This window comes from Brucella sp. GW823-FHT04E01, from assembly GCF_058796175.1.
The window spans coordinates 846,032-956,040 of record NZ_JBXAIK010000004.1 but is presented as its reverse complement, the minus strand read 5'-3'; the positions used below and the strand labels follow the sequence as shown (position 1 = coordinate 956,040).

The following is a 110,009-nucleotide window of genomic DNA, read 5'->3' as shown; positions in this document are numbered from 1 at the left end:
CCATAGACCGCGTGCAGCGTACGCACGGCCAGTTCCGCATAAGGGCCGTCAATCAGGATCGAAATCTTGATTTCAGACGTTGTGATGGCGCGGATATTGATGCCCTTTTCGGCCAGTGCCTTGAAGGCTGTGGCGGCAACGCCTGCATGGCTGCGCATACCGATGCCGATCACCGAAATCTTGGCAAGGCCGGTTTCAGACTGGATATTGTCGAAGCCGATCTCGCCCTTGACCTTGTCCAGCACCTTCAGCGCCTTATCGACATCACCCGTCGGAATGGTGAAGGTCATGTCGGTCTTGGAGCCGTCTTCCGACACGTTCTGCACGATCATGTCGACATTGATGTGCTCTTCGGCGAGCGGCCCGAAAATGGCTGCCGAAACGCCCGGCCGGTCGGCCACGCGCCGCAGCGAAATCTGAGCTTCATCCTTCGCAAAGGCGATACCTGTGACGACCTGCTGTTCCACGATTTCATCCTCGTCGCAAATAAGGGTTCCGGGCGGGTTGATCGGATCACCCATGCCCGGCGCATCTGGGTCCGTAAAGCTCGAGCGCACGAAAGTGCGCACCTTGTGCACCATGGCAAGTTCGACCGAGCGCACCTGCAGAACCTTGGCACCAAGCGATGCCATTTCCAGCATTTCCTCGAAGGAAATCTTCGAAAGACGCTTCGCCTTCGGCTCTACGCGGGGGTCGGTGGTGTAGACGCCATCGACATCTGTATAAATATCGCAGCGATCGGCCTTCACACCGGCAGCGATGGCGACAGCAGAGGTGTCTGAACCGCCACGCCCAAGCGTTGCCACACGGTTGTCAGGGCCGATGCCCTGGAACCCGGCAACGACGGCAACCTGACCCATTTCCATACGGCGGATGATTTCCGAACCGTCGATGTCCTGAATACGGGCCGCGCCATGGGCGTTGTCGGTCTTGATCGGAATCTGCCAGCCCTGCCACGAACGCGCATCAACGCCTATGGATTGAAGCGCAATCGCCAGAAGGCCGCTCGTCACCTGCTCGCCGGAAGCGACGATGGTGTCATACTCGCGGGCATCATAGAAAGGCGAGCTTGCGCCGCATACTTTCGGCATGTTCTGCACCCAGCCGACCAGCTCGTTGGTCTTGCCGGACATGGCCGAAACGACAACAGCAACCTGATTGCCTGCCTCGACCTCGCGTTTGACGTGGCGCGCCACATTATAGATGCGTTCCAGATCAGCTACCGAAGTGCCGCCGAATTTCATCACGATGCGCGCCATTTAAGGTTACGTCCCGCTGTTTAGAAAAATTACACTCTCACCCGCCCAAACCTTATATTGTTGCGACAGGCAAACCCGGGGTCACATAGCTAAAATGCCGCGCTTCCGCAAGGCCGCGATTCGTATCGGGCCGCTTGAGAGCGAAATTGATTTGTTCCTTGACTTTGGAGTACTACCTTGAGAGCAGAACTGTACGCTTCCGCCGCTGGAGAATGAAATGACCGAGACCGCCCGCACCACTATCGACGCTTCGGAAATCGAGCATTTTTCGCGCATCGCCGCGGAATGGTGGAATCCTCAGGGCAAGTTCCGTCCCTTGCACAAGTTCAATCCGACGCGGCTTGCCTATATCAAGGAAAAGATCTGCGCCAAATTCAACCGTGATCCCAATGCGCCACGCCCCTTCGAGGGCCTGCGCCTGCTCGATATCGGCTGCGGCGGCGGGCTTCTCTGCGAGCCGATGGCGCGCCTCGGCGCGACCGTCATCGGGGCGGATGCTTCCACCACAAATATCGAAGTAGCGAAAATCCATGCTGCGCAAAGCGGCGTCGAGGTCGACTACCGCGCCACGACCGCAGAAGCGCTGGCTGAAGCTGGCGAGAAATTCGACGTGGTTTTGAATATGGAAGTGGTCGAGCATGTTTCAGACGTCGACCTGTTCATGTCCGCCACCAGCGAAATGGTAAAGCCCGACGGGCTGATGTTCGTCGCCACGATCAATCGCACGCTGAAAGCCTATGGTCTGGCGATCATCGGCGCGGAATATGTCCTGCGCTGGCTGCCGCGCGGCACGCATCAGTATGAAAAACTGGTTCGCCCGGAAGAACTGGAAGCTGCACTTGCGAAAGGCGGCCTGCGCCTCATCGACAAGCTTGGTGTGACCTATAATCCGCTGGCCGACAGCTGGAGCCGCTCCCGCGACACCGATGTGAACTATATGGTGCTTGCCGAACGGCCTGCCTGATCAAAGCACATCCTGAAAAGTGTGAAACGGTTTTCGGGATGTGCGTAAAATAGACAGTTAGAACGCCGATCTGATTCAATCCGATCGAAACGGTCAACCTCTTTGCGCGCGTGTTGTCATGACAACGCCTGCGCAGATGACCAGCGCGCCGATCCAGGTCAGCGGTGGATAATGTTCGCCGAGAAATAACGTCCCAGAAATAAGCCCCAGCGCCGCTGCGACATAACCGATCTGGCTGAGATAGACCGGCCCGCCAACCGCCTGTAGCCGGAAGAACAGGGCAAACATGCCCGCCGATGCAATCGACTGGGCCAATGCAGCCCATGGGGCGAATGCAAGTGTCTCGATCGGAAACTGACCGGTGAATATGAGTATCCCCGCAGAAAGCATCAGCGCCGATGCGAGGTGGCTTCCGGCAGCAAGTTCGGTCGGATCGGAGTTCTTCGGCCAGTCGAGCGTGCGATAGACATTGCCGATGGCGAGAAACACCGGAATGAGCAATGCCGCGGCGATCCACAATGGATCAGCAGGTTTTCCCACTTCGCCGCGCGTCATTGCCACCATCACTGCACCGATAAACCCGGCAGCGATACCGCCGATCCCCAGCGCATTGGGACGCCGCAACCCGAACCCCATAGACAGAACGAGCGTGATGACCGGCGACAGCGTGTACATGATGCCGGTAAACCCCGCGCCGAGGCGCGGAATGGCGGAAAGAATGAGGAGATTGGGCACGGCATAGGAGATAAGCGCGGTACAGATATAGTAACGCAGTCTTCCGCCTGAAAAGCCGATCTTCTTTCCCTGCAGAAGAAGAACGGCGAACAGAATGATTCCGGCACTCGCCGAGAACAAAAAGGTCCAGATGGCAGGCGGAATACCAGCCTGCGCAGCGATCTTGCCGAGTGGCAGGATGAGGCCCAGCAAGGTGCCGGTTGCGATCAGCAAAAAAGGCGCAGAATCCGTCAGTTTCATGCGCCTTGTCTCCTGTACGGCAATCAGTTCTTGTCTTCTGGAAATACCGGCAACGGCAGAACGTCGACACCGTCTTCGAGCAGCGAATGCACATCCTCGCGCGACGCTTCGCCGTAGATACCACGTGTTTCGGTCTCGCCGAAATGGATCTTCCGGGCTTCCTCGGCAAATTTGTCGCCGACATAATCCGCATTCTCGCGAACCTTGCGGCTCAATTCCCGCATTTCGTCCAATATCTGCTTTTGCGTATCGCCCAGCGCCATGGCAATCTTTTCCTTGCCACGGCTTGTCGAGACCGCCGGCGCCATCAGCGACTTCTGAACGACTTGCGAATTGCACACGGGGCAAGCGACAAGCTGCATTTCCGACTGACGGTCGAAATCAGCATTGTCGCGAAACCAGCCCTCGAATTCATGGCCCTGATCGCAATGAAGCGAAAAGCGGATCATGGAATTTACGCGTCCTCTTTCTGCTTCGCGGAAAAAGTCCGGACATCGAACTCCCGCGCATTCTTCAGGTTCGGTATCTTGCCGCGTGCAGCAGCACTTTCCGCCACGTCGATATCAGCCAGGATGATGCCCGGCTCGTCGTGATCGGCTTCGGCGAGAATCTTGCCCCATGGTGAGACGATGATCGAATGACCGTAGGTTTCGCGCCCGTCCTCATGCAGACCGCCCTGTGCGGCAGAGATCAGGAATGCACCATTTTCGATAGCACGCGCACGCTGCAAGATGTGCCAGTGGGCCTCTCCGGTCTGTTTCGTGAAGGCGGCCGGACCGGTAATCACATTGGCACCGGCGAGAGCCTGAGCGCGGAACAATTGCGGAAAGCGGATGTCGTAACAGACAGCCATGCCGAACTTTGCGAAAGGCAGGTCGACAACGACAGTTTCCTTGCCCGGAATACAGGCATCCGATTCGCGCCAGCTCTCACCATTGTCGAGATCGACATCGAACATATGGATTTTATCGTAGGTCGAGACCTTCTCGCCCGACGGTGCAAAGATCGCGCCGCGATTATAGGATCTTCCGTCATCGCCCTTGATCAGGGTCGAACCTATATGAAGGAATATACCGTGTTTCGAGGCGAGCTTCGCCGCAGCAGCCATGACAGGATCGTTGGCCTCATCGCGCAATGACTGTGCGAGCAATGGCCGGTCACGCTGCATGATCCCGGTCACTTCCGGCGTCTGCACATATTTCGCACCTTTGACCGCCGCTTCCGCGACCAGTTTTTCCATGGCTTCAATATTGCGGGCCACGTCTGTGCCAGACCGCATCTGGACGGCTGCTGCGCGGAACATGCTCATCGACCTCTCCCTGTCCGATCGAATTCTAAACCAGTGCGCCAGTCTTGAGCAGGCCATCCAGCTTGCCCTGATCTTCCAGCTCGAAAAGATCATCACATCCACCGACATGAACGGAGCCGACGAATATCTGCGGGAAGGTGTTACGGCCCGAACGCTGCTGCATTTCGGCGCGCAGTTCCGGCGATGCGCCTGCATCGATTTCATTATACGCAACGCCCTTGCGGGTCAGAAGATCCTTGGCCCGGGTGCAATAAGGGCAACCGACACGCGTGTAGATCGTTACATCAACCATCATAAACTCCAATCGTTTTGGCCACTATATAAGCGGCAAAGACGTTATCTGGAAGCCCCGACGCTTTTCACGAGCCTGTGTAGCCGGTTATCCGGCTCAATCCGGTAGAACGCGGCTGAACGTCAGTACATCCACGCTTTTCGCGCCACCACGCAGCAATGCCCGCGTTACCGCCTTGACCGTAGCGCCGGTCGTATAGACGTCATCGATGAGCAGAACCCGTCGCCCGCGCACATGAATCTCGTGTTCCTGCGGCACGCGGAACGCACCGTCCACATTGCGCTTTCGCTCCTTGATACCAAGGCCGATCTGCTGTTCGGTCCGACGCACACGCTTCACGCCTTGCGGCGCAAAGGGTTTCGATTCCAGTTTCGCCAGGGCACGGGCAAGTTCCGCCGACTGGTTGAAACGCCGCTGCCAGAACCGCCAGCGATGCAGAGGCACCGGAAGAATGACCTCGCATTCATCCAGTAATTCGCGACCCGCGCGTTGCATCCAGCGCGCCATCCACGGGGCCAGATCGGTCCGGTCGTGAAACTTGAGCGAAACCGCCATGCGCTGCGCTGCGCCCCGATGCAGGACGGCGGACCGGAGACGCCGGAAAGGTGGCGGATCGGCAATCGCCTCAGCACTCGTGAAGTTGTCGCCGAAATCATGGCTGAAAGGAATGCCCAGCACGGGGCAATAAGGCTTTTCTATAAAGCGTAGCTCCGGCCAGCATTTCGGACACAGCGTCCCCGGTTCGGATACATGCGCCCGGCAGCCGATACATGTCGGCGGAAACAACATGTCCGCAGAGGAGCGAAAAGCCCTGCCGGCAAACCGCCGAAGCCCTTCGCCCGCGCTGCGCAAAAAGGTTTGATGCGTTCTATCGTCATCCGCCATTGCATTCGCCCCCATTCGAATGCATCTATCCCCGCAACGATTGTACTGAACCTTGCTCGAAAGAGAAGACGGATTCCATGCCTGCGCCGACCGATGATAGCGCGATTTTCGATCGCGATCTCCTGCTCTCGTTTCGCCGTCGCGCCTTTGCGCGCGCCGAACCCGGCGCAGATTTCCTGTTGCAGCGCATTGCCGACGATCTCGCCGACCGCCTTGACGCTGTGGAGCGGCGTTTTCCCGTCGCCGTCGATCTCGCTGGCCATACCGGCGTAGCTGCAGCAGCCATCGCGCAGTCTGGCAAAGCCGACCTGATTGTCCGCATCGAACGCGACAGTGATTTCCTGCGAGGTCCTTTCCCGGCTATTGCCGGTGACGAGGAAATGCTGCCGCTGAAAGCTGGCAGCACCGATCTGATCGTGTCGCTAATGGCTCTTCACGCGACCAATGATACACCGGGTACGATGGTGCAGATCGCTCGCGCCCTAAAGCCGGACGGACTTTTTCTGGCGGCCCTTAGCGGCAGTGGAACACTCGGTGAATTGCGCGAAAGTCTTCTTCAGGCGGAAATCGAACTGACAGGCGGCGCCTCGCCGCGCATTTTCCCGTTCCCGGACGTGCGCGATGTGGGCGGCCTTCTGCAACGTGCAGGTTTCGCCCTGCCCGTAACCGACGTCGACAACATCACGGTGCGCTACGATTCGCTGTTCAATCTGATGGCCGATCTGCGCGCCATGGGCATGCAGAACATCCTGCGTGACCGTTCCCGCAAGCCGGTTTCGAAACGCCTTTTCCTGCGGGCCGCTGAAATCTATGCCGAGCGGTTCTCCGATCCGGATGGACGCATCCGCGCCACTTTCTCGGTCATCTGGCTATCAGGCTGGGCGCCGCATGAATCGCAGCAAAAACCATTGAAACCGGGCTCTGCAAAAGCATCGCTGGCAGAAGCGCTAAAAAAGGCTGCGAAAGACAGCTAACAGTCGCCGTGGTGGCTGCCGTTTGTCTCGATGATGCAGACGGAATTGGGGCTCGGCTGAAGCACGCTCTTGCGCACTGTATACGTCTGGCCTGTTGCATGCGGCTGGGCGCTGGCATCGCGCTTGATCGAGCCGGTCATGGTGCGGTCTATCCCGACCGGGAGCACTGACTGGGCTGCAACCTTGTTTGCCTGATCGTTGAGAACCGGCACAATGATGAGAGCCAGAGCGACAACGGCAGAGCCGAACAACAGCACAACGCGCAGGATTCCGCGACCAGCCTTCGTTAGCGGCTTGGCCGTATATTCGTTGTGATCAGCGCTAAAATAATTGTTGTCGAAACTCATGCTTCAAGACTCCGGGGCAGCTCCCAAACGAGAATGCCTCAACGGAGTGAATCATAGATTAACCAGCCAGTGGAATCGTAAGAAATTGCCAACCTTTTTCCACGGTTGTGGACAGGGGGCCGGTCTACAGCAGATCAAGCAGAAACGGGATCAGCGGTTCGTCGGCTGGCGGCATCGGATAGTCGCGCATATCCTTCGGACGAACCCATTTCAGCGCCTGCCCTTCGAGCCCCCGCGCGATACCTTCATAACGGCGGCAGACATAGAGCGGCATCAGCAGGTGGAAGTCATCATAGGTATGGCTCGCAAAAGTCAGCGGTGCAAGGCAGGCCGCTTTCGTCGTGATGCCGACTTCTTCCTGCAATTCGCGGATCAGCGTTTCTTCCGGCGTTTCGCCCGGTTCCACTTTGCCACCGGGAAACTCCCACAGCCCGGCCAGCTGCTTGCCTTCCGGGCGCTGCGTCAGCAGAACCCGGCCATCCGAATCCACCAGTGCGCAAGCAGCTACCAGAAGAATGCGGCGTCCCTTTACCTCGGTCATTTCTCGTTGCTCTCCCGATAGGCATAGCGATAGGCTTCCCGAAAGCCGAAGCTCTCGTAAAGAGCAAGTCCAGCAACGTTGTCCGCCTCGATCTGCAGCCATGCCGTCTTTGCACCGAGCTTTACGGCCCATTTGAGTGCAGAACCGACAATCGCATGTCCATGCCCCTTGCGCCTTGCGTCACGCAGGGTTCCGACATCGAATAGACCCGCCATCACGCCATCCTGTACGCAAAGCAGGTTGGATACGGCGCGTCCGCCCTCCTCCAGCACGAACATGCCCTTGTTCGGGCGAACGCTATTAAGAAGTTCGGAAAATCCGGGCCGCATATCTTCCGGTCTTTCATGGATGGAAAGCGAAGCATCCACGAAGCGCCCAATATCCTTCAGGGGTATCTGGTCGATGGCGTCCGACAAATCGAGTTCCTCGAGATTCGCCGTCATCACGATGGTTTCGTCCCGGCGCTTCCAGCCAAGCCCTTCGAGATAATCCTCAAGCTCGCGCGGTGCGAGCGGCGAAAGCCTGAAACAGGGAACACGGCCATAGGCACGAAAACGCTGCGCCGCCAGTTCCACACGTGTTGGAATATCGCGCGTGTCGCCGGGATCGAGCGGATTGATCGAGTTGAGACGCCGGGATGGATGCGCTGCAGTCATGCGTATCGCCCATGTGCCGTCATAGTGAACCGACGTGGCAGGCCAGGCACGGAAGCCGACGGCTTCAAGCTGGCGAACGATGGCAAGACTTGGGGTGCTGGGCTTTTCCATTACTTCGATCAACTTCTGTAATCGCCATTGATGGCGACATATTCCTTTGTGAGGTCGCAGGTCCAGACAGTTGCCTTGCCCTTGCCTAACCCCAGATCGACGCGAATGCGAATATCCTCGCCCTGCATATAGGTGGACGTCGCTGCTTCCGAATAGGCCGGATCGCGCTCGCCTTGATGCGCAACACGAATATCGCCGAACCAGATCGCGAGCAGGTCACGATCGGCAGGTTCACCAGCCTTGCCGACGGCCATGACCACGCGGCCCCAATTGGCATCTTCACCGGCAACAGCCGTCTTGACCAGCGGCGAATTGGCGATGGAAAGCGCGATCTTCTTGGCAGAAGCTGCAGATTTTGCACCCGTCACTTCCACTTCCACCATCTTGCGTGCGCCCTCACCGTCGCGCACGACCTGCAGCGCCAGCGATTTCAGGAGGCGGCCGAGCGCCTTCTTGAATTCGCCAAGGCGCTTGTCGGCAGGATCAGTGATTTCAGGTGCACCGCGCTCTGCCGCCGCACCAGTGGCGAACAGCATTAGCGTGTCCGATGTAGAAGTGTCGCTGTCTACCGTCACAGCATTGAAGGTCGAGCCAACGCCCTTGGAGAGCAGGCTCTGCAACACGTCAGCCTTGATCGGTGCATCAGTGACGACGAAGGAAAGCATTGTCGCCATATCCGGCGCGATCATGCCAGCACCCTTGGCGATACCGTTGATCGTGACCGGTACCTGACCGAGCAGCACCGTTTCGGTCGCAACCTTCGGATAGGTATCCGTGGTCATGATCGCCTTGGCGGCTTCGGTCCAGAAATCCTCGACCGCATCCTTGTTCATGTCGCCAAGCAGATGCGCGAACTTGCTTGCATCGAGCGGTTCGCCGATCACGCCCGTTGACGCCAGAAAGACATCCGTTGTGGCGCACCCGACCGCCTTGGCGGCAGCTTCAGCCGTTGCTTCCGTCGCTTCACGCCCCTTGACGCCGGTAAAGGCATTGGCGTTGCCGGAATTGACGACGACCGCGCGGGCCTTTCCGTACACGAGATTGCGGCGGCAAAAATCGACTGGCGCCGATGGACAGAGCGAACGTGTAAAGACACCTGCGGCTTCAGCCGGTCGGTCGAACACCATCAACATCACATCCGTTCGCCCCTTATACTTGATCCCGGCAGCAGCGGTGGCGATGCGCACGCCATGGACGACCGGCATTGTGGGGTAGTGTTTGGGAGCGAGCGGAGAAACAGACGCGGACATATGTGCCTCGATGGATGCGGTTTCGTAGAAACCCGAAAATCGTGATGCCCAGCAAACGGCGTTACGCGAATTTCGGATTCAAAATATGACGCGCGCATTGGAAAGGTTTGCGGTTTAAAATCAAGCGGGAAACGCAAGATCGGAATAAAAAACGCCCCGGCAAGCCGGGGCGTTGATATTTGAAACCAGTTTTTACTGCTGTGGAGCAGCTTCTTCCGGCGCGTCATCCTTGTCCGCACCTTCCTGCGCTGCGGCTGCATCCTTCATGGCTTTCTCGACAGCCGGATCCTTGTAGTCAATCTTCATGCCGTCACGCAGCTTCTTGACGGTTTCGACATAACGCTCGCGCATGATGATCGAACGGATCTGGTCCTTGACCTGATCGAATGCCGGTGGCTGCTTGGTGCGACGATCTTCGAGCTGGATCACATGGAAGCCAAACTGGGTCTGGACCGGCTCCTTGGTGTATTCACCCGGCTTGAGCGCAAAGGCGGCTTTTTCGAACTCCGGCACCATCTGGCCTTCGGCGAAGTAGCCGAGATCGCCACCATTGGCTGCAGTGCCGTCAGTTGAGCTCTCCTTGGCGAGGTCCTCGAACTTGGCGCCGCCTTCAAGCTTTTTGATGATGGCTTCGGCTTCTTCCTTGGTCTTCACGAGGATGTGACGAGCGCGCACTTCCACCTGCGGCGGCATGGCTGCGATTTCCTTGTCGTAGCGCGCACGTACATCATCATCGCTGATCTTATCGACAACGGCGTCCTTGAAATATTCGTTATGGAGCGCGCGTTCACGCAGGAATTCCATGCGATCCTTGAATTCCTGGGACTGATCGAGCTTTTCCTTTTCCGCTTCACCAGCCATTGCCTTGATGTCGATCAGGGCGGCAAGCGCAGCCAGACGGCGCTGCTCTGCAGGAAGGCGCGAGAACTGCGGATCGAGATCGCCTGCAGCCTGATCGACTTCACCGACTGTGATGTCGTTGCCGTTGACGGTCGCCAGAACCTTGGACGGATCTTCCTTTTCTGCAGGGGCTGCAGCCGGTGCGGCAGCAGGCTTTCCAGCATCCTGTGCGAATGCGGCGCCTGAGTAGCTTGCCAGCGCCACCGAGGCCGCCAGAGACATGCCGACGACAGCGAGAGCCTTGCGATAAGGGGCTTTCAGAATGGCTTTCATATGGAATTCTCTCCTTCGTGGCCGCTTACCGGCCCGATGAATGCGGCGGAATTTGGCCCGGATCTCCCCAATATTGCAACAAAGGAAAGGTTTTCCAGCCCACGATGTGGCGAATCCGAAATTCGCATCACTTTGGAACAGTGTTGCTAACGAATTTCGGATTCAAAGCCACACCAGCAATATATAGAATCGAGTGCGGTTTACAGATTTGAAGTTCATGAACGCAGATGCCATGCAAATGACAGGAACTTCAAATCCACCACACTGGAGCAACGTTGACATCGCCCGAAGCCCCTCTTATCTGTCCTTCGGCTTTACGTCCAGTAAGGGGCGGGGGAATTGCGCCGGAAATGCGCCGTAACGGGCAGCTTTCGCAGCGCAGTTTTCTTGCAATTGTTTCAATACGCGTGAATAAAGCATTCGACATTGCCGGAAGCGCTTCCGGCTGAACGGACAGGAAAGGACCAGTGATGGTCAGCTTTGGCGGTTTCGCCCGCAAGATATTCGGTTCATCCAATGACCGCCGCGTTAAAACCCTGCGCCAGCGGGCAAATCAAATTACTGCTATCGAGAAGAATTACGAAAATCTTACCGATGAGCAATTGCAGGCCAAGACCGCCGAATTTCGTGCGGCGCTGGCTGAAGGCAAGACGCTCGACTCTCTTCTGCCCGACGCTTTCGCTACGGCACGTGAAGCTGCGAAGCGCGTACTCGGTATGCGCCCGTTCGACGTGCAGCTGATCGGCGGCATGGTTCTGCACGAACGCGGCATCGCGGAAATGCGCACCGGTGAAGGCAAGACGCTGATGGCGACCCTACCGGTCTACCTCAATGCGCTTGAGGGCAAGGGCGTACACGTGGTGACGGTCAACGACTACCTCGCCACCCGCGACGCCGAAACCATGGGCAAGCTCTATAACTTCCTCGGCCTGACCGTCGGTGTCATCAAGCACGGTCTCGACGACGATGAGCGCCGTGCGGCCTATGCCTGCGACATCACCTACGGCACCAACAACGAGCTGGGCTTCGACTATCTGCGCGACAACATGAAATATGAGCGCGCCCAGATGGTGCAGCGCCCGCACAATTACGCCATCGTCGATGAAGTGGACTCGATCCTCATCGACGAAGCGCGCACGCCGCTCATCATTTCCGGCCCGCTGGAAGACCGTTCGGACTTCTACAATCTCATCGACACCTTCATTCCAGCCCTTGAGCCGGAAGATTTTGAAATCGACGAGAAACAGAAGACGGCAATCTTCACCGAAGTCGGCACAGAGAAGGTTGAGCAGCTTCTGGAAGCCGCAGGCCATCTCAAGGGTGAAAGCCTCTACGACATCGAGAATGTTGCGGTCGTGCACCACCTGAACAATGCGCTTCGCGCGCACAAGCTCTTTCAGCGCGACAAGGATTATATCGTCCGCAATGACGAAATCGTCATCATCGACGAATTCACCGGCCGCATGATGCCAGGCCGCCGTTATTCGGAAGGCCTGCACCAGGCGCTGGAAGCCAAGGAACATGTGACCATCCAGCCGGAAAATCAGACGCTGGCTTCGATCACCTTCCAGAACTACTTCCGCATGTACAACAAGCTGTCGGGCATGACCGGTACGGCTGCGACGGAAGCGGAAGAATTCGGCAATATTTATGGCCTCGAAGTGCTCGAGATTCCGACCAATCTGCCGGTCCAGCGCATCGACGAAGACGACGAAGTCTATCGTTCCGTCGAGGAAAAATACCGCGCCATCGTGCGCGATATCCGCGCCTCGCACGAGAAGGGCCAGCCGATCCTCGTCGGCACGACCTCGATCGAAAAATCAGAACAGCTGGCCGAACGCCTTCGCAAGGAAGGTATCAAGGAATTCCAGGTTCTGAACGCTCGCTACCACGAGCAGGAAGCCTATATCATCGCACAGGCCGGTGTGCCCGGAACCGTCACCATCGCCACCAACATGGCTGGTCGTGGTACCGACATTCAGCTTGGCGGCAACCTGGAAATGCGCGTTCGTCAGGAACTTTCCGATATACCGGAAGGTCCCGAGCGCGATGCCAAGATCGCGGAAATCAAGGCTGACATTGCACAGCTGAAGGAAAAGGCTCTGGCCGCAGGCGGACTTTACGTTCTCGCCACCGAGCGCCACGAAAGCCGTCGCATCGACAACCAGCTGCGCGGTCGTTCGGGCCGTCAGGGCGATCCGGGCCGTTCGAAGTTCTTCCTGTCGTTGCAGGACGATCTGATGCGCATTTTCGGTTCCGACCGCATGGACAGCATGCTGCAGAAGCTCGGCCTCAAGGAAGACGAAGCCATCGTCCATCCGTGGATCAACAAGGCGCTTGAAAAGGCGCAGAAGAAGGTCGAAGCCCGCAACTTCGAAATCCGCAAGAACCTTCTGAAATACGACGATGTCATGAACGATCAACGCAAGGTGATCTTCGAACAGCGTCTGGAAATGATGGACGAAGAGGACCTGACCGAGACCGTTGGCGAAATGCGCCATGAGGTCATCGAGGACATGGTCGCACTGCGCATCCCCAAGGACGCCTATGCGGAAAAGTGGGATATTGCCGGCCTCAAGGAAGACATCATCTCCAAGCTCAATCTCGACCTGCCGGTCGAGGATTGGGCCAAGGAAGAAGGCATCGCGGAAGAAGAGTTCGAGAACCGCATCAAGGAAGCCGCGGACAAGGCTGCTGCCGAGAAGGCCGAACGCTTCGGCCCGCAGATCATGACTTACGTTGAAAAGTCCGTGATCATGCAGTCGCTGGACAATCTCTGGCGTGAGCATCTGGTCAATCTCGACCATCTGCGTTCGGTCGTCGGTTTCCGCGGTTACGCTCAGCGCGATCCGCTGAACGAATACAAGACCGAAGCGTTCGAACTGTTCCAGTCGATGCTTGCCAACCTGCGCGAAGTCGTTATCTCGCAGCTGATGCGCGTCGAGATCGTTCGCGAAGCACCGCCGGAACCGGAACTGCCGCCGATGACCGGCCGTCATATCGACAGCACCACCGGCGAAAACGATTTCGACGAAGCGAGCTGGTCCGACCATCAGCATGACGAACGCAATGTGCCTGCTGCCGAACGCGATCCGGCCGACCCGCGCACATGGGGTAAGGTCAGCCGCAACGAGGCTTGCCCATGCGGCTCCGGCAAGAAGTACAAGCACTGCCACGGCGCTTTCGAGTGATGTGAGCCGAGCTCATCATCGCATCTATCGAACAAACCCCGGCAAGCCATTTGCCGGGGTTTGTGTTTTCTAGCACACGATGGACGTCGATATGCACCGCGAGCAGTTGTATGACTTGCTTTATTTTAGATACTTCAAATATAGATGCCGTTTAGAAAATACTCACCATTCCTTGAAGTCTTGCGACCTTCGGCAGATTAGACTTTTTCTTTTTCTCTTTATAAAGAACTCCTGTCTAAGGTTTTCATGCGCCTCATGACCAACAAAGCATAGGCGTGAAAGCCGGGTTATCCGGTGCTAAACAAGCAGGTCCCAAGAGGCGTGCAAAGACAGGGTTGGCAAACAGTGCGGTTTTCGGCAGCTGAAACGGCGAGCCGGTTTCTACCCGGCAGGATCGCAGCCACGCTTCGTCCCGTGACGGAGCGGCTGGATGCCGTGCTTACGGATAGCGGACCGCAGGCAAGCGCACAGCGCTCTTCCCTCGTCGCCTTTTCCGTGCGCGTTGCGAGCGCTGCTATTGCTCTCCTGTCTCAGGTTATTCTCGCCCGTTGGATGGGGGAATTCGAGTACGGCATCTTCGTCCTCGTCTGGCTGACCATGATAATTATCGGCGATCTGGCCTGTTTCGGACTGCACACCACGATTATCCGCTTCGTACCGGAATATATGCAGCGTCAGATGTTCGGCCTCGTGCGCGGGATCATCCGGACCGGACGCGTCTTCGCTTTTGCAGCCGCTACATTCATCGCGCTTCTGGGTGCGGGCCTGCTGCTCCTGCTCAAAGACCATGTCACAAGCTATTATCTCGTGCCGTTCATCCTCGGCTTCATCTGCCTGCCAATGATTACGCTCGGCAATATGCTGGATGGCATTGCGCGCTCGCGCACCTGGGTGATGATGGCACTGACGCCAAGCTATATCGTCCGCCCACTTCTGGTTCTCCTGTTCATGATCATCGCACATGAAGCGGGACTACCTTCCAGTGCAACTATCGCGCTGGCAGTATCGATTGCCGCAACGTGGCTGACCACCGTCGGACAATTTCTGACCGTCGACCGCTCACTGGAAAAAGATATTCCCGCCGCAACGCGTGACCAGCGTCTTGGCGAATGGATGAAAGTTGCCCTGCCGATTTTCCTCGTGGAAGGCTTTTTCTTCCTACTCATCAATGTCGATGTTCTGATGGTTGGCCACGCGCTCGACCCCGAGCATGTCGCGATCTATTTTGCGGCAACGAAGATCATGGCGCTCGCGCATTTCGTCTATTTCGCCGTGAAAGCCAGTGTCGCGCAGCGCTACTCGGACCTGCTGCACAGCGGTGATCGCGCCGAATTTGCAAGCTTCGCCGAAGCGTCCGTCCGCTGGACATTCTGGCCGACGCTGTTCCTCGGCGCAGTCATTCTGCTCACCGGCTATCCGCTCCTGCGGCTTTTCGGTCCGGCCTTCACAGCGGGCTATCCGCTTCTGTTCATCCTGATCATCGGGGTGATCGCACGTGCAAGCGTCGGCCCGGCGGAAAGCCTTCTCAACATGTCGGGAAAGCAGAATATCTGCGCGCTCCTTTATGCCGTGACACTTGCTGTCAACGTTATTCTCAATCTGGTCCTGATACCACGCTTCGGCCTGACAGGCGCCGCCATTTCGACAGCTATTGCCATGCTGATGGAAGCGGCACTTCTTTCGGCAGCCGTATCACGCACCTTGCACATAACCATGTTCATTCTCATTCCACGAGACCGTACCAAGACCTCGGAGGGGACTTTGTAATGGCCGCGAAACCTTTGCTTGAAGAATCGGCGGGCGGAAATGCAGCTCACATCGTTTCGGAACTCTCCGAGAGCGGTATGGCGCACGAAGCTGTCAAAAAGCTGGAGGAAAGCCTTCACAGCCGCGATATACCGCGCAAGCTGGCCATCTATGGCGCTGCCGCAGGCTTCGAACTGCGCGACGAACTCGATCACTTGAGCAACCGGACCGTCGAACCGAATGTGTTCTTCAATGCACGGTTTCTGGCGCCAGCCATGCCGCGCCTTGAGGATCGCGAAGTTCGCTTCATGGTCATGCGCGACGAAAACGAAATCCGTAGCCGCCTGCGCTTTGTCATGCCCTATACGATCGAACGTCCCGGCTTGCCGCTATCGACGCCTGTGATCCGTGCATGGTCGACACCATTCGGACCGCAGGGCACGCCACTGATCGATCACGATGACCCTGTCGGCGTGCTGGAAGACCTGTTCGACATTCTGGCGCGCAGGCATCTCAAATTGCCTGATGTGCTTGTGCTGCCGGAAATGCGGGCTAACGGCCCGGCGGCAAAACTGATCCGTTCTGTGGCGGTGGGCCGTCAATTGCCTTTGGTCGCCATAGAGCAGAAGGAGCGCCCCTTTCTCGAGAGCGATCTGGACGGCGACGCCTATATCAAGCAAGCAATCGGTGCACACCATCGCCGGGATTACAATCGCCTGTGGCGCAGGCTGGCCGAAAAGGGCGAGCTTGCCTATCGCGTCGCCCGCACGCCCGACGATGTGCGTCACGCGTTCGAACATTTCCTGACGCTGGAAGCGAGTGGCTGGAAAGGCAAACGCGGCACCGCCATGGCCGTCGACCGGTTTCGCGCGGCTTTCGCCCGCGAGGCAGTCAACAATCTTGCTGAACGCGACTGCGTGCGCGTGCACACGCTTGAGCTCGACGGACGGGTTATCGCCATTTTGATCGTATTTACGGTTTCAGGAGAAGCCTGGACCTGGAAAACAGCTTATGACGAAAGCCTGAACGCCTGGTCGCCCGGCGTACTTCTCATGATCGAAGTCGTGAAGAACCATCTGAACGATCCGAACATCAACCGCACAGATTCCTGCGCCGTCCCCGATCATCCGGTCATGATGCGGCTGTTCGACAAGCGCGAGACAATCGAAACGCTGGTGATTGGCCTCAACCCGTCCACGGATAAGCTCGTCCGTCAGGCTGCCTCGCAGATTCATCTTTATCAGCGAACCCGCAATCTGGCCCGCATTGTGCGCAATCGCATCCGCAGCTTCACTGAGAGGAAATAGGGGCGAGTTTAAGCGACCTTAAAAAAGCCCAGAAATCGCTGTCCTGAATCTCCGATGCTGGATTATCCGGCAAGAATGTTGCGATTGCAGTTTTGCGGAAGCCCTGCGAAGCTCCATCCTCAACAGCCACTTCGGAATTTTGAAGGTTCAGGAATGCGGTTTCCACGCCCGACTATCGCCAGCGGCACGCTTTGCGTCCTGACCGCATTTTATCTCCTCGCTTTCACCAATAGCTCCTTCTGGCAGCGGCTGATCGCCTACTTTTCCGACCATCCGCAAAAGCTGGTTGTTGGGGCAGCGGCCATCCTTCTCATCCATATCGCCGTGCTGATGGCCTTCTCGGCAAAATATGTCATCAAGCCTGTTCTCATTTTCGCAATATGGGTCGCCGCAGGTGGGTCCTATTTTACGGATACTTTCGGCACGATCATCGATCGCAATGTGGTCGAGGCGACGCTCACAACGACAAAGGCAGAGTCGGGTCATCTGATAACGACGGGCTTTCTGCTGCATATCCTGCTTTATGCCGTCGTTCCCACGCTTTTCATCCTCTGGGTCCGTGTGAAACACCGGCCTTTGCTGCAAAAGCTTCTGGTCAATACTGTCTCGATCATCGTCTGCCTGGCTGTCGCAATCGCACTTATCGGCTCCGATTACGGCAGCTTCTCCTCGATGTACCGCGAACACCGCTCCGACATCATGGAACGGCTGATGCCCGGCACACCACTCAAGAGCACCGTGCAATATATCGTGCGTGACCTGAATGACAGGCAGATCGTCATGCAGCCGCTCGGCCTCGATGCAAAACAAGTGCTGCCGCCGATTGCGTCGGGCAAGAAGCTCCTGACCGTCATCGTGGTGGGCGAAACGGCACGCGCCCAGAATTTCAGCCTTTACGGCTACCCGCGTGAGACCAATCCCGAACTGAAGCAGCAGGATATCGTTACCTTTCCAAACACAACAAGCTGCGGCACGGACACCTCCGTTTCCGTGCCATGTATGTTCTCGCCCTTTCCGCGCGAGGAATATTCGAGCTCCAAGTTCCATAGCTCGGAAAATCTGATGGACCTCCTTAATCATGCCGGCGTGCAGGTTGCGTGGTACGAGAATAATACCGGCAGCAAGAGCGTTTCGGACCGCATACCGACGGTCGACCTGCAGAATTCAAACGATGCGCAATATTGCGAAGGCGGCGAATGTCTCGACCAGATTCTGGTCGACCAGCTCCGTGACCACCTGAAGAACGTAAACGGCAACGCCACCATTGTCCTGCATATGACCGGCAGTCACGGACCGTCCTATTATCGGCGTTATCCGCCAGAATTCGCCAAGTTCAAGCCTGAGTGCCGCACGAGCGAATTTTCCGATTGCACGACGGACCAGATCGTCAATGCATACGACAATTCGATCCTCTATACCGATCACATATTGTCGGAGATCATCAACGTCCTGAAGGCAAGCGAAGACCGTTTTGCCCCCGCCATGATCTATATGTCCGACCATGGCGAATCGCTGGGCGAAGATGGTCTTTATCTGCATGCAGCACCCTATTTCATCGCGCCTGACGTCCAGACACACATCCCATTCGTCGCGTGGTTCTCGCCGGACTATGCGAACGCCACCAGGCTCGACACGGCTTGCGTCAAACAGGATGCTGCCGCCCCTTCTTCGCACGACAATCTGTTCCACACGGTCATCGGCATGATGGGCGTGAAAACGTCAGCCTATGATCAGGCGCTCGACCGCTTTGCCAACTGCCGGAAAGCCAATGTCGCAACGTCGAACTAGGACATTTGGCATCGCGCGCAGATAGCTGATTATATTAGCCAAACCAATAATTTGAGCCATCCGACAAAGCGTGGTACACTTTGCCTTGGGAGAGCGCATGGACAGGCGGAAGAGGAGGTCCGCACCGGTGCAATCCGGCACTTTGAACAAGTGTCCGAAGCCCGGATAATTATAAAAGCTTCCGTCTGGCTCAAACGCTATCGCGCCCTCCCGGGGAAGGAGATGCGCTATGGAATATTTTCACTATGTCAGCACGCTGGATTACGTCCTGCTGGGCTTCATCGCCTTGCTGGTTTTCTGGAATCTGGTTGAAGCGAACTTGCGCAGATAGATGACGGCGGCTTATCTCAAAGCCGCGCAACCACATAAAGCCTGCTGCGCCTGACACGATCAGGAACGGGCTTGTTGACTGGAACGCTGCCGTGACGATGAGCGGTTGATTGAATCACACGCCATTACTTCTTACCCTTTCAGCCGTCTGTCTGAAGAGGAGTGAAAGCTGCACTTTTGAGCAATTGACCTCGTTTCGTTTAGCCGGTATATCCCAACCCGCTGTCCCTTTGAACCATATCGAACTGCTTCGGCAGAAATGTGCGGGTGTGGTGGAACTGGTAGACGCGCCGGACTCAAAATCCGGTTCCGAAAGGAGTGTCGGTTCGATTCCGACCACCCGCACCATATTTTTTCAAAGAATCATTATTTTACAGCATTTTAAGTAGATAGTTATTTTCTCAGTCCCTACCTCAGCCCCTACTTTTTTACTCGGTTGAGTGGCGGCTTTTTACGGCTTCCGAAAATTCCGCTGTGCTGCTTCGCAGTTTCCTCGCGCGAATTGACTTCGGATAAATCGGGTGCGCTAGTCGTTCTCGGCCCTAATTGACATTACCTAAATAGGTTTTCGCTTGCGTATTGATAGGGGATTGATCGGTGAAGCCTCGCGTGCGCGCGCGTACTGGTCCGAGAAGACGACCAAGCGGAAAATGCTGCGAAGACCTAGATGAGGTTTTCTCGCACGAGAAATGACCCCACTTAAATCGGGGTTGCTTTTCCCGCAGTGACGCAGAAACAGCCCTGACCCTCAATGACAAAACCGACTTAACTGACAAAACCCTCTTGTCTGCGGTTTCGTCGGTTTTGTCAGCAAATTGATATTGCCTGCAAGCAAATGGCCGGGAAAGCCTCGACCAAATGATTAGCGTTCGGAAGTCGAGCGGACGGTGGGTGATAATCGTTCATCGGCCCATTTGTCCAAGTCGTCTTTGTGGTAGAGCGGGAACCGGCCTTGATATTGCATCGCGGGACCGCCGCCGACGCTTGCGAGCTTCTCCAATGTGGCATAGGCGATATCGATACCGTGTTTCGTGCGCAGATACTCCGGCACGTCTTTTCTGCGAAGGCGGGGGCGGTCAAACATATTCAGCAAATCCTAATGACTATCGATGCGAGAGGATTACCGAATTTATTTCGCGGTATGGCTCTTGCCTGTGAATGATCCACACCAATCGTCATGAACGCGAACGATTGGAAAGCTGCGTTCATCGGACTGATATTCGCCAAACCGCGCCACTGGCGGCTTCAGGCGGCATTCCCCGTATTCAACGTTTGATGATCCGATGAAATCGGAAGACGTGATGCTGCGATAGCAATAGCGGCAATCTTTGCAAGCGATGGTCATACCTGAGCGCTCCCGTCGAATGAAGTGGCTACGGCGGCGATATCGGCTATGTCTTCGCGGCCATCTACCACCTGCTGAAGCAAGATCAACGCTCGCGCCTTCTCACTTTGCGCATCGACAGGAGCGGTCTGCTTTGCAGCCTGCGCGATCCGACTTTCCAGATCAGAAAGCACCTCTGCAAGGCCATCAATAATCCGGCCCGCCGCATTAAGCTCGTCCTGTCCGGGCATTGAGTAGCGAGGCTGATTGATTAGCGCGGCAACGTAATCGCCCAATGAGACGACGCCTTGGTAAAGGTCCAGCATTTCCACCATGGACAAGCGCTTAATGTCCGTCCGAGAAGGAGAATAAGGAATGCGTTCGGTCGCTGGCGCTGAGATATTACGATATGCGACCGGAGAACCCATCACTGAGCGGCGTGGCTGGACGCAGGCCATATACTGACCGTCCATCCATTCATTGAGCGCGTCGGCCAATTCCGACGCCAAGCGGTTGACCTTCTCCACCGGCAATTCTTTCACGGTCATAGAAACGTTCTGTGTGTTCATGGCGGTTACCCTTGTCTGGCGACTGCGCAAAGGCTGGCTATCTTAGCCTCAAGCTCACGGCGACGGCATTCAATGTTGATCCGCCACGGCTTGTAGGAGAGCATTTCAATCTGCTCGCGAAGGGCTTCAATTTTGGCGAGGGCAGGATTGCTGGCGCGCATTGCTGCATCCTTAGCCCGCTTCCAAGCCAACATCAGGAGCCAATTGAAAGTGCTGCGCTGGAAGGTCGGGCGCTTGTTGTACGAGCGGCGGTAGCTGCCCCACGCTTCATTCATGATTGACGACAGATTGAACATTCGCTTGCCCTCTTTAATGTGTGCTGTTAGCATATAATTAATGCTTATTGCATATGCAGTCAACACATCATTAGTGCTATTAGCACACATTGAGGCAAGGCATGACACCGGAACAATTTCGAATGGCTAAGGCCGCATTAGGATTGAGCAACCCGGAATTGGCTGAGAAGACGGGATTGCATCGCAACACACTGAATAAACTCGACCAAGGCTCTGGAAAAGCGTCAACCATTCAACACGTAAAACTTGCCCTTGAAGCCGAAGGTGTTCAATTTCTGGATAGTGGGCAGGTAGCAAGTGGGGTGGGAGTAGCGTTGAAAAAATGAGCACAGAAACGGGCGGCGGCAACCCCACATCATTATCCAGTGAAGCTCGCTTTGCATTTTACAAAGAAGCGTACTTTGCAACAGCGGAACGACAGTTTCAGTATGGAAAATGGGTTCTTGCATCATTGCTTACCGTTCATGCCGGTTCGCTTTTGGCAATCTCTCAAGCAGGATCGAAGACTGGCGCTCTATATGCCGCTTGCGGACCATTGTTAATCTACGGAGTGGGTATATCACTAATCGCTGGTGGGATGGCTTGGTTTAACTTTACGGTTGCGATGAATGTCTATGCTTCGATCCTTGTTCACATAAGGGAGAACAAAGAATACAAGGTTTCTCGAAAGGTGCGCGTTACGATGGGTATAACGGTATGGGGAACGCCATTAATTGCGGCAATCGCACTAGGGCTTTTCTTTTTGGCTGCCGCCCGTGCAACTAATATTCTTCACCCTTAAGAGCAGAGTTAACACTTAAGGATATCGGAATGGAGGAAAGCTTTCTGGAGCATCTCATTGGAATGCCTGTAGCGACAAAAACGTTCGGTATTCAAACGCCTTCGGGATTATTGCTGAAGCTGCGCCACGACATGACGCGTCTTCATAATGCTCGGTCAAGCACTGGAAGCAGATATGCCGCCATAGATTGCGCTATTAGCGCGGTTCATTTGATCGACTGGCTTTTGCAAGCCGTCACTCAGAAACGGCACGTTGAACTGACCGGGAAGAACAAGAACGAGCACGGCGCTATTTCAGGATTTATCGAGAAACAAGCTGTCAAGCTGCATGGATTGGAGACTTGCAGATTACTGGCCAACACAATCAAGCATCGGGTATTGAATAAGGGGGATGACGAGTCATTCAAAACGTCACACTCCATTATCTTTGAGCCTCCCTTTCACGCAGACGCACCTGAAACATGGAATGGTGAAATTTCGCCACGATCATTCATCGTCCATATTGACGGTCGAAACGAGGATATTCACGCGCTACTTGACCAGCTTGAAAGAGAATGGCGAGTATTTTTGGCTGGAGAAGGATTTCTCGATGCTGAACTTTCGAAACAAGAAATTGATTACGAGCGCTTTGTAGAGTGACCATGCCTACTCACAACACGGTCATCACGCATCAATATGAAACCCCGCCGAAGCGGGGCTTCTTGGCTGAACTGGTTAGTGGGAAAGCCCGCTAATAAGAGCGTCAGCCTTAGCTTTTGCTCCATAATGCTTTTCACCACGGAAAACTTCACCCAAACGATGGGTGTTGGTTCCAAGATGTTGAGCAATGATGTTGTATTTCACACCTTGCATTTTCATGACGAATGCAGTGACGGCATCATCGAACGAAAGAGCCTTGCGTTCGATGACAACTGGATTGATTTTCACCCCAGTAATCGGGTGCAGTTCAAAGTCAGCCATGGTGCTGTCCTATTGTAAGGACTGCTTGACATATGGCTCTTTCGGCGTATTTTCCGAAGTGTTTAGGAGCATGTATCAAGCAATCGTTGGTTGAACATGATCGAATTGAAGGCCGGGAGTACCAATCCCGGTCTTTCAATCCAGTTGCAACGAATCATCATTACAACCCACTAACTATTTGTTAGGACTCGCATATCAGAGTCAATAGATAGAACGATGTCGTATGTTCTCTATTTGATCCTCTCTGCATTTTGCGCATCTTTCGCACGGATTAATAACCAAGCCCGAACCACTTTTTCCGGGAAATCTGCCGACTCACGCACCATGCAAATCTGTGGAAAACGTAAGCACTCAATCCAATTGATATGGACTGACATAGAAACTATATTGACAAGTGTGATTCTGACGCTAACGGCGAATCATCTGTTCGCGCAATGCTGATGAGTGGGGCATATTACAGAATATGAGGGCAAACATGTCGGCGGATTATGTCAGTCCAAAACCAAGCGGCCTTTCCAAACCAACAGTTGAGCGTATTGCTGAAGCAATTGCTGAAACGCTGGGATTTCGCCCAGGTGATAGTATGGAAGCAGTCGTAAGTAGGTTTGGCGGCAGGATTGTCGTTGGCACTAACGGCGACGATGACTTTGAGAGTGGTTCAATCGTTGCTCGCAGTATGAGCGATTTCACGATTTATATCTCTCAGTTCACGTCGCTCGTGCGCGATAGATTTACCATTGCTCACGAGTTAGGGCATCTTTTATTACACCTAGAGGAAGTACAGAAGAACGCTCCTAACGCTGTCATGCGCGCTACTCGCTGGGTCGATGAAAATAATCAAGAGCAGAAGCGAGCAGAGTGGGAAGCAAATTGGTTTGCGGCAGCTTTTCTGATGCCCGCTAAAGTCTTTTCTGAAATCTATCAGAAAGACGGCCCATCGACAGCCCAGAGAATTTTTGGCGTCTCCGAAAAAGCTGCTGAAATTCGCGCTAAGTCCATAGGTCTTTGATTTTCCATTGTTGGTGTAAATGCTTGAAGTCGAAGCGCCTGCCTACCGCATACGATTATTTCTTTCTGTAGACTTAACAGGTTCAACTGACTTCAAGTCCAAGAACAAGTCGACAGCTTGGCTCAAAGAATTTCAGAAATTTTACGGTGACTTTCCTAAAACATTCATCTCGATATACACGGAGGTATGCGAGAGCATTCCTCAGTTATCTCAGGAAGAAAAGGGATGTATGCCAAAGGTTTGGAAGACGATTGGCGACGAGATTCTTTTTGTCAATCGAATACACAGCCTCTGCCATGTCGGAGCGTGCGTTACAGCATTTGTAGAGGCGCTGAAACAATTTGGCGAGAAGCTACAGCAAACCTCTGAATTTAAGCTCAACACCAAGGGCAACGCATGGGTCGCGGCATTTCCGTCGCCAAATTGTAGCATCCGCTTGAGCATAGACGGTGGAATTGATCCAATTAACGGTGACGGCGAGATACCATCTGAATCGAGTGAGTGCGCTGTTGATGAGGACCCAAAGTCTTTCGACTTTCTTGGGAAGGGCATTGACGGCGGCTTCAGAATTGCTCGCAACTCGACAGTAAATGCTTTGACCGTTTCTCCGGGGCTGGCATATCTATTGTGCAAAGCTCACAGAAATGAAGATACAACTAGGTTTCAAACAAATCTTCATTTTGAAGAAATGCAGAGTTTTAAGGGAGTCGCGAATGGCGAACCCTACCCTATTATCATAATTGACACGACGCGTGATGCGAAGCGGAAAAGCCTCGTCGCCCAGCAACGCAAGCTGCTTAAATCGGCTTCAGACTTCAATAATGATGAGCTTATGCAGTACATTGAGGATTTTCTCGATTTCCATAAGATCGAAAAGCCGGTTTTGAAAATCCAATTCAGCCACAACGCTGAACCGCTTCCCAGCCACTACGAAGAATATTTGAATGAGTGGAATGCGCTAAAGGAACAAATAACCAAAACTCAAGACATGGAAGTAGCTTCAGCGGAGGCCAATGACATTGATAAGGTTATTGACGCCAACGAGCAGGAAGCCGCAGGAGATATAGTGACACGAGTTTCTGGTGTCGTTCGCACCGATCCTCAGTAGGGAAGGCAATGATGGCTTCATTGCGCGCGTTCCCGATCTGCCGGGCTGCATGAGCGACGGCGATACGCCTGAAGAAGCTGTGCGTAATGCCTATGACGCTATCGAAGCTTGGATTGAAGCTGCCGAAGACCATGGGCGCAAGGTTCCGCCTCCGGCAAGAAGCATCGAAAAAAGATGAAAAATAGTCGCGAAAAATAGGGGGACTTGTATATCCCCTCAAAAAAATTCCTCAAATTTCCGGCCTGTCATGCTCTCCAAAATGCCTACCGCCTTGTGAACACAACGAAAAATAGGATCGATAAAGCCGCCTTCTTTTTCAAGGTCCATTTGGTTGACCATCGTGGCAAGAAAGAACTGCGCATAAGTCAGTATGGCTAGGGCATCCTCTGGTGTTTCCCCATCGGCTTGAAATAAGCGGTCTATCGCTGCTTTTAGATCGGCGCTGGTCGTGCCCCCAGCTTCACGAGCAGCACGGGCGTAGTCCGCCAATTCCAATGCGACATCTGTAATATTTTCCTGCATCGTGTATCCTTGATTCAATTGAAAGTTATGACCATCTGGGCAAAGGGCAGTTCATGCGTAGAAACAAACACGGCGCTACGTTCAGTTCAGGGGAAAAAATCTGGGTAGCGGCAACTGTCGCAACCCTTGTTGTGTTTTGGTTTGTAGCTCTCAGTTAGATTGAGCCGCACTTTGAGAGCCAATAAGAGCCTCGATAACCCGCCTCCGAAGCTCGGAATTATTCGAAGGGTTTATAGGGACACCGTTGCGAACCAGAATTTCAGCAAGATCGGCAAAACGGTTAGTTTGCCGGGTGGCCGCTGCTCTGGCTCCATAGCCCGCCATTGCCGATCCGGTGGCAAGGGTGGCACCTAACATCGGCCCACCAGCCATAGTGCCGAGTATGCCGGGAGCGCCGACCGTTGACATGTACGAAACTGGCCCGGTCGGAGCCATGCGTCCGACATTGCGCAAAGCATTCGAAGTGGCGGTGCCTTGCGCGACCCGGCTGATTGCGGCCTGCTGATCCGGCGTCCAGCCGCGTTCCTGCCCTTTGATAATCCGCCGCTCAAGGTTTCGATATTCTGTGCGAAGTGCATTTTCATAACCGGATCCTGTGAACTGACCAGCGCGCGAACCGGCCAACTCCCGCAAGGTTTCAAGTTCTTCGCCGCGCATGGCACGTGCATATAGGGAACGGCCTTCAGCCAGTTGTGGAGCAAGCGGCGATGTGAAGTCATCGAACTGCTTGAGCATCAATGTGGAAATTCGACGCTCTGCATCATCCGAGCTTTTTGCAGCATCCGCGAGTACCTTGCGGGCAGTCTGCATCTGGGGGACGGACATATCGCCCTGCGCATAGTCCTCGACCATCCTGAGTGCTTCACGTGCTTTCGGGTAAGCCTCGGACACTCTGCCTGTTGGTGATATTAGCCCTTCACGTTCGGCAATGCCCTTCATGTCCGCCGCAAGTTGCTGCGTCTGGGCCTGATTTGCCATAACGCCCGAAGAATGGGCATCTTGGAATTTATCTGCGGCCTGCTGCTTAAGCTGTTCAACGGTCGGTACTGCCGCTTCAGCCGCCTTTCGTGCCTGACGGTTTGCAATTCCAGTAATAGCCGCACCTGTCCCGATCCCGCCGAGAAGCTCACCGGCGATTTCAGCGCCAGCATTGTTGGGGAAAAGCTGTTGAGCGGTCGCGCCGCCCATACCGCCACCCGCTGCGGTCGCCAGCCCTGCGGCTGCTTGTCCAGCAGTTTGAGCCGTAACAGCCAAGGGAACAGCGGCACCGCCGACAGATTGAGCCACACGGCGCGCAAACTGCTCTCCATGGTTCTGACTCTCTGGCGAAATCGCCAACCCCTGACGAAGCCCTGCCGATCCACCGAGCGGAGTTTCTGAGGCCTTCAAGTCGGTGCCGAAAACCGCATTCACGCCGCTGACGGCTGGTTTTACGAGAAAGTTGTTGACCAGATCGACCGGAGCGCCGAGCGCACCTGTTGCACCCTCGAGAAGACCAGAGAATACCTGAGAACCATAACCACCGCTTTCAGGGTTTTCCTGCTGTTGACGGCGAAGGCGTGCGGACGCAAGTGCTACGGCCTTCTTCTGGTCAAGTGTCATGCCATCCTGCGGAGCCACACCGATCTGAGACGCGATTTCATCAACCGTGGCGTTTTGTTTTTCGGGCGAAAGCTCCATGAAGTTGCGGTCCACTTTCACACGCTTACCGCCAATATTTAGCGTCATCCCGTCCTGTTGCTGGTATTTCTCCAAAGGATCGCGCTGACCGAGGCTTCCCTGTGTCGCTCCACCTTGATCAACGAGCGGCGCAATTTCCCACCAATTTTGACCTTGTTGCGCTGGTGTAGACCGTTGTTGCCGCTGTGTATCCAGGTGCTGCTGTAAAAATTTGATAGCGCCCTGCTCATCATTCGGGCCTTCGATAGAGTACACCTTGCCGTCAGGAGCTTGGATTTTGAATTTTGCCATTAGTAAAGCCCTCCGGTCTTGGAAACCCCGCCCATGAACAAGCGGCCAAGGTTCATCAAAGGATTGCTCCCCGGAGCGCTTGGATATTGGCTATTTTGCTGAACCCTTTGGGCAACGGCCTGCCCGAACTGTGCAATACCTTCGCCTAAATTTGTGGGCGGCGTGTATGGGGTAAAAGACCCTTGGAACGAGCCATTTTGCTGCGGGGCAAACGAAGACTGTGCAGGAGCGCTGTTGAACGATCCACTGCCAAGTGAACCAATATCGCGTCCGGCGCTAGCAATCCCGGCCTGTTCTGCTGAATTTGCGCGCCGGTTCATGACGTTCGCAACGATACCGTCACCAAGCGCACTGATGCCCTCGCCAATAGTGCGCGGCGCGCGAGACTGGCCAAGCATCGCCATAGCAACATCGCGCTTGCGTTTGACACTTTCGGGCGTGTCGGCAGTACCACCGCCGAAGATAAATGATTGCATCATCGAGCCTTCCTGTTTTCGCCTTCGCGATCCGACAGGACCGAAGTGCGGATTAAGTTCGACAGCGTTGTTCCGCTCTTGCGAGCAATTTCCTTCATGGCCTGCTTTTCGTCAGGCAAAACCCGAACACGGATAATGTTTGGCATCGCTATGTCTGCACGCATGGTAAACCTCATTTTGTGTCCACAAAATTAGCAACAGCTACGCGAAAAGCTGCGGGACTTGGCGGGCGGATCGAGAAGGCAAGGCGACAAAGCCGCCTCTCGCCTAGTCAATGCGCTCTATGTGGATTTTGCCGCCGTGGAGCCGGTAATACCGCATGCCCTCGGAAAATGCGGTTTCGTAGTCTCCGACATAATGGCTGCATCTGCCGCCGCCATGGGTCGCATAGGCGTGCCACAATGCCGGATCGGTATGAAGCTGCATTGCGGTCGAAGTGATAAACTGCTCAAGGGGCTGCGTTCGAACGTAGGAAGGCTTAACTTCCGCCATCGCTGCCCCCTTCCTTCAAAACCGCCCTTCCAAGATTATTGAAGGAAATGCGGCCAGCTTGTAGCAAGGCGTCTTCAGCCTGACCGGCGCGCGTTCCGCCCCATCCAAGAACCCGCATAGCCATTCCGTAGGACATTGGACCGTGAAGACGTAAGGCCTCGGCGTATAACTCCGCGTCTTCGGGCGTAGGTTTCGTGTCTGGTTTCCAGTCTGACAATTGTTCAGGCTGACGACGAAAGGGAATAACGGCAGCGCTGATCAAGACGGAAGGCGCTTTCTGCGAACCCGTTTTGTCAGTTAAGTCAGTTTTGTCATTGTGCGCAGGGGCAGAGCGAATAGGATCAAGCCATCTGGACATGAGCACACCCCACCCTTTCTTTGAACGAGCAAAAGCTATTCATTTTCTGCCTCTTGCCGCCGTTTGCGCACCATGGCTTCGATCGCTTCCTTGGCGCTCATGTTTCCCTGAAAAACTGCGGGCGCTTTAACGAGTGCTTTTTCATCCCTGAGAACCGCCGTTGGCGTTTTGTCGGTTAAGTCAGTTTTGTCGGCGGGGGTGTAAGTGGATTTCCGGCTATGAGGCACTTGATAAATTGCGGGGTTAACCGTGAATAACCGTGCTGGTCGCCCACCCTGTGGAGCGACAGGGCCGACGACAGGTCGCACAATGTCGGCTTCCTCCAAGACGCGTAGAGCCGGGTTCAAATCGTCAGCCGAGGAAATACCCTCACGGCCAGTTCTTATGACTTCACGGGTAGTAAACTGCGACCAGTCGTTTTCAATGATGAGGGCCACAAGACGGCGTGCCGAGCGTTCAGCCTTCGGCATAGAAGCATCCGCATAGGTGCGGCGCGCCATCGGTAGAAGGTATTCTTCAGCAAAATGAGCGGCCTTACGAAACGTTGCATCGGTAATCTGGGTTGGCTCGTCTGCCTCACCTGATGCCCATTCCATCATAGAGAACACGAGAGACAATCGCACTGTCAGACCCGGCAGCTTGCCGATGAAGGAGAGCAAAAGCCCTTCGGTGCCCTTTTCCCACTCACGCACAGCCTTCTGAAATTCTTCGAGCGTGCAACGCGCATCTTCACAGAAATGAACGAACCAAGGTCGGAGGCTTCCATCATCATCACGTGGCATCTTCAGTGAAAGAAGACGCTCTACAACATTCTCAATAAAGCTCTCGTCAAAAAGCACACTTGGCCGTTTCACAGGTGCGGGATTGGGCCAAACAGGCAGGAAGCGAGCTAGCAACCCATCGTCGTCAGTTTTTATGAGCAAGGATTGCAATCTGTCTGGCTGAATACCGCCGAGAACACCAATAGAAAGCCGGTCGATATAAACAGGTTCGCGCCCCATTCTTTCTACGGCATATCCTCGACCGCCGTAGGCTTCCAACCAGAACGGACGATCAGAACCGCCGCCTGAATAGCGGGACATGCCTTGAAGCCACCCAGCTAGTTCATCGCGCGCCAACAGCGTACCGCGAGGCTGAACGGAAACGATAACGCCGAGCTTTTCAACCGTGGTATCGTTTACGGACAGTCTGGGCATTACAGGCTGTGGGCCGGGATCGGCGCTATTCGGACGGGCCGGGGGTTCTTCGTTGTCCTTCACCGCCTTTTTTACGGTTTCTTTCCAAGCGGCCTCAGCGACCTTGGCAATCTCGGCCTTGCCCTGCCACTCGTCCATATCCATTCTTACGGTCGCCATCAATGTGCGCTCGACCTTCTTAAGAGGTGAGAGAACCGCATCTAGTCCGGGTGATTTATTCATGGACGGATTGCCAATAGCGACGGCCCATAAAATCGGAGGCTCCGCCCATCCAGACCACGGAGAAACCCAACGGTTGTTTCCAATGGTCGCCGCGCACACGGACAATGCTGCTGCCATAACGAAATCAGGCGGAGAAGCCTTCGCTTCGGCGGCTGTTTTAACCCATGATGACCAGCGTGCCGAAAACACATCATCCAGCGGTAGAACTGGCGGCTCTGGCCTTTCTACGCGAAGGAACCGGTAATCTGGTTCCGGCCATTCAGCCTTGAAGGGAATAGGTTCGGGCGCACTCATGCTGCTGCCCCTTTCATCATAAGAACATCATTCCAGTCCTGAGCGTCAGGGGCGGCGAGAAGGGAAACACGCCAGCCCAAAGCATCAGCGCGGGCAGCAAGCATGTGTCCAGCCTCGCGGCCCGCTGTATCGCCGTCAGTAGCAATAACCAGCGCGCCCGGATCATTCGGCAGACATAAGTTTTTCATGCCGCTGGTCGATAAAGCCGCCCAGACTGCCACAGAACCACGCACAAGGCCTGAGAGAAGCGACAGTCCCGTTTCTATGCCTTCACAAACAAACAGCGTTTCTGAGCCGCCAGAAAGGCGTACAGCCCCACCCGATACCGAACCGAGCATAGCCTTCGCCGGTTCAATCACGGCTTTCCCCTGACCGTCTGGGCGCAGATACGTTCGGTGAATGGCGACGCGTGGCGATCCCTCGACCAGCGCAACCAAAGCCGGAAAGCGCTGGTTGCCGGGATGATGGCATGCCGGATGGAAGCGAAGGGTTTCTGGAAGGGGGCATGTGATGGCACGAGAGCAAAGATAAGTTTCAGCTATCGTGCCGTGAATGGGAAAGGTTTCCTGCCAGCACGCCACGGCTTTGGCCTCTTTACGTTTCGCGGCTTCTTCCTCGGCCTGCCTGATCGCCTCATAGTCTTCAGCCGTAGGAGGGGAATAATCGCTGGCTCCATCGACAATGCCCAATCCTTTCAGGGCGTCCAGAATATCACTGAACCGGCAACCGGCATGGCAGCGCAAAAGAAGCTTGCCGTTTCTGCTGTCTGACACGCTGAGCGCCGGGGTATGGCTGTTTGCATGGGCAGGACAGAAGCACAGGCCATAATGACCATGCCAGTGGCCGCGAAGGCCAAGGGTGATGCGTTTTGCATCTCGCATGAAGAATTTCCTCTGGATTGCACCAAAGGACAGGAGGGGCTATTGTGAAAATGACATATCAAAAGCCCTTCGGCCCCGTCCTTTTCGGCGGGGTCGTTTTTATGCAGCGTGCCGCTTAGCTTTTGCGTTTTCGATTGCTGCGAGTATTTCCGACTGCGACCAGCGAGACAAACTTCCCATTTTGATCGGCTTTGGCAAGGTGCCGTCAGCAATCCGACGATAGAAGGTAGGAAGGCTCACTTGAAGGATTTTTGCACCTTCACGGGCAGTCAGGAGAGGATCATTGATTTGCATGTTTCAGCCTCGTTATTGATTGATATGGGCTGAAATTGCTAGACATGGCGGACCTATGAAACCGCGCCTAAATAAATAATTAAACGGGGGTTTATCGCCTGCCTCTACGCAGAATGCCCGCAACGGTTTCTACGCTGGCTCCATATTGAGTAGCCTTTTCCTCTATAATCTGGGCCTGCATTCCTCGTATCCGTAACCCTTTTTCTCGGCGCTCAAGCATTTCCGCCCGAACATCAGCAGCAGCCATCTGCGCAGGCGTTGGGGTGTCATCAAGATACGGTATACGATATTCCCTCGGCTTTCTTCCGGGGGGATTGATATAATCACCGTCTAGGAACTGGGCTAATAAAACCCGGTCCTTATATGAAATTTCGCAGTTTGGGTCTCGCAGGATCGCGGTTAAATAAGGAATACCCACACTGCCCCGGTTGACTGTCAACCAGAGAGCCTTTTCAAAATCGTCATCGCCTTGGGCCGCTGCCCATACCAGATCGGCCATGATTATGCTTTCGCCAGCTTCAATATCTGCCCACCTTGACCAGTGGCATGTTGCGACCAGCTTTCCAAAAGAACGCGCCGCTGCTCTAAGAAGTCAGTTCTGCGATAGGAGCGCTCGACCTTACTGCCGACCGTATGAGAGAGGACAGTTTCAGCAATGTCATGCGGCGTTGCCGTTGTTTCCGCAATCCAATCACGCAAGCTGGATCGAAACCCGTGAGGGCGATATTCCATTTCGGCCCGCTCCATGAATGCGGCCATCGTCATATCGCTGATGACGCCCTTGCGAATACTCGGAAAAAGATATCCGTCACGTGCATGGCGGCGCGCTTCTTCGATAACCTTCAAGGCTTCCTTCGAAAGTGGAACGCGGAAATCTGGCGTTTTTCCTTCCTCGCCCTTCATGGCTTCACCGGGGATAGTCCAGATATCACCCTCGATCTGGCTTTCATGAATGAAGCGTAAGGGCCTTGAGCGAACGCCTGTCAGGATAAGTAGGCGCATGGCAAGGTGTGTGACACTGCCGTCCTTCAATGATGCGTAGAAGGCTGGAACCTCCTGCCATGGCATAGCCGGGATATGCTTGACCGTGTGGCGCTGTTTACCGAGAAGTGCACGGGCTTTTTCCGTGGCCTGCAAATCTACGTCCAGACCGAGCGCAGCCGCGTGCCTCATGCAGATTGCGAGCCGACCGAGCGCCTTTTCTGCTGTCGAAGCTTTGGCGTGCCAGATCGGCGCTAGCGTGTCCCGAATATCATTCTGATGGATTTCTGCTACTGGCACCTTACCCAATTTCGGCAACACATGAAGTTCAAGCGGGCTGAACCAGCGCCCGTTTTCGCCGTCGCCCTTCAATTCTGCCTTCCGGCTTTCAAAAGCTGACTTCGCAATATCTTCCAACAAATGGAGATTGCGGGCAGCTTCACGTTTCAGGCGTTCGCGCTCATTGATAGGGTCGATATTCTGTCGAACCATACCGCGCCACTTCTCGGCATCTTCACGCGCTGCCTTCAATGAAACGATAGGATAGGAACCGAGGCCCATTTCTCGCTTGCGGCCATGAAGGGTGAATATAAAAATCCACTTTCCGGCGCTATCTGACTTCTTTTGCAGATAAAGCCCGGCCCCGTCGCAATATTTGCCCGGCCCCATCTTCGATACTGCTAATGCGCTCAATCGGTTCACGGCACCCATGCTTTTCACCCCTACCGCCGGATAAGGTAATAATGCCTATTATCAGCCCCTACCTCAGCCCCTATCGCGTGCTGCGCTTTGTTGACACTTAACGATATGGCTTGATATCGAACGTAACAAGAACAAGCTTGTCGTTCAATAGGTCTGATATACGGTGATATAAGTTGATTTACAATGTAATTTCAATTAGTTGCAGACCACCCGCACCATTCATCCCACCACAAATTTTCTTGTCACGCCGCTTCGAGCGCTTGCGCCAGATCGGCAATCAGATCGTCGGGATGCTCGATGCCGATGGAAAGTCGGATCGTTGATTCCAGCACACCGATACGCTCTCTTACATCGACGGGAACGCCCGAATGGGTCATCGCGGCGGGATGGCTTGCAAGCGATTCCGTACCGCCGAGACTGACAGCAAGCTTCAATATCTGAAGCGCATTCAGGAAGCGGAATGCCGCCGCCTGCCCGCCTTTGATATCGAAGGAGAAAGTCGACCCCGCACCACTGCACTGGCGTTTGAACAAAGCACCAACGTCCGAATTCTCATCCTCAAATGGGAGATAATGCAGTTTCTCCACTTTCGGATGATCGCGCAGGAATTCCGCAATTGCCTGCGCGTTGTTGTTGGCGCGTTCCATGCGAAGTCCGAGCGTTTCAAGCGAGCGACCCAGCATCCAGCATGAATGCGGGTCAAGCTGCGTACCGATCGCACCACGCAATGCCTTGACCTGCTTTACAACAGCCTTGGCACCCAGCACAGCCCCGGCAATCAGATCCGAGTGCCCGCCAACATATTTGGTCAGCGAATAGACCGAAAGATCAGCACCGTGGTCGAGAGGCTTCTGATAGATCGGCCCAAGCAGGGTATTATCGCAAGCAATGATCGGACGATGCCCCTGCTTTTGTTCAATCTTTTCCGCGACACGCCGGATGGCGGCAATATCGACAATGCTGTTGGTCGGGTTGGCAGGCGTCTCGATCAGAATCACCGAAACACGTCCCTTGCGAACAGCCTCGTCGGCTGCCTGTTCTATCGAGGCTTCGTGCACGCCATCGGCGAAAGCAACGGCTTCAACGCCGAAATTGAGAAACGTCTTTGCAAGGAGCGTTTCCGTGCCGCCATAGAGCGGTTGCGAATGCAAAATGACATCGCCCGGGCGTGCAAAAGCAAACAGCGTCGTGGCAATGGCCGACATGCCGGAAGAAAACAGCGCACAGCTCTCGGTGCCTTCATAGACCGCGAGGCGATCTTCAACGATCTCGCTGTTGGGATGGTTGAAACGGGAATAGACGAGACCAGCACCGACACCGGCAGGCGGTTCCTTGCGACCGGAAACGAAATCGAAGAAATCGCGTCCGTCTTCGGCAGTCTTGAAAACGAAAGTCGACGTCAGGAATACCGGTGGCTTGACCGCTCCTTCGGAAAGCTCCGGATCGTAGCCATAATTGAGCATCTGCGTTTCGGGATGAAGCGGATGATTGCCCAACATGGTCTTTGAAGGCCGTGGCGCAGTCATGAATACCTCCTTGAGAAAATCCTCCCGTCCGTATTCGGACAGGAGGAGCTTAACAGAGGTATTCAGGAATCTTCTTGCGTTGTTATGCCTTTTAGAGAAATCGCTGCGATGCCGGAAGAGGCGCGCATAGCCGTCGATTACTTGATGACCAGCACCGGCACGGTACTGAGCGACAACACCTCAGCTGCCTGACTTCCCAGCAATAATTTGTTCACGCCGCGACGGCCATGTGATGCGATGACGATCAGATCGGCATTCTTGGCATTCGCAGCCTCGACAATGCCCTGCGCCGGAGATTGATTTTCGACATGCACGGCCTCAGCACTGACGCCGATCTCCATTGCCTTGGCTTTGGCCTTCGACAGAATTTCGGTGGCCGCTTTGGTGATAGCCTCGCGATATTCCTGAAATGCCGCCGGGCTCGACGCCCATTCAGCCGCAACCACAATGCCATAGGATGGCAGAAGCTCGGTCACGGACACGAAAATAACCTTTGCGCCTGTTTCCTTGGCCAGCGCAACGCCTTGGTCGACGCCTTTCTCAGCGAGTTCCGATCCATCGGTTGCGATCAATATGTTCTTGTACATTCATGTTCTCCTGGCTGCCTGATACCCGATGATGCGCGCCTCCCCGTCGCAACGCATTGACGCGGATCAATCAAGCTTTACCCCAAGCTAATACGCTCCCTCCCAATTATGATGGAATTTACTTCCAATTTATTCAATTATAAAGAATAAATTTCTAAACTTGATGTGCCGGGCGCACGTACCCAACTATGCTTTTGCGCAGTTTCCTCTTAAACTTTGCGCGACAAATAGGGAGATCACGCCATGAACAAGCCCCTGAACGAACCACAAGCTGGTAAGACCGCAGGCCGTGGCCGCGTTTACGATTCCATCCTCGACACAATCGGCAATACACCGCTTGTGCGCATTGACAAGTTCGCCAAGGAAAAGGGCGTGGAAGCCAATCTTCTGGCCAAGCTGGAGTTCTTCAACCCTCTGGCCAGTGTGAAGGACCGTATCGGTCTGGCGCTGATCGAAGCTCTGGAACGCGACGGTCGCGCCGTGCCGGGCAAGACAGTCTTCGTCGAGCCGACTTCCGGCAATACCGGCATTGCCCTTGCCTTTGCCGCTGCGGCCAAGGGTTATCGCCTCGTTCTCACCATGCCGGAAACCATGTCGGTGGAACGCCGCAAGCTTTTGAAGCTTCTCGGTGCCGAACTGGTTCTGACCGAAGGCGCAAAAGGCATGAAGGGTGCTATTGCGGAAGCGGAAGCCATTGCGGAAGGCAACCCGAACGCAATCATTCCGCAGCAGTTCGAAAATCCGGCCAACCCGGAAATCCATCGCCTCACGACGGCTGAGGAAATCTGGAACGACACCAATGGGGAAGCAGATATCCTGATCTCCGGCATCGGCACCGGCGGCACGATTACCGGTGTCGGTCAGGTCATCAAGGGGCGCAAGCCGTCCTTCAAGGTGATCGCCGTGGAACCGAAGGATTCACCGGTACTTTCCGGTGGCGCACCCGGCCCGCACAAAATTCAGGGCATCGGCGCAGGCTTCGCCCCGAAGACGCTCGATACCAGCATCTATGATGAGGTCGTTCAGGTCTCCAACGAAGACGCTTTTGCCAATGCGCGCCTATTGGCCCGTCTCGAAGGCATTCCCGTCGGCATTTCTTCCGGCGCGGCTCTGACCGCCGCTGTTGAAATCGGCAAGCGCCCGGAAAACGCTGGCAAGAACATCGTCATCATCATTCCGTCCTTTGCCGAACGCTATCTTTCGACGGCTTTGTTTGAAGGTCTGGAATAATCCGCACTCACACGCGGTGGCCAAAAACAAAAGCCAGAGCGGTGAACCGTTCTGGCTTTACTTTTTTAAATGCCGGTCCGTTCGCCAAGCAAACGGAGGCTTTAAGCGCTCATATCAATGGTGCGTGCGTGCGGCGCAAGCCGGGCCTGGCCCGCGCATATAATGGCGCTCGGGCCTGTAGCTCGGTGCAACGAACTCGCGGATGACATTAACGCTGTCACGCAGCTGAACAAGAATGCTCATCGTCTTCACCTTCGTCAAAAAACATGCTGTTCGGAATGGATGCCCGTCCTGTCCCGACTAACCGGGCTCTGAAACGTTGTTCATTTCCGAACATCTTAATGAAAACTTTAACAATCAAAGATGAATAAGCTCTGAACCCTTATGGTTAAGGGTAAGTTAATGGTAAGGATGTTCAAGCTTTTCCACAGGCCGCGAATTGTCGCCACAATTAGAAAAGGCCGGTTTTAACCGGCCTTTCATGTTCAAAAGTTCAAGCGCCTTACCGCGTCGGAACCGGATGCTCACCACGATAATCGTAAAAGCCGCGACCCGTCTTGCGTCCCAGCCAGCCTGCTTCGACATATTTGACCAGAAGCGGGCACGGGCGATACTTGGAATCCGCCAGCCCGTCGTGCAGAACCTGCATGATGGAGAGGCAGGTATCGAGGCCAATGAAATCGGCGAGCTGTAGCGGCCCCATCGGGTGGTTGGCGCCTAGCTTCATGGCTGTATCGATAGCTTCGACGCTGCCGACCCCTTCATAAAGCGTGTAGATGGCCTCGTTGATCATCGGCAACAGAATGCGATTGACAATAAAGGCCGGAAAATCCTCGGCAACGGTTACCGTCTTGCCAAGCGCGGTCACGAAATCGTTCGACTTGCGGAAGGTTTCCTCATCCGTTGCGATGCCGCGCACCAGTTCGACAAGCTTCATCACAGGAACGGGATTCATGAAATGAATGCCGATAAAACGCTCTGGACGGTCGGTCGTGGATGCGAGACGTGTGATCGAGATCGACGACGTGTTGGTTGCGAGAATCGCTTCGGGGTTCAGAACCGTGCAAAGCTGCGCAAAAATCTTGCGCTTGACGGTTTCGTCTTCCGTTGCCGCTTCGATGGCTAGATCGACACCCGCCAGATCCTCCATGGAATTTGCCGGACGGATAAGCTTCATCGCCGCTGCGCGTTGGTCTTCCAGCAGTTTGCCTGAGGCAACCTGACGCGCCATGTTGCCATTGATGGTGGCGATGCCCTTTTCCAGCCGGTCCGCTGCCGCATCGTGAAGAAGCACATCGAACCCGGCCAGCGCGCATACATGAGCAATACCGCTGCCCATCTGTCCTGCGCCGACCACCCCTACCGTCTTGATTGCCACAGTCATAACTCCTTCATTCAGCCGCCCCACAACAGAGCCGAGGCCGAGAGCATATGCTCTAACTTTTGTTCTTACATATTACCCCCAGCAAAACCGCTTCGCACTTTTGCTGGAAATGCTCTGTCTTTGTCTTTTCGCATTGTCCAACGCAAAACCGCTTCGCACTTTTGCTGGAAATGCTTCACTATACCAATTCTGCCCGAGACGGATACAGCCCTCATTCAGAGAAAAGCAAAACAGCGCTTTCGTATCAGAAGGCTTTCCAAATGAAAAAGCGGCGGGACTAGCCCGCCGCTTTCTGATCGATTAAAGCGCTTTTTGCAGTTCCGGCAGGATCGTAAAGAGATCGCCGACGAGGCCGTAATCGGCCACCTGGAAGATCGGCGCTTCCTCGTCCTTGTTGATCGCCACGATCACGCGACTGTCCTTCATACCGGCCAGATGCTGGATCGCACCAGAGATTCCGACGGCGATGTAGAGATCCGGGGCAACCACCTTGCCGGTCTGGCCAACCTGCCAGTCGTTCGGCGCGTAGCCCGCATCGACTGCAGCACGGCTTGCGCCGACCGCTGCACCGAGCTTGTCGGCAACCGGCAGGATCACTTCCTGGAACTTTTCGGCAGAACCGAGCGCACGACCGCCGGAGATGATGATCTTGGCAGAGGTCAGTTCCGGACGGTCCGAATCCGACAATGCATTGCCGACGAAGCTCGACAGCGCCGGATCGGCTGCTGCATTGACGCTTTCAACTGCAGCCGAACCACCCTCAGCAGTCGCCTGGAACGAAGCCGTACGAACGGTGATGACCTTCTTGGCGTCTGTCGACTGCACCGTCTGGATCGCATTGCCCGCATAGATCGGACGCTTGAACGTATCAGCCGACACGACTTCCATGATTTCGGACAACTGCATCACATCGAGAAGCGCTGCAACGCGCGGCAGGATGTTCTTGGCCGAGGTCGTTGCCGGAGCAATGATCGTGTCGTAATTGCCTGCCAGTTCCACGATGAGAGCGGCCGTTGGCTCGGCCAGACGGTTTTCCAGTCCATCACTTTCAGCGAGCAGAACCTTACGCACACCCTTGAGCTTGGCGGCGGCATCGGCTGCAGCCTTCGCGCCCTTGCCTGCAACCAGAACATCCACGTCGCCGCCGATCTGGGCAGCTGCCGTCAGCGCCTTCGCCGTCTGGTCGGAAAGGGTTGCATTGTCATGTTCGGCAATAAGAAGAATAGCCATTTATATCGTCCCTTCCGATTTCTTTAGAGTACGCCGTCGGCCTTGAGCTTCTCGACCAGTTCAGAAACTGAACCGACCTTCACGCCAGCCTTGCGGCCACCCGGCTCTTCAGTCTTCAGGACCTTGAGACGCGGCGCAATGTCGGCGCCGAAATCGGCAGGCGACTTCTCGTCAAGCGGCTTCTTCTTGGCCTTCATGATGTTCGGCAGCGACGCATAGCGCGGCTGGTTCAAACGAAGATCGACCGTAACGATAGCCGGAAGCTTCACGTCGATGGTCTGGAGACCACCATCAACTTCGCGCGTTACCTTGGCCGAACCGTCGCCCAGTTCCACCTTCGAGGCGAACGTCGCCTGGCTCCAGTTGAGAAGGGCCGAAAGCATCTGGCCAGTCTGGTTGGAATCATCGTCGATTGCCTGCTTGCCGAGGAAGACGAGATCCGGCTTTTCCGCATCGACCACGCCCTTGAGAACCTTGGCAACGCCAAGCGGCTCAACCGTTTCGTCCGACTTCACCAGGATCGCACGATCGGCGCCCATGGCAAGTGCGGTACGCAGCGTTTCCTGTGCCTGTGCCGGGCCGACCGAAACCGCGACGATTTCCGTCACCTTGCCCGCTTCCTTCAGACGGATCGCTTCTTCAACCGCGATCTCATCGAAAGGGTTCATCGACATCTTGACGTTCGCAAGCTCAACGCCCGAACCGTCTCCCTTTACACGGATCTTTACGTTGTAATCGACAACCCGTTTCACTGCGACAAGGACTTTCATCCGCGATTACCTCTTCAATGACTCTTGCAGCACGACTATGCCGCCGTGAACTCCCACCCGCATGTCAAAATCCGACATGAAAGCGGCACCAGCGTAACTTGGGTTATGACGCAAATGCGCTGCCTATCCGCCGGGAACCGGCACGAAACCTAAAGACGGTTGACGTGCACGTCAATCAGGCACAGGCCGCTATATCGATTAAAATCAATTTATTCTGACAAGAGGTCATTCCAAAACCGAGCAACCCGACACCTCCCGTTTTCATGTCGTTTACAAGCGATGCGCCATGCTTTAGGTAACGCCTCGCAATCCGGTCGCAGCCTACCCGGTCAAAACAAGGAACCCTGACTTATGAAAACGCTCGTCGTCTGCTCCGGCGGACTCGATTCCGTTTCGCTTGCTTACAGAATAGCAACCGAACACCAACTCACCGCCCTCCTCTCCTTCGACTATGGCCAGCGTCACAAAAAGGAACTGGATTCGGCCAAAGCCTGCGCCGAAAGGCTCGGCGTTCCCCACCAGATCATCGATATCACCAACATCGGTGCCAGCCTGACCGGCTCCGCCCTCACTGACAATATCGATGTGCCGGACGGACACTATGCCGAAGAAACGATGAAGATCACCGTCGTTCCGAACCGCAATGCGATCATGCTGGCAATAGCATTCGGCGTAGCCGCTGCCCAAAAAGCCGAGGCGATAGCCCTTGCCGTCCATGGCGGCGATCACTTCATTTATCCCGACTGCCGCCCCGGTTTTATCGATGCTTTCCAGACGATGCAGAACCATGCATTGGACGGTTATGCAGACATAAAACTGCTCGCGCCTTATGTGCACGCATCCAAAGCCGACATCGTTATCGACGGCGCAAAATACGGTACGCCTTTTGCAGCGACCTGGTCCTGCTACAAGGGCGGTGAACATCACTGCGGACGCTGCGGCACCTGCGTCGAGCGACGCGAAGCCTTCCATCTCGCCGGCATCCAAGACCCGACCCTCTATGAAGATGCGGATTTCTGGCGCTCGGCAATCGAGAAGAGGAACGCCTGATGTTTCGCATTACCAAGGAATTTCATTTCTCCGCATCGCATCAACTGACTGGCCTCCCGGACGATCATCAATGCGCCCGCCTGCACGGCCACAATTATATTGTTGAGGTCGAGCTCTCGGCTGACGATCTTAACCAGCACGGCTTTGTCCGTGATTATCATGAGCTGGCACCGTTCAAGCGCTACATCGATGATTGTTTTGACCACCGCCATCTCAACGATGTTCTGGGCCACGACCAGAGCACGGCTGAAACCCTTGCCCGGCATTTTTTCGAATGGTGTTATGCGCGCTGGCCGGAAATTTCCGCCGTGCGGGTCAGTGAAACGCCCAAGACATGGGCCGAGTACAGACCGTGAAGCAAATACGCATCGCAGAGATTTTCGGCCCTACGATACAGGGCGAAGGTGTGCTGATCGGTGAGCCGACCGTCTTCGTGCGAGCCGGTGGCTGCGATTATCGCTGCGTCTGGTGCGACAGCCTGCACGCCGTCGAAAGCCGCTTTCGCCACGAGTGGAAGGCGATGAGTGTTGAAGCGATTTGGGGTGAAGTGACGACACTTTCCCGAAATAAGCCACTAACAGTGTCACTTTCGGGCGGCAATCCGGCCATTCAACCGCTGGGGCCCTTGATCGAGCACGGCAAGACCGAAGGCTATCGCTTTGCACTGGAAACCCAAGGATCGGTCGCGCAAGACTGGTTTTCCGCGCTCGACGCACTGGTACTGAGCCCAAAACCACCTTCAAGCGGCATGAGCTCCGATTTCGACGCGCTGGCGGCCTGTGTCGAGGCTGCAGGCACAACGCCGCGAACGGTGCTGAAATTCGTCATCTTTAACGATGCCGATTATGCCTTCGCGAAAGATGTAGCCAGTCAATATTCCGGTCTACCGGTCTATCTCCAGCCCGGCAATCACACACCGCCGCCGCCCGAAGCACATGATGCCGCAATCGATATCGACGGCATCATGCGGCGAATGGAATGGCTGGTCGAAAAGGTAATTGCGGATGGCTGGTACGAAGCGCACGTCCTGCCCCAGCTTCACGTGCTGATCTGGGGCAACAGACGTGGCGTCTGATTAGCGGTTGGCGCCGGGCACCCAGAGAACGTCCTGCGCGCCGTTATCGTTGACGGTTCGCGACGCCACGAACAGGAAATCGGAGAGGCGGTTCATATATTGCAAAGCCTCCGCCGAAACGACCTCTCCTTCGACGCGGGCAAGCGCAACCATCAGGCGCTCGGCCCGGCGTGAAACCGTGCGAGCGAGATGCAATGCAGCCGATGCCGCCGAACCGCCCGGAAGAATGAACGAACGCAGCGGCTGCAAATCGGTATTGAGGAGATCAATATCGGCTTCCACACGCGAAACCTGCGATGCGACGATGCGCAGCGGTTCATAGGCGAGCGGCTTGCCGTCATCCGGGGTTGAAAGATCCGCACCAAGGTCGAAAAGATCATTTTGGATACGACCCAGCATGGCATCGATTTGCGCATGAGGATTATCTTCGCCGCCGGTGTGAAGGCGCGCCATGCCAATGCAGGCATTGGTTTCATCCACCGTGCCATAGGCTTCGACGCGCAGGTCCGACTTCAGCCGCCGTGGTCCGCTGGCAAGTCCGGTCGTGCCCTTGTCGCCCGTGCGGGTATAGATCTTGTTGAGCTTGACCATATTTACTGGCCAGTTTTCTGGCGGGCAAAATAGATCGCACCAACGATCAGAACGATGGCAATGAACTGCAGGAAAACACGCAGCTGCATCATCTTGTTCGAGAAATTGCCGTCACCGCCGCGCATCATGTTGCGCAGACCGATGATCAGAACGACGGCCACAGCAAACATGGCCACCATTGCCGCGCCCTTGAACAGAACGTCCATTTTATTTCCTTCCCATGCGCACCGTCCCTGACCTCATGACTGGTCGGACAGCATCCGGTAGAGCCAGCGGGCAGGCATCAGACGTCGTGCCAGTGACCCAAGTTTCGCCGGTCTCGTCACCACATAATGCGGGCGGGGACGCGGCGCCTCCAATGCATGAAGCAGTACAGCATAGACGGCTTCCGGTCCAAGCTTGTTCTTGGATTTTGTACCGCCACCTTCCAGTTTCGCCATCTGGCGCTGGTAAAGCTCGCGATGCACCGAAGCTTCCATGTCGATATTGGCTCTAGCATGGCTGGCGGCGTTGTAAGTGAAGCGCGAAGCAATCGGGCCGGGTTCAATCAGCGACACATCGATACCGGAACCTTCCAGCTCCATGCGCTGCGCAAGCATCAGCCCTTCAAGCGCAAACTTTGACGCCACATAAGCACCGCGCCATTTCATCGGCACGAGACCGAGGATCGACGAGCAATGCACGATGCGCCCATGCCCTTGCCTGCGCATGACCGGAACCAAGCGTCGGGTAAGGTCGTGCCAACCGAAGAAATTGGCTTCGAACTGCTGGCGTAAGGCTTCGACCGGCAAGTCCTCTATCGCGCCGGGTTGAGCATAAGCACCATTATTGAACAGGGCATCGAGCTTGCCGTCCGTCTGGCGCAGCACCTCATCGGCTAAGACCGCGATCGACTGCGGCTCCGTATAGTCGAGATAATGGGCTTCCATTCCCTTTGCCTTGAGTGCCGCAATATCCGCATCCTTGCGGGCGGTCGCAAAGACGCGCCAGCCTTGACTGTGCAGTGCTTCGGCACAATAGGCACCGATACCGGAGGAACAGCCGGTGATAATGATATTACGCTGTCGGTTCTGACCGGTTTGTGCCGGAGCCATATGTTCGTTTCCCGCTGCCGTTTCGCCAAGCTTGCTTGATTCGGCTCCGGTTTAAAACGGGTCCCGCCCTTGCAATCCGCAGACCAATGCTAGATTTAAGGCCTTGAAACACCGGCTGAACACTATCGAATACCGACCAAGGCTTTGAGGGACAAATCTGCGGATGCGAAAAATCAGACGTTTTCTCCGTCAGATCACCTATGATGTCATCGGTCATTTCAGTTCGGACGATGGCTGGGCCTTCGCCAGCCATATTGCCCTTTCCGGCCTGATGGCATTGTTTCCGTTCCTCATCTTTGCCACCACGCTTGCAAGCTTTCTCGGCACCAAGGAATTCGCCGATACGGCGGTGCATGTCATCTTCGATATGTGGCCGTCGAACATCGCTGCCCCAATTGCCAACGAAGTGATGAACGTGCTGACCGTGCAGCGCAGCGGACTGCTAACGCTCAGTGTCATCGCAGCCGCCTATTTTGCCTCCAATGGCGTGGAGGCGCTGCGCATCGCGCTCAACCGAGCCTATCGCGTCAGCGACCAGCGCTCGATCATTTTCTGCCGCTTGCAAAGTCTGGGCTTCGTTCTCGTCGGCACTCTGAGCCTGATGGCAATCAGCTTTCTGCTGGTTCTGGCCCCGCTTGCCGTGCGTCTTGCCGAACAATGGTTTCCCGATATAGCGCCGTTCACAGGCACGATTGCCTTCTGGCGCTATACTGTGGCAGTGGGGGTTCTGGTTCTGGCACTGTTCATGGTGCATATCTGGCTTCCAGCCGGACGGCGCAGCCTCGGCGATATCCTGCCCGGCATATTGATCACGCTCATCGCCTGGCTTGCCGCCGCAATGGCCTTTGCAAAATATCTGGAAACTTTCGCCACCTATGTAACGACCTATGCGGGCCTCGCCTCCATCATGGTGGCGATCGTCTTTCTCTATATGCTGTCAGCAATTTTCATCATCGGTGCGGAAATAAACGCCGCGATCATGATTTTTCGCAAGCGCGAACAACAACCCGAGCTCATCGACGTAAAGTAGTCAGTGCAACGCCAAGCGTCGTCACCACCATACCTGCAATCTGGATTGCCGATAGCGTTTCACCAAAAATCAGATAGGCCATGATCGCGGCGGTGCCGGGCACCAGATAAAACAACGATGCGACTTTCGACATGGCGCCTTCGCGGATCATGACGAGAAGCGCCAGAATGGCACCGATAGAAATGGCGAGCGTCAGCCAGACCAGCGCAAAAATCAGCGATGGCGACCAGATCATGACGCGTGTTTCGAAAGCAAAGGCACAGATAGCAGTCAAAATGGCCGCAGCGATATATTGCACCGCCGTCCCGGCCTTGAGATCACCAGCCGTGCCGAACCGCTTCTGCCAGACTGTGCCAGTGCTGATCGCCACCACAGCCAAAAATGCCGCCGCCAGGCTTTTCGGATCGACACCGCTGCCAGCCGAAAACTTCGGCCATACCACCATGGCGACGCCGCAGAAACCGATCAGAAGCCCTGTCCATTGCCGCCCGCTCGCTCGTTCTCCCAGAAGAATGGCCGCAATCAGCGTGGTCAACATCGGCTGAAGGCCCGCCACCAGACCGGACATTCCCGCAGGCAGGCCGTGGTGAACGGCCCAGAACAAGGCGGAAAGATAAACGCCGTGGATGAGACAACCGGCAATCGCCGCATGAAGAAGCACATCGCCTTTCGGCCAGATACTCCGGCTCGCTAGCGCCCAAAGTGTCATGATGACAGCCGCGATGGAAAAACGCACCGCCATGAAAGTAAATGGTTCGGCATAAGGCATGGAAAGCCCGGCTCCGATAAAACCGGTGGCCCAAAGCAGGACAAACATGACGGGGAACAAACGGGCGGCCATGGCAGAACTCTCACTTTCGCGGCCCGCCTTATACCGCTTTGCGGCAAACGCCTATCGCATAAAACTGATCGCAGCGTTGAATTTGCCAAACAGCCGCCCGCATTTTATGAAGCGGCATGAACATTGAACCTGAAACCATCCGCATTCTCGTCGATGCTGACGCCTGCCCGGTGAAAGCTGAAATCTATCGCGTGGCGGAACGGCACAATCTGCCGGTCATGCTGGTGGCCAACAGTTTCATTGCCATTCCCCGCGATGCGGAGCGTGTCGAACGGGTTATCGTATCGGACAAGCTCGACGCCGCTGACGACTGGATTGCCGAGAATTCGCGACCGGGTGCAATCGTGATTACCGCCGACATTCCTTTGGCCAGCCGCTCGCTCGAAAAAGGCGCTTCGGTGATCGCACCGAACGGACGCGTTCACACCCAAAACACCATCGGCAACACGCTGGCGACGCGCAATCTGATGGATAGTTTGCGTTCCGCAGGCGAAGTTACAGGCGGACCCGCTCCATTTTCGCCCAAGGACCGCTCTGCATTCCTTTCCGCACTTGATCTTGCCATCGTCCGGCTAAAACGTGCGGGTTTCGTCTCAGGTTGATCGCATTGAGGCGGTCGCGACGCCAGCACCGATCAGCAATGTTCCGCCAGCCCGATTGAAAATGCGCAGCGCGCGTTCGCTTGAGAAGAAGCGGCGTGCGCGGGTTGCCAGAAGTGCATAGGCAAAGGCATTGAGAAAAGCGAGCACGAGGAACGTGCTTTCGAAAACCAGCATCTGGGTGAGGAAATCCCGGTGCGGGCTAAGAAACTGCGGAAGAAAAGCAACGAAAAAGGTGATGCTCTTCGGATTGAGCGCTGTCACGAGCCACGCATGAACCAGCATCCGCGCCGGATGCACCTTGTCGTGTCGGGCACTGGCATGAAGTGTTCCACCAGCGCGAAACAGTTTTATGCCGAGCCAGATCAGATAAGCGGCACCTGCCCATTTAACGGTGGTGAACACGGTTGCCGACGCTGCCAGCAGCGCACCCACGCCAAGCATGGAAAGCGTCATCGCGGTAAAGTCGCCAAGGGCGACACCGACAGCCATCGGGAAAGCCGCTTTCCAACCTTGACCCAAGGCATAGGAGACGACGAGCAAGACGGTCGGCCCCGGGATGACCAGAAGCACGATGGACGCGGCGGAAAATGCAAGCCAGACTTCAAGGCTCATGGGCGGCTCCCTCTCTTGAAAAGGGAGCAAGCCACTGATTTCGTCGTTTGTCGAGGCTAAAGATTCTTTGCCGCTTCGATGAGTTTAGCCGCTTCCGGGCTATCCCAAGGTGCTGGACCGTTCATGGATGCAATCTGGCAGCCGTCCTTGTCGACCAGCAGCGTCACCGGAAGGCCGAAGGCCAGATTCTTGCGCTTCAGTTCGTTGAAGCTCGACATGGAAGCGTCCCGGTGTAGCGTCAGATTCTTGATACCAATTTCGTTCAGAAAGCCCTTGGGCTTGTCATCCGAGCCGGTGTCGATGTTGATTGCGACGACCTCGAAATCGGCCCCGCCTTTTTCGGCCTCGAGCTTGTCGAGAGCGGGCATTTCCTCGCGGCATGGCGCGCACCACGTCGCCCAGAGATTGACCAGCAGTGTCTTGCCCTTAAAATCGCCGAGAGTCATCTGCTTGCCGTCCGGGCCTGTGAAAGCAATATGCGAGACGGAAATCGGCTTTTCAGCGGCACGCATCGCCGCCACGCCCCCGGTCGCAGCTGTATCAAGTGCCTTAAGCTTATCCGCTTTCAACACGCATTGCGCCGAAGCTTCATCGCTTTCCGCTGAAACATTCGTCGAAACATTCTGGGCAACCACATTGCCAGAAGGGCGCTCCATCACGTATACCGCCCCGATACCGGCAATGACACCGGCAAGGGCGGCAAGAAGGACGATCTTGCGATTTCCCGATTTCGCCTGCTGTTCGGAATTCGCCTTTTCGTTGTCTTCTGCCATGTCGCGTTACTTCTTTCCAATATTCCGCCAAACCGTCACTCGGGGCATATGAGCATGAGCGAACAAAAATCAAGCAACCAGATGTGGGGCGGCCGTTTTGCCTCAGGGCCCGATGCGATCATGGAAGAGATCAATGCATCGATCGGCTTCGACCGCAAGCTCTATGCGCAGGATATTCAAGGCTCGCTCGCCCATGCAGCCATGCTGGCAAAGACAGGCATTATTGCGGCAGAAGACCATCGACAAATCGAAGATGGTCTGAAAACCATCCTCAAGGAAATCGAGGACGGCAAGTTCACCTTCTCGCGCAAGCTCGAAGACATTCATATGAACATCGAGGCGCGGCTTGCCGATCTGATCGGCCCGTCCGCCGGACGGCTCCACACCGCCCGTTCGCGTAACGATCAGGTGGCCGTCGACTTTCGCCTCTGGGTGAAGCAGGAACTGGAAAAGACCGCCGCCGCCCTCAAGAATCTGATCGAAGCTTTTCTGGAACGCGCCGAAGAACATGCGGCGACGGTCATGCCGGGTTTCACCCATCTCCAGACCGCGCAGCCTGTCACTTTTGGTCATCATTGCATGGCCTATGTCGAAATGTTCGGTCGCGACCTGTCGCGCGTGCGTGACGCAATCGAACGTATGGACGAATCGCCTTTGGGTGCTGCAGCCCTTGCAGGCACCGGCTTCCCGATCGACCGCCACATGACCGCCAAAACGCTTGGCTTCCGCGAACCGACCCGCAATTCTCTCGATAGCGTTTCCGACCGCGACTATGCGCTGGAGTTTCTGTCGCTTGGCGCCATCTGCGCCGGTCATCTTTCGCGCCTTGCGGAAGAAATCGTCATCTGGTCGACGCCGCAATTCAATTTCGTGCGGCTGTCCGATGCCTTTTCCACCGGCTCGTCGATCATGCCGCAGAAGAAAAACCCGGACGCTGCGGAACTGGTCCGCGCCAAGACAGGCCGTATCAACGGTTCGCTGGTCGCGCTTCTGACCATCATGAAGGGCCTGCCGCTCGCCTATTCCAAGGACATGCAGGAAGACAAGGAACAGGTCTTCGATGCAGCTGAAAACCTGGAACTCGCCATCGCCGCCATGGCCGGCATGGTGCGCGACCTGACGATCAATGTAGCGTCAATGAAAAAGGCGGCCGGTTCAGGCTATTCCACTGCGACCGATCTCGCCGACTGGCTGGTGCGTGAACTGGGGCTGCCCTTCCGTGAGGCACATCACGTCACCGGTCGCGCAGTCGCTCTGGCTGAAAGCCGCAAGGTCGATCTGGCGAAGCTTTCACTTGAGGAACTGCAGTCGATTCATCCGGGCATCACGGATGCGATTTTCGGCTATCTGACGGTCGAGAAATCAGTGAAAAGCCGTCAGTCCTTCGGTGGCACGGCCCCGCAGGAGGTGCGTCGCCAGATTCGTTACTGGAAGAAGCGCATCACCAAGGCCTGATAATCGATCAACATGACGTCATGTGGAATCATCTGTCGAACTGATGATTCCACTTTCGGGCATTATGAGTTAGACCTAGAGCATGTCTTCCAAAAGTGGGAACCGGTTTTGGAAGACATGCGTAAAGACAAAACTTAGAGCAAGATCATATATTTCGGGAACCAAAGCTGATGACAGGCCGCTCCGCCATTTCTTCCGTGCTTCTGATCGCCGCGCTTGCGGCAACGCTCGCCGCTTGCGGTCGCAAGGGCCCGCTGGAGCCGCCGCCATCCGCCGTCGTGACGGACGAACAGGGCCACACCAAGCCGAAACCGAAGGAAGACAAGCCGATCATCCTCGACAAGCTGTTGTAAGTTTCTGCTGCAGGGCATTCCCGTGAACCATTTCGAACATCGCAACGGCGTTCTTCACGCCGAAAATGTCAGCCTGCCTGAAATCGCACAGGCCGTTGGCACCCCTTTTTACGTTTATTCCCGCGCGACCATCGAGCGTCATTTCCGCGTGTTCAGCGAAGCCTTCGCCGGCATGGAAACGCTCGTGACCTACGCGCTGAAGGCCAATTCGAACCTGGCCGTGCTGAAAACTCTGGCGAAGCTTGGTGCCGGCGCGGACACCGTTTCGGAAGGCGAAATCCGCCGGGCGCTTGCTGCAGGCATCCCGGCCAACAAGATCGTCTTTTCAGGCGTTGGCAAGACTCCACACGAAATGGACTTCGCGCTTGAAGCGGGCATCTATTGCTTCAATGTTGAATCCGAACCAGAGCTGGAAATTCTTTCCGCTCGCGCCGTCAAGGCAGGCAAGGTCGCATCCGTATCGCTGCGCATCAATCCCGATGTAGATGCGAAGACCCACGCCAAGATTTCAACTGGCAAATCTGAAAACAAGTTCGGCATTCCGCGCGTCAAGGCGCGTGAGGCCTATGCGCGCGCAGCGAGCCTGCCCGGTCTCGACGTGGTCGGCATCGATATGCATATCGGTAGCCAGATCATCGACCTCGAACCCTTCGACAATGCATTCGCCCTGATGGCGCAACTGGTCAAGGAACTGCAGGCCGACGGTCACAACATCCGCCACGTCGATGTTGGCGGGGGACTCGGCATTCCCTACCGCACAGACAATACACCTCCGCCGCTACCCGTCGCCTATGCAGAAATCGTCGCCAAGCACATCAAGCCGCTGGGCCTGAAAACGGTGTTCGAACCGGGCCGCCTGATCGTCGGCAATGCCGGGCTTCTGGTAACGGAAGTGATCTTCGTCAAGGAAGGCGACGCCAAGAACTTCGTCATCGTGGATGCGGCAATGAACGATTTGATTCGTCCGACGCTTTATGATGCGTTCCACGACATCAAGCCTGTCACTTTGCCGAAGGATGATGCGCCGCGTATTCGTGCCGATTTTGTCGGTCCGGTCTGCGAAACAGGCGACTATCTCGGCCTCGACCGGGAAGTGGCAAAGCCTGCTCCAGGCGATCTGATTGCCGTCTGCACGACGGGTGCATATGGCGCGGTGCTTTCCAGCACCTACAACAGCCGTCTGCTCATCCCCGAAGTGCTGGTCGACGGCGACCGTTATCATGTCGTGCGTGCGCGCCGTACCTATGAAGAACTGCTCGCGCTCGATTCCGTACCGGAATGGTTATAGGTCTCGCGACCATAATTATTCATGGCCCACATTTATCATGGCCCATAAATCTCGGGGCAAAGCCTCGCCTTTGCCATGATGCATGTTATCCTGTCAGCCGAACCGAAATCGGCTGACGCGAAAGACGAGACCTATGACTGCCCCTAAGGCGGCCCCGCAGACAGATAGCAGCAACGACAGGAAAAACCCGCCGCGTCATGCGCGGGATGTTTTTCTGCGGCTGTTTTCAGGCGATGGCGCCAGCCTGCGCCGTCTGCGTCTGCGTGCCTTTCTTTCGATCAGCTTCGAGCGGTTCTGGCCGCTGATCCTGCCGCTGATTCTTCTCGTCGGTCTGTTTGCCAGCCTGAGCTGGTTCGGCCTGTTCGGCATGATGCCCCGTTGGCTGCATATCGGCGTGCTGACGCTATTCGGTATTGCCACCCTCATTGCGCTTTATCTGCCGTTCCGGTTTCGCACCCCAGCAGAAAGCGACGTCACAAGTCGTATCGAGGCGATCAACGGTCTCGTTCACGAACCGCTTTCCGTCCAGACAGGCCATATGGCAACAGGCGAACACGATCCATTCGCTGTCGCCCTGTGGCGGGAACACCAGCGCCGCATGGCGGACCGGCTCAAGAACCTGCAATCCGGCCTGCCTTATACGCGTGTTCCCGAACACGATCCCTTCGGCATTCGTGCGGTGGTCGCCCTGCTCTTCATGACCGCCTTCGCCTACAGCCTCAGCCCAAACAGCGGGCGCATTGCCGATGCCTTTCATATCCGTCCAAGCAATGGAACCGCCGTTGCCCGCATCGATGCATGGGTAACGCCGCCGCGCTATACCGGCCGTGCTCCGGTCTTCCTGACCACGACGAACGACAGCGAACAGGCCGCAATCAATGTACCGCAAGGCAGCATTCTGTCGGTCCGCGTGATCGGTGGCGGTTCCGAACGCCTGACTGCGACCGATGCGAAGGGCGAGCGCCGCGACGTACAGCCGGTAAACGCGAAGGAAGACCAGAAGGAGCCTGCAGAACAGGCCGTCGTCGATGGAAGCCGCAACTTCCGCTACGATTTGCAGCAGGATGAAACCATAGCGCTTTCCGGCACCGATGCCCGCTGGAAATTTGTCGTCACGCCGGATAATCCGCCAACGATCCGCTTCACGAAAGAGCCGGGACACGCGCTGAATGGCACATTGCAACTTTCCTATCAGATCGAGGACGACTACGCGCCGGTAAAGGCCGAAGGTGAGATCATCCCGCTCAACAATGATGAGGATGAGGAAGCCGCACCACTCTACGATGCACCGGAACTGCCGCTTGCACTGCCGCGCCGCGGTGTGAAGGACGCCACGACGTCGAAAGACCTGACCGAGCATCCTTGGGCAGGTGAAAAAGTTGCGCTCACGCTGGTCGTAACCGACGCCGCCGGACAAACGGGCCGCAGCGAAACCAAGATCATCACTTTGCCCGAGCGCCCTTTCAGCAATCCACTTGCCCGCGCCGTTGCGGAACAGCGCCGTATCCTCGCGCTCGATGCGACGCAACGCGATCATGTGCTCGACATGCTGTCGGCAATCACGCTTCGCCCGGACGAAACCATCAAGAATGCAGCCCATTATCTGGGTCTGGTCACGATTGGTACACGTCTTCGTCTCGCCAGGAGCGATGACGCCTTGCGCGATGCAGCGGATTATATGTGGCAGGTGGCCCTTGGCATCGAAGATGGAAATCTGTCCGCCGCCGAAAAGCGCCTGCGGCAAGCACAGGAGGCCCTGAAAAACGCTCTCCAGAACGGCGCCTCACAAGAGGAGATCGAAAAGCTTTCGGCAGAGCTACGCAAGGCGATGCAGGATTTCCTGCGGGAATTCGCCCAGCGCCAGCAACAGAATCCCAATGCGCGCCAAGCCGCTCCCGATCCCAATGCGCGAATGCTGACGGAAAAAGACCTCCAGCGCATGATGGACCAGATCGAAAATCTCGCGCGTCAGGGCTCACGCGATCAGGCGGAAGAACTGCTGTCGCAATTGCAGAACCTGATGAACAATCTGCAGATGGGACAGATGCAACAGGGCCAGCAAGGTCAGGGGCAAGGTCAGCAGGGCCAACAAGGCCAGATGCAGCAGCGGATGAACAAGCTCGGCGAACTGATGCAACGCCAGCAAAAGACGATGAACGAAACCTTCGATCTCGATCAGAAGATGCAACGCCAATTCGGTGGCAGCGATGGTGAGGGCGAATTCGGCGACAACATGTTCCCGGGTGATGACGGTTCCATGGGCGGCGGACAGCCGGGCGGTGAAACCGAAAACGGCCAGAGCGAGAACGGTCAGGGCGGGAAAGGCGATGTGCCACCCGATATGGCGGAAACCATGCGCAAGCTGCAGCAGCAGCAAAAGGACCTTCAATCCGATCTGCAAAAACTGATGGACGATTTGAAAGGCATGGGTATTGAACCCGGCAAGGATTTTTCGGATGCCGGAAAATCAATGGGCAACGCCACTGATGCGTTGGGCCGCAGCGAAGGTGCCGAAGCAAGCGACCAGCAGGGCAGCGCACTCGATGCACTGCGTCGCGGCGGGCGCGACATGATGCAGAAAATGCAGCAAGCCATGGGCCAGCAAGGTCAGGGGCAAAGTGGCGCCAATGGCAGTCGGGGAAGGGACCCGCTTGGGCGCCAGCAAGGTACCGGCGACAGCGGCCTCAACGATGACGTCAAGATTCCAGGTGAAATCGATATTCAGCGCGCGCGTGAAATTCTCGATGAAATCCGCCGCAAACTTGGTAATGCGCTGACGCCGCAGATGGAAAAGGAATATCTGCAGCGCCTGCTGAAGTTCGATTGAGAAGCAGGCCGGAGCCTTAATCCATCACACGACCGACAAAGGGCAACTGGCGGAAGGCGTGCCCAACGTCCATGCCATAACCGACGACAAAATAGTCGGGGCATTCGAAAGCCACGAAATCGGCATCAAGATCGACTTTGCGGCGCACGCTCTTGTCGAGAAGAACAGCAATGCTGACGCTCCGCGCTCCGCGTTCCAGCATAAGTTCGCGAACGAATTTCAGTGTCTTTCCAGACTCCAGAATATCATCGATCAGCAGTACATCGCGGTCGCGAACATCGCTGTCGATATCGCGCAGAAGACGAACTTCGGCGCTTGTCGTGCCCTTGCCGTAGCTTGAAACCGTGATGAATTCGACATCGGGCTCCACGCCCGCATCATGCATTGCGCGGATGAGGTCGGCTGCAAAGATGAAGGAGCCCTTCAGGATCGAAATCGTCAGCAGGTTGTGGAACTTGCGTTCAGCAATGGCCTTGGCGAGCTCGAGATTGCGACCGGCAATCTCGTCCGGGCTAAAGAGAACTTCGATTGTCTTGCCACCGACTTCGGGCATCTGCTGCTTCTCCTGATCGTTCGCTTTCGCGCAGACTTTGGCGCGATCAAAGGCGCCGGAAAGGCACGCTCTATAGCATGGTTTGAGGAAATTGCACCCCACCAGATGAAGATGCTCCGGCTTCTCCATTTCCCAGCGTTAAGATTTCATATAGCGTGACATTCATGCATCCAGACATCATCGAACTGCGATCATTTTACGACACCACGCTGGGCCATCTCGCGGAACGCGCCATTCGCATGGCGCTTGCCGGCCTATGGGGTCACGTGCCGGGAGAGCGGCTTGTCGGCATGGGCTACAGCCTGCCCTATCTCGACCGCTTCAGCGCCGATACGGAGCGGACATTCGCCTTCATGCCTGCCGGTCAGGGAGCCGTCGCCTGGCCCTCAGTAGAGAAAACGGCAACAGCGCTTGTTTTCGATGAGGAACTGCCGCTACCCGATTCCTCGATCGATCGGGTGCTTATGGTGCATGCGCTGGAGTATGCGGAAAATCCGACAGAAACGCTGAAAGAGATGTGGCGCGTCCTCGCCCCCAATGGGCGGCTCGTCATCGTGGTGCCGAACCGGCGCGGTGTCTGGGCCCGCTTCGAGCATACACCCTTCGGCAGCGGGCGACCTTATAGCCGCACACAGCTGACGACCCTGCTGCGTGAAGCGAATTTCACCGTCAGTACGGTCAGCGACGCCTTGCATTTCCCACCCGCTACGCGCCGATGGATGATGCGGCCCTGTCTGGCGCTGGAAGGCATGGGGCGGAGGCTGTGGCCGGTCTTTTCAGGCGTTCTGGTGGTGGAAGCGCAGAAGCGTCTTTATCAGGGACTGCCTGTCGCACAGCGCTCCTCGCGCCGTGTCTTCGTTCCGGTTCTCGCACCTCAGGGAACGCCTGTCGGCGGATTGCGGAAAACACCGGCACGGACCAGCAAGACAGATCGAAAGAGTTAGGGCATTTGCGCATCATCGCCCGGGAAAACGTACAGTTGCTGCGGTCTGCAAGTATTACCGAACAAGGTTTTTCTCGACTTAGACGCAATGGCGGGATATGCCGCCATCGTAACTTTAACCCATCGTAACTTTAACATTGACCTTTTGGCGGAGCCAAAATCATGACCGATACGCAGAACCTTACCCGTCCCCAGCCCAAGGCAGGCCTGCTCGATATCGCAGCCTACGTACCCGGTAAGGAACATGTGGAAGGCGTTGCCAAGGTCTATAAGCTCTCCTCCAACGAAACGCCGATCGGGCCAAGCCCGCATGCGGTCGAAGCCTATCGACACGCAGGCGAGAAGCTGGAGCTTTATCCCGATGGGCAGGCCCTGGCGCTGCGTGAGGCAATTGCCGAAACGCAGGGGCTCAACATGGCCAACATCCTGTGCGGCAATGGTTCCGACGAACTGCTTGGCCTGATCTGCCAGACCTATCTTGCTCCGGGCGACGAAGCCATCATCACGGAGCACGGTTTTGCCGTCTACAAGATCCAGACGCTGGGTGCCGGCGCGACGCCGATCACGGTGAAGGAGAAGAACGAGCGTATCGACGTGGATGCCATTCTGGCTGGCCTGTCGCCGCGCACGAAGATCGTCTTCATCGCCAATCCGGCCAATCCAACCGGAACCTATCTGCCTTTCGAGGAAGTCCGCCGCCTTCATGCCGGATTGCCGAAGTATGTGCTTCTGGTTCTCGATGCGGCCTATGCAGAATATGTTCGTCGCAATGACTATGAATCGGGCCTCGAACTCGTTTCATCCAACGAGAATGTTGTCATGACGCGCACTTTTTCGAAAATCCACGGGCTTCCGGGTCTGCGTATTGGCTGGATGTATGCGCCTCTGCATGTGGTCGATGCCGTCAATCGCATCCGCGGGCCATTCAATATGAATTCAGCCGCCATTGCCGCCGGTGCTGCGGCCATCCGCGACCGCGCCCACGTCGAAAAATCGATCACCTACAACGACAAATGGCTTGGCTGGCTGACCGAAGAGTTCACCAGACTTGGTCTTCGGGTTACGCCGTCAGTCACGAACTTCCTGCTGATCCATTTTTCGGACAATGGCGCGCATTCCGCCGACAAGGCCGACGAGTGGCTCTCCAAGCGTGGCTATATACTGCGTCGCGTCGGCGGTTACGGGTTCCCCAATGCCTTGCGCATGACGGTCGGACCGGAGGAAGCCAATCGTGGCGTCGTCGCCGCCCTGACCGAATTTTTGAAGTAGAACAATGTCCACGATCCATTTCAACAAGATCGCCCTGATCGGCATCGGCCTTATCGGCTCATCGCTGGCGCGTGTCATTCGACGCGAAAAGCTCGCCGATCATATCGCCATCGCCACACGCAGCAGTGAAACACTGAAGCGGGCCGAGGAACTGGGTCTCGGTGACAGCTACACCACCGACAGTGCGGAGGCCGTCAAGGATGCCGATCTGATCATTGTATCTGTGCCGGTTGGCTCGTCAGGAACGGTTGCACGCCAGATCGCGGCAAACCTCAAGCCCGGTGCCATCGTCACCGATGTTGGCTCCACCAAGGCTTCCGTGATTGCGCAGATGCAACCGGAACTGCCGGACAATGTGCATTTCATTCCCGGTCATCCGCTGGCGGGTACAGAGTATTCCGGCCCCGATGCAGGCTTTGCAGAGCTTTTCACCAATCGCTGGTGCATTCTGACGCCCCTGCCCGACACGAGTGAAGCAGCTCTCGAAAAGCTGAGCGAGTTCTGGGTCGCCTGCGGCTCACGGCTTGATCGCATGGACCCGCAGCACCACGATCTGGTGCTGGCCATTGTCTCGCATCTGCCGCACATCATCGCCTACAATATCGTTGGCACAGCCAGTGATCTGGAACAGGTGACCAAGTCGGAAGTCATCAAATACTCGGCTTCCGGTTTCCGCGATTTCACACGACTGGCCGCATCCGATCCGACGATGTGGCGCGATGTATGCCTGCACAACAAGGATGCCATCCTCGAAATGCTCGGGCGTTTTTCGGAAGATCTCGCCTCGCTTCAGCGCTCGATCCGCTGGGGGGATGGTGAAGCGCTGTTCGACCTTTTCACGCGCACGCGCGCTGTCCGGCGCGGCATCATCGATGCAGGTCAGGAAGTGGATGCGCCTGATTTCGGCCGTCAGGCTGCAACGCGTACCAGCGAGCAAAAATAGGGCGCATATTGCGCTACAGCGCAGGCAACCGCCCGAGCGGAATAAATCCAGCGCTGACCTTACCCTTGCGAACGGCAATCTCCATCACGGGATTGCCGTTTTCATCTTTCGGCATGGCCGAGAGAGCAAACAAAACGGTAGCGATATTGCCACCCTGCTCGGGAAACACTGTCTGACCAGCCTGCGCCAGCGATTGCGGGTTGACCAGTGTCAGCTTCACATCGGCATTAATCAGCCCGTCAGCATCGACCGAAAACGGCCCGGCTACCGAAACCATCGCTCCATTGGGCATGGACAGGAAAGCCTGATTGACGGTACCGGAATGCCCGCGCAACCGTTCATGAAAAGGAGCATCGCCCTTTGCGAGCAACGTCGCGGCATCGGACACATCGATATCCGCCACACCGTCGATTTCAGGGCTGGTGGCTGTACCAATCGCTGCCTTGGCAAGTTTCAGACCGGCAAAGCGACCATTGACCTTCAATGTGTCACCCGAGGCGCTCATGCGGAAATCCATCTGCTCAAGCGTGCTGAGCGGCACTGTCGTGGTGGCTTCGGTGCGAAGACCGACAGCCACTTCACGCGCGGCGAGCTCAATCTCTGTCGGGAACGGACGTGCCAGCCGGGTGTTGGAGGTAAACTTGCTCCAGTTGACTTCCAGCGGTTCCAGCCCCGGAAATTCGATGAAGGCGGGTCCTGTCAGATCGTTCGAGAGGGAACGTGGCGCATAGACCGGGGAACCCGAGGTGAAGCGCCCTGCGCGGAACGCCATGCCTTCAGAAGGACGCTGCCAGGAAATGCTGTCGCAGACGACATTGACGCGCAACGGATAGCCGCCCATGCGCAAGTCTTCGCATTTCACGCCGACGCCCTGAGAGGCAAGCTTGGCCATGTCGGCCTTGGCTCGTGCCTCTAGCCTGTTTGCGATATAGAACCAGCCCGCTGTATAGCCAGCGATCAAGACAAGCAGAATGACAATGAGCGCGATGGGACGCTTTCTGGACTTCGATGCGTTCATTCCAGTATGCGCCATTTCAAAAAGCCTTACATTAATCAGACGGTTGTTTCGAAGAGCCTCGCTCCGGGGTCAGACTGAACATTCCAAACCCCGATATGTTTTGCTCCTCCCGACTGTTGGCCATATTATGGCAGGAATGTGCCTTGTGAAGCGATTGAGAAGAAAAATCGAGGGATATCCGTTGATTACCGGTGGAAATCGGCGTCCACTGATCCATTATGGACACCCTTCATGACCACAGCTCTCAATGACAGGCGAATGAACGATTTCTGGGTTTTCGGCTATGGCTCGCTGATGTGGCGACCGGGCTTTGCACATGTGGAGACCGTCCGGGCGCGTCTTTACGGCTACAGGCGCAGCCTGTGCATCTATTCGCATGTCCATCGCGGAACGCCGGACCAACCGGGTCTGGTCCTGGGCCTGGACACCGGTGGCTCATGTCTCGGCATCGCTTTTCGCGTGCCTGGTGACATGACTGGCGAAGTGATGACCTATCTGCGCGAACGTGAAATGTCGAACCAAGTCTATCACGAAAAGCATCTGCGCCTGCGCCTCGCTGACGGTCGCAATGTCGATGCGGTCACCTATGTCGCAGACCGGCACCACATTCAATATGCCGGATCGCTTTCACCTGAGAGTGCCGCAGCGATCGTCGCATCTGCTCACGGCGATTCCGGGGCCAATGTGGATTATGTCGCCAATACGCTCCAGCATCTGCGCAACATGCGGGTACGCGATCATTGGCTGGAACATGTCAACGATCTCATTCACCACACTATCCAACATCAAACGGGCGGTTCCAGCGCCTAGAAACACACACCGCGCGCCTCAAAAATACCGGCGTTCAATCGCTCGGCCCTTGTTCTTGCCCGATGCAACCGCTACATCTCGGCCAATTGCCAAGGAGGCCTCCATGATCGCATTGTTCCGCACCATTGATTTGGCGCTCGATATCTACACCTATATCATTATAGCGAGTGCCATCTTCTCGTGGCTCTATGCGTTCAATGTCGTCAATTCCGGCAACCGTTTCGTGGCTTCGATCGGTGAGTTTCTCTACAAGGTGACGGAACCCGTTCTGCGGCCGATCCGCAATATCTTACCCAATCTCGGCGGCATCGATATTTCACCGATCGTCCTGCTGCTGATCATCTTCTTCATCCGCCAGTTCATGTGGACGACGCTGCTGCCGCTTTTCCTGTAAGCGCATCACTCGCAAGCCTAAAAACAAAAGCGCCCGGACATTGCCGGGCGCTGTTGTTCTAGAGCATAATCCGACCGGAGTGAAACGAGGATCGATAAGATTAAGCTTAAGATAGAAAAAGTTAGAGCGCCGATCTGATCCAATCAGATCGGCGCTCTAAACGGATCGGGAAGCTGTTGCTTACTTGCCCTTGGCGCGTTCGATAGCTTCGACGATGAACTTGCGTGCGTAATCTTCGTCACCCCAGTCACCGATCTTGACCCACTTGCCGGGTTCCAGATCCTTGTAGTGTTCGAAGAAGTGCGCGATCTGCTTCAGAGTGATCTCCGGCATATCGGTATAGTCGTGAATCTTCTCATAGCGGCGCGTCAGGTGCGGCGACGGTACTGCAATGATCTTCTCGTCCTTGCCGGAATTGTCTTCCATGACCAGAACGCCGATCGGGCGAACATTGATCACGCAGCCGGGAACCAGCGGACGGGTGTTGCAGACGAGAACGTCAATCGGGTCACCGTCTTCCGAAAGCGTATGTGGCACGAAGCCGTAATTGCCCGGATAGGTCATTGGCGTATAGAGGAAGCGGTCGACGATGAGGGCGCCGGCCTTCTTGTCCATCTCGTACTTGATCGGCTGGCCGCCGACAGGCACTTCAATGATGACGTTGACGTCTTCAGGAGGATTGGAGCCGATGGAGATGGCATCAATATTCATGATGTGTCCTTTCGTGTCGGGCTCTGATAACGGGTTTCAAGGTTGCGCGCAAGAAAAACGAAAGTTCTAGAAAACGCGGCGAATTGTCGTTCCCGCAACGCAATTGAACGTGATCAGGCCGTTAACATGCTGTGAGGGTTAGGCGCCGAGTTCGTTCAGTCTTTGAACGGCAGTCGGTGGCATGGGTGGTGGATTGGGATCGCGGCTGGCGGCGACCAGAAATTCGTCGCAGGCCGTCTCGGTCGTTTCAATCAATCTTTTGAGAAATTCATCCTTCGGAAGACCTGCCGGAATTGGCGGCAGAATACGGGCGCGAATGGTTCCCGGATAACGCAGAAACTTGCGGCGTGGCCAGTAGAGGCCTGCATTGTGCGCAATAGGCAAAACCGGCAGATTGAGCGCTTCGTAAAGATGGACGATGCCATATTTATAGTGCGGTGGAGCACCTGGCGCCCGACGCGTACCTTCTGGATAGATAAGAATCTGGCGGCCTTCCGCAATCGCCTTTTCCGCGCCCTTGGTGATGGAATGCAGTGCCTTGACGCGAGAACCGCGATCGACCGGGATCATCTGCATTTTCGCGATATACCAGCCAAAAAGCGGAATGCGCATCAATTCCCGCTTCAGGATCAGCACGGGATCGTCAAGATAGGGCAGGAAAGCATAGGTATCCCAGGCAGACTGGTGCTTTGGCGCACAGATATAAGCGCCCTCAGGAATGTTCTCCAATCCTTCAACCACATAGTCGGTGCCGACAATATGCTTCTGGAGCCAGAGATTGACCCGTGCCCACAGCTTCGGCACAATCCAGGCCTTCTTGCGGGGCAGAAGAAAATAGAAAGGCGTATAGACGATCATCTGAACCAGTGTGCAGATATAAAACGCCGCATTGAACAAGATTGAGCGCAGATAGAGAAGCATCAGTCGGTGGAGACCCTGGCTAAAGCATTTTCGTTCCCGACTTCCGGTAAACGATCACGCACGAATTCTGGACTTTCTGCAGAAAGTGACGGCATCGATATATCAGGAAGAACGGCCATTTCCATCAGGAAATCGTAATCCGGCAGCAAGATCAATTCTCGGTCGTTACACCCTGATTGGTCTGCGTTCCGAACAGTTCGGTCGTACCCACACGGACAGCGGCGCCAAGATATTTCACATATTCGATAAAGAGCACGCGCAATGTGTCGCCTTCGGAAACCCAGCTATGTTCGCGGCGGTCCCCGTTCACGACCGGATAGGGAATGAATTCCACATCCTTCATGCGATAGGACATTTCCAGCGTGCTGCGCGGAATATGGTAGTTGTTGGTGACCAGGATCACGCGACGATAGTTGTTGGTACGAATCCAGCGTTCGCTTTCGGTCGCGTTGCCAATGGTGTTGAGTGCCGACCGGTCGAGATCGACACAGCAATCGAAGAGACTCTGGTCGGCATGGGTCGCACGCTGCAGTGCCTTTTCATTGGTCGCCGGATGAACACCACTGATCAGAAGCCGCTTTCCTCGCTTGTCCTTCAGAAGATCAACCGCAGCCTGAATTCTGGACTGGCCACCGGTGAGAACGATGATGGCATCGGCAGGCTCATCGATAGCCGGCGGCTGCATGCTGGTGACCTTTTCACCGAACGCGACGAAGCCGACGAGAAACGCCAGAAGAATAACAAACAAAACGATGGAAACGGGCTGGAGACGTCTGAACATGCGCATCATGACAGACCATAGGAAATTGCCGGAGGCAAGTGCAAGAGATTGCAGGTGAGCGCCATTCCGGCTGCGGCGCCAGACCACATCTCCTGAAGAAAACCCGTTTGCTGTCTGCCTCTGTGCCACTGCATCGTCACTCGACCGGTGCCCGCCCGATAGCGCTTGCGGGATTCGCGTACCATCTCTTCTTCCATCATAGCCAGCATTGCGGCGAGAAGTCGGAGAAGCAGACGAAAATCTTGTCTTGAAAGCGTCTGTATCGGAAAAGGTCTTCATTCGGAGCGCACTCCCGGACCGTCCATGGTTGCAAGCTGGCGGATCACCGTCAGGCGGCTGGTCAGCATGGTCAGGAAACTGACCAGAATAATGATGACGGCAGCGCCGATATAGCCATCGCGCCCGATGGCGAAATTACCGAACATGGCGGCAGCCTGATCGCCTTCAGGTGTCGCCATATGGCTCGACGCCCACCAGGAAAACATCAGGAAGACCAGCATTGCCGCCGCGCCACCGCACAGCGCGCCTTTCAGTGCTGTGCGGAAGAAGTGCCATTCAAACTCGCGCGCCACGAATTTCGATTCCGCGCCGATGAAATGCAGAACCTCGATAATATGGCCATTGCCGGACATCGCACCGCGCGTGGCAAAGATAACAGTTAGAACGGTCGCAGCGATCACAAGCGAGAGAACGCCTGTGCCGACGAACACCGTCGTATGCGCCATGGAGACGAGACGGTCGACCCAGGTGCGGTGATCATCGAAAGTCGCAGCCGGAATGGCGCGGGTGATTTCAGTCCGCATGGTTTCGAAATCAGGTGGCGCATTTTCATCGATCGTAACGACGACAAGACGCGGCACAGGCAATTCATCGATGTTAAGGCCACTGCCGAGCCATGGTTCGAGCAACCGGGCGGTCGCATCCTTGTCGATGATGCTGGTGCCTTTCACACCGGCAAAACCACGCGCGATTTCGCTGGCCTGAGCCAACGCCTTTTCCATATCCTGCCCGTCGACAGGCCGGATCTGGATCGTGGCTTCGCGAGCTATCTGGCTCTGCCAGGCAGCGGCCGAGGCGCGAACGAGCGTCACGCCGCCCATCGTCAGGCATGCCAGAAAGGTCATGATCGCGATCACGATGACAAGTGCGGTTCCCGTTACGCTGCCATCAGGAACGATGGGACTCGGTCCCTGACGCTTCCGGCGTTTGCCGATACGAACGAGCAGCATGTCCTTGAGGTCTTCGAAACGGGCCCGGATGTCATCCAGTATACGTCGCCAGGCGTTCTTTGCATCAATCATAGATGTCGAGCCGCCCATGTTCGAGGATCATGCGTCGCGCATCCACCTGCTCCATCAGGGAAAGGTCGTGGGTCGCGATAATCACAGCCGTGCCCGAACGGTTCAGCTCGGTGAAAAGGCGCAGCAGACGCTTCGCAAGCGGCGGGTCGACATTGCCGGTCGGTTCGTCGGCCAGAAGAAGTTCCGGCTGATCAATGAGCGCGCGCGCAATCGCTGCGCGCTGCTTCTCACCGCCTGAAAGAACCGGCGGCAGCACATTCATGCGGTCGCCGAGCCCGACCCAATGGAGAAGTTCCTCCACCTCATGACGATAGGTTGCCTCTTCCTTTCCGCGCACGCGCAGTGGAAGTGCCACATTCTCATAGGTGGTCATATGGTCGAGCAGGCGGAAATCCTGGAACACGATGCCGATACGACGGCGCAGAAGCGGAATTTCCGCATGATTGAGCCGCGCAACATCCTTGCCGAAAATATTGATAAGACCGCGCGTCGGCTTCAGGGCCATGAAAAGAAGGCGCATGAGCGACGTCTTTCCTGCCCCGGAAGGGCCGGTCAAAAACTGGAATGAACGCGGCGGAATATGGAAACTGACATCGCGCAGGATCTCAGGACCCATTCCATATCGCAGGCCGACATTCTCGAAACGTATCACCGGGCTGTTTCTCTTCAATTGTCCGCACGCTGAACGACGCACGGATGACATCGATATCAAATCGACCTTTATCCTCTATGGTTAATGTTGCGTTAATTCCGCTCGAACGAGCCTTAAAAAATGCGTGACCGAGGCTGCGGCCATGAAGCATTAACCATTATGAGCCAGTGTGTGGCACCGGTCGAAGGGGCGAAAAACGCAAAGGAAGATGACGGCATGATGGCGAAACAACCATCGACAGCGCAGATGTCGCGCGCGCCTTCGTGCGAAAACCATCGCACGACACGGTTTGCTTCCGATGCCGGACTGATTGAAGACGCCGAATTCGAAACCATCGTTCCGGGGTCATCACCCCGGAAATTCCTCTCGTACGGCATTCCGCAGAAGCCGCTCGCCCCACGCAAGCTGATGTCCGAAACAAGTCTTCCCAGCGGATGGCCGGGATTCGGATATTGGGTTTTCGTCGCTCTTTGCGCGACAACCGCTTTCTGGATGGCGGGCGGATATACACTGCTTGCCGGCAAACCTCTTTCCGGCGGGCAGCCAACCTTGCCGCTCATTTCGGCACTTCAGCTTACTGATCTCAAAACCAGCGTCGGAATGCATGACAAGGGCAAGATTCTGAGTGTCGGCGGCCGCATCCGGAACACCACATCCGAAGAACGCGCCACGCCGCCGCTGATCGTCATGATCACCTATAGCGACGGCAGCAAACGCGAACGCCGTCTGGCTCCTGGTGAAGCAATGCTGAAACCGGGTGCATATATCGACTTCGAAACGATGCTTCCGGCGCTGCGCGGCACCATCGAGAAAGTCGATGTGCGATTGGCCACCCCGGCCTAGCAAGGCCGATCCAAAAAACGAGCCTGGCGCCTCCGGCTACTGCCAGCAACCGAGATTACGCCCTTTGAGATTATGCGCATCGATATCGACCACAAGGCGCGGGTCTTCGCGTAAAAGAACCAGCGTCGTGCGCTGTTTGAGATCGATCTTCTGCCAGCCCGCGCATTCGGTTGGCATTGGCGTGCTGTCGATCTTCACCTTTTCCGTCCACGCAGTTGCCGTGCAGCCGGATAGCGCCGCAACAATCGGAACGACCCTAACGGCATTTAGAACAAGCCTTTGTGTTTTCGTCCCACGATGAGTGTTCAAGGCTGACAACTCCAATCTGCCCCGCGAAATCCCTGCCAATCGATCTTGCATTGGCCGGCGTCGCCCGTTCGACATCTGCGCTTATAACGTGCCGCCGCCCTTCTCCGCAATATAGCTGAGCGGGATCGACAGCTTTTAAAAAAGCCCAGCCGACCAACTCTTACTATCCATCAAAACCCAATTTAGAAGAGATATAAAAGCAAACACGAATATACGAAGAATAGCTTTTTCGTTTACTGAAATGACGGGAAAAATCCACAGAGAACAAAAGCCTCCAATCAAGTTAAACATGATTGTCCGAAGAAAAAGACGATTATATGCTTCTTGCTAAATGATTCGCATATGGCATTTTTCACTACACCAACCCTGGGGATTTCCATGCTGAACAAATTGTCGGCTGAATTTTTCGGAACATTCTGGCTTGTTTTCGGGGGCTGCGGCAGCGCAATCCTCGCCGCAGCCTTCCCTGAACTGGGCATCGGCTTTCTCGGCGTTGCTCTCGCCTTCGGTTTGACTGTCCTGACCATGGCTTATGCTGTGGGCGGCATTTCCGGCGGCCATTTCAACCCGGCTGTCTCCTTGGGCCTCATGGTGGCTGGTCGTCTTCCAGCCAAGGACCTGATCCCTTACTGGGTTGCACAGGTTCTGGGCGCCATTGCCGCCGCCGCAGTTCTCTTCCTTATCGCCTCGGGCAAAGAAGGCTTCTCCGCCGGTGGCCTCGCTTCCAACGGCTATGGTGAACTTTCACCGGGCGGCTACAGCATGATGGCGGGCCTGCTCATCGAGGTTATCCTGACGGCCTTCTTCCTTATCATCATTCTGGGCTCCACCTCGTCGCTGGCTCCAGCTGGTTTTGCCCCGATTGCCATCGGTCTCGGTCTCACCCTGATCCATTTGATTTCGATCCCGGTCACCAATACGTCGGTAAATCCGGCCCGCTCGACCGGTGTTGCTCTCTTCGCCGATACGGCAGCACTCAGCCAGCTCTGGCTGTTCTGGGTTGCGCCACTCGTCGGCGCGGCTATCGGCGCGATCATCTGGAAAGGCCTGCTCGGCAAGGATTGATCCAGAACGACAACAATGAAAGGCCGGTTCATTCCGGCCTTTCTTGCTTTCAGGGCTCTTTTGCAATCGTCTCGAACAGAGCCGCACAAAAAATGGTTCCGATCATGGGAAGGATGCTGTAAGTAACATCTATCTTCTTGTTGTAACGCATTATCCGACGCAAAGCTGCTACGCACTTTTGCTGGAAATGCTCCAGATGTTATGAGCAATGTCCCCCTCTACCGATGCTTCTTCTGCGGATCGTTACGCAGCTTTCCGGCACTCTGCCTTCAAAAAATACTGGGGCGCCCGTTTCCTGAGCGCATTTGCGGTGCAAATCGTGAGTGTGTCAGTGGGCTGGCAGATTTATGACCTCACCCGCGACGCCTTCAATCTGGGCATGGTCGGACTGGTGCAATTTCTACCGGCCCTGTTGCTGGTTCTGGTAACCGGTGCTGCTGCCGACCGCTTCGGCAGACGCTTCATCATGGGCTTGTCACTTATCCTGGAAAGCGTGGTGACCGCACTGCTGCTCGGTCTGACGCTCGCCGGTCTGTTCGAGCCCCTGACGGTCTTTGCCTCACTCACACTTTTCGGCGTTGCGCGCGCATTTCTCGGACCCTCCTCAGCATCGCTGGTCGTCAATCTCGTGCCGACCGAGGATTTCGCCAACGCCGTTTCGTGGAATTCATCTGCATGGCAGGTGGCAACAATCGTGGGACCTGTCGCAGGTGGTCTGCTCTATGGCATTTCGCCGGTTGCAGCCTATTCCGTCGCCACGCTGTTCCTGCTGATCGGCTCCGTGCTGATCTTTTCCATTCCAAAGCCCAAACAGCACACGCTTGCCGAGCAGCGCTCGCTGACAAGCATGCTCGCTGGCTTCCGCTACATCTGGAAGGAAAAGATCGTCCTTGGCGCCATCTCGCTCGACCTCTTTGCCGTTCTCCTTGGTGGAACGGTGGCGCTGCTGCCGATTTACGCACGCGACATCCTCGATCTCGGTCCGTGGGGTCTCGGCCTGCTGCGATCCGCTCCCGGTATCGGCGCCGTTCTTACCGCCGTCTGGCTGGCCGGACACCCGATCCGCGACCATGCAGGTCGCGTGATGTTCGTCTTCGTCGGCCTGTTCGGTCTGTTCAATATTATCTTCGGGGTCTCGACCCTGACATGGCTGTCGGTCATTGCTCTGGCACTTGCAGGTGCGGCTGACATGATCAGCGTCTATATCCGTGAAACGCTTATGCAGCTTTGGACACCCGATCACGTGCGCGGTCGTGTCAATGCCGTCAACATGGTCTTTGTCGGTGCATCGAATGAACTGGGCGAGTTTCGCGCCGGCCTGATGGCTGCGGCCATCGGCGCTGTTCCCGCTGTCGTCATCGGTGGATTGGGATCAATCGCCGTTGCTGTTGCCTGGGCGGCAATGTTCCCGCAATTGCGCAAGGCCCGTCACCTGCAGGGACGGACTTGATCTCTCAAATCAGAGATGATCAGGAGGCGGACGTGCTACGATTCGCCTTGTCCATGCGATCCTGAATGGCATTCCTGTCGTCCTGCCGGATGCCGACGAGTTCGGCCACGCGCCACATTACGTCGGCCTCGACTTCGCTCACCTTGCCGTCGGCGTAGACCATTTCCCACATCAGTCCGATCAGGTCTAGGCGAGCCTGATAATCGAGCTGCCGCTTCAGAACCGAAGTGAAATCCGAAAGGTCAATCGCTTCCTGATCGGCTTTTTCCGCTGCCTGGATGAGTTGTTTCAGACTGTCGCCTTTAAGGCCATATTTCTGTGACAGCATCGAAGAAAGCTTCTTACGCTCGCTTTCCCGCGTTTCGCCGTCGGCATCCATGATGTGATAAAGCAAAGCGGCGGCGGCCAGTCGTGGATCATCATTGGAAAATTTTTCGCTCCGGTCACGAAAACCGCCGGCCGGGAGTTCTTTTAAAAAATCCAGAAGACGATCGAACATTCACCCTCGCTGCCATGTTTGCGACTTGCCAGCCGTTACGGCGATTCCGGCATCTTTGTTAGCAACATCGAAGGTAACGAGCTGAATGCGCCACGCAAGACGGTAAACAGTCTTGCGCAACCGTTTACCGTCCAAGAGATGGGCTGCGTTGTTTTTCGGCAACGATTTCTCGGAAGCCTGATCAGAAAAGCCTCAATCCACTCTGGGCTTTTTGTGAAGATTTGTTTTCGTCAACACCCGGATCGTCCACCACCAGATGCGCGCGACGCGGCTCGTCTTCCCTATCGTCATCAGTCGCGACCACATTTGGGACAGGCGACTTCACCTCCTCGACCTTCTTTACCGAAGGGGCTGGCGATACCTTGACCGGCTCGGCGGCGGGCACGATGACTTCAGCTTCCTCAACATCGCGAACAGGCGACTTTCTCTCCACGACGGCTGATGCATCCACTACGCCAGCCTTGTCTTTCGGCTCTGCAAGAACCAGCGGATTGCCCGACTTTGCTTCCACCGGGCCTTTGATTTCAGGTTTTTCCGCTTCAATGGCTGGAGCAAGTTCCACGACGGGAACCTTCCACTCGAAGCTGTTGAGGCGTCCCGTAACCGGCGATACAGGCGACCATTGTTCTGAAACATAACCGTCGGCGGTCCAAGCGGGATCACGCGGCGCTTTGACGGCTCGCGCCAGCCATTCACGAACCTTACCCTGATCGCCCGTTTCAGCTTCTTCAATATCGGCCAGCAACAGATAGGCGCTTTCGCGCGGCGAAGCACGCAGAACCTGCTCGGCACTGTCACGGGCAAGGCGATAATCACCCGCCTCATAGGCAGCGCGCGCCAGCGCAAGACTGCCCTCGGCATTGTTGGATCGCAGCGATACGAGATGCTTTGCACGCTTCAATCGATCCTGTGCCGTATCGCCGGATCGTGCATAGACATAGGTTGAGGCAATGTCAGGATGCGGAAACCGCTTCCAGGCCGCTTCCAGAATTTTCGAACCTTTTCGCATATCGCCATCGGAAAAAAGCGCACGCGCGGCAACCACGGCAGCAGGCACCAGATCGGGTGTCAGCTTGTTTGCCTCCAGCGCCAGCGCCTTTGCCTGCGCATGATCAACATCGGCGACTGCCATCGCCTTGGCGGTCAAAAGTGCGGCGCGTTCTTTCTTCACCACATCCTTGCTATGGGCGAGTGCCTGTTTGCGTGCATCGACAAGCTTCAGCGCCGCATCCCAGTCGCCCTCGGCACAAAGCTGGCCCATCATGGCTGACGAGGCCCATTCAAGCTGCGGCGCTTGGCTCGCGGCTTCGGCGGCATAATGGCGTGCGGCATCGAGAGCGCCAACGCGCTGGGCTTCGATGTAAAGCCCGCGCAAACCGAGCAACCGTGTCTCGGGATCATCCACCATCGCTTCGAAGCCTTTGCGGGCATCTTCCGTGCGCCCTTCCAGCATAGCGGTCTGCGCTTCGAGAAGCTTTATCAGCGGCTCCTGATCGGAACTCAGCAATTTGCCGGCCTGCTTGGTCATGCGGCGCGCTGCTTCCGCATCGCCGGCCCCGGCTGCAATCAATCCGGTTGAAAGCGACTGATAACCACGATCACGCTTGCGCGCACGAAAATGCCTGCGCAGCGTGTAAGGTGACTGGATGATGCTCTTGACCAGCCACCACAGGATCAGGATGGCCGCGACGATGGCAACGATCCCCGCAACAGCGGTTATCAGCGGTACATTGTAATGATTGCCCGCAAAAGTGACATCAAGTTCACCCGGACGGTCCGCAAGCCAGGCAAAGCCGAAACCAAGCGCGGCAACGACGACGAAATAGAACAGGACACGCAGCATCGGCCCGCCTCCTACTGACCGGAAGAGGCCGGAGCCTCGCCGGTTTCACCCATAGACGACTTGGGTTTCAAGCTGTCGGCAACGAGGCGCTGCACCAGTGCATCAGCGTCACGCCGCGCCCGAATCTGATCAGCGAATTCCTGCGAGGTAGCCTTGGCATCAGCAGGCAACTGTTCCCATTCGCTGAGAGCACGCTCCAGATCACCCGCCTGCAAGGCGGCCTCCATTCGGGCCGTGATCGGTCCGGCACCAGTGCCGGTGACATTGCCCGCAACCGGGCGCACGCTTACCAGTCCTCTGGCGCTGGCGACAAGCTGATCCCAAATTCCGGCATCGGCAGGCAGCTTGTTTTCCGTCGCGACGATCCGGTTCGCAACAGCACCGAACCACGCATTCAGGTCGGCAACGGTCGGAACGCCCTTGTCAGCGTGGGCGCGCAGCTGTTCGATGGATGCCTCGTCCGGTGCAACCGAAGCGTAAGTGTCCAGTTCCGCCTTGAAAGAACCACCACGATCAATCGCCGTTTTCAGCGCATTGGCCGCTATAAGCGCCGTCGCATCGGGCTGGCGTGAAGCCTGGGTGACCTTCTCCTGCAAGGAGGTCAGTTTCGATTCGAGCGATGAAATCGTGCCGCTGTTTCCCGAAACTCCGGCTGTCGCCTCATCCGCCCGGCTCTGTGTCGCTGAAAGCTTGCTTTCCAGCGCGTCCAACCGCTCGGTCAGAGCAGTGGTATCGACTGCCGCGTCCTGCTCAGCCTCTTTCGGCAAGGCGGCAAATTGCTGCTGAAGATCGGCGAAGGAACCTGCCACCGCCTCTGCCTTGATCTCGGCTGCCTGAACATTCTTTTCCAGAGCCGCAAGCTGCGCGCGGCTTGTATCGTCAAGCGGCGCCGGCGTCGGATTGGTCCGCAAGTCGGCGATCTGCTGTTCCATATGCGCAAGCTGTTCCGCTGTCACTCTCGCGCCCGGAGAGGGGATAACATTGCCCCATTGCAGCGCCAGCAAACCGCCAAGCCCGATTACACCACCAGCAATACCGGCCAGAAGATGCGACGCGCCCGCACCGCTCTTTTGAGCAGTCTGCTGGGTTTCCGGTTTCACGCCCGAGGTAAAAGGTGGTTTGGTATAAGTCGAACTTTCCGGCGTTTCCGTCTTCACGGTCTTTTCGGCAGTCGTCGCTTCGGGTTTGGGTGATACAGGCTTCGGGGTTTCAGATTTTGAGAAATTTCCCACCGGCTCCGCATCTGGCGTCGCCTTCGCCGGTTCGTCAACCCGCTTCACATCCGATGGATCAAGATTGATTGTCACAGGATTACGGGCCGATTTGGAGTGTCGCGGAGTGCCGGGTTTCGCCATGGATCCTCTCGTAAATGCCGATTGGTTGCCTCAAACTCTAACAGATAAAATCGCCAGATGAAGGAAGGTTGCGCCGAAATGAGTCAAAGTTTGGCAAACAGCCGGAAAAGTCCGCCTTCATCCGGATGGTCTGCGACAAGCGCATTTGCCCGCCAGAGCGACGGCAACCGGTCGGCCACACGGGCAGAAATGCATAAAAACCGCGTTTTCTCGTCAAAAGGCGGCGCGATTTCATGCATCGCTTCGACGAAGCTCGTCGCGGCAACGCCGGAATAGAGCATGACCGCGACAAAAGGCGCGCCGTCAAGCACATTCCGAAGTGCTGACGCAGAATAAGGAATTGTCTCCGTGTCATAGACATCGGCAACATGCATATCGAGTTTGGCGGCCTGTATCTCGTCCTCGAACACCGGTTGGCGCACCCGTCCGGCGAGATAAAGAACACGGGATTGTTCGGGAAGATCGCGCCGCATCGTCGCTGCAAGACGAACCGCATCACCGCCCCCGTCGATCACATGACCGAACCCGGCCTTCTGCGCTGCCTGCGCTGTTCCCTGTCCCACAGCAAAGAGCGGCAGGCCAAGAAACGGCTTCAGCCGTTCCGTGTCGATATGGTGAAAGGCATTGGCGCTCGTCACTGTCAAAGCCGCAAACGGGCCATCGGGCAGAGCAAAGGAAAGCGCAACGGTTCGGCTCAGTGGAAGGAGAACCGGCTCATAGCCTCTCGACGCCAGTTTGGCGGCAGTCTCGGAGCCAGCCGGCTGTGGCCGCATCACCAGAACGCGACCAAGAGATGCGATTTGTGCTGGCCCCGCCAAATCTACTCCCAGCCCTCGAAGAATTGGGGACCAGCCTTCGCGCGCAGATGCTCCGCGGCTTCTTTGCCAAGAACGGCGGCATTTGATGCCGGACCTTCCGTCCTTATCTCGTGCGCTTCAGACCCGTCCGGCTTCAAAATCATGCCGTGAAAGGAAACCGTATCGCCGTTCACGGTTGCAAGACCGGCAATCGGCGTGCGGCAGGAACCGTCAAGGGCAGCCAGAAATGCCCGTTCGCAGGCAAGTGCAATACCAGTCTCGCGATGCGCAAGGGGCGCCAGCAGCGTGTCGATACGCGTATCGCCGATACGGGTCTCGATGCCGATGGCACCTTGTCCCGGCGCAGGCGGGAAGCTTTCCGGATCGGCCAGGTCTGTAATGACATCGCCTAGCCCCAGACGCCGCAACCCCGCACAGGCGAGAAACGTCCCGTCGACTTCTCCGGCTTCCAGTTTGCGAAGGCGAGTATCGACATTGCCGCGGAAAATCACCACTTGAATGTCGGGACGAAGACGGCGGATCAAAGCCTGACGACGCAATGATGACGATCCAACAGTTGCACCCTGCGGCAGATCGATAAGGCGGGAGGCCGTACGACCGATAAAGGCATCGCGCGGATCTTCGCGCTCAAGGAAAACAGAAAGATGCAGACCATCGGGCAGAACCGTCGGCATATCCTTGGTCGAATGGACCGCAAGATCGATTCGACCATCCGTCAGCGCCTGCTCGATCTCTTCGGTAAAAAGCCCCTTGCCGCCGATCTCGGAAAGCGCGCGATCCTGAATACGGTCGCCCGCCGTCGACATGGGAATGATTTCAATGGCTTCTTCCGGCAGACCATGTGCCTCCATAAGGCGGCGACGCGTCTCGTAAGCCTGGGCGAGAGCAAGCTTGCTGCCCCGCGTGCCTATCTTCAACGTGCCATTCTTTAAGGATGCTGTTTGCATATTGCGTCGTCCATGGTACCGGATTTTTTCAATGAATTATGAGACAGGCAGGGTCTAACCGCAAATGCGCATTCTTGGAATAGAAACAAGTTGCGACGAAACAGCCGCCGCAATCGTCGAACGTGACGATCAAGGTGAAGGACGGATTCTGTCCAATGTGGTTTTGAGCCAGATCGCCGAGCACGAACCCTATGGCGGTGTGGTGCCGGAGATTGCCGCACGCGCCCATGTCGAAGCGCTGGACCGGCTGGTTGCGCGCGCGCTCGAAGATGCCGACATGAAGCTTGCCGATGTCGATGCGGTGGCCGCCACGGCAGGACCGGGGCTGATCGGCGGACTGATCGTCGGGCTGATGACCGCCAAGGCACTGGCCATGGCGGCACAGAAGCCGTTTTATGCCGTCAACCATCTGGAAGGCCATGCATTGACGGCGCGTCTGACCGACAGCCTGCCGTTTCCTTATCTGTTGCTGCTCGTTTCCGGCGGTCATACGCAGATGGTGCTGATACGCGGTATTGGCGACTACGAACGCCTCGGCACCACTATTGACGACGCGCTGGGCGAAGCCTTCGACAAAACGGCAAAGCTTTTGGGTCTGCCTTATCCGGGCGGTCCGGCAGTCGAACGTATGGCGCTTCAGGGCAATCCGAAGCGATTCGCCCTGCCGCGACCGCTGAAGGGCGAAGCACGGCTCGATTTTTCCTTTTCCGGTCTCAAGACGGCAGTGCGCCAGACGGCAACAGAACTGGTTCCATTGTCGGTGCAGGACGTGGCCGATATTTGCGCCTCTTTCCAGACTGCAGTCGCCGACACGCTGTCCGACCGGGTGGGCCGGTCACTTGAACGTTTCAGAAACGAATTTCCCGATTGCGAAACACCGGCGCTTGTCGTTGCGGGCGGGGTCGCGGCCAACAAGACCTTGCGCGCCGCGCTCGAAACTCTTTGCGCCCGGCACGGTTTCAGCTTCATCGCTCCGCCGCTCGATCTATGCACCGACAATGCTGCAATGATTGCCTGGGCCGGTGCCGAACGGGCCGCAACGGAAGCTCCTGATTCGCTCGATCTTGCACCGCGCTCGCGCTGGCCGCTTGACGAGAAGTCGGCTCCGCTGATCGGAACCGGACGACGTGGAGCCAAGGCATGAGCGAAAAGACTAGCAAGATTGCTATTCTGGGTGGTGGTGCCTGGGGCACGGCCCTTGCGGCTATGGCATGCAGCCGCGGCCATGATACATGGCTTTATGCCCGCGACGAGGCGATGGTCGAAGCCATCAACCGGACACACCGCAATCCGCGCTATCTGGGCGAGATCGACCTTCCCGGCGCTATAAATGCAAGCACGGACGTGGCTGCTGCCGCCGAACATGCGGATGCCGTTCTGGCCGTCATTCCCGCGCAGGCCATGCGCGCCGGGCTTTCGCAGTTGAGCAGTCTTATTCCGCAAACCGCACCCGTCGTGCTCTGCGCGAAAGGGATCGAACGCAGCACCGGACGGCTGATGTCGGAAATCGTAGCCGAAGTTCTGCCGAACCATCGGATCGCAGCGCTATCCGGTCCGAGTTTTGCAACAGACGTCGCCAGAGGGCTTCCGACCGCTGTGACGGTTGCCTGCGAGGAAGCAGCAATTGCCGATCGGCTCGCAGCACTTCTGTCCGGTCCAGCCTTCCGATGCTATTCGACAACCGATCTAAAAGGGGTCGAAATCGGCGGTGCCCTGAAGAATGTCCTCGCTATTGCCGCCGGTGCTGCCGTCGGGCGCGGGTTCGGCGCAAGCGCACAGGCTGCTCTCGTCACGCGCGGGTTTGCGGAACTCCGCCGCATCGGTCAGGCCATGGGTGCCAGACCCGAAACCATCATGGGGCTTTCCGGTCTCGGCGATCTGATGCTGACCTGCTCTTCGTCACAGTCACGCAATTACTCCTACGGGCTGGCACTCGGACGCGGCGAGGATCTGACCAATCGCCCGCTTGCCGAAGGCGTAGCGACCGCACCGATTGCCGCCGAACTATGCCGCAAACATGCTATCTCCGCACCCATCATCGATGCGACGGGAGCACTGCTTGACGGCACCATCACCATTGACGAAGCCGTGACGGCTCTGCTCAACCGACCACTCAAAACCGAGGACTAGAGCGTGATCCCGAAGGTGGGAACCGGTTTTCGGACAAGATCATGCTCGAACGGAAAGGATAATTGACAATGCTTTTTGCTCTTCTGTGCAACGACAAGCCGGACCATCTGCAAGTGCGCCTCGATACGCGCCCTGCACATCTCGACTATCTCAAGGGTCTTGGTGACGGGCTGAAGTTCGCAGGCCCCTTCCTCGGTGAAGACGGCAAGCCAAACGGCAGTCTGGTCGTTGTCGAAGCTGCCGACAAGGCCGCAGCAGAAAAGATCGCTGCCAACGATCCTTACGCACTGGCAGGCCTGTTTCAGAACGTAACCGTGCGTCCGTGGAATTGGGCGATCAACAATCCCGCCAACGCTTGAGGCTCATGACTGATGGCTTACTGGCTGTTCAAATCCGAACCGTTCAAATGGTCATGGGAAATGCAGAAAGCCCGTGGCGAAAAAGGCGAGCAATGGGACGGTGTGCGCAATTATCTGGCGCGCAACAACATGCGTGCCATGAAACTGGGCGACAAAGGCTTCTTCTATCATTCCAACGAAGGGCTGGAAGTCGTCGGCATCGTCGAGGTCTGTGCGCTGGCGCATCATGACAGTACGACGGACGATCCGCGCTGGGAATGCGTGGATATCAGAGCTGTGCGCGACATGCCGAAGCCGGTAACGCTGAAAGATGTGAAAGCCAATCCGAAGCTAGAGAAGATGGCGCTCGTCACCTCGATGCGTCTTTCGGTGCAGCCAGTGACGGAAGATGAATGGATCGAAGTCTGCCGCATGGGCGGACTGGACGCAAAGAGCGCTTTGGCATGAGCATGTCTGCATCCCCAAACCGGTTCCCGCTTTAGGGAGACATGCTCTGATGCTCGATCCGGCACATAAAAGCGCGCGTGATTTCATTCTGGCCAATACCAGCCTGCAAGCGCCGCCGCACGTGCCGGAAATTCGTCTGCATCTGGCCGATGAAGCGCACGACCTCTGGCACAAGACCGAGGAAGAGCTTGCTACAATCGGCCTGCCACCGCCCTTCTGGGCTTTCGCCTGGGCTGGTGGTCAGGGTGTGGCACGCTATATCCTTGATCATCCAGAAACGGTGAAAGACAAGACGGTACTCGATTTTGCATCCGGTTCCGGCCTTGTCGCCATTGCCGCCATGCAGGCAGGGGCATCAAGCGTGCTGGCATCGGACATCGATCCCTTCGCGCTTCCCGCCATCGAGATCAATGCATCGGCCAATGGAGTGTCGGTTGCTCCCTCTCTGGATGACCTCATCGGCAATGACGGTGGTTGGGATGTGATCCTGGCAGGCGATGTCTTTTATGAAAAGCCGCTCGCCGAGCGGCTCATTCCCTGGTTTGCAAAACTTGCCGAACGTGGCGCCCGTATCGTCGTCGGCGATCCGGGACGCGCCTATCTCCCGAAAGACCGGCTGCAACAACTTGCCGTCTATACCGTGCCTGTTACCCGCGCCCTTGAAGACGCTGAAGTGAAGCGAACGACCGTCTGGGCGTTTATTTAAGCAAATTTCTTCGCACCCGCCACACACACGACGACCACCGCTGCCGTCGCAACCATACCCATACTGACGGGTTCCCCCGCAATACCGGCAGCCAGCATAAGGCCAAAGAAAGGCTGGAGAAGCTGTAACTGGCCGACAGTGGCGGCACCGCCCTGCGCAAGGCCGCGATACCAGAAGAAGAAGCCGATCAGCATCGAAAACAGCGAGACATAGCCGAGGCTTATCCAGGCTGGCGTGCCGATGCCTGCCCATGTCTCCGGACGCGTCAAGACACTCAGCGGCAGCATGACCGGCAGCGAGAACACCAGCGCCCAGCAGATAACCTGCCAGCCGCCGAGCCTGCGCGAAAGCTGCGCGCCTTCGGCATAGCCCAGACCGCAGACGATAACGGCAGCGAGCATCAGCACGTCACCCAGAAGCGTGGACTGGCTTCCCTGCCCATAGGCATAGGAAGCGACAATGAGGCTTCCAACCACTGAAAACAGCCAGAACATCGGGCGCGGATGCTCACCACCGCGCAGGACAGCGAAGATTGCCGTGGCGAGCGGCAGCAGTCCGATAAAGACAATCGCATGGGCAGATGTCATGTGCTGAAGGGCAAGCCCCGTCAGAAGCGGGAAACCGACGACCACGCCAAGCGCCACCACAATCAACGAGATGGCATCGTTCCGGCGGGGAAAAGGTTCCCGAAACGCCAGCAGAAGCGCCATGCCAAGCAGTCCAGCGATAGACGCTCGCGCCATTGTCAGAAACGTCGGATCGATATCGATCACCGCCAGCCGCGTTGCCGGCAGCGAGCCGGAAAAAATCAATACGCCCCAAAACCCGTTGACCCATCCGGCGGTCTTATTCCCAACATTCTCACGCATAGTGTCTTTTCGACTTTCTCTAAAATCGTATAAGGATTCGTGAGACAATGCCGTGGAACTGCCCGAATAATCAGAGACAGTTTCGGGACAATTCTGGCAAACTGTACTGGTACAAGGGATAGTACAGATGATTTCGACGGGCCTTCTGCGCAGCCTCGAAGCTGTAGAAGCCGCTTACGCAAGCGGAGAAATCGAGCGTGGCGATGAAAACGCCACCGCCGACAGGACCCCGCTCGTTGAAAAGGTGATGGGCATTATTCGCGGACGCATTACGGCGATGAGCCTTGCGCCGGGTGCACGACTACCTTCCATCCGTCGCCTCGCCGAAGCGATGAATGTCTCGAAATCCACTGTCGTCGAAGCCTATGACAGGCTGGTGGCGGAAGGCATAATCCAGTCGCGCCGCGGTGCCGGTTTCTATGTTTCGGAGCGCGCTCGCCAGCCATTTTCGCTGGCCACCAACACACCGCACAAGGAACGCCAGATCGATCCTTTCTGGGTCATGCGACAGTCACTTGAGGCAGACGACACTGCACTTAAACCGGGGTGCGGATGGCTACCCGACACGTGGCTTCCACAGGAAGCGATCCGCCGGGCGATGCGCGCGGTTGCTCGCGACGAGGGGAGCGATATTGCCACCTATGGCGAACCGCTCGGGTTCCGCCCCCTGCGCCAGCACCTTGCTCACCGACTCGGTGAACAAGGCATCGACGTTTCGAGCGGAGAAATATTGCTGGCCGATTCCGGCACGCAGGCCATCGACCTGATCTGCCGTTATCTGTTGCAACCGGGCGATACGGTTCTGGTCGATGATCCCTGCTACTTCAACTTTCAGGCCGTGCTTCTGACACACCGTGTAAAACTGGTCGGGGTGCCCTATACCCATACCGGCCCGGACCTCGAAGCCTTTGCGAGAGCAGCCAGCGAACACGCTCCGAAACTCTATATATCCAATGCCGGATTGCATAACCCGACCGGCGGTTCGATGACGCCAGCCACGGCCCACCGGCTGCTGAAGCTCGCCGAAGCGCATGGCGTCACGCTGGTCGAAGACAATATCTTCGGCGACTTCCACCCCTCGCCTACCCCGCTTCTTGCCGAACTGGACGGGTTCGACCGCGTCCTGCATGTTGGCAGTTTCTCCAAGACGCTGTCCGCCGCAGCCCGCGTCGGCTATATCGCCGGACGTCGCGACTGGATCGACGGGCTGACCGACCTGAAGCTCGCCACCAGCTTCGGGGGCAATGTGTTGTCGCAACAGATTGTGCATGCGCTCTTGACCGATGGTGCCTATCGCCGCCACGTGGACAGCCTGCGCGCCAAACTGGCCGATGCGATGACACTCATCGCCAGCCGCCTGAAGGCAGAGGGCCTCACGCTGTGGACCGAGCCGCAAGGCGGCATGTTTCTATGGGCCGAATTGCCCGCTGGGCTGGACTCCGGCCAGATTGCGCGGCATGCTCTGGACAAAGGCGTCGTGCTTGCGCCCGGCAACGTCTTCAGTCCGTCACATACGGCCAGCCGTTTCCTGCGCTTCAACGTTGCGCAATCGCTGGAGCCATACGTTTTCGCTGTGCTGCGCGATGCGATGAGAGACGCGCGCACCAAAACCGACAGCTGAAAAACTCCCTCAACATTAGCACTCCCGTATCGAAAACAATTTCAAGCAAAAGAGACACAGTCATCCGGACGGCTGCGGTTATACTCCTGCGACATGTCTTTGGAGGAGACATCGCGCATTTCTTCGTCAGTTCGGTGTCGAAAGACATGCCGTCATGACGATCCAGCGCAGGGAGAACGGAGAGAGCAGGCTGGCGATATATTCGCGCCTGCTGGGAGGGAGTAGCATTGAATACGCACCAGTCCGGGGCGGATACGCTTTCGCGTCCCGAAGATGAAAAACTATCTGTCGCTGCCAATCTGGCATATGGTTTTCAGCATGTGCTGACCATGTATGGGGGCATCGTGGCAGTTCCGCTGATCATCGGTCAGGCGGCTGGTCTCAGCCCAACCGAAATCGGCCTCTTGATCACCGCATCGCTTTTTGCCGGTGGCGTTGCCACCGTCCTGCAAACCGTCGGCATACCTTTTTTCGGCTGCCAGCTGCCTCTGGTCCAGGGCGTCTCTTTTTCGGGCGTCGCCACCATGGTAGCCATCGTCACATCGAGCCAGACCGGTGAAGCCGGCTTGCAGGTCGTGCTGGGGGCCGTCATTGCGGCAGCCGTCATCGGCCTTATCATCACGCCAATATTCTCACGCATCACGCGTTTCTTTCCGCCGCTCGTCACCGGTATCGTCATCACCACCATCGGCCTGACGCTGATGCCTGTTGCGGCGCGCTGGGCAATGGGCGGAGACAGCAACAGCCCCGAATTCGGCAGCATGGCCAATATCGGGCTTGCAGGCCTCACACTGGTCATCGTGCTCATTCTCAGCAAGATGGGCAATGCCACGATTTCGCGACTTTCGATCCTGCTCGCGATGGTCATCGGAACCTTTATCGCCTGGGCGCTCGGCATGACCGATTTTTCGCGGGTGAGCGAAGGTTCAATGGTGGCGCTGCCGGAAATCTTCCACTTCGGCATGCCGGTATTCAGCCTCGCCGCAACGCTCTCTATGTTCATTGTGATCATGGTCACGCTCGTCGAGACTTCTGCCGATATTCTGGCGGTCGGTGAAATCCTCGGTACGAAAGTGGATTCGCGACGTCTCGCCAACGGCCTGCGCGCGGATATGCTTTCAAGCATCCTGTCGCCGGTTGTCGGTTCCTTTACGCAAAGCGCCTTCGCACAGAATGTCGGCCTTGTCGCTGTGACAGGCGTGAAGAGCCGTTATGTCGTGGCAACTGGCGGGCTGATCCTTATCACCCTCGGCCTCCTGCCGGTGATGGGTCGGGTGATCGCCTGCGTTCCTCCGGCAGTTCTGGGTGGAGCGGGTATCGTCCTGTTCGGCACGGTGGCTGCAAGCGGCATCCGCACACTCGCCAAAGTGGACTACGAGAACAATATCAATCTCATCATCGTGGCAACCTCGATCGGCTTCGGTATGATCCCGATCGCCGCACCCCAGTTCTATCATAACTTTCCAACCTGGTTCGAAACCATCTTCCACTCCGGCATCAGCTCGGCAGCGTTGATGGCCATTGCGCTCAACCTGATGTTCAATGAAATCAAATTGGGCAACAGCAACCAGATGTCAGTTTTCGCGGAAGGTACGGAACGCATCATCCGCCATCACAACATCTCGGAGCTGCATGACGGAGATTATTTCCTGAACGGCAAGCTCTACGATGCCAAAGGCAATGAAGTCAGGGTCGTCGCTGCTGCCGCCGCACACTGAGACGATTATCTCAGGACACGGATCATGGTTCGGTCCGTCAGATGAGGCAGGAGGCGCGCCATGTCGGCGCGCCTCAATGCTATGCAGCCTTCTGTGGGCGTATAGCCGGGTCGGGCAAGGTGAAAGAAGATTGCACTGCCGCATCCGCGACGGCGTGGCGCAATATTCCAGTCCATGACAATGCAGACATCATAAAGATCATCACGCCGCCACATATCCTCGTGGCTTGCCGCATAAGGCAGCCTTACCGGGCGGTTGTAATTGGCGTCAGACGATGCATCGCACCAGCCATCCAGACGGCGGATGCGCCCGAGCGGCAACCGCGATGACGGCAGCACACCCTTGTCGCCGCGGCGGTATCCATAGAGCAGCCGCATGGTCGCCAGAGGCGTTGCTCCGTCACCTTCGCGCTTGAAAGCGCTGATTCCCCCCTTGCCAAGAGCGCATTCCAGCACCAGATTGCCGGCAACAAGCAAACCGCGAGTCTTGTGGCCCGGTTTGGCCCGCACATCGATAATGCCAATTCCTCGGCTAATTTCGTATCTGGCCAAGCCCCCGCCTCCGTGTCATGCATGTTTCAAACCGTTGTCGGCGAGAGCAAAAATCTCTTTCGCGTTTCGCCGCTTCAACTTGTCTCCATTAAATGTCATAAAACACCAAGAGCCATTTAAATCAAAGAGTAACGAGGACAGGCATGACAGGCCGTACGATACTGATTGTGGACGATGACGAAGATCTCCGTTCTATCCTCGTCGAACAGCTGGAGCTGTGCGAAGAATTCCAGATTTTGCAGGAAGACAATGCCACCAAGGGCATCCAGACTGCACGAAACGGCATTGTAGACCTCCTGATCATGGATGTCGGGCTGCCGGATATGGATGGACGTGAAGCCGTAAAATTGCTGCGCAAGGGCGGTTTCAAGGCGCCGATCATCATGCTCACCGGCCACGATACGGAATCGGATACGATTCTCGGCCTCGAATCGGGCGCCAATGATTACGTCACCAAGCCGTTCAAATTCGCGGTGCTTCTGGCGCGCGTGCGCGCGCAGCTGCGTCAGCACGAGCAGAGCGAGGACGCGACCTTCATCGTCGGCCCTTATACGTTCAAGCCCGGCCAGAAACTCCTCATCGACGAGAAGGGCAGCAAGATTCGCCTCACCGAAAAGGAAGCGGCGATCATCAAGTATCTCTATCGTGCCGGCGACAAGGTTATCGGCCGCGATGTGCTTCTTGAAGAAGTATGGGGTTATAATTCAGGTGTGACCACGCATACGCTGGAAACCCACGTCTATCGTCTGCGCCAGAAAATCGAAAAAGATCCGTCCAATGCGGCGCTTCTGGTCACAGAAAGCGGGGGATACAAGCTTGTCCCATGATGGACAGCGCCCGATGCAGGTGTATTGACGACCCATGGCGCTTGATGACGATATTCGCATTCTCGGCACGGTAGGCCTGTTCGAGTCTTTTACGCCCGAACAGTTGCGGTTGCTTGCCTTCGGTGCGGAACGTCTCGTTCTCAGGGCCGGGCGTGAGCTTTTCCGTGAAGGGCAAAGTGCCGACTGCGCCTATATCGTCGTATCGGGCAATATCACCCTGTTTCATGAACAAGACGAAGGGCGGATTGCGATCCGCCCTGTCGGCCCTGGCGCCATGATTGGCGAAATGGCGTTGATCGCGCAGACCTCGCGTCTTACCGGTGCCGTCGCCGAAGCGGAAACCGAGGTTATCCGCATCAGCCGCGCAATCTTCCGCCGCATTCTGGAAGAATATCCCGAAGTGGCGGCGGCACTCCATGCGCATGTCAGTCGCAATCTGCTGGAACTGATCGGCGAAATCGAAAAAGTCGCACCGCGCCTGAATGGCGATTGACCCTTTTCAGAGTTCAATCACCCTTTCCATTCCGATGGCATTGAGAAAAGCCTGATCGTGGCTCACGATGATCAATGCTCCCTCATAGGCATTGAGAGCGGTTTCCAGTGCCTCGATGGAATCCAGGTCGAGATGATTGGTCGGTTCATCAAGGATCAAAAGTTCGGGAAGCTCTGTTCCACCCAGAACGCAGGCAAGTGCCGCCCGCAACAATTCGCCTCCACTGAGACTGCTGGCAAGCCGTGAAGCCCCCTCGCCGCGAAACGAAAAACGCGCCAGTGCTGCACGGGCATCATTGTCGTTCGACCCCGGATTGAGATGCCGATAATTTTCATAAAGGGTCTGGCCGCGATCCATCAGGCTCATCTGCTGGTCAAACATCACCATGCGCTCCGGGCGCATGACGGTTCCGGCCAAAGGTTGAAGCTCCCCCGTAATCAGCCGCAACAGGCTGGTCTTGCCTGCGCCATTCGGCCCTGCGACAACCACACGCTCGGCTCCCACGATCTTCAATGACAGGTCGCGGATCACCGGGTAGTCGGCTTGCGGCCCGCCCGAGACACTTTGCATATCGAGCATGACGCGACCGGAAGGCGGAACCGCACCAGCCACATTGAAATGCATCGGCCTTACTCGCTCGACTTTTGCTTCCGCCTCCTGCAACTGCTCGTTGGCCCGGCTAGACTGGCGTTCCGCCAGTGCATCGCCCCGGCCTTTCGATTGCTGCGCACGGTCCTCCCGGGCATCGAGCAGCATTTTGCTCATCCCTGCATCGGCGCGTGATTTGCGACCGCGCGCATCGCTGCGCGCCTGTCTTTCGGCTGCAGCCTGTGCCTTGCGCTCCACCTGCTTGACTTCACGCCGTGCCGTTACGAGATCGCGCACCGCCGTCGCGCGCTCTTCGGTCTTTTTTGCGTGATAGAAGTCCCAGTTGCCGCCATAGAGCCGAAGCCCGTCCGGAGATAATTCTGCTATCGCATCCATGGACTGCAACAGTTCGCGGTCATGGCTGACTACCACGGCTGCGCCGCGCCAGGCGGTCAGCAAATCGACAACTGCCAAACGACCGGCACGATCAAGATTATTTGTCGGCTCGTCCAAGAGAATGAGATCAGGCTGGCGAAATATGAGGGCTGCAAGCGCCGCGCGCGTCTGCTGACCTCCACTCAAGGTCGACAGGAGTATCTCGGAAGCCATATCAGGCAATCCAAGCCGCTGCAGCGCGTCGGTAAAGCGCTGCGGCAGAAGCCAGTCGGCCTCACTAAGATCGCTGTCACTGGCCAAGCCCTGTTCGACACGGGCCAAAATGTCGAAGTCTGTGCGCGCATCGAAAAGATCAGCCAGCGTCTCGGAACCATCGCCGCCGACGTTCTGCCGCAAAACACCGATGGTCCCGTTCACCGTCACATTTCCGCTTGTCGGAAGCAGCGCGCCATTCATCACATGCAACAGCGTCGATTTACCCACACCATTGCGCCCGACCAGACCGATGCGGCCCTCGGCTATGCTGAAATTAATGGATTCGAAGAGAGTACGGCCATCAGCCGTAACGCAGGAAACATCCTGAAGTGTAAGAAGAGCAGACATCGCGAACCATGGAAACGTTGAAAACACTGGTCATTTGAAACAGTGCAATCCGATCCATCGTTCTTCTCTCCTCTTCTAAACCGGCTCTTATATAGGCCTTACGATCCGATCAATCCAGATCGAATGTCGCAATGACTGGCACATGGTCCGATGGGCGGTCCCAACCGCGCGCATCGCGAAGGATTTGCAGACCCTGCATATGCCCTTCAAGATCGGCAGAACCCCAGACGTGATCCAGCCTGCGGCCACGATCCGATTCGGCCCAATCCTTGGCGCGATAGCTCCACCAGGTGAAGATTTTCTGGTCCGCCGGAATAAGCTGTCGCATCAGGTCGCTCCAGCCACCCTTCACACGCAAATCTTCCAGCGTTTCGGTTTCTATCGGCGTATGGCTGACGATCTTGAGCAACTGCTTGTGCGACCAGACGTCGTTTTCGAGCGGAGCAATGTTGAGATCACCAACGAGAACGGAAGAATGTCCGTCTTTCCGGTCGGCGACGATAGCGCGCATTTCTTCCAGAAAAGCCAGCTTATGCGCGAATTTCGGATTGATTACCGGGTCCGGCTCATCACCGCCCGCAGGAACGTAAAAGTTATGAATACGGAGCTTCTTACCGCCCGCCTCGACGACAGCGCTCAAATGGCGGCAATCGCCCATGTCGCAGAAACCGATCTTTTCCACGCCCGTCAGAGGACGCCGCGATATCGTAGCAACGCCGTGGTAGCCCTTCTGACCGCTGATCGCGATGTGCTCATAGCCAAGAGCCCGGAACCCTTTCGACGGAAACAGATTATCGGGGCACTTCGTTTCCTGAAGGCACAGAACATCCGGCTGATAATCGCGCAGAAACTGTTCGACCAGCGGCATACGCAGACGAACGGAATTGATGTTCCAAGTAGCAACGGAAAAGGCCATGAAGATAGGACTCGCAGCAACGAAAAAGATGCTGCGAACCTAATCATTTATCCGGCAAATGCAAACGGCTTGCCTATCACAAACTGACGATTACTGACCTTTGCGCTTCATTGCGATGCGCTGATAGTCGATCTTGAACATATCGTCGGTGAAACGCACGCCGCTGCGCACGTTGAAGATCATGACAGTGGTATCAAGCTTCTGGGCATCGGTGATGGTCCACTGCTTCAGCTCGTAGGATTTAGGGTCGAACATCATGGTGATTTTCGAATCGCCAAAGATCGACTTGTCGCCCAGGACCAGCGTGGTCATGTCCGGCTCCTGCTTCACATTCTGAAGACGGCCACCACCCAGATCAATCCGATCTGCCAGCAGAAGCTTCAAGGGCGTCTTCGAAAGCGGATAGAGATCCCAGGTATCGAGCTTGCGATTATTGATGACAACCGATTCGCCATCCGAAATCACCCGGATTGGAGAATTATTGTAGTTGAAGCGAATCTTGCCCGGACGCTCGATATAGAAAGTGCCGCCCGTCTGTTCGCCCTTCGGGCCGAACTGTACGAACTCGCCGGTCATTGTACGTACCGATGAAAAATGATCGGCGATCTGCTGTGCCGCCGCACCGCCGCCTGCCCCCTGCGCCATCGCGGCGACGGGAGCGAGAACCAGCGACGTCATGCCAAGCCCAAGCGCTCCCATTCCCAGCACGGCGGCAAGGCGACCAGCTTTCGCGAAGGCGGAGAAACGGGAGAACATCATCGACAAACTTTCTCTTTTCATCATTCTGTTTAACTACACCGCCAGTTGGGCGCGAGTATGGCCATCAGAAATCATCGTCGCCAGTGGGAACCAAAATTTCACGCTTGCCCGCATGGTTGGCCGGACCGACAATGCCCTCCTCTTCCATGCGTTCGATGATTGAGGCAGCCCGATTATAACCAATACCGAGACGGCGCTGGATGTAGGAAGTCGAAGCCTTCTTGTCACGCAGCACCACGGCCACGGCCTGATCGTAAGGATCGTCGGAATCCTCCAGATTGCCGGTTCCAGCCGGACCGCTGCCACCTTCGTCGTCTTCGTCATCCTCGGTGATGGCATCGAGATATTCCGGCACGCCCTGAAGCTTCAGATGCTGCACGATGCGCTCCACCTCGTCGTCACCGACGAAAGGCCCGTGCACGCGCTGGATGCGGCCACCGCCAGCCATGAAGAGCATATCACCCTGACCGAGAAGCTGCTCGGCGCCCTGCTCGCCCAGAATGGTTCGGCTATCGATCTTCGACGTCACCTGGAATGAAATGCGGGTCGGGAAGTTGGCCTTGATCGTTCCGGTGATGACATCCACTGACGGGCGCTGGGTGGCCATGATGACATGAATACCCGCCGCACGCGCCATCTGCGCCAGACGCTGCACTGCACCTTCGATATCCTTGCCGGCAACCATCATCAGGTCGGCCATTTCGTCGATAATCACGACGATATATGGCATCGGCTCCAGATCGAGCTCCTCCGTCTCGTAAATCGCCTCGCCGGTATTGCGGTCAAAGCCGGTCTGGACCGTACGTGCAATCGGCTCACCCTTTTTCTGCGCAAGGCCGACGCGCTGATTAAAGCCGTCAATATTGCGCACGCCGACCTTCGACATCTTGCGATAACGGTCTTCCATTTCGCGCACGGTCCATTTGAGCGCGACCACGGCTTTCTTGGGATCGGTTACGACAGGCGTCAGCAGATGCGGAATGCCGTCATAGACCGAGAGTTCCAGCATCTTCGGATCGATCATGATCAGGCGGCATTCCTGCGGTGTCATGCGATAAAGCAAGGACAGGATCATGGTGTTGATCGCCACCGACTTACCCGAACCGGTCGTACCGGCGACGAGAACGTGCGGCATCTTCGCGATATCGGCGATCACCGGCTCGCCATTGATGGTCTTGCCGAGCGCAAGCGCGAGTTTCGCCTTCGACTGTTCGAAGTCGCGACTTGCCAGCATCTCGCGCAGATAAACCATCTCGCGCTTCGGGTTCGGCAGTTCGATGCCAATGGCGTTACGGCCGGGAATGACGGCCACGCGTGCTGCAATCGCGCTCATCGAGCGGGCGATATCGTCGGCAAGACCGATGACGCGCGAGGACTTGATTCCCGGTGCGGGCTCCAGTTCGTAAAGTGTCACCACCGGACCAGGCTTCACATTGATGATTTCACCACGCACGCCGAAATCTTCCAGCACACCTTCCAACAGACGGGCGTTCTGTTCCAGCGCATCCTTGGAAAGCGCGGGATCGCGCTGGACGAGCTTCGGTTCGGCAAGGAAATGCAGCGATGGCATTTCAAACACGCCGTTGTCCTTGAGGAAGGACGGCTGCGCCTCGCGCTGGGCGCGGGCACCGGGTTTCGGCGACGGAGCGGCCTGTTCCACGCGAGCCTTTCGGCTACGCGGCGGCGGCGCATCGTGCCATTCCTGACCGGCGAGCGGCGCATCATCATCCATATCGTCCATATCGAAAGGCGGTTCGTCATCGGCAGCCGCTGGCGCCCCGAATCCGGGTTCGCGGCGCGGCGCATTGCGTGTTTCGGCGTTGCGGCGCACAACGCGCATATCGTCGAAATCTTCCGCGCGCGGGCGACGACGGCCAAGCCCCGTCAGGCGCTTGAAGTTCGCGGTCGTGGTCAGTACCAGATGGGTGAGCGCGCCCATAAGCTGGAAACCACCACCGGCTGATGTTTCATCGTCCTCGTCATCTGCTGCGAAATCATCCTCCTCCGCGCCACGGCGGCCCGAGGGCTGTGCAGGATTGACGATCCCCACACCGCGCCCAATGATACCGCTGGCGAAAAGGCAGAGCCAGAAGGCCGGTACGGCGAGGATAAGCGCAATGCCTGAAGCGATCGCGCCTTGCGGGAAACTGCCAAGGAAAAGACCCGGGAACTTCAGGATCATGTCGCCGAAGACGCCACCGAGACCAATCGGCATCGGCCAGCTTTCCGGCACGGCGAAGCAGCTGGCGATGGCTGCAAACAGGAGTGCAGCGCCGAGCCACGCGAAACTGCGCTTGGCTACGCGGCCAATGCCGCCGCGTGTCATCATCAGCAGCGACCAGACGGCGAGCGGAAGCAGAGCGGGAACACTCGCCAGACCGAAAAACTGCATGGCAATATCGGAGAACACTGCGCCCGGATAACCCAGCGCATTCGTTACCGGATTGTCGGTCGCATGGCTGAAGCTCGGATCGGCAACATTCCATGTCGCCAATGCGCCGACCGCCATGCCGGTGAGCGCCAGAAGCCCCAATCCGAACAGGATATAGAACTGCCTGCGGAAGAGATTGGCCAGTTTCAGCCTGTCTTCCGTAATCCGCTCGTCACGCAGCGGGTATGAGGGCGAATATCCTTGCCGCATATAGCCTGTCCCGAACCGAAAATATTTGCTGGCCCCTGAGCGGAAATGCTCCGGGCACATTGAATCGGTCCGATCCTAGTCGCGAGATGGTTAATTCCTCATTAACCATGCATCAGGCCGCAGATAAATCCTGTCGACAAAATGAAAAAGGCGCAGTTTTCCGCGCCTTTTTCCTCTTGAGACAATCCCGCTCTATTGAACGGATTCGCCGTGCAAAGCGATGTCGAGGCCTTCGATCTCGGCCTGTTTGCTGGGGCGCAGACCCATGACAGCCTTGACCACGTAAAGAATGATCGCGGTGGCGATCGCCGTATAGACAATCGTGATGGCAGCACCGAAGAACTGCTTGCCGATGGTTGCACCTTCGCTGGCCGGGTTGATCGCCGCATCGGCGAAGAGACCGGTCAGCACCGCACCGACGAAGCCGCCGACACCATGGACGCCGAACGCATCGAGCGAATCGTCATAACCGAGAGCATGCTTGATCTTTACGGCCGCCACATAGCAGACCGCACCAGCCACGATGCCGATGATGAGCGCACCCATGGGGTTGACGAAACCGGCGGCAGGCGTAACGGCAACAAGGCCGGCAACGGCGCCTGAAATGATACCGAGCACGCTCGGCTTGCCTGCAATCGCCCATTCCACAAACATCCAGGCCAGAGCTGCACCAGCAGTCGCAACCTGCGTATTGAGCATGGCGACGCCAGCAAGTGCATTGGCACCGACAGCGGACCCGGCATTGAAGCCGAACCAGCCAACCCACAGAAGGGCAGCACCAATGACCGACAGCACGAGATTGTGCGGCGCCATATTGGTGTGGCCGTAACCATCGCGCTTGCCGATGATGAGAGCCGCAACCAGACCGGCCACACCGGCATTGATATGGACGACCGTGCCGCCAGCAAAATCAAGCACGCCATCCGACGCCATGAAGCCGCCGCCCCAGACCCAATGCGCGACCGGGATATAGACGATGAACAGCCAGAGGGTCAGGAAGACAAGCATGGAGGAAAACTTCATGCGTTCGGCAAACGAACCGGCGATAAGTGCGGGCGTGATCACCGCAAAAGTCATCTGGAAGGTGATGAACACATATTCGGGGATCGTTCCCGTCAGCGATTCCATCGTGACGCCGGAGAAAAAGGCCTTGGAAAGACCGCCAATATAAGAGTTGAGCGATCCACCATCGGTAAAGGCCAGCGAATAGCCTGCAACCATCCACAGAATGGACATGAGACAAGTAATGGCGAAGCTCTGCATCACCGTGGAGAGCACGTTCTTCTTGCGCACCATGCCGCCATAGAACAGAGCGAGACCCGGTATAGTCATCATCAACACAAGCGCGGTTGAAGTCAGCATCCACGCCGTATCGCCCGTATCGAGGGTTGGTGTCGGTGCGGCGTCCTGTGCCAATGCCGTCCCGGCCATGGCGACGAGCGCAGGCAGGGTAGCCAGAAGGGCCGTTTGCTTGTTTCTTCCTGTTATGAGCATCGAATTTCTCCGTCGAAGGGCGGCTTCAAACGCGGCTGCGCTGGAAAGACCGGTTCAAACAGAGAGAAACAAAAATCGTGCCAGTTGGCCCTGGCTGGCAAATTAACTGCAAATTTTCTGATATTCGGTGCGCCGGATGCGGAAATTCCGGGCCATGGAAGAGGTGGTGCCGCTACGATTTCGAATCGAATGACGCCGTAAGTGATTCATTCGATTCGGTTTTTGCACCACGAGCATTCTACTAATCAGCAGCGAAATGCCTTATTTTTAATCGACTGATTGATGTGCGATTAAAAAATAATCAATTCTTTTTGTCATGGACGCGGATCAACCCTTCCTGCGCGACCGATGCGATCAGCACGCCATCGCGTGTATAAAGCGCACCCCGGTTGAAACCGCGCGCGCCGGAGGCGCTGGGGGTGTCCTGCGTATAGAGCAACCAGTCATCCAGCCTGCATGGACGATGAAACCACATGGCATGATCGAGGCTTGCAACCTGCAGATCACGGTCGAAAATGGTGCGGCCATGCGGATGCAGGGACGTATCGAGCAGCGTCATATCGGAGAGATAGGCGAGAATGGCGGCCTGCAATGCCCGGTCATCCGGCACGATACCGCGCGCTCTGACCCAGACATGCTGGACAGGCTCAAGCTTCTCGCGCGAGAAATAATGGGTCAGCGAGACAGGCTTGATTTCGATAGGTCGCTCCCGCTCCCAGTATTTGCGCACATTGGGCGGCGCCATATGGAGATATTGCTCCTTGATGTCGCGATCGCCGACAAGCTGCTCAGGCATCGGTAGTCCTTCCGGCATGGGAAGCTGGTGATCGAGCCCACCCTCATCCACCTGAAACGAAGCCGAAAGGGAAAAAATGGCCTTGCCATGCTGCTTTGCCAGAACGCGCCGTGTGCTGAAGCTCGATCCGTCGCGGATGCGGTCCACCTCATAGACAATCGGGATCGCTGGATCGCCGGGCCGCACGAAATAGGCATGCAGGGAGTGGACATGTCGCTCGGGCTCAACCGTGCGCTGCGCTGCGATCAGCGCCTGCCCGATCACCTGCCCGCCGAAAACCCGCTGCCAGCCGACCTGTGGACTGTTGCCGCGGAACAGATCCACCTCAAGAGTTTCCAGATCGAGGATGGAAAGAAGCTCACGCATTGCGTCAGTTTGAGCCTCAGCGGACTTTTCTTGATCGGTCATGGACAGCCTGTCTCCTGCAACCATATATATGCTTTGGGTTCTTGTTTGAGCCGGAGCATTGGAACCTGTCAAGAACCGTGCGGGAGAAGCTGTATCGGCAGAGGCCCGGATACCTCGCTTCGGCAGTTCGCGTTCCGACATGCACCGCGGCAAAATATCGGGTTTCTTGGACAACGATATATGCCAAAACACCGCTAGAGCGGTTCCAGTCAAACCAGAATCGTGGAACCGCACTATCTCTTTGTTTCTAAGCATTTGCCTGGCGCAAAACCGCTTCGCACTTTTGCTGGAAATGCTATCGTGAGATAGATTCTCGAAAGGAAATGACTATGGCCGCCCGGAAGAAGCAGGAAGCAGCACGCAGTAACGATGTGGTGATTGCAGGCGGCGGCTATGTCGGGCTCGTCACGGCAGTTGCGATCAAATCGGCGGCACCGCATCTTTCTGTCACCGTGATCGACGGTGCACCGGCTGGTGCCTGGAAGAACGACCCGCGCGCTTCCTCGATTGCCGCGGCTGCATCACGTATGCTTGACCAGCTCGGCTGCTGGCAGGAAATCCTTCCCGAAGCCCAGCCCATCACGGAAATGGTCATCACCGATTCGCGCACTTCCGATCCGGTGCGCCCGGTTTTTCTCACTTTCGAAGGTGAAGTCGAACCCGGCGAACCTTTTGCCCATATGGTGGAAAACCGTGTCCTTAACACCGCCCTCCATAATAAGGCCGAAGCGCTCGGAATTGTCTTCCTTGAAGCCACCAGTGTTGAGAATTTCAACACTCTCCCTGAAGGAGTAACCGTCACCCTCTCCAATGGGGATACGCTTGAAACGCGCCTGCTGATCGCCGCAGATGGTGCGCGCTCCCGCCTGCGTGATCTTGCTGGCATCAAGACCGTCAACTGGGATTACGGCCAGTCCGGCATCGTGTGCAATGTCGCCCATGAACTGCCGCATGGCGGCCGGGCTGATGAGCATTTTCTTCCAGCCGGTCCATTTGCGATCCTTCCGTTGAAGGGTAATCGCAGCTCACTGGTCTGGACCGAGCGCACATCGGATGCCGAACGCCTCATTCGCGAAGACGACTTCGTATTCGAGGCTGAACTGGAACAGCGCTTCGGGCATCGTCTCGGCGTCCTGCATGTCGAAGGCCCGCGCCGCGCCTTCCCGCTCGGCCTGACGCTGGCACGTGAATTCGTGAAGCCACGTTTGGTGCTGGTGGGCGATGCGGCGCACCGTATCCATCCCATTGCCGGTCAGGGCCTCAATCTTGGCTTCCGGGATGCCGCCGCAATTGCCGAAGTCGTGGTCGAAACGGATCGCCTCGGCCTCGACATCGGTTCATTTGCCGCTCTGGAGCGTTATCAGTCCTGGCGTCGCTTCGATACCGTGCAGATGGGTGTGACGACGGACATCCTGACCAAGCTTTTCTCCAACGACAACCCGGCCATCCGCTCTATCCGCGATATTGGTCTGGGGCTCGTAGACCGGGTACCGGCGTTGAAATCCTTCTTCATCAAGCAGGCCGCCGGTCTTTCAGGCGATACGCCGCGCTTGCTGAAGGGACAGGCTATCTGAATTCTCGCCAAGTTCTGGTTGATTGCTGGAAGCCGTGGTCAAGCGCCCTATATCGGTAGCGGAAATCCCAACTGAGAGGAGAGCTTCCCATGGACAGAAAAGCAACCGCCGTCTGGCAAGGCACGCTGAAGGAAGGCAAAGGCACCCTCAACACGCAAAGCGGTGCACTGAAAGACCTGCCTTACGATTTCAAAGCTCGTTTTCAGGACGAAAGCGGTCGCTCCGGCACCAATCCGGAAGAACTTCTGGGTGCTGCTCACGCAGGCTGCTTTGCCATGCAGCTTTCCGCACTCCTGACGGAACACGGAACACCACCGGAAAAGCTGGAAGCAACTGCGGCAGTCACTGTCGGCCCCGCAGCTGGCGGTGGCTTTGAGATCAGCCGCAGCGCGCTCACGCTCAATGCCTCTATTCCCGGCATTTCGGTCGAGGATTTCGAAGCGCTCGCCAACAAGGCCAAGCAGTCCTGCCCTCTCTCGAAAGCACTGGGCGCCATTGAAGTTACGCTGGACGCAAAGCTGGTCTGAAAAATTCCAAGACGCGGAAATGATGAGCGGGCGCAAGCCCGCTTTTCTATTCGGGCAGGTGGCAAACAGCCTCGATATTATGCCCATCCGGGTCCGTCACGAAAGCAGCGTAGTAATCAGGATGGTAATCGGCACGCAAGCCGGGTTTGCCGTTGTCGGCCCCCCCGGCAGCAATTGCCGCTTCATAAAAGCGGTCAACCTCGGAGCGGGTTCCAGCCGAAAAAGCCACATGAAGCACGCCATCGAGCTTCGCGCCCTTCTGCTTGCCGATCCAGAATTCCGGCTTGCCATTGCGGCCATACCCTACCCAGTCGCCGAACTCCATGGCGCGGCTTATGCCAAGGGGGGCGAGTGCCGCATCATAGAATGCTCGCGACTTGGACATGCTGGAAATGTTGAAACCAATATGATCGAGCATGATTGCCCTGTCTCCGATGGATCTATTCTCCAATGAGATATCGGCGCAGCTACAAAGATCAAGCCTTCTGCGATGGCAACCAGAGCTCTGATCAAGAAAAAGGGGAAGGTTTGCACCTTCCCCCTTCTCAAATTCCAGATCAGTCACGCTACTAGACGCGGCGTTCGACCATCATCTTCTTGATATCGGCACAAGAGACGTGGAGGCCACAGGCCGACAGGGACTGCGGATAAAAGCGATTGCCGCGATTACACGCGGCGCTCGACCATCATCTTCTTGATTTCGGCAATCGCCTTGGCAGGGTTCAAGCCCTTCGGGCAGGTCTGCGCACAATTCATGATCGTGTGGCAGCGATAGAGCCGGAACGGGTCTTCGAGATTGTCGAGGCGTTCGCCCTTGGCTTCGTCGCGGCTATCGATCAGCCAGCGATAAGCTTGCAGCAGCACGGCAGGACCGAGATATCGGTCGCCGTTCCACCAGTAGCTCGGGCACGAGGTCGAGCAGCAGGCGCACAGAATGCACTCGTAGAGACCGTCGAGCTTCTGACGGTCCTCATGGCTCTGCAGCCATTCCTTCTGCGGCTCCGGCGAAACCGTCTTGAGCCATGGCTCGATGGAACGATGCTGGGCGTAGAAATTGGTGAGGTCCGGCACAAGATCCTTCACCACCGGCATATGCGGCAGCGGGTAAACCTTGATGGCACCCTTGATGTCGTCCATGCCCTTGGTGCAGGCAAGCGTGTTTGCGCCGTCGATATTCATGGCGCAGGAACCGCAAATGCCTTCACGGCACGAACGGCGCAGCGTCAGGGTCGGGTCGATCTTGTTCTTGATATAGAGCAGACCGTCCAGAACCATCGGACCGCAATCGTCGCGATCGACATAATAGGTGTCGATGCTCGGATTGGCGTCGTCGTCCGGCGACCAGCGATAGATACGGAATTCGGTAACCCGCTTCGCACCGTCGGGGCGCGGCCAGGTCTTGCCCTCTTGCGGGCGCGAATTCTTGGGAAGTGCGAGTTCAACCATTGCTCTTTCCCTTGATTAGTAAACGCGCTTCTTCGGCGCAATCTTGGCGAGGCTGATGCCGCCTTCCTCTTCCGTCGTCAACGGATCGAGGTGGACAGGACGGTAGTCAAGCTTGACCTTGCCATCCGGCGACAGCCAGGACAGGGTGTGCTTGCGCCACACGGCATCGTTGCGATCCGGGAAATCCTCATGCGCATGGGCACCGCGGCTTTCCTGGCGCGCTTCGGCGGAAACAACCGTCGTCAGCGCATTCGCCATCAGGTTTTCCAGCTCAAGCGTTTCGACGAGATCGGAGTTCCAGATCATCGAACGGTCGGTAACCTTGATGTCCGGCAGTTCATGCCAGAGCTTTTCCATGCGCTCGACGCCTTGCTTGAGCGATTCCGACGTACGGAATACGGCGGCATCTTCCTGCATGGTACGCTGCATCTTCTCGCGCAGTTCTGCGGTCGGCTGGGAGCCGTTGGCAAAACGCAGACGATCGAAGCGCTCCATGATCTTGTCGCAGGCGGTAACGTCGAGGTCCGGAATCTTCGACTTGCGATCGATGACCTGCCCGGCGCGGATTGCAGCCGCACGGCCAAACACGACCAGATCGATCAGCGAGTTGGAGCCGAGACGGTTTGCGCCGTGCACCGAAGCGCAGCCCGCTTCGCCGACAGCCATCAGGCCCGGCTGTACGCGGTCTGGATCAGCCTCGGTCGGGTTCAACACTTCGCCCCAGTAATTGGTCGGAATGCCACCCATATTGTAGTGAACCGTCGGGAGAACCGGGATCGGTTCCTTGGTCACATCGACGCCTGCGAAAATCTTGGCCGATTCCGAAATACCCGGCAGGCGTTCATGCAGAACAGCCGGATCGAGATGGTCAAGATGCAGGAAGATGTGATCCTTGGCCTTGCCGACGCCACGGCCAGCACGGATTTCCATGGTCATGCAGCGCGAGACAACATCACGCGAGGCAAGATCCTTGGCCGATGGCGCATAACGCTCCATGAAGCGCTCGCCTTCGGAATTGACCAGATAACCGCCTTCACCGCGCGCGCCTTCAGTAATCAGGCAGCCAGCGCCATAGATGCCAGTTGGATGGAACTGTACGAATTCCATGTCCTGCAGTGGCAGGCCGGCACGTGCAACCATGCCGCCACCATCGCCGGTGCAGGTATGAGCAGAGGTTGCCGAGAAATAGGCACGGCCATAACCGCCCGTCGCCAGAACCACCATCTTGGCCGAGAAGCGATGGATCGTGCCGTCATCAAGGTTCCACGCCACGACGCCGGTGCAGACACCGTCGGTCATGATGAGATCGAGCGCGAAATATTCGATGAAGAACTGCGCGTTGTTCTTGAGCGACTGGCCGTAGAGCGTATGCAGGATCGCGTGGCCGGTACGGTCGGCAGCAGCACAGGTGCGCTGGACCGGAGGGCCGTCGCCGAAATTCTGCATGTGACCGCCGAACGGGCGCTGATAGATCTTGCCTTCTTCCGTACGCGAGAAAGGCACACCGTAGTGTTCCAGTTCGTAGACGGCGGCAGGCGCTTCACGCGCCAGATATTCCATCGCATCGGTGTCGCCGAGCCAGTCCGATCCCTTGACGGTATCGTACATGTGCCACTGCCAGCTGTCCGGGCCCATATTCTTGAGCGAAGCGGCGATGCCACCCTGCGCTGCGACCGTATGCGAACGGGTCGGGAAAACCTTGGTGATGCAAGCCGTCTTCAGGCCTTGCTCGGCCATGCCGAGCGTTGCGCGTAAGCCCGCGCCGCCAGCTCCGACCACCACCACGTCGAACTTGTGATCGACATAGGTATATTTGCTTGCCACGGCAGCATCGGCCGCGTTGTTTACTGCACTAGCCATCGGGCTATCAACCTCCGAAGCTCAGCTTGAGAATCGCAAAAATGCAGGCAAAGCCGACCACCGCTGTAAAGAAGGTGTTCAACATCACCAGCACGACCTTCATGCCTTCGCCATGCACATAATCTTCGATAATGACCTGCATACCCAGGCGCATGTGATAAACGCCAGTCAGAACGAACAGCGCCATCACGATTGCCGTGAAGGGATGCGACAGGGCAGCCCGGACTTCCGCATAGCTTGCGCCATTGAGCGAAATGACCAGACCGATGAAAAACATGACCAGCGGCACAAGAGCGGCGGCGCTCAAGCGCTGATACCAGAAATGACCGGTGCCTTCCTTGGCTGATCCCAGACCCCGAACCTTGCCGAGCGGGGTGCGCATATCATTGTTCATACCGTTCATGAAACCAGCTCTCCCTAGCGCACCGAATAGGCAACGACCCAGACGAGGATCGTGGCGATGACGGAGAAAACGACGGTCGCCCAGGCGATCTTCGAAGCTGTGTGCTTTTCAAGACCAGCGCCCGTATCCCAGATCAGGTGACGAACGCCACCGGCCAGATGGTGCAGAAGCGCCCAGGTATAGCCGAACAGGATCAGGCGACCGATCCAGGACGAGAACAATGCGTTGACGAAATTGAAGCACTCTTCGCTGACCGCAGCCGAAATCAGCCAGGCTGCCAGCAACAGGGTGCCGAAGTAAAGTGCGCCGCCCGTGATGCGATGGACGATGGACATCGTCATCGTAATGACCGGCTTGTAGATGGACAGGTGCGGCGACAAAGGACGCTGGCGCGTTACAGTCGGTTGTGTCATGGCTCTGTAGGCTTCCCTGACGTTTCTCTCCGGCCACACCCCGCTGACGAAGATCAGCGAAGCAGCCAGGTTGCGGGTTCTCCCGAACCCCAGTTCGACGTCGTCCAAAGCACAGGGAACCGGACTTTACGATCCCGCGCCGGTACGACCCAATAAAATATGGCTGGACCGTGGCGTACGGCCCTATGTGGCGCTTTCTACTGCGCTTTTACCATCACGTCAAAGAAGCTTTTTCACGAAAAGACTAACAATTGGTCGCACCTGGGCGACACATTCGCGTGATTGCGGCATTCAAACGATTGAAGACCGCAATCGGCAAAAACATGTGTAATTTCATCAACTTTTGGGAAATCGATCAACTGCCGAATCGAATCACATAGCTCGACCAGTCCGCAGCCGTAGCAATCTGTTCATAGAGCTTGCGCCCGTCTTCCGGCACGCGCGGCGCATTAAGCACCAGCTTGGACCAGCTGCGCTCTTCCGCCTTGTCGGCAAGCACGTCGATCAGCGCCTTGGCTATGCCCTTTCCGCGATGATCGTGATGCACATAAATATGGTCCACCTGCCCTGCACGCAGACCCGTCACGGGTTCGGGCAAATCGTAGAAGATCACGAAGCCGACCAGATTTCCGTCGACCCTGGCCCCCAGAGTTTCAGCGGCGCGATCCTGAAGCAGGTGTTCGGCATAAAAATCATCGGGGCGGCGTGGCGCGCCGCGCTTCAGCGCCTGCGCATAGCTTGCCAGCAGCGGCGCGAATTCATGGGCATCACGCAGATGGAGGAGCGCAATATCGACGGCATGATCTTTGGTCATTGGACGTTCCTTGGCGTTTCCAGCTCTTCCGCCTGCGACCTGCGAAGCAGTAGCGCACGAGAAGACCGGTTCGATTTTAGCCAGCACGGATGACAAAGGTAAAGAAAGAGTTAAGATAGTCCTCATTCTCTTTGGGATCATGCACGATGAGGCTCGATCAACGATGGCAAACTGCAAACGGCTGATACTTGGTCTGGTTGTCGTCGGCGCCCTTGCGCTGACCGGTCCCGCGCTTGCCGAAGAAGCGATGCGCTCCGTCGATGCGTCGGGAAATCTTGTCGTCCAGATGCCGGATAATGGCGCCAAGATCATCCGGGTCGGCGCGGCGCAGAAGCCAGTTTTGCCTTCGCCGCAACGCATGAAGGTGATTACCGCGTCGCGGGATCGCACGGTTGCCTATATCGTCGCCAAGCCCAACAGCAATTGCGAGAGCGCAGTCGTGCTGCACGGACGCTCTTTCATGTATGGGATCGACCGCGGGGAAACGCCGGTCCTCGACCATGCAGGCTGCGGCTATCAATAGGATTCGTTCAACGCCCGGCCTTTGAGCGGAATTCCACCACGTTTTCGTCCACCAATATCGGCAGAGCGCTGCGGACGCAGTTGCGCCCGCCCTTCTTCGCTTCATAAAGCGCCCCGTCGGCCCGCTTGTAGAGATCGGAAAACACATCGTCGAATTCCATTTCCGCGATACCGAAGCTCACGGTGAATTCAATCCCGCCGTTCCTGCCCGGAATATGGATATCGCGACAGACAAGCCGGGTCTTGTCCGCAAATCTCCATGCGGACTGGATCGTATTGCCCGGCAGAATGATCGCGAATTCCTCGCCGCCAATACGCGCGGCAATCCCACCCTTGGCATTGGCTGCCTTGCGCAATTCGGCGGAGAAAGCGGCGATGACGCGATCTCCCAGCGCATGACCATGTGTATCGTTGATTGCCTTGAAGTGGTCGATGTCGCACAGAACAAGCGACAGAGCCTGCCGCATGCGTTTCGACTTTTCAATTGCAGCCTCGGCGCGAAACTCAAAACCGCGCCGATTGAGCAACGTCGATAGCTGGTCCGTTTCCGAGCGGATCAGCATATTGGCGATCAGCTCCCGCATCAGGCTCAAGAGCAGAAGCAGCCCGCCTGCGACGGAAAGAGCAGCACCGATTGACTGCGAGAACATTGCATAGGTCGTATCGATATAATCAGCCGGTTCAGCACCCGCGCCTCCCGACAGCACGGCGATGACCGGCTTGAACAGGAAGTGGACGGCACTGATACCAAACAGCATCGCCATCAAGGTATCGATACCGTTGCGTTCCACCCGCAGGATCAGCCACACTGCCAGAAGGAGTACGAGGAAATAGGGCGCCTGATAAAGCAGCATGCCGATCATCTGGCTGCGGGCAATGTCATATATGCTGTAGACCGCGGCGAGAGATGCAATGGTCAGCAGACCGAGCGCAATCCACGGCACCGGTCGGGCATACATCCGCGCCAGACCGACGACCAGACAGGACAATGTCAGGTAATAGGTCGAAAAGGCGAGCATATAGCCGAGGCGGGGATTGGGAATGGAAGGCATGGCAAGCTCTGTCAGGAAATAGAGCATTGCGAAAATAAAGCCGAAGGCGAAGACAGGCGCGGCCGCATTATCCCGCGCATAAACGGCAATGCCGAGAAATGCGAAAGCAAACAGACCGGAAACGGTCATGTTGATCAGGAGGATAAAGTCGGCTCCATTCATCGATGCTCTTCCCCGTGCTGGCTGTCAAAGGCTCCCAGACGCCAGCCACCCCATTCCTCCTTACAATCAAAGCGTGAAAAAGCTGCTAATATACAGCCAAAGAAAAACCGCCGGGATGAACCGGCGGTTTGATCTTTCCAGAAGCGCTTCAAAAACGCTTCGTCAGGTGTGAAACCTCAGTTCCACTCGCGAATGTCGACGAAATGTCCGGCAATTGCCGCAGCGGCAGCCATGGCTGGTGACACGAGATGCGTGCGGCCCTTAAAGCCCTGACGTCCTTCGAAGTTACGGTTCGAGGTCGAAGCGCAACGTTCGCCCGGCTTCAGGCGGTCGTCGTTCATGGCCAGGCACATGGAGCAACCCGGCTCGCGCCAGTCAAAACCGGCTTCGATGAAGATCTTGTCCAGACCTTCAGCTTCCGCCTGTTCCTTCACGAGACCCGAGCCCGGCACGATCATGGCATTGACGCCAGCCGCAACCTTCTTGCCAGCGGCCATGCGTGCCGCATCGCGCAGATCTTCGATACGACCATTGGTGCAGGAACCAATGAAGACGCGATCGATCTTGATGTCGGTCATCTTGGTGCCCGGCTTCAGGCCCATATAGTCCAGAGCACGCCACTTGGATGCACGCTTGGTTTCGTCCTTGATCTCGTCCGGGTTCGGAACGATGTCGGTGACGAAGACCACGTCTTCCGGTGAGGAACCCCAGGAAACGACCGGCGAAATCTTAGCGGCATCCAGTTCGACGATCTTGTCGAAATGTGCACCCTCATCCGAATGCAGCGTCTTCCAGTACGAAATCGCCTGTTCCAGCGCTTCGCCCTTCGGCGCGCGCGGCTTGTCCTGCACATAGGCAAAGGTCGTTTCGTCCGGTGCGATCAGACCAGCGCGTGCGCCGCCTTCAATCGACATGTTGCAGACGGTCATGCGACCTTCCATTGACAGCGAGCGAATGGCGCTGCCTGCATATTCGATCACATAACCGGTGCCGCCCGCCGTGCCGATTTCGCCGATGATGGCAAGCGTGATGTCCTTGGCGGTGACGCCGGGAGCCAGTTCGCCCTCGACACGCACCAGCATGTTCTTGGCTTTCTTCTGGATCAGCGTCTGGGTAGCCAGAACGTGTTCCACCTCGGAGGTGCCAATACCATGCGCCAGCGAACCGAAAGCGCCATGCGTGGAGGTGTGGCTATCGCCGCAGACGATGGTCATGCCCGGCAGGGTGAAGCCCTGTTCCGGTCCGACGATGTGCACGACACCCTGACGGCGATCACGCTCGGAATAATATTCAACGTTGAAATCCGCAGCATTCTTGGCCAGAGCTTCGACCTGAATGCGGCTTTCCTCGTTCTTGATACCGTTGATGCGGTCCGGTGAGGTCGGAACATTGTGATCGACCACGGCCAGCGTCTTTTCAGGATGACGCACCTTGCGGCCAGCCATGCGCAGGCCTTCAAAAGCCTGCGGACTCGTCACTTCGTGCACAAGATGGCGATCAATATAAAGGAGGCAGGTTCCGTCTTCCTGCTGATCCACTACATGGTCGTCCCAGATCTTGTCGTAAAGTGTACGCGGCGCGCTCATTGCGAGAGGTCCTTTGAATAGTTCTTAACTTTGGCTGTCATATGCACCCGCCATCACGGTTCGTCAAGAAACTGAAACCGCAACAGGGTGTCGCAGTAACAATCTTGCGAGATATGGGCGGAATTATGCAATATGTTACGCAGCCCGTCGCATTTGGCAAATAAAAAAGGCGACCCGAGGCCGCCTTTTTCAAACAGATTGCTGTGAAACTTATTCAGCAGCAGCCTTGGCGGCTTCGGCCTTGGCAGCGGCAGCCTTGTCGGCTTCGCGCTCGGCCTTGGTACGGTTGTCTTTCTTTTCAGCAATACGGGCAGCCTTACCGGTAAGGCCACGCAGGTAGTAAAGCTTCGCGCGACGAACCTTGCCGCGGCGAACGAGTTCAACGCCTTCGACGATCGGCGAGTAAACCGGGAATACGCGCTCTACGCCTTCGCCGTAAGAAATCTTGCGAACGGTGAAGTTTTCGTTGAGGCCAGCGCCGGAACGGGCAATGCAAACGCCTTCATAGGCCTGCACGCGGGTACGCGTACCTTCGGTAACGCGAACCTGAACGCGAACCGTGTCGCCCGGCTGGAAATCTGGAAGCTTGCGCTTTTCTTCGATCTTTGCTGCCTGTTCGGCTTCAAGCTGACGAATGATATCGGTCATCGTCTCTCTCCTTCTTGAATTCTTCTCAAACAGTCAGAGCGCTCTGCACTTGCCGCCAAGCAATCCTTGGCCCTGCGACTATGCCCTCAATTTCAGGCAGGAGCGGTACACCATTTATTGGTTTAGGACGTTTCGGGCTTTGCCCGAACGAGATATTACAATGTCGGTACTAGCCCGAACTCGCGCGGCAATACACCATTGCCGCCAATGAATCAATATCAGGACAAGAAAATCGCCTCAGATACGACCCAGATGCGTGTCCTTGAAACCGGTTCCATATTTGAGACCGAAGCCAAGCGCGCGGTCGACGCCGATATGCACGGCCCAGATCAGTGCCATAGCGATGCAGATCTGCCAGTTCATCGCCCAGCCCAGAACTGCGAGAAGCACAATGCCGATCCAGCTATGGGCGATATTATAGACCACGGCGCCGGTGCGCGGCCCCTTCATATAGCCGAAGAAAGACAGATCGGGCGCCAGAATGAGCAGGGCGAAAAGCCACCAGCTTGCACCGCTGACCCAATAGGCTCCCAGCGCCAGCAGCGCGAGGGAAAGACTTTCGAGCCGCTGGATCAGGTTCATTTGCGTTTGCCCTCGCTATAGGCTTCCCAAAGATCGGGACGCCGTTCCTTCGTGATCCGTTCGGCCTGCTCATGCCGCCATTTATCGATTGCGCCATGATTGCCGGAGGTCAGGATTTCGGGAATGGGCCTATCTTCCCAAACCTGCGGACGGGTATAATGCGGATGTTCGAGCAGCCCGGTTTCAAAACTTTCCGTCTCTCCGGATTCGCGATTGCCCATCACACCCGGCAAAAGCCGCACGATTGCATCAAGCAAAACGATTGCCGCGGTTTCTCCACCCGACAGGATGTAATCGCCGATCGATACTTCCTCGAGATTGCGCGCCTCGATGACGCGCTCGTCCACACCCTCGAAGCGGCCACAAAGAATGATCGCGCCCGGTCCGTCGGCCAGTTCGCGCACGCGCTTCTGCGTTAGCGGCTTTCCGCGCGGGCTCATCAGCAGCGTCGGACGGCGACCGTCGGCAACCGAATCCAGCGCGCGGGCGATCACATCCGGCTTCATCACCATGCCAGCGCCACCACCGGATGGCGTGTCATCGACCATACGATGCTTGCCTTCCGCAAAATCGCGAATCTGCACCGCATCAAGCTGCCATTTGGCCTCGCTGAGTGCCTTACCTGCAAGCGAAGTGCCAAGGGGACCGGGAAACATTTCCGGATAAAGCGTCAGCACCGATGCATGAAAGAAGCCCGGCTCATCATCGACCCTTGAAACGTCGGTCATGACTTCTTCGGCTTTTTCTTTTCGTTCTGCGGGCGTTCATCCTCATCGTCGGCGATCAGTCCAGCGGCATAGGGCTCGACCAGCAGCGTGCCCTTGTCCAGATCGATTTCCGGTACGGCTGCCTCCGTGAAAGGAATAAGCATCGGGCGCTTGCCCTTTTCGCTGAGCTCGATGAGGTCGCCGCCACCGAAATCGAACAGGGCGCTCACCACGCCATAGGTCTTGCCTTCGGCATCCACCGCCAGCAAGCCGATCAGGTCGGTCTGGAAGAACTCATCTTCGTCCAGTTCGTCGTCCGGCAGCTGCGAACGATCAATGAAAAGTTCGGTCCCGTTCAGCGCTTCGGCGGCATTACGATCATTGATGCCCTTGAAGCGCACGACCACAACCGTCTTTGCAGGACGAGCTTCCAGAACCTCGTAACTCTTGCCCTGTTCGTCATAGAGCAGGCCGTATTCGGCAATTGCCAGCGGGTCGCCGGTAAAGGTCTTTACTCTCACTTCGCCACGCGTGCCATGGGCGGCACCAATGACGGCAAGCTGGATCGGGTTTTCTGGACGTGGCATTGCCAACCTTGTTTCTGCTGCTCGAATAGAACTATTTTTCGTTCAATAACCCTTTCGTCAGCGCAATTCACCTCAATTCGTAAGAATAGTGCTTTTCGTCCCACGAACAACCAGCCGGTAACCTATCGCTGGCAGACTGTCCGTCCATCCAGAATGAACGACCGGCTTGATTATGACAACGAACAGCGAATTTCTGATCCCTGCCCGCGCCGACCTCGCAGCGGCGCGTGAAGAATGGTTGAAGACGCTGAAGGATGCGCGCCGCCTGTCGGAAAACACACTCGAAGCCTATGAGCGCGACACGCGGCAGTTCCTCAATTTTCTGACTGGGCATCTGGGCGAACCGCCATCGCTGAAAGATGTTGGCAATCTACGGATCGCCGACCTGCGTTCGTTTCTGGCCAGCCGTCGCAATGAAGGCGTCGGTGCCCGCACGCTGGGCCGCGGGCTTGCCGGTGTGCGCTCGCTTTTACGCCATCTGGAAAAACGCGGCCTGGCCAATGCGGCAGGCGCAAGCGCCATGCGTGCGCCGCGCCAGCCGAAATCACTGCCGAAACCATTGACCGCCGAAGACGCCCGGCGCGTGGTTGCAGCCGATGGGCAAATGGCGGAGGAGCCATGGATTGCCGCGCGCAACGCAGCCGTCCTGACCTTGCTCTACGGTTGCGGCCTGCGCATTTCGGAAGCGCTCGGCCTGATGGGTGATGCGCTGTCTGACAGCACTGCCCGTTCGATCACCATTACGGGCAAGGGCAGCAAAGCGCGCCTCGTCCCGCTTCTGCCCATCGTGCATCGCGCCATTGCACAATATCGAACGCTTTGTCCGTTCGACCTTTCCGCCGACAAACCGCTTTTTCGAGGCGCCAAGGGCGGCGTGCTGCATGCTGCGATCATCCAGCGTGAAATGCAGAAACTGCGTGCTGGTCTCGGCCTGCCCGACAGCGCGACGCCGCATGCGCTGCGCCATTCCTTCGCCACCCACCTTCTGGGGCGAGGCGGTGATCTCAGGACCATCCAGGAGCTGCTTGGCCACGCAAGCCTCTCGACCACACAGGTCTATACCGGCGTGGATACCGAGCGACTGCTGGAAGTCTATGACAAGGCGCATCCGCGCGCTTGAGAAGTCGCTGGCATCGGCAAAAACCGCCCCTATATTACTCTCATGAAAAAGCTGCTTCTCGTTCTCCTCTATGCCTGTCTGGCAGGCACTGTCTCGGCCCGCGCCGACGATGCACCTGCTGCTTGCGCCGTGCACGGCATCAATCTCATTGACGGGTTGGAGGCAAAAGACCCGGCAAGTTGGCAGGAAATACAGCGCGAAGCCGATGCTGTACCCAATCGCAAAGGGCTTCTCTGGAAAATCGATAAAGACGGCGTCGAACCGTCCTATCTCTTTGGCACGATCCATCTTTCCGATCCGCGTGTTTTGACATTGCCGAAAGCTGCCGACGAGGCCTATCGGTCAGCAAGCACTGTCGTCATCGAAACGACGGATATTCTGGACCCGAAGGCTTTCCTGCGTCTCAAGCTCGAACAGCCCGACCTGCTGCTCTTCACTGATGGCAGCACCTTGAAGTCGCATATTCCGCCCGAGCGGCGGGAGGAGATCGAACAGAAGCTTGCAGAACGCGGTATCGTTCTCGACGCGGTTGCAAAAATGAAGCCGTGGGTGCTGACCAGCCTGCTCGCACTTCCAAAATGCGAGAGGGAGCGCAAAAACGATGGCGAGAAATCGCTTGATGAAAGGCTGGCTCTCGACGCACAGGCCGAGGGCCGCAGTGTTTTGGGCCTGGAAAGTGCAGCAGAACAACTGGTCGCGATGAACCGGATGCCGCTCGACTTCCATCTCCGCAATCTGGTGGCTACCGTCGACTATGGCGACAAGGTCGAGGATGCCATGGAGACCACGACCGCGCTCTACCTCAAGGGCGAGATTGGCATGATCATGCCGTCGCTCCGAAAGATCGTTCCCGACAGTCTTTCCGAAGCAGACTATGAACTATTTCTAAAATATCTCATTTCCGACCGTAATCAGGTCATGACGGATCGTGCCGTTCCGATCATCGACAAGGGAAATGCCTTTATTGCCGTCGGCGCCCTGCATCTGCCGGGCAAGGACGGAATAATTGAACTGTTACGCGCAAAAGGCTATCGGGTGAGCTCACTATAAAACCTCTAAGCTAGAATATCGCTAGTCGGCTTTCAGATCGGTGATGCTGTTTTCAATGGCCGTTATATTGAGCTCGAGTTCGGCAATCTGTCTCAGTATCGATTTTCCCGGAAGCGCCTCTTCCCGTGCCGCTTCGTCGAGAAGCTTGAACTGTTCATCGCGCAGAAGCGAAGAGAGCTTTTCGAAGCGCTCAATGGTTTTCAGGTTCTCTTTCGACGGCATTATGTCATTCCTCAAATTTCGGCGTGGTTTACGATCGCTCTCAACGACCCGACCTCATCAATGATTTACAGTGATAAAGCCAAGATGGCCAGTTGATCGACCATAGTCCCTATTACCGGATCGCTTCCGTGATTGAATATACATATCAATGTGCAGTTTCGCTTGGGTTAATAGAATCCTCGCCGAATTGCATTGTATAGCTATTAATTCATAGCTCTTCTTATATTAGATTTCTTGGAACTAAGCGCTCTTTCTCGCATTGATATACACCGGGTTTGTTATCGCAACGCATGACAACACACATTTGAGGCGGTCGGAGCACAGATTGGCTCATGTATGACCGCAAATGCCCGGCCAACCGTCATTTCCCAAACGTCGCTTCGATGACGAAAGGGACCATTGGAGGAGCCCGTTATGGTTGATCCCCTTGATCCACGAAATAGCGACCCGCGCACAACTTCCGATCCGCGCCTGTCAGACCCTTCCGGAATGCCGCCACCTCCGCCCCCGCGCGGCGGAAGTGGCTATCTGCTTGGTGCGGTGCTTCTGGCAGCGATCATTATCCTCGCTTACTTCTTCTACCGGAATGGCAGTGGAACGGATACTGCGGCTCCACCTCCTCCGCCGCCGACGACACAGAGTGAGCCTGCCACACCGGCTCCAGCCCCACCGGCACAAAATTAAGCATTAACGAAAAAGGCCCGCATCAGCGGGCCTTTTTATAATCATATGGTTGCAGCCAATTACATATGGATCGGCTTGGCAAAGGTCGCCAATGCGGATTCGCGCACAGCTTCCGACATGGTCGGGTGGGCATGGCAGGTGCGTGCCAGATCTTCCGACGAGCCGCCAAACTCCATCAGAACAGCCAGTTCGTGGATCATTTCACCGGCATTATAGCCGAGGATATGAGCGCCCAGAACGCGATCCGTTGCCTTGTCAGCAAGGATTTTCACGAAGCCGTCTGTGTGCAGCATGGCGCGTGCACGACCATTGGCCGTGAACGGGAACTTGCCCACCTTGTAGTCGATACCGGCGGCCTTCAGTTCTTCTTCGGTCTTGCCGACCGAAGCGACTTCCGGCTGCGTATAAACCACACTCGGAATGACATCGAAATTCACGTGACCGGCCTGACCGGCAATGATTTCGGCAACCGCAATGCCTTCGTCTTCGGCCTTGTGCGCCAGCATCGGACCCTGCACCACGTCGCCGATGGCATAGATGCCTTCGACATTGGTGCGCCAATGGTCGTCGATTGCAACACGGCCACGATCATCGATATTCACGCCCGCTTCCTGAAGGCCAAGACCGTCCGTGTAAGGACGACGGCCGGTCGCGATCAGAACCGCATCTGCTTCAAGTGTCTCTGCATTACCGCCCTTCACCGGTTCGAAGGTCACTTTCGCTCCCCCGGAACCTGATTTGCCGGCTTTCTCTACGCCCGTCACCTTCGCGCCGAGCTTGAAGGCAATGCCCTGCTTTTCGAGCAGGCGCTGGAACTGCTTCGACACTTCGCCATCCATGGGCCCGAGCACCTTGTCGAGATATTCGACGACCGTGACCTTCGCACCAAGACGCGCCCAGACGGAACCAAGTTCCAGACCGATCACGCCGCCGCCGACAACGATCAGGCTGCCCGGAACCTTGTCGAAGGAAAGCGCGCCAGTCGAGGAAACGATGACTTTCTCATCAATATCGACCTTGACGCCCGGAATGCCCGCAACATCGGAACCGGTAGCAATGATGATGTTCTTTGCTTCGATTTCCTCGACCTTGCCGTCTTCGGCGGTCACAGAAACCTTGCCCTTGCCAACGATCTTGCCAGTGCCGATGAAGGCCGTGATCTTGTTCTTCTTGAACAGGAATTCAACGCCCGTGACATTGGCCTTTACGGTCGTGTCCTTGTGCGCCAGCATCTTTCCCAGATTGAGCTTCGGCGTCACTTCCACGCCGAGCGTGTCGAAGGAGTGACCGGCTTCAGCAAAAACTTCCGACGCATGCAGAAGTGCCTTGGAGGGAATGCAGCCGATATTCAGGCAGGTGCCACCGAAGGTCTTGCGCTTCTCCACAACAGCAACGGAAAGACCAAGCTGTGCAGCCTTGATCGCGGCGACATAACCGCCAGGGCCCGTACCGATGACAACCACATCGTATGACATTGAACTATCCTTCTTCAGTCTGTCCTGAACTTTTTTCGAACGCCCCGTTCATCCGGGCCCGTTCTCTCATTCGAAATTATTCACATGCAACCGGTGCCTACAGGGTGCCGGCTATTCCTCGTCTGGTGAACATCCCTGAAAACGGAATGCTTCCCACTGAAGCGGCTTTTCAGGTTTCGCCGCTCCAAAATCATAACCATCAAGCGCCGTCACCAGATCAGGCAGCAGGATTGCCTGCGCCGCCGGTTCTTCCGCCTTGGGCAGGACATCGGCTTCCGCGCCTTCCTTCAGCGCATAGATGACGCTCTGCCAGATACTGCAATCGTCGAGATCTTCCGGATTGGAACCATCGCCCTTGCAGTTGAAGGTCAGCAACGCATAAGGACGCGCCACGCCTTCTTCCGGCCAGATCACCATGCCGCTCAGCTTGAACTCGGGCTTGTCATTGGCCGTAATGGTGAACTCGTTCGTCGGCGCCGGTGACATTTTCAGGTCGTTCGGCTGCTCCGGGCGGAAGGTTAGCGTATAAGCATCGTCGCGATCGCGATAAATCGCCCGATTCTGGGTGCAGGCCGCCTGAACCGCAGTTGAGAACACGGTGAGCGCAAGCACCGAAGCGGCGGCGGTCCTGAAAAGCTTGTTTGCAGCGTGCATCTGTCGGTTCTCCCTGAATGTTCCGGTTGAGCGTTTCCGGCAGCGAATCGAGGTTCAGCAAAACTGAACCTGTTGCTTCTTACATAGCCTTTTCGGTGGCAAGTTTAAGCCCCAGCGCGATGAAGACAACACCACTGGCCCGATCAATCCATTTCGAGGCGCGCGAGAAAGCCGCCCGCATCTTCGGCGTCGTCATGAAAAGGCTGACGCCAACAAACCAGGAAATGAGCGCCGTCGCCATCACGACACCGTAACCGAGCTTCACCTCAGTCGGCGTATGGGCATGAACGACCGTCGAGAAAATCGACAGAAAGAAGAACACG

General features: G+C 56.6%; 120 protein-coding genes, 1 tRNA gene and 1 pseudogene (2 of these 122 running past the window's edge). 46 read left to right on the top strand and 76 right to left on the bottom strand.

Annotated features, from left to right (window positions below; all coding sequences use genetic code 11):
• Window positions 1-1,259, bottom strand: the 5' portion of a protein-coding gene (locus tag AC1RHM_RS19710; protein WP_010657494.1) for an aspartate kinase. The gene continues 13 nt to the left of window position 1, outside the view; 1,259 of the gene's 1,272 nt are visible here — the first part of the coding sequence; the start codon lies at window positions 1,257-1,259; the stop codon falls past the left edge of the window.
• Between the two features lie 217 nt (window positions 1,260-1,476).
• Between AC1RHM_RS19710 and ubiG the strand changes: the two genes are divergently transcribed.
• Window positions 1,477-2,223, top strand: coding sequence for a bifunctional 2-polyprenyl-6-hydroxyphenol methylase/3-demethylubiquinol 3-O-methyltransferase UbiG (gene ubiG / locus AC1RHM_RS19705; protein ID WP_010657495.1), 747 nt, complete (start codon window positions 1,477-1,479; stop codon window positions 2,221-2,223).
• 93 nt (window positions 2,224-2,316) lie between these two features.
• Here ubiG and AC1RHM_RS19700 read toward each other — a convergent pair whose 3' ends face one another.
• The 5 genes from AC1RHM_RS19700 to AC1RHM_RS19680 form a co-directional block, all read right to left on the bottom strand.
• Complete coding sequence (locus AC1RHM_RS19700) at window positions 2,317-3,198, bottom strand: DMT family transporter (RefSeq protein ID WP_010657496.1); 882 nt, start codon at window positions 3,196-3,198, stop codon at window positions 2,317-2,319.
• A 23-nt stretch (window positions 3,199-3,221) separates the two neighbouring features.
• On the bottom strand, window positions 3,222-3,647 hold the full coding sequence (locus tag AC1RHM_RS19695; RefSeq protein WP_010657497.1) for a DUF1178 family protein: 426 nt from the start codon (window positions 3,645-3,647) through the stop codon (window positions 3,222-3,224).
• 5 nt (window positions 3,648-3,652) lie between these two features.
• A complete protein-coding gene (locus AC1RHM_RS19690; RefSeq protein ID WP_010657498.1) occupies window positions 3,653-4,507 on the bottom strand; it encodes a carbon-nitrogen hydrolase family protein in 855 nt (284 codons plus the stop codon).
• A 25-nt stretch (window positions 4,508-4,532) separates the two neighbouring features.
• Entirely contained in the window at window positions 4,533-4,799 is a 267-nt protein-coding gene (gene grxC / locus AC1RHM_RS19685) for a glutaredoxin 3 (protein WP_010657499.1), read from the bottom strand.
• A 96-nt stretch (window positions 4,800-4,895) separates the two neighbouring features.
• Window positions 4,896-5,684 carry a ComF family protein gene (locus AC1RHM_RS19680; protein WP_010657500.1) on the bottom strand — a complete coding sequence of 263 codons (789 nt, stop codon included), beginning with the start codon at window positions 5,682-5,684 and terminating at the stop codon, window positions 4,896-4,898.
• A 77-nt stretch (window positions 5,685-5,761) separates the two neighbouring features.
• Between AC1RHM_RS19680 and AC1RHM_RS19675 the strand changes: the two genes are divergently transcribed.
• Window positions 5,762-6,658, top strand: a complete 897-nt coding sequence (locus tag AC1RHM_RS19675; protein ID WP_010657501.1) for a methyltransferase domain-containing protein — start codon at window positions 5,762-5,764, stop codon at window positions 6,656-6,658.
• Here the strand turns inward: AC1RHM_RS19675 and AC1RHM_RS19670 are convergent.
• The 5 genes from AC1RHM_RS19670 to AC1RHM_RS19650 all read right to left on the bottom strand — a co-directional run bounded on the left by AC1RHM_RS19670 (window position 6,655) and on the right by AC1RHM_RS19650 (window position 10,736).
• Window positions 6,655-7,005, bottom strand: a complete 351-nt coding sequence (locus tag AC1RHM_RS19670) for a hypothetical protein (protein ID WP_010657502.1) — start codon at window positions 7,003-7,005, stop codon at window positions 6,655-6,657. The two genes, AC1RHM_RS19675 and AC1RHM_RS19670, sit on opposite strands and share 4 nt — an antisense overlap.
• Before the next feature lie 124 nt (window positions 7,006-7,129).
• Window positions 7,130-7,546 carry an 8-oxo-dGTP diphosphatase MutT gene (gene mutT, locus AC1RHM_RS19665; RefSeq protein ID WP_010657503.1) on the bottom strand — a complete coding sequence of 139 codons (417 nt, stop codon included), beginning with the start codon at window positions 7,544-7,546 and terminating at the stop codon, window positions 7,130-7,132.
• Window positions 7,543-8,313, bottom strand: coding sequence for a GNAT family N-acetyltransferase (locus AC1RHM_RS19660; protein WP_010657504.1), 771 nt, complete (start codon window positions 8,311-8,313; stop codon window positions 7,543-7,545). The genes mutT and AC1RHM_RS19660 overlap by 4 nt, the downstream gene beginning before the upstream one ends.
• A gap of 8 nt (window positions 8,314-8,321) precedes the next feature.
• Window positions 8,322-9,563: a bifunctional glutamate N-acetyltransferase/amino-acid acetyltransferase ArgJ gene (gene argJ / locus AC1RHM_RS19655; RefSeq protein ID WP_010657505.1), complete on the bottom strand. Its 1,242-nt coding sequence runs from the start codon at window positions 9,561-9,563 to the stop codon at window positions 8,322-8,324.
• Between the two features lie 192 nt (window positions 9,564-9,755).
• Window positions 9,756-10,736 (bottom strand): peptidylprolyl isomerase, encoded by a 981-nt coding sequence (locus AC1RHM_RS19650; protein WP_010657506.1) that lies wholly within the window; start codon window positions 10,734-10,736, stop codon window positions 9,756-9,758.
• A gap of 470 nt (window positions 10,737-11,206) precedes the next feature.
• Here AC1RHM_RS19650 and secA point away from each other — a divergent pair, with 470 nt between their 5' ends.
• The 5 genes from secA (at window position 11,207) to AC1RHM_RS19625 (ending at window position 19,446) form a co-directional block, all read left to right on the top strand.
• On the top strand, window positions 11,207-13,927 hold the full coding sequence (gene secA, locus AC1RHM_RS19645) for a preprotein translocase subunit SecA (RefSeq protein WP_010657508.1): 2,721 nt from the start codon (window positions 11,207-11,209) through the stop codon (window positions 13,925-13,927).
• 345 nt (window positions 13,928-14,272) lie between these two features.
• Window positions 14,273-15,694 carry a lipopolysaccharide biosynthesis protein gene (locus AC1RHM_RS19640; RefSeq protein WP_036563224.1) on the top strand — a complete coding sequence of 474 codons (1,422 nt, stop codon included), beginning with the start codon at window positions 14,273-14,275 and terminating at the stop codon, window positions 15,692-15,694.
• A complete protein-coding gene (bspF, locus tag AC1RHM_RS19635; RefSeq protein ID WP_010657510.1) occupies window positions 15,694-16,980 on the top strand; it encodes a type IV secretion system effector crotonyl transferase BspF in 1,287 nt (428 codons plus the stop codon). The genes AC1RHM_RS19640 and bspF overlap by 1 nt, the downstream gene beginning before the upstream one ends.
• Window positions 16,981-17,133: 153 nt before the next feature.
• On the top strand, window positions 17,134-18,768 hold the full coding sequence (locus AC1RHM_RS19630) for a phosphoethanolamine transferase (RefSeq protein WP_010657511.1): 1,635 nt from the start codon (window positions 17,134-17,136) through the stop codon (window positions 18,766-18,768).
• A 593-nt stretch (window positions 18,769-19,361) separates the two neighbouring features.
• Window positions 19,362-19,446, top strand: a tRNA-Leu gene (locus AC1RHM_RS19625).
• A 514-nt stretch (window positions 19,447-19,960) separates the two neighbouring features.
• On the opposite strand, the gene AC1RHM_RS19620 is transcribed toward AC1RHM_RS19625, so the two are convergent.
• The 3 genes from AC1RHM_RS19620 to AC1RHM_RS19610 form a co-directional block, all read right to left on the bottom strand.
• On the bottom strand, window positions 19,961-20,182 hold the full coding sequence (locus AC1RHM_RS19620; RefSeq protein ID WP_036587968.1) for a hypothetical protein: 222 nt from the start codon (window positions 20,180-20,182) through the stop codon (window positions 19,961-19,963).
• 257 nt (window positions 20,183-20,439) lie between these two features.
• Window positions 20,440-20,991, bottom strand: a complete 552-nt coding sequence (locus tag AC1RHM_RS19615) for a hypothetical protein (protein WP_146113244.1) — start codon at window positions 20,989-20,991, stop codon at window positions 20,440-20,442.
• Between the two features lie 5 nt (window positions 20,992-20,996).
• Window positions 20,997-21,287: a hypothetical protein gene (locus AC1RHM_RS19610; protein ID WP_036587965.1), complete on the bottom strand. Its 291-nt coding sequence runs from the start codon at window positions 21,285-21,287 to the stop codon at window positions 20,997-20,999.
• A gap of 101 nt (window positions 21,288-21,388) precedes the next feature.
• On the opposite strand from AC1RHM_RS19610, the gene AC1RHM_RS19605 reads away from it, so the two are divergent.
• Genes AC1RHM_RS19605 through AC1RHM_RS19595 form a run of 3 tightly spaced genes read left to right on the top strand, consistent with a single transcriptional unit; the run spans window position 21,389 to window position 22,706 of the window.
• On the top strand, window positions 21,389-21,613 hold the full coding sequence (locus tag AC1RHM_RS19605; protein WP_036587963.1) for a helix-turn-helix domain-containing protein: 225 nt from the start codon (window positions 21,389-21,391) through the stop codon (window positions 21,611-21,613).
• Entirely contained in the window at window positions 21,610-22,068 is a 459-nt protein-coding gene (locus tag AC1RHM_RS19600) for a hypothetical protein (protein ID WP_036587961.1), read from the top strand. The genes AC1RHM_RS19605 and AC1RHM_RS19600 overlap by 4 nt, the downstream gene beginning before the upstream one ends.
• A gap of 29 nt (window positions 22,069-22,097) precedes the next feature.
• A complete protein-coding gene (locus tag AC1RHM_RS19595) occupies window positions 22,098-22,706 on the top strand; it encodes a hypothetical protein (RefSeq protein ID WP_036587958.1) in 609 nt (202 codons plus the stop codon).
• Between the two features lie 75 nt (window positions 22,707-22,781).
• On the opposite strand, the gene AC1RHM_RS19590 is transcribed toward AC1RHM_RS19595, so the two are convergent.
• Complete coding sequence (locus tag AC1RHM_RS19590) at window positions 22,782-23,027, bottom strand: hypothetical protein (RefSeq protein ID WP_036587956.1); 246 nt, start codon at window positions 23,025-23,027, stop codon at window positions 22,782-22,784.
• 475 nt (window positions 23,028-23,502) lie between these two features.
• On the opposite strand from AC1RHM_RS19590, the gene AC1RHM_RS19585 reads away from it, so the two are divergent.
• The 3 genes from AC1RHM_RS19585 to AC1RHM_RS19575 are packed head-to-tail and all read left to right on the top strand — an operon-like array spanning window position 23,503 to window position 25,322.
• On the top strand, window positions 23,503-24,036 hold the full coding sequence (locus tag AC1RHM_RS19585; protein ID WP_036587954.1) for an ImmA/IrrE family metallo-endopeptidase: 534 nt from the start codon (window positions 23,503-23,505) through the stop codon (window positions 24,034-24,036).
• 19 nt (window positions 24,037-24,055) lie between these two features.
• Window positions 24,056-25,144: a hypothetical protein gene (locus AC1RHM_RS19580; RefSeq protein ID WP_036587952.1), complete on the top strand. Its 1,089-nt coding sequence runs from the start codon at window positions 24,056-24,058 to the stop codon at window positions 25,142-25,144.
• A complete protein-coding gene (locus tag AC1RHM_RS19575; RefSeq protein ID WP_235907506.1) occupies window positions 25,119-25,322 on the top strand; it encodes a type II toxin-antitoxin system HicB family antitoxin in 204 nt (67 codons plus the stop codon). Before AC1RHM_RS19580 ends, AC1RHM_RS19575 begins: the two co-directional genes overlap by 26 nt.
• Window positions 25,323-25,360: 38 nt before the next feature.
• On the opposite strand, the gene AC1RHM_RS19570 is transcribed toward AC1RHM_RS19575, so the two are convergent.
• From AC1RHM_RS19570 to AC1RHM_RS19510, 13 genes and pseudogenes are all read right to left on the bottom strand, one after another.
• Window positions 25,361-25,666: a hypothetical protein gene (locus tag AC1RHM_RS19570; RefSeq protein ID WP_036587947.1), complete on the bottom strand. Its 306-nt coding sequence runs from the start codon at window positions 25,664-25,666 to the stop codon at window positions 25,361-25,363.
• A gap of 150 nt (window positions 25,667-25,816) precedes the next feature.
• Window positions 25,817-27,637: a hypothetical protein gene (locus tag AC1RHM_RS19565; RefSeq protein WP_051517858.1), complete on the bottom strand. Its 1,821-nt coding sequence runs from the start codon at window positions 27,635-27,637 to the stop codon at window positions 25,817-25,819.
• Window positions 27,637-28,116 (bottom strand): hypothetical protein, encoded by a 480-nt coding sequence (locus AC1RHM_RS19560; protein ID WP_036587945.1) that lies wholly within the window; start codon window positions 28,114-28,116, stop codon window positions 27,637-27,639. The genes AC1RHM_RS19565 and AC1RHM_RS19560 overlap by 1 nt, the downstream gene beginning before the upstream one ends.
• On the bottom strand, window positions 28,113-28,277 hold the full coding sequence (locus tag AC1RHM_RS19555; RefSeq protein ID WP_166942799.1) for a plasmid mobilization protein: 165 nt from the start codon (window positions 28,275-28,277) through the stop codon (window positions 28,113-28,115). Before AC1RHM_RS19555 ends, AC1RHM_RS19560 begins: the two co-directional genes overlap by 4 nt.
• A 103-nt stretch (window positions 28,278-28,380) precedes the next feature.
• Window positions 28,381-28,605 carry a hypothetical protein gene (locus tag AC1RHM_RS19550; RefSeq protein ID WP_036587941.1) on the bottom strand — a complete coding sequence of 75 codons (225 nt, stop codon included), beginning with the start codon at window positions 28,603-28,605 and terminating at the stop codon, window positions 28,381-28,383.
• A pseudogene (locus tag AC1RHM_RS19545) lies at window positions 28,592-28,852 on the bottom strand (hypothetical protein); the annotation flags it as partial. The gene AC1RHM_RS19550 and the pseudogene AC1RHM_RS19545, both read right to left, overlap by 14 nt.
• 146 nt (window positions 28,853-28,998) lie before the next feature.
• Complete coding sequence (locus AC1RHM_RS19540) at window positions 28,999-30,675, bottom strand: YfjI family protein (RefSeq protein ID WP_080692084.1); 1,677 nt, start codon at window positions 30,673-30,675, stop codon at window positions 28,999-29,001.
• Window positions 30,672-31,556 (bottom strand): DUF7146 domain-containing protein, encoded by an 885-nt coding sequence (locus AC1RHM_RS19535; RefSeq protein WP_105529105.1) that lies wholly within the window; start codon window positions 31,554-31,556, stop codon window positions 30,672-30,674. The genes AC1RHM_RS19540 and AC1RHM_RS19535 overlap by 4 nt, the downstream gene beginning before the upstream one ends.
• Window positions 31,557-31,655: 99 nt before the next feature.
• Window positions 31,656-31,850 carry a helix-turn-helix transcriptional regulator gene (locus tag AC1RHM_RS19530; protein ID WP_036587935.1) on the bottom strand — a complete coding sequence of 65 codons (195 nt, stop codon included), beginning with the start codon at window positions 31,848-31,850 and terminating at the stop codon, window positions 31,656-31,658.
• A 91-nt stretch (window positions 31,851-31,941) separates the two neighbouring features.
• Window positions 31,942-32,349, bottom strand: a complete 408-nt coding sequence (locus tag AC1RHM_RS19525; RefSeq protein WP_036587932.1) for a hypothetical protein — start codon at window positions 32,347-32,349, stop codon at window positions 31,942-31,944.
• A gap of 2 nt (window positions 32,350-32,351) precedes the next feature.
• Window positions 32,352-33,542 (bottom strand): tyrosine-type recombinase/integrase, encoded by a 1,191-nt coding sequence (locus tag AC1RHM_RS19520; RefSeq protein ID WP_036587930.1) that lies wholly within the window; start codon window positions 33,540-33,542, stop codon window positions 32,352-32,354.
• Between the two features lie 233 nt (window positions 33,543-33,775).
• Window positions 33,776-35,059, bottom strand: coding sequence for a cystathionine gamma-synthase family protein (locus AC1RHM_RS19515; RefSeq protein WP_010657512.1), 1,284 nt, complete (start codon window positions 35,057-35,059; stop codon window positions 33,776-33,778).
• 137 nt (window positions 35,060-35,196) lie between these two features.
• A complete protein-coding gene (locus AC1RHM_RS19510; protein WP_010657513.1) occupies window positions 35,197-35,646 on the bottom strand; it encodes a universal stress protein in 450 nt (149 codons plus the stop codon).
• A gap of 243 nt (window positions 35,647-35,889) precedes the next feature.
• On the opposite strand from AC1RHM_RS19510, the gene cysK reads away from it, so the two are divergent.
• Window positions 35,890-36,876 (top strand): cysteine synthase A, encoded by a 987-nt coding sequence (cysK, locus tag AC1RHM_RS19505; protein ID WP_010657514.1) that lies wholly within the window; start codon window positions 35,890-35,892, stop codon window positions 36,874-36,876.
• A gap of 114 nt (window positions 36,877-36,990) precedes the next feature.
• Here the strand turns inward: cysK and AC1RHM_RS19500 are convergent, their stop codons facing one another.
• The 4 genes from AC1RHM_RS19500 to AC1RHM_RS19485 all read right to left on the bottom strand — a co-directional run bounded on the left by AC1RHM_RS19500 (window position 36,991) and on the right by AC1RHM_RS19485 (window position 40,260).
• Window positions 36,991-37,119, bottom strand: a complete 129-nt coding sequence (locus AC1RHM_RS19500) for a hypothetical protein (RefSeq protein ID WP_255362115.1) — start codon at window positions 37,117-37,119, stop codon at window positions 36,991-36,993.
• Between the two features lie 259 nt (window positions 37,120-37,378).
• On the bottom strand, window positions 37,379-38,254 hold the full coding sequence (locus AC1RHM_RS19495; protein ID WP_029375798.1) for a 3-hydroxybutyryl-CoA dehydrogenase: 876 nt from the start codon (window positions 38,252-38,254) through the stop codon (window positions 37,379-37,381).
• A gap of 306 nt (window positions 38,255-38,560) precedes the next feature.
• Complete coding sequence (locus AC1RHM_RS19490) at window positions 38,561-39,490, bottom strand: electron transfer flavoprotein subunit alpha/FixB family protein (protein WP_010657516.1); 930 nt, start codon at window positions 39,488-39,490, stop codon at window positions 38,561-38,563.
• A gap of 23 nt (window positions 39,491-39,513) precedes the next feature.
• A complete protein-coding gene (locus tag AC1RHM_RS19485) occupies window positions 39,514-40,260 on the bottom strand; it encodes an electron transfer flavoprotein subunit beta/FixA family protein (protein WP_010657517.1) in 747 nt (248 codons plus the stop codon).
• Between the two features lie 351 nt (window positions 40,261-40,611).
• Between AC1RHM_RS19485 and queC the strand changes: the two genes are divergently transcribed.
• The 3 genes from queC to queE are packed head-to-tail and all read left to right on the top strand — an operon-like array spanning window position 40,612 to window position 42,385.
• Entirely contained in the window at window positions 40,612-41,310 is a 699-nt protein-coding gene (gene queC / locus AC1RHM_RS19480) for a 7-cyano-7-deazaguanine synthase QueC (RefSeq protein WP_010657518.1), read from the top strand.
• A complete protein-coding gene (queD, locus tag AC1RHM_RS19475; protein WP_010657519.1) occupies window positions 41,310-41,666 on the top strand; it encodes a 6-carboxytetrahydropterin synthase QueD in 357 nt (118 codons plus the stop codon). Before queC ends, queD begins: the two co-directional genes overlap by 1 nt.
• On the top strand, window positions 41,645-42,385 hold the full coding sequence (gene queE, locus AC1RHM_RS19470) for a 7-carboxy-7-deazaguanine synthase QueE (protein ID WP_029375799.1): 741 nt from the start codon (window positions 41,645-41,647) through the stop codon (window positions 42,383-42,385). The genes queD and queE overlap by 22 nt, the downstream gene beginning before the upstream one ends.
• Here queE and AC1RHM_RS19465 read toward each other — a convergent pair whose 3' ends face one another.
• Genes AC1RHM_RS19465 through AC1RHM_RS19455 form a run of 3 tightly spaced genes read right to left on the bottom strand, consistent with a single transcriptional unit; the run spans window position 42,386 to window position 44,070 of the window.
• The gene (locus tag AC1RHM_RS19465; protein WP_010657521.1) at window positions 42,386-42,976 is read right to left on the bottom strand and encodes a cob(I)yrinic acid a,c-diamide adenosyltransferase; all 591 of its coding nucleotides are present in this window, start codon (window positions 42,974-42,976) and stop codon (window positions 42,386-42,388) included.
• 2 nt (window positions 42,977-42,978) lie between these two features.
• Window positions 42,979-43,182 carry a twin transmembrane helix small protein gene (locus AC1RHM_RS19460; RefSeq protein WP_010657522.1) on the bottom strand — a complete coding sequence of 68 codons (204 nt, stop codon included), beginning with the start codon at window positions 43,180-43,182 and terminating at the stop codon, window positions 42,979-42,981.
• A 33-nt stretch (window positions 43,183-43,215) separates the two neighbouring features.
• Window positions 43,216-44,070, bottom strand: coding sequence for an SDR family oxidoreductase (locus AC1RHM_RS19455; RefSeq protein ID WP_010657523.1), 855 nt, complete (start codon window positions 44,068-44,070; stop codon window positions 43,216-43,218).
• A gap of 163 nt (window positions 44,071-44,233) precedes the next feature.
• On the opposite strand from AC1RHM_RS19455, the gene AC1RHM_RS19450 reads away from it, so the two are divergent.
• Window positions 44,234-45,100: a YihY/virulence factor BrkB family protein gene (locus AC1RHM_RS19450; RefSeq protein WP_010657524.1), complete on the top strand. Its 867-nt coding sequence runs from the start codon at window positions 44,234-44,236 to the stop codon at window positions 45,098-45,100.
• Here the strand turns inward: AC1RHM_RS19450 and AC1RHM_RS19445 are convergent.
• A complete protein-coding gene (locus AC1RHM_RS19445) occupies window positions 45,084-45,941 on the bottom strand; it encodes a DMT family transporter (RefSeq protein ID WP_010657525.1) in 858 nt (285 codons plus the stop codon). The genes AC1RHM_RS19450 and AC1RHM_RS19445 overlap by 17 nt on opposite strands.
• Before the next feature lie 116 nt (window positions 45,942-46,057).
• On the opposite strand from AC1RHM_RS19445, the gene AC1RHM_RS19440 reads away from it, so the two are divergent.
• A complete protein-coding gene (locus tag AC1RHM_RS19440) occupies window positions 46,058-46,543 on the top strand; it encodes a YaiI/YqxD family protein (protein ID WP_010657526.1) in 486 nt (161 codons plus the stop codon).
• Here AC1RHM_RS19440 and AC1RHM_RS19435 read toward each other — a convergent pair.
• Both AC1RHM_RS19435 and tlpA read right to left on the bottom strand, forming a co-directional pair.
• Complete coding sequence (locus tag AC1RHM_RS19435; protein ID WP_010657527.1) at window positions 46,535-47,155, bottom strand: LysE family translocator; 621 nt, start codon at window positions 47,153-47,155, stop codon at window positions 46,535-46,537. The two genes, AC1RHM_RS19440 and AC1RHM_RS19435, sit on opposite strands and share 9 nt — an antisense overlap.
• A gap of 56 nt (window positions 47,156-47,211) precedes the next feature.
• Window positions 47,212-47,928: a thiol:disulfide interchange protein TlpA gene (tlpA, locus tag AC1RHM_RS19430; protein WP_029929736.1), complete on the bottom strand. Its 717-nt coding sequence runs from the start codon at window positions 47,926-47,928 to the stop codon at window positions 47,212-47,214.
• 54 nt (window positions 47,929-47,982) lie between these two features.
• On the opposite strand from tlpA, the gene argH reads away from it, so the two are divergent.
• The 4 genes from argH (at window position 47,983) to AC1RHM_RS19410 (ending at window position 53,851) form a co-directional block, all read left to right on the top strand.
• Window positions 47,983-49,383 (top strand): argininosuccinate lyase, encoded by a 1,401-nt coding sequence (gene argH, locus AC1RHM_RS19425; protein WP_010657529.1) that lies wholly within the window; start codon window positions 47,983-47,985, stop codon window positions 49,381-49,383.
• Between the two features lie 170 nt (window positions 49,384-49,553).
• The gene (gene lptM / locus AC1RHM_RS19420) at window positions 49,554-49,736 is read left to right on the top strand and encodes an LPS translocon maturation chaperone LptM (RefSeq protein ID WP_006467922.1); all 183 of its coding nucleotides are present in this window, start codon (window positions 49,554-49,556) and stop codon (window positions 49,734-49,736) included.
• A 22-nt stretch (window positions 49,737-49,758) separates the two neighbouring features.
• The gene (lysA, locus tag AC1RHM_RS19415) at window positions 49,759-51,024 is read left to right on the top strand and encodes a diaminopimelate decarboxylase (protein WP_036584694.1); all 1,266 of its coding nucleotides are present in this window, start codon (window positions 49,759-49,761) and stop codon (window positions 51,022-51,024) included.
• 133 nt (window positions 51,025-51,157) lie between these two features.
• Window positions 51,158-53,851 carry a TIGR02302 family protein gene (locus AC1RHM_RS19410; protein ID WP_151607517.1) on the top strand — a complete coding sequence of 898 codons (2,694 nt, stop codon included), beginning with the start codon at window positions 51,158-51,160 and terminating at the stop codon, window positions 53,849-53,851.
• Between the two features lie 16 nt (window positions 53,852-53,867).
• Here AC1RHM_RS19410 and hpt read toward each other — a convergent pair whose 3' ends face one another.
• Complete coding sequence (gene hpt / locus AC1RHM_RS19405) at window positions 53,868-54,404, bottom strand: hypoxanthine phosphoribosyltransferase (protein ID WP_010657532.1); 537 nt, start codon at window positions 54,402-54,404, stop codon at window positions 53,868-53,870.
• A 164-nt stretch (window positions 54,405-54,568) separates the two neighbouring features.
• Between hpt and AC1RHM_RS19400 the strand changes: the two genes are divergently transcribed.
• The 3 genes from AC1RHM_RS19400 (at window position 54,569) to AC1RHM_RS19390 (ending at window position 57,559) form a co-directional block, all read left to right on the top strand.
• Window positions 54,569-55,348 carry a class I SAM-dependent methyltransferase gene (locus tag AC1RHM_RS19400; protein ID WP_010657533.1) on the top strand — a complete coding sequence of 260 codons (780 nt, stop codon included), beginning with the start codon at window positions 54,569-54,571 and terminating at the stop codon, window positions 55,346-55,348.
• 161 nt (window positions 55,349-55,509) lie between these two features.
• Window positions 55,510-56,616: a histidinol-phosphate transaminase gene (gene hisC, locus AC1RHM_RS19395; protein ID WP_010657534.1), complete on the top strand. Its 1,107-nt coding sequence runs from the start codon at window positions 55,510-55,512 to the stop codon at window positions 56,614-56,616.
• 4 nt (window positions 56,617-56,620) lie between these two features.
• Window positions 56,621-57,559 (top strand): prephenate/arogenate dehydrogenase family protein, encoded by a 939-nt coding sequence (locus tag AC1RHM_RS19390; protein ID WP_010657535.1) that lies wholly within the window; start codon window positions 56,621-56,623, stop codon window positions 57,557-57,559.
• A gap of 13 nt (window positions 57,560-57,572) precedes the next feature.
• On the opposite strand, the gene AC1RHM_RS19385 is transcribed toward AC1RHM_RS19390, so the two are convergent.
• Window positions 57,573-58,592 (bottom strand): DUF2125 domain-containing protein, encoded by a 1,020-nt coding sequence (locus tag AC1RHM_RS19385; protein WP_029375802.1) that lies wholly within the window; start codon window positions 58,590-58,592, stop codon window positions 57,573-57,575.
• Between the two features lie 216 nt (window positions 58,593-58,808).
• On the opposite strand from AC1RHM_RS19385, the gene AC1RHM_RS19380 reads away from it, so the two are divergent.
• Together AC1RHM_RS19380 and AC1RHM_RS19375 are read left to right on the top strand one after the other, a co-directional pair.
• Window positions 58,809-59,387: a gamma-glutamylcyclotransferase gene (locus AC1RHM_RS19380; protein ID WP_029375803.1), complete on the top strand. Its 579-nt coding sequence runs from the start codon at window positions 58,809-58,811 to the stop codon at window positions 59,385-59,387.
• Window positions 59,388-59,490: 103 nt separating this feature from the next.
• Complete coding sequence (locus AC1RHM_RS19375; protein WP_010657538.1) at window positions 59,491-59,781, top strand: YggT family protein; 291 nt, start codon at window positions 59,491-59,493, stop codon at window positions 59,779-59,781.
• A 180-nt stretch (window positions 59,782-59,961) separates the two neighbouring features.
• Here AC1RHM_RS19375 and ppa read toward each other — a convergent pair whose 3' ends face one another.
• The 6 genes from ppa to ftsE form a co-directional block, all read right to left on the bottom strand.
• Window positions 59,962-60,492 (bottom strand): inorganic diphosphatase, encoded by a 531-nt coding sequence (gene ppa, locus AC1RHM_RS19370; protein ID WP_010657539.1) that lies wholly within the window; start codon window positions 60,490-60,492, stop codon window positions 59,962-59,964.
• Between the two features lie 138 nt (window positions 60,493-60,630).
• The gene (locus tag AC1RHM_RS19365; RefSeq protein WP_010657540.1) at window positions 60,631-61,413 is read right to left on the bottom strand and encodes a lysophospholipid acyltransferase family protein; all 783 of its coding nucleotides are present in this window, start codon (window positions 61,411-61,413) and stop codon (window positions 60,631-60,633) included.
• A 151-nt stretch (window positions 61,414-61,564) separates the two neighbouring features.
• Window positions 61,565-62,281: a YdcF family protein gene (locus tag AC1RHM_RS19360; protein WP_235926325.1), complete on the bottom strand. Its 717-nt coding sequence runs from the start codon at window positions 62,279-62,281 to the stop codon at window positions 61,565-61,567.
• A complete protein-coding gene (locus tag AC1RHM_RS19355) occupies window positions 62,200-62,379 on the bottom strand; it encodes a hypothetical protein (RefSeq protein ID WP_029375804.1) in 180 nt (59 codons plus the stop codon). Before AC1RHM_RS19355 ends, AC1RHM_RS19360 begins: the two co-directional genes overlap by 82 nt.
• A 90-nt stretch (window positions 62,380-62,469) precedes the next feature.
• Window positions 62,470-63,513, bottom strand: a complete 1,044-nt coding sequence (locus tag AC1RHM_RS19350; protein ID WP_010657542.1) for a cell division protein FtsX — start codon at window positions 63,511-63,513, stop codon at window positions 62,470-62,472.
• Window positions 63,488-64,111 (bottom strand): cell division ATP-binding protein FtsE, encoded by a 624-nt coding sequence (gene ftsE, locus AC1RHM_RS19345; RefSeq protein WP_029375806.1) that lies wholly within the window; start codon window positions 64,109-64,111, stop codon window positions 63,488-63,490. The genes AC1RHM_RS19350 and ftsE overlap by 26 nt, the downstream gene beginning before the upstream one ends.
• A gap of 252 nt (window positions 64,112-64,363) precedes the next feature.
• Here ftsE and AC1RHM_RS19340 point away from each other — a divergent pair, with 252 nt between their 5' ends.
• Complete coding sequence (locus AC1RHM_RS19340; RefSeq protein ID WP_050897419.1) at window positions 64,364-64,990, top strand: hypothetical protein; 627 nt, start codon at window positions 64,364-64,366, stop codon at window positions 64,988-64,990.
• 36 nt (window positions 64,991-65,026) lie between these two features.
• On the opposite strand, the gene AC1RHM_RS19335 is transcribed toward AC1RHM_RS19340, so the two are convergent.
• Entirely contained in the window at window positions 65,027-65,299 is a 273-nt protein-coding gene (locus AC1RHM_RS19335) for a hypothetical protein (protein WP_010657545.1), read from the bottom strand.
• A gap of 378 nt (window positions 65,300-65,677) precedes the next feature.
• Between AC1RHM_RS19335 and aqpZ the strand changes: the two genes are divergently transcribed.
• Together aqpZ and AC1RHM_RS19325 are read left to right on the top strand one after the other, a co-directional pair.
• On the top strand, window positions 65,678-66,364 hold the full coding sequence (aqpZ, locus tag AC1RHM_RS19330) for an aquaporin Z (RefSeq protein ID WP_010657546.1): 687 nt from the start codon (window positions 65,678-65,680) through the stop codon (window positions 66,362-66,364).
• 208 nt (window positions 66,365-66,572) lie between these two features.
• Window positions 66,573-67,814 carry an MFS transporter gene (locus AC1RHM_RS19325; RefSeq protein ID WP_010657547.1) on the top strand — a complete coding sequence of 414 codons (1,242 nt, stop codon included), beginning with the start codon at window positions 66,573-66,575 and terminating at the stop codon, window positions 67,812-67,814.
• A gap of 19 nt (window positions 67,815-67,833) precedes the next feature.
• Here the strand turns inward: AC1RHM_RS19325 and AC1RHM_RS19320 are convergent, their stop codons facing one another.
• The 5 genes from AC1RHM_RS19320 to hemC all read right to left on the bottom strand — a co-directional run bounded on the left by AC1RHM_RS19320 (window position 67,834) and on the right by hemC (window position 73,276).
• A complete protein-coding gene (locus AC1RHM_RS19320; RefSeq protein ID WP_010657548.1) occupies window positions 67,834-68,313 on the bottom strand; it encodes a tellurite resistance TerB family protein in 480 nt (159 codons plus the stop codon).
• Window positions 68,314-68,494: 181 nt separating this feature from the next.
• Window positions 68,495-70,156: a heme biosynthesis protein HemY gene (locus AC1RHM_RS19315; protein WP_010657549.1), complete on the bottom strand. Its 1,662-nt coding sequence runs from the start codon at window positions 70,154-70,156 to the stop codon at window positions 68,495-68,497.
• Window positions 70,157-70,167: 11 nt separating this feature from the next.
• The gene (locus AC1RHM_RS19310; RefSeq protein WP_010657550.1) at window positions 70,168-71,511 is read right to left on the bottom strand and encodes a COG4223 family protein; all 1,344 of its coding nucleotides are present in this window, start codon (window positions 71,509-71,511) and stop codon (window positions 70,168-70,170) included.
• Between the two features lie 83 nt (window positions 71,512-71,594).
• The gene (locus tag AC1RHM_RS19305; RefSeq protein ID WP_043061810.1) at window positions 71,595-72,284 is read right to left on the bottom strand and encodes a uroporphyrinogen-III synthase; all 690 of its coding nucleotides are present in this window, start codon (window positions 72,282-72,284) and stop codon (window positions 71,595-71,597) included.
• A 47-nt stretch (window positions 72,285-72,331) separates the two neighbouring features.
• Entirely contained in the window at window positions 72,332-73,276 is a 945-nt protein-coding gene (gene hemC / locus AC1RHM_RS19300; RefSeq protein ID WP_010657552.1) for a hydroxymethylbilane synthase, read from the bottom strand.
• Between the two features lie 64 nt (window positions 73,277-73,340).
• Between hemC and tsaD the strand changes: the two genes are divergently transcribed.
• The 5 genes from tsaD to AC1RHM_RS19275 all read left to right on the top strand — a co-directional run bounded on the left by tsaD (window position 73,341) and on the right by AC1RHM_RS19275 (window position 76,918).
• On the top strand, window positions 73,341-74,420 hold the full coding sequence (gene tsaD, locus AC1RHM_RS19295) for a tRNA (adenosine(37)-N6)-threonylcarbamoyltransferase complex transferase subunit TsaD (RefSeq protein ID WP_010657553.1): 1,080 nt from the start codon (window positions 73,341-73,343) through the stop codon (window positions 74,418-74,420).
• Window positions 74,417-75,406, top strand: a complete 990-nt coding sequence (locus AC1RHM_RS19290; RefSeq protein WP_010657554.1) for an NAD(P)H-dependent glycerol-3-phosphate dehydrogenase — start codon at window positions 74,417-74,419, stop codon at window positions 75,404-75,406. Before tsaD ends, AC1RHM_RS19290 begins: the two co-directional genes overlap by 4 nt.
• Before the next feature lie 68 nt (window positions 75,407-75,474).
• Window positions 75,475-75,765: a YciI-like protein gene (locus tag AC1RHM_RS19285; RefSeq protein ID WP_010657555.1), complete on the top strand. Its 291-nt coding sequence runs from the start codon at window positions 75,475-75,477 to the stop codon at window positions 75,763-75,765.
• Window positions 75,766-75,777: 12 nt separating this feature from the next.
• Window positions 75,778-76,212: an EVE domain-containing protein gene (locus AC1RHM_RS19280; RefSeq protein ID WP_010657556.1), complete on the top strand. Its 435-nt coding sequence runs from the start codon at window positions 75,778-75,780 to the stop codon at window positions 76,210-76,212.
• 49 nt (window positions 76,213-76,261) lie between these two features.
• The gene (locus tag AC1RHM_RS19275) at window positions 76,262-76,918 is read left to right on the top strand and encodes a class I SAM-dependent methyltransferase (RefSeq protein WP_010657557.1); all 657 of its coding nucleotides are present in this window, start codon (window positions 76,262-76,264) and stop codon (window positions 76,916-76,918) included.
• Here the strand turns inward: AC1RHM_RS19275 and AC1RHM_RS19270 are convergent.
• Entirely contained in the window at window positions 76,915-77,787 is an 873-nt protein-coding gene (locus AC1RHM_RS19270; RefSeq protein WP_151607515.1) for a DMT family transporter, read from the bottom strand. The genes AC1RHM_RS19275 and AC1RHM_RS19270 overlap by 4 nt on opposite strands.
• Window positions 77,788-77,914: 127 nt before the next feature.
• Here AC1RHM_RS19270 and AC1RHM_RS19265 point away from each other — a divergent pair, with 127 nt between their 5' ends.
• Both AC1RHM_RS19265 and AC1RHM_RS19260 read left to right on the top strand, forming a co-directional pair.
• Window positions 77,915-79,408 (top strand): aminotransferase-like domain-containing protein, encoded by a 1,494-nt coding sequence (locus AC1RHM_RS19265; protein ID WP_010657559.1) that lies wholly within the window; start codon window positions 77,915-77,917, stop codon window positions 79,406-79,408.
• A gap of 227 nt (window positions 79,409-79,635) precedes the next feature.
• Window positions 79,636-81,126: a nucleobase:cation symporter-2 family protein gene (locus AC1RHM_RS19260; RefSeq protein ID WP_010657560.1), complete on the top strand. Its 1,491-nt coding sequence runs from the start codon at window positions 79,636-79,638 to the stop codon at window positions 81,124-81,126.
• A gap of 5 nt (window positions 81,127-81,131) precedes the next feature.
• Here the strand turns inward: AC1RHM_RS19260 and AC1RHM_RS19255 are convergent, their stop codons facing one another.
• Entirely contained in the window at window positions 81,132-81,677 is a 546-nt protein-coding gene (locus tag AC1RHM_RS19255; protein ID WP_029375808.1) for a L,D-transpeptidase family protein, read from the bottom strand.
• Window positions 81,678-81,820: 143 nt separating this feature from the next.
• On the opposite strand from AC1RHM_RS19255, the gene optR reads away from it, so the two are divergent.
• Window positions 81,821-82,504 carry a response regulator OptR gene (gene optR / locus AC1RHM_RS19250; RefSeq protein WP_006467959.1) on the top strand — a complete coding sequence of 228 codons (684 nt, stop codon included), beginning with the start codon at window positions 81,821-81,823 and terminating at the stop codon, window positions 82,502-82,504.
• 34 nt (window positions 82,505-82,538) lie between these two features.
• Window positions 82,539-82,997 (top strand): cyclic nucleotide-binding domain-containing protein, encoded by a 459-nt coding sequence (locus tag AC1RHM_RS19245; protein WP_010657562.1) that lies wholly within the window; start codon window positions 82,539-82,541, stop codon window positions 82,995-82,997.
• 6 nt (window positions 82,998-83,003) lie between these two features.
• Here AC1RHM_RS19245 and AC1RHM_RS19240 read toward each other — a convergent pair whose 3' ends face one another.
• From AC1RHM_RS19240 to tesB, 6 genes are all read right to left on the bottom strand, one after another.
• Entirely contained in the window at window positions 83,004-84,584 is a 1,581-nt protein-coding gene (locus AC1RHM_RS19240; RefSeq protein ID WP_029375809.1) for an ABC-F family ATP-binding cassette domain-containing protein, read from the bottom strand.
• Window positions 84,585-84,693: 109 nt separating this feature from the next.
• Window positions 84,694-85,500, bottom strand: coding sequence for an exodeoxyribonuclease III (locus AC1RHM_RS19235; RefSeq protein WP_010657564.1), 807 nt, complete (start codon window positions 85,498-85,500; stop codon window positions 84,694-84,696).
• Between the two features lie 90 nt (window positions 85,501-85,590).
• Window positions 85,591-86,259: an outer membrane lipoprotein carrier protein LolA gene (locus AC1RHM_RS19230; protein WP_029375810.1), complete on the bottom strand. Its 669-nt coding sequence runs from the start codon at window positions 86,257-86,259 to the stop codon at window positions 85,591-85,593.
• 64 nt (window positions 86,260-86,323) lie between these two features.
• Window positions 86,324-88,900 (bottom strand): DNA translocase FtsK, encoded by a 2,577-nt coding sequence (locus tag AC1RHM_RS19225; RefSeq protein ID WP_010657566.1) that lies wholly within the window; start codon window positions 88,898-88,900, stop codon window positions 86,324-86,326.
• 192 nt (window positions 88,901-89,092) lie between these two features.
• Window positions 89,093-90,394 (bottom strand): ammonium transporter, encoded by a 1,302-nt coding sequence (locus tag AC1RHM_RS19220; protein WP_010657567.1) that lies wholly within the window; start codon window positions 90,392-90,394, stop codon window positions 89,093-89,095.
• A gap of 301 nt (window positions 90,395-90,695) precedes the next feature.
• On the bottom strand, window positions 90,696-91,598 hold the full coding sequence (gene tesB / locus AC1RHM_RS19215; protein ID WP_010657568.1) for an acyl-CoA thioesterase II: 903 nt from the start codon (window positions 91,596-91,598) through the stop codon (window positions 90,696-90,698).
• Window positions 91,599-91,927: 329 nt separating this feature from the next.
• Between tesB and AC1RHM_RS19210 the strand changes: the two genes are divergently transcribed.
• Complete coding sequence (locus AC1RHM_RS19210) at window positions 91,928-93,172, top strand: ubiquinone biosynthesis hydroxylase (RefSeq protein ID WP_010657569.1); 1,245 nt, start codon at window positions 91,928-91,930, stop codon at window positions 93,170-93,172.
• A gap of 89 nt (window positions 93,173-93,261) precedes the next feature.
• Entirely contained in the window at window positions 93,262-93,699 is a 438-nt protein-coding gene (locus AC1RHM_RS19205; RefSeq protein ID WP_010657570.1) for an OsmC family protein, read from the top strand.
• A gap of 46 nt (window positions 93,700-93,745) precedes the next feature.
• Here the strand turns inward: AC1RHM_RS19205 and AC1RHM_RS19200 are convergent, their stop codons facing one another.
• The 6 genes from AC1RHM_RS19200 to AC1RHM_RS19175 form a co-directional block, all read right to left on the bottom strand.
• Window positions 93,746-94,117, bottom strand: a complete 372-nt coding sequence (locus AC1RHM_RS19200; protein WP_010657571.1) for a VOC family protein — start codon at window positions 94,115-94,117, stop codon at window positions 93,746-93,748.
• Between the two features lie 248 nt (window positions 94,118-94,365).
• Window positions 94,366-95,145 (bottom strand): succinate dehydrogenase iron-sulfur subunit, encoded by a 780-nt coding sequence (locus AC1RHM_RS19195; RefSeq protein WP_010657572.1) that lies wholly within the window; start codon window positions 95,143-95,145, stop codon window positions 94,366-94,368.
• Window positions 95,146-95,160: 15 nt separating this feature from the next.
• Window positions 95,161-97,005: a succinate dehydrogenase flavoprotein subunit gene (gene sdhA, locus AC1RHM_RS19190; RefSeq protein WP_012091143.1), complete on the bottom strand. Its 1,845-nt coding sequence runs from the start codon at window positions 97,003-97,005 to the stop codon at window positions 95,161-95,163.
• 7 nt (window positions 97,006-97,012) lie between these two features.
• Window positions 97,013-97,408, bottom strand: coding sequence for a succinate dehydrogenase, hydrophobic membrane anchor protein (sdhD, locus tag AC1RHM_RS19185; RefSeq protein ID WP_010657574.1), 396 nt, complete (start codon window positions 97,406-97,408; stop codon window positions 97,013-97,015).
• Between the two features lie 14 nt (window positions 97,409-97,422).
• Entirely contained in the window at window positions 97,423-97,821 is a 399-nt protein-coding gene (gene sdhC, locus AC1RHM_RS19180; protein ID WP_010657575.1) for a succinate dehydrogenase, cytochrome b556 subunit, read from the bottom strand.
• Window positions 97,822-98,176: 355 nt separating this feature from the next.
• Complete coding sequence (locus AC1RHM_RS19175) at window positions 98,177-98,635, bottom strand: GNAT family N-acetyltransferase (RefSeq protein WP_010657576.1); 459 nt, start codon at window positions 98,633-98,635, stop codon at window positions 98,177-98,179.
• A 163-nt stretch (window positions 98,636-98,798) separates the two neighbouring features.
• On the opposite strand from AC1RHM_RS19175, the gene AC1RHM_RS19170 reads away from it, so the two are divergent.
• Window positions 98,799-99,158, top strand: coding sequence for a hypothetical protein (locus AC1RHM_RS19170; RefSeq protein ID WP_010657577.1), 360 nt, complete (start codon window positions 98,799-98,801; stop codon window positions 99,156-99,158).
• Between the two features lie 7 nt (window positions 99,159-99,165).
• Here the strand turns inward: AC1RHM_RS19170 and AC1RHM_RS19165 are convergent, their stop codons facing one another.
• The 6 genes from AC1RHM_RS19165 to rimM form a co-directional block, all read right to left on the bottom strand.
• A complete protein-coding gene (locus AC1RHM_RS19165) occupies window positions 99,166-100,371 on the bottom strand; it encodes a GGDEF domain-containing protein (RefSeq protein WP_010657578.1) in 1,206 nt (401 codons plus the stop codon).
• Window positions 100,372-100,547: 176 nt separating this feature from the next.
• A complete protein-coding gene (gene leuC / locus AC1RHM_RS19160) occupies window positions 100,548-101,957 on the bottom strand; it encodes a 3-isopropylmalate dehydratase large subunit (protein WP_010657579.1) in 1,410 nt (469 codons plus the stop codon).
• Between the two features lie 210 nt (window positions 101,958-102,167).
• Window positions 102,168-102,605, bottom strand: coding sequence for a 50S ribosomal protein L19 (gene rplS, locus AC1RHM_RS19155; protein ID WP_006467977.1), 438 nt, complete (start codon window positions 102,603-102,605; stop codon window positions 102,168-102,170).
• A gap of 237 nt (window positions 102,606-102,842) precedes the next feature.
• Window positions 102,843-103,187: a DUF4260 domain-containing protein gene (locus AC1RHM_RS19150; RefSeq protein ID WP_010657580.1), complete on the bottom strand. Its 345-nt coding sequence runs from the start codon at window positions 103,185-103,187 to the stop codon at window positions 102,843-102,845.
• On the bottom strand, window positions 103,184-103,915 hold the full coding sequence (gene trmD, locus AC1RHM_RS19145) for a tRNA (guanosine(37)-N1)-methyltransferase TrmD (protein ID WP_029929674.1): 732 nt from the start codon (window positions 103,913-103,915) through the stop codon (window positions 103,184-103,186). The genes AC1RHM_RS19150 and trmD overlap by 4 nt, the downstream gene beginning before the upstream one ends.
• A complete protein-coding gene (rimM, locus tag AC1RHM_RS19140) occupies window positions 103,912-104,481 on the bottom strand; it encodes a ribosome maturation factor RimM (protein ID WP_010657582.1) in 570 nt (189 codons plus the stop codon). Before rimM ends, trmD begins: the two co-directional genes overlap by 4 nt.
• Before the next feature lie 172 nt (window positions 104,482-104,653).
• Between rimM and AC1RHM_RS19135 the strand changes: the two genes are divergently transcribed.
• Together AC1RHM_RS19135 and AC1RHM_RS19130 are read left to right on the top strand one after the other, a co-directional pair.
• Window positions 104,654-105,601, top strand: a complete 948-nt coding sequence (locus AC1RHM_RS19135) for a tyrosine recombinase XerC (protein WP_010657583.1) — start codon at window positions 104,654-104,656, stop codon at window positions 105,599-105,601.
• 42 nt (window positions 105,602-105,643) lie between these two features.
• Window positions 105,644-106,651: a TraB/GumN family protein gene (locus tag AC1RHM_RS19130; RefSeq protein ID WP_010657584.1), complete on the top strand. Its 1,008-nt coding sequence runs from the start codon at window positions 105,644-105,646 to the stop codon at window positions 106,649-106,651.
• 21 nt (window positions 106,652-106,672) lie between these two features.
• Here AC1RHM_RS19130 and AC1RHM_RS19125 read toward each other — a convergent pair whose 3' ends face one another.
• Window positions 106,673-106,873, bottom strand: a complete 201-nt coding sequence (locus AC1RHM_RS19125; RefSeq protein ID WP_010657585.1) for a hypothetical protein — start codon at window positions 106,871-106,873, stop codon at window positions 106,673-106,675.
• A 414-nt stretch (window positions 106,874-107,287) separates the two neighbouring features.
• Between AC1RHM_RS19125 and AC1RHM_RS19120 the strand changes: the two genes are divergently transcribed.
• The gene (locus AC1RHM_RS19120; RefSeq protein ID WP_010657586.1) at window positions 107,288-107,557 is read left to right on the top strand and encodes a hypothetical protein; all 270 of its coding nucleotides are present in this window, start codon (window positions 107,288-107,290) and stop codon (window positions 107,555-107,557) included.
• A gap of 59 nt (window positions 107,558-107,616) precedes the next feature.
• Here AC1RHM_RS19120 and lpdA read toward each other — a convergent pair whose 3' ends face one another.
• The 3 genes from lpdA to AC1RHM_RS19105 all read right to left on the bottom strand — a co-directional run.
• A complete protein-coding gene (gene lpdA, locus AC1RHM_RS19115; protein ID WP_010657587.1) occupies window positions 107,617-109,032 on the bottom strand; it encodes a dihydrolipoyl dehydrogenase in 1,416 nt (471 codons plus the stop codon).
• Window positions 109,033-109,143: 111 nt separating this feature from the next.
• Window positions 109,144-109,686 carry a hypothetical protein gene (locus AC1RHM_RS19110; protein ID WP_010657588.1) on the bottom strand — a complete coding sequence of 181 codons (543 nt, stop codon included), beginning with the start codon at window positions 109,684-109,686 and terminating at the stop codon, window positions 109,144-109,146.
• Between the two features lie 79 nt (window positions 109,687-109,765).
• On the bottom strand, window positions 109,766-110,009 hold the 3' portion of the coding sequence (locus AC1RHM_RS19105) for a LysE family translocator (protein ID WP_010657589.1). The gene runs 395 nt beyond the window's last position; the window shows 244 of its 639 coding nt (coding positions 396-639); its start codon lies beyond the right edge, outside the window; it ends in the stop codon at window positions 109,766-109,768.

Excerpts from the sequence above, each read along its gene's own strand:
- AC1RHM_RS19365 (WP_010657540.1), bottom strand. The coding sequence starts at position 61,413 with ATGCTTCTCTATCTGCGCTCAATCTTGTTCAATGCGGCGTTTTATATC.
- AC1RHM_RS19245 (WP_010657562.1), top strand. The coding sequence starts at position 82,539 with ATGGCGCTTGATGACGATATTCGCATTCTCGGCACGGTAGGCCTGTTC.
- AC1RHM_RS19445 (WP_010657525.1), bottom strand. The coding sequence starts at position 45,941 with ATGGCCGCCCGTTTGTTCCCCGTCATGTTTGTCCTGCTTTGGGCCACC.
- queC (WP_010657518.1), top strand. The coding sequence starts at position 40,612 with ATGAAAACGCTCGTCGTCTGCTCCGGCGGACTCGATTCCGTTTCGCTT.
- AC1RHM_RS19690 (WP_010657498.1), bottom strand. The coding sequence starts at position 4,507 with ATGAGCATGTTCCGCGCAGCAGCCGTCCAGATGCGGTCTGGCACAGAC.
- AC1RHM_RS19165 (WP_010657578.1), bottom strand. The coding sequence starts at position 100,371 with ATGAATGGAGCCGACTTTATCCTCCTGATCAACATGACCGTTTCCGGT.
- AC1RHM_RS19630 (WP_010657511.1), top strand. The coding sequence starts at position 17,134 with ATGCGGTTTCCACGCCCGACTATCGCCAGCGGCACGCTTTGCGTCCTG.
- AC1RHM_RS19130 (WP_010657584.1), top strand. The coding sequence starts at position 105,644 with ATGAAAAAGCTGCTTCTCGTTCTCCTCTATGCCTGTCTGGCAGGCACT.
- AC1RHM_RS19440 (WP_010657526.1), top strand. The coding sequence starts at position 46,058 with ATGAACATTGAACCTGAAACCATCCGCATTCTCGTCGATGCTGACGCC.
- AC1RHM_RS19450 (WP_010657524.1), top strand. The coding sequence starts at position 44,234 with ATGCGAAAAATCAGACGTTTTCTCCGTCAGATCACCTATGATGTCATC.
- AC1RHM_RS19535 (WP_105529105.1), bottom strand. The coding sequence starts at position 31,556 with ATGCGAGATGCAAAACGCATCACCCTTGGCCTTCGCGGCCACTGGCAT.
- AC1RHM_RS19515 (WP_010657512.1), bottom strand. The coding sequence starts at position 35,059 with ATGACTGCGCCACGGCCTTCAAAGACCATGTTGGGCAATCATCCGCTT.
- bspF (WP_010657510.1), top strand. The coding sequence starts at position 15,694 with ATGGCCGCGAAACCTTTGCTTGAAGAATCGGCGGGCGGAAATGCAGCT.
- ubiG (WP_010657495.1), top strand. The coding sequence starts at position 1,477 with ATGACCGAGACCGCCCGCACCACTATCGACGCTTCGGAAATCGAGCAT.
- argH (WP_010657529.1), top strand. The coding sequence starts at position 47,983 with ATGAGCGAACAAAAATCAAGCAACCAGATGTGGGGCGGCCGTTTTGCC.
- AC1RHM_RS19110 (WP_010657588.1), bottom strand. The coding sequence starts at position 109,686 with ATGCACGCTGCAAACAAGCTTTTCAGGACCGCCGCCGCTTCGGTGCTT.
- AC1RHM_RS19305 (WP_043061810.1), bottom strand. The coding sequence starts at position 72,284 with ATGCGGCCACAGCCGGCTGGCTCCGAGACTGCCGCCAAACTGGCGTCG.
- AC1RHM_RS19550 (WP_036587941.1), bottom strand. The coding sequence starts at position 28,605 with ATGGCGGAAGTTAAGCCTTCCTACGTTCGAACGCAGCCCCTTGAGCAG.
- AC1RHM_RS19580 (WP_036587952.1), top strand. The coding sequence starts at position 24,056 with ATGCTTGAAGTCGAAGCGCCTGCCTACCGCATACGATTATTTCTTTCT.
- AC1RHM_RS19520 (WP_036587930.1), bottom strand. The coding sequence starts at position 33,542 with ATGGGTGCCGTGAACCGATTGAGCGCATTAGCAGTATCGAAGATGGGG.
- mutT (WP_010657503.1), bottom strand. The coding sequence starts at position 7,546 with ATGACCGAGGTAAAGGGACGCCGCATTCTTCTGGTAGCTGCTTGCGCA.
- secA (WP_010657508.1), top strand. The coding sequence starts at position 11,207 with ATGGTCAGCTTTGGCGGTTTCGCCCGCAAGATATTCGGTTCATCCAAT.
- AC1RHM_RS19270 (WP_151607515.1), bottom strand. The coding sequence starts at position 77,787 with ATGCGTGAGAATGTTGGGAATAAGACCGCCGGATGGGTCAACGGGTTT.
- AC1RHM_RS19525 (WP_036587932.1), bottom strand. The coding sequence starts at position 32,349 with ATGGCCGATCTGGTATGGGCAGCGGCCCAAGGCGATGACGATTTTGAA.
- AC1RHM_RS19455 (WP_010657523.1), bottom strand. The coding sequence starts at position 44,070 with ATGGCTCCGGCACAAACCGGTCAGAACCGACAGCGTAATATCATTATC.
- AC1RHM_RS19355 (WP_029375804.1), bottom strand. The coding sequence starts at position 62,379 with ATGGTACGCGAATCCCGCAAGCGCTATCGGGCGGGCACCGGTCGAGTG.
- tesB (WP_010657568.1), bottom strand. The coding sequence starts at position 91,598 with ATGACCGATCAAGAAAAGTCCGCTGAGGCTCAAACTGACGCAATGCGT.
- sdhA (WP_012091143.1), bottom strand. The coding sequence starts at position 97,005 with ATGGCTAGTGCAGTAAACAACGCGGCCGATGCTGCCGTGGCAAGCAAA.
- AC1RHM_RS19210 (WP_010657569.1), top strand. The coding sequence starts at position 91,928 with ATGGCCGCCCGGAAGAAGCAGGAAGCAGCACGCAGTAACGATGTGGTG.
- AC1RHM_RS19490 (WP_010657516.1), bottom strand. The coding sequence starts at position 39,490 with ATGGCTATTCTTCTTATTGCCGAACATGACAATGCAACCCTTTCCGAC.
- AC1RHM_RS19230 (WP_029375810.1), bottom strand. The coding sequence starts at position 86,259 with ATGATGTTCTCCCGTTTCTCCGCCTTCGCGAAAGCTGGTCGCCTTGCC.
- AC1RHM_RS19315 (WP_010657549.1), bottom strand. The coding sequence starts at position 70,156 with ATGCTGCGTGTCCTGTTCTATTTCGTCGTCGTTGCCGCGCTTGGTTTC.
- AC1RHM_RS19225 (WP_010657566.1), bottom strand. The coding sequence starts at position 88,900 with ATGCGGCAAGGATATTCGCCCTCATACCCGCTGCGTGACGAGCGGATT.
- cysK (WP_010657514.1), top strand. The coding sequence starts at position 35,890 with ATGAACAAGCCCCTGAACGAACCACAAGCTGGTAAGACCGCAGGCCGT.
- AC1RHM_RS19615 (WP_146113244.1), bottom strand. The coding sequence starts at position 20,991 with ATGAACACACAGAACGTTTCTATGACCGTGAAAGAATTGCCGGTGGAG.
- AC1RHM_RS19510 (WP_010657513.1), bottom strand. The coding sequence starts at position 35,646 with ATGTACAAGAACATATTGATCGCAACCGATGGATCGGAACTCGCTGAG.
- AC1RHM_RS19435 (WP_010657527.1), bottom strand. The coding sequence starts at position 47,155 with ATGAGCCTTGAAGTCTGGCTTGCATTTTCCGCCGCGTCCATCGTGCTT.
- AC1RHM_RS19285 (WP_010657555.1), top strand. The coding sequence starts at position 75,475 with ATGCTTTTTGCTCTTCTGTGCAACGACAAGCCGGACCATCTGCAAGTG.
- AC1RHM_RS19540 (WP_080692084.1), bottom strand. The coding sequence starts at position 30,675 with ATGAGTGCGCCCGAACCTATTCCCTTCAAGGCTGAATGGCCGGAACCA.
- AC1RHM_RS19135 (WP_010657583.1), top strand. The coding sequence starts at position 104,654 with ATGACAACGAACAGCGAATTTCTGATCCCTGCCCGCGCCGACCTCGCA.
- AC1RHM_RS19680 (WP_010657500.1), bottom strand. The coding sequence starts at position 5,684 with ATGGCGGATGACGATAGAACGCATCAAACCTTTTTGCGCAGCGCGGGC.
- AC1RHM_RS19620 (WP_036587968.1), bottom strand. The coding sequence starts at position 20,182 with ATGTTTGACCGCCCCCGCCTTCGCAGAAAAGACGTGCCGGAGTATCTG.
- AC1RHM_RS19410 (WP_151607517.1), top strand. The coding sequence starts at position 51,158 with ATGACTGCCCCTAAGGCGGCCCCGCAGACAGATAGCAGCAACGACAGG.
- leuC (WP_010657579.1), bottom strand. The coding sequence starts at position 101,957 with ATGAGCGCGCCGCGTACACTTTACGACAAGATCTGGGACGACCATGTA.
- queD (WP_010657519.1), top strand. The coding sequence starts at position 41,310 with ATGTTTCGCATTACCAAGGAATTTCATTTCTCCGCATCGCATCAACTG.
- ftsE (WP_029375806.1), bottom strand. The coding sequence starts at position 64,111 with ATGGGTCCTGAGATCCTGCGCGATGTCAGTTTCCATATTCCGCCGCGT.
- AC1RHM_RS19660 (WP_010657504.1), bottom strand. The coding sequence starts at position 8,313 with ATGGAAAAGCCCAGCACCCCAAGTCTTGCCATCGTTCGCCAGCTTGAA.
- argJ (WP_010657505.1), bottom strand. The coding sequence starts at position 9,563 with ATGTCCGCGTCTGTTTCTCCGCTCGCTCCCAAACACTACCCCACAATG.
- AC1RHM_RS19400 (WP_010657533.1), top strand. The coding sequence starts at position 54,569 with ATGCATCCAGACATCATCGAACTGCGATCATTTTACGACACCACGCTG.
- AC1RHM_RS19460 (WP_010657522.1), bottom strand. The coding sequence starts at position 43,182 with ATGGACGTTCTGTTCAAGGGCGCGGCAATGGTGGCCATGTTTGCTGTG.
- AC1RHM_RS19560 (WP_036587945.1), bottom strand. The coding sequence starts at position 28,116 with ATGATGCAATCATTTATCTTCGGCGGTGGTACTGCCGACACGCCCGAA.
- AC1RHM_RS19390 (WP_010657535.1), top strand. The coding sequence starts at position 56,621 with ATGTCCACGATCCATTTCAACAAGATCGCCCTGATCGGCATCGGCCTT.
- AC1RHM_RS19205 (WP_010657570.1), top strand. The coding sequence starts at position 93,262 with ATGGACAGAAAAGCAACCGCCGTCTGGCAAGGCACGCTGAAGGAAGGC.
- AC1RHM_RS19120 (WP_010657586.1), top strand. The coding sequence starts at position 107,288 with ATGGTTGATCCCCTTGATCCACGAAATAGCGACCCGCGCACAACTTCC.
- AC1RHM_RS19200 (WP_010657571.1), bottom strand. The coding sequence starts at position 94,117 with ATGCTCGATCATATTGGTTTCAACATTTCCAGCATGTCCAAGTCGCGA.
- AC1RHM_RS19465 (WP_010657521.1), bottom strand. The coding sequence starts at position 42,976 with ATGGTCAAGCTCAACAAGATCTATACCCGCACGGGCGACAAGGGCACG.
- AC1RHM_RS19280 (WP_010657556.1), top strand. The coding sequence starts at position 75,778 with ATGGCTTACTGGCTGTTCAAATCCGAACCGTTCAAATGGTCATGGGAA.
- AC1RHM_RS19340 (WP_050897419.1), top strand. The coding sequence starts at position 64,364 with ATGATGGCGAAACAACCATCGACAGCGCAGATGTCGCGCGCGCCTTCG.
- tlpA (WP_029929736.1), bottom strand. The coding sequence starts at position 47,928 with ATGGCAGAAGACAACGAAAAGGCGAATTCCGAACAGCAGGCGAAATCG.
- sdhC (WP_010657575.1), bottom strand. The coding sequence starts at position 97,821 with ATGACACAACCGACTGTAACGCGCCAGCGTCCTTTGTCGCCGCACCTG.
- AC1RHM_RS19600 (WP_036587961.1), top strand. The coding sequence starts at position 21,610 with ATGAGCACAGAAACGGGCGGCGGCAACCCCACATCATTATCCAGTGAA.
- AC1RHM_RS19555 (WP_166942799.1), bottom strand. The coding sequence starts at position 28,277 with ATGCGTGCAGACATAGCGATGCCAAACATTATCCGTGTTCGGGTTTTG.
- AC1RHM_RS19380 (WP_029375803.1), top strand. The coding sequence starts at position 58,809 with ATGACCACAGCTCTCAATGACAGGCGAATGAACGATTTCTGGGTTTTC.
- lpdA (WP_010657587.1), bottom strand. The coding sequence starts at position 109,032 with ATGTCATACGATGTGGTTGTCATCGGTACGGGCCCTGGCGGTTATGTC.
- AC1RHM_RS19195 (WP_010657572.1), bottom strand. The coding sequence starts at position 95,145 with ATGGTTGAACTCGCACTTCCCAAGAATTCGCGCCCGCAAGAGGGCAAG.
- queE (WP_029375799.1), top strand. The coding sequence starts at position 41,645 with ATGGGCCGAGTACAGACCGTGAAGCAAATACGCATCGCAGAGATTTTC.
- AC1RHM_RS19670 (WP_010657502.1), bottom strand. The coding sequence starts at position 7,005 with ATGAGTTTCGACAACAATTATTTTAGCGCTGATCACAACGAATATACG.
- aqpZ (WP_010657546.1), top strand. The coding sequence starts at position 65,678 with ATGCTGAACAAATTGTCGGCTGAATTTTTCGGAACATTCTGGCTTGTT.
- sdhD (WP_010657574.1), bottom strand. The coding sequence starts at position 97,408 with ATGAACGGTATGAACAATGATATGCGCACCCCGCTCGGCAAGGTTCGG.
- AC1RHM_RS19605 (WP_036587963.1), top strand. The coding sequence starts at position 21,389 with ATGACACCGGAACAATTTCGAATGGCTAAGGCCGCATTAGGATTGAGC.
- AC1RHM_RS19590 (WP_036587956.1), bottom strand. The coding sequence starts at position 23,027 with ATGGCTGACTTTGAACTGCACCCGATTACTGGGGTGAAAATCAATCCA.
- AC1RHM_RS19700 (WP_010657496.1), bottom strand. The coding sequence starts at position 3,198 with ATGAAACTGACGGATTCTGCGCCTTTTTTGCTGATCGCAACCGGCACC.
- optR (WP_006467959.1), top strand. The coding sequence starts at position 81,821 with ATGACAGGCCGTACGATACTGATTGTGGACGATGACGAAGATCTCCGT.
- AC1RHM_RS19485 (WP_010657517.1), bottom strand. The coding sequence starts at position 40,260 with ATGAAAGTCCTTGTCGCAGTGAAACGGGTTGTCGATTACAACGTAAAG.
- AC1RHM_RS19175 (WP_010657576.1), bottom strand. The coding sequence starts at position 98,635 with ATGACCAAAGATCATGCCGTCGATATTGCGCTCCTCCATCTGCGTGAT.
- rplS (WP_006467977.1), bottom strand. The coding sequence starts at position 102,605 with ATGACCGATATCATTCGTCAGCTTGAAGCCGAACAGGCAGCAAAGATC.
- AC1RHM_RS19170 (WP_010657577.1), top strand. The coding sequence starts at position 98,799 with ATGGCAAACTGCAAACGGCTGATACTTGGTCTGGTTGTCGTCGGCGCC.
- AC1RHM_RS19500 (WP_255362115.1), bottom strand. The coding sequence starts at position 37,119 with ATGAGCATTCTTGTTCAGCTGCGTGACAGCGTTAATGTCATCCGCGAG.
- grxC (WP_010657499.1), bottom strand. The coding sequence starts at position 4,799 with ATGGTTGATGTAACGATCTACACGCGTGTCGGTTGCCCTTATTGCACC.
- hemC (WP_010657552.1), bottom strand. The coding sequence starts at position 73,276 with ATGCAAACAGCATCCTTAAAGAATGGCACGTTGAAGATAGGCACGCGG.
- AC1RHM_RS19290 (WP_010657554.1), top strand. The coding sequence starts at position 74,417 with ATGAGCGAAAAGACTAGCAAGATTGCTATTCTGGGTGGTGGTGCCTGG.
- AC1RHM_RS19320 (WP_010657548.1), bottom strand. The coding sequence starts at position 68,313 with ATGTTCGATCGTCTTCTGGATTTTTTAAAAGAACTCCCGGCCGGCGGT.
- AC1RHM_RS19585 (WP_036587954.1), top strand. The coding sequence starts at position 23,503 with ATGTCGGCGGATTATGTCAGTCCAAAACCAAGCGGCCTTTCCAAACCA.
- AC1RHM_RS19530 (WP_036587935.1), bottom strand. The coding sequence starts at position 31,850 with ATGCAAATCAATGATCCTCTCCTGACTGCCCGTGAAGGTGCAAAAATC.
- AC1RHM_RS19275 (WP_010657557.1), top strand. The coding sequence starts at position 76,262 with ATGCTCGATCCGGCACATAAAAGCGCGCGTGATTTCATTCTGGCCAAT.
- AC1RHM_RS19675 (WP_010657501.1), top strand. The coding sequence starts at position 5,762 with ATGCCTGCGCCGACCGATGATAGCGCGATTTTCGATCGCGATCTCCTG.
- lptM (WP_006467922.1), top strand. The coding sequence starts at position 49,554 with ATGACAGGCCGCTCCGCCATTTCTTCCGTGCTTCTGATCGCCGCGCTT.
- AC1RHM_RS19650 (WP_010657506.1), bottom strand. The coding sequence starts at position 10,736 with ATGAAAGCCATTCTGAAAGCCCCTTATCGCAAGGCTCTCGCTGTCGTC.
- AC1RHM_RS19240 (WP_029375809.1), bottom strand. The coding sequence starts at position 84,584 with ATGTCTGCTCTTCTTACACTTCAGGATGTTTCCTGCGTTACGGCTGAT.
- rimM (WP_010657582.1), bottom strand. The coding sequence starts at position 104,481 with ATGCCACGTCCAGAAAACCCGATCCAGCTTGCCGTCATTGGTGCCGCC.
- AC1RHM_RS19385 (WP_029375802.1), bottom strand. The coding sequence starts at position 58,592 with ATGGCGCATACTGGAATGAACGCATCGAAGTCCAGAAAGCGTCCCATC.
- AC1RHM_RS19125 (WP_010657585.1), bottom strand. The coding sequence starts at position 106,873 with ATGCCGTCGAAAGAGAACCTGAAAACCATTGAGCGCTTCGAAAAGCTC.
- AC1RHM_RS19325 (WP_010657547.1), top strand. The coding sequence starts at position 66,573 with ATGTCCCCCTCTACCGATGCTTCTTCTGCGGATCGTTACGCAGCTTTC.
- AC1RHM_RS19220 (WP_010657567.1), bottom strand. The coding sequence starts at position 90,394 with ATGCTCATAACAGGAAGAAACAAGCAAACGGCCCTTCTGGCTACCCTG.
- ppa (WP_010657539.1), bottom strand. The coding sequence starts at position 60,492 with ATGAATATTGATGCCATCTCCATCGGCTCCAATCCTCCTGAAGACGTC.
- tsaD (WP_010657553.1), top strand. The coding sequence starts at position 73,341 with ATGCGCATTCTTGGAATAGAAACAAGTTGCGACGAAACAGCCGCCGCA.
- AC1RHM_RS19695 (WP_010657497.1), bottom strand. The coding sequence starts at position 3,647 with ATGATCCGCTTTTCGCTTCATTGCGATCAGGGCCATGAATTCGAGGGC.
- trmD (WP_029929674.1), bottom strand. The coding sequence starts at position 103,915 with ATGACCGACGTTTCAAGGGTCGATGATGAGCCGGGCTTCTTTCATGCA.
- AC1RHM_RS19610 (WP_036587965.1), bottom strand. The coding sequence starts at position 21,287 with ATGTTCAATCTGTCGTCAATCATGAATGAAGCGTGGGGCAGCTACCGC.
- hpt (WP_010657532.1), bottom strand. The coding sequence starts at position 54,404 with ATGCCCGAAGTCGGTGGCAAGACAATCGAAGTTCTCTTTAGCCCGGAC.
- AC1RHM_RS19350 (WP_010657542.1), bottom strand. The coding sequence starts at position 63,513 with ATGGGCGGCTCGACATCTATGATTGATGCAAAGAACGCCTGGCGACGT.
- hisC (WP_010657534.1), top strand. The coding sequence starts at position 55,510 with ATGACCGATACGCAGAACCTTACCCGTCCCCAGCCCAAGGCAGGCCTG.
- AC1RHM_RS19150 (WP_010657580.1), bottom strand. The coding sequence starts at position 103,187 with ATGAACCTGATCCAGCGGCTCGAAAGTCTTTCCCTCGCGCTGCTGGCG.
- AC1RHM_RS19310 (WP_010657550.1), bottom strand. The coding sequence starts at position 71,511 with ATGGCGAAACCCGGCACTCCGCGACACTCCAAATCGGCCCGTAATCCT.
- AC1RHM_RS19375 (WP_010657538.1), top strand. The coding sequence starts at position 59,491 with ATGATCGCATTGTTCCGCACCATTGATTTGGCGCTCGATATCTACACC.
- AC1RHM_RS19235 (WP_010657564.1), bottom strand. The coding sequence starts at position 85,500 with ATGGCCTTTTCCGTTGCTACTTGGAACATCAATTCCGTTCGTCTGCGT.
- AC1RHM_RS19595 (WP_036587958.1), top strand. The coding sequence starts at position 22,098 with ATGGAGGAAAGCTTTCTGGAGCATCTCATTGGAATGCCTGTAGCGACA.
- AC1RHM_RS19265 (WP_010657559.1), top strand. The coding sequence starts at position 77,915 with ATGATTTCGACGGGCCTTCTGCGCAGCCTCGAAGCTGTAGAAGCCGCT.
- AC1RHM_RS19570 (WP_036587947.1), bottom strand. The coding sequence starts at position 25,666 with ATGCAGGAAAATATTACAGATGTCGCATTGGAATTGGCGGACTACGCC.
- AC1RHM_RS19565 (WP_051517858.1), bottom strand. The coding sequence starts at position 27,637 with ATGGCAAAATTCAAAATCCAAGCTCCTGACGGCAAGGTGTACTCTATC.